Annotated in this window: 112 protein-coding genes, 1 tRNA gene, 1 other RNA gene, 1 pseudogene and 1 other annotated feature (1 of these 116 cut by a window edge); of the genes and pseudogenes, 55 read left to right on the forward strand and 60 right to left on the reverse strand. The window is 55.1% G+C overall.

Translation table 11 applies throughout. The annotated features are described in order from the left end of the window. Window positions 1–155 carry the start of an acyl carrier protein phosphodiesterase gene (locus WFK59_RS00580; RefSeq protein ID WP_336754788.1) on the reverse strand. 427 nt of this gene lie to the left of the window's left edge, so the window shows 155 of its 582 coding nt (coding positions 1–155); the start codon lies at window positions 153–155; the stop codon falls past the left edge of the window. A gap of 103 nt (window positions 156–258) precedes the next feature. Between WFK59_RS00580 and queA the strand changes: the two genes are divergently transcribed. Next, a complete protein-coding gene (gene queA, locus WFK59_RS00585; RefSeq protein WP_336754789.1) occupies window positions 259–1329 on the forward strand; it encodes a tRNA preQ1(34) S-adenosylmethionine ribosyltransferase-isomerase QueA in 1071 nt (356 codons plus the stop codon). Between the two features lie 579 nt (window positions 1330–1908). Here queA and WFK59_RS00590 read toward each other — a convergent pair. The 3 genes from WFK59_RS00590 to WFK59_RS00600 are packed head-to-tail and all read right to left on the reverse strand — an operon-like array spanning window position 1909 to window position 4704. After that, window positions 1909–3396 (reverse strand): hypothetical protein, encoded by a 1488-nt coding sequence (locus WFK59_RS00590; RefSeq protein WP_336754790.1) that lies wholly within the window; start codon window positions 3394–3396, stop codon window positions 1909–1911. Window positions 3397–3424: 28 nt separating this feature from the next. After that, on the reverse strand, window positions 3425–4348 hold the full coding sequence (locus WFK59_RS00595; protein ID WP_233985135.1) for a glycosyltransferase family 2 protein: 924 nt from the start codon (window positions 4346–4348) through the stop codon (window positions 3425–3427). Then, a complete protein-coding gene (locus WFK59_RS00600) occupies window positions 4345–4704 on the reverse strand; it encodes a GtrA family protein (RefSeq protein WP_233985134.1) in 360 nt (119 codons plus the stop codon). The genes WFK59_RS00595 and WFK59_RS00600 overlap by 4 nt, the downstream gene beginning before the upstream one ends. 283 nt (window positions 4705–4987) lie before the next feature. Between WFK59_RS00600 and tgt the strand changes: the two genes are divergently transcribed. From tgt to secF, 4 genes are read left to right on the forward strand one after another with little or no spacing between them, the layout of a single operon-like run. Continuing rightward, window positions 4988–6136, forward strand: a complete 1149-nt coding sequence (gene tgt, locus WFK59_RS00605; RefSeq protein ID WP_233985133.1) for a tRNA guanosine(34) transglycosylase Tgt — start codon at window positions 4988–4990, stop codon at window positions 6134–6136. Further along, on the forward strand, window positions 6136–6468 hold the full coding sequence (gene yajC, locus WFK59_RS00610) for a preprotein translocase subunit YajC (protein WP_031374695.1): 333 nt from the start codon (window positions 6136–6138) through the stop codon (window positions 6466–6468). The genes tgt and yajC overlap by 1 nt, the downstream gene beginning before the upstream one ends. Before the next feature lie 25 nt (window positions 6469–6493). Beyond that, entirely contained in the window at window positions 6494–8341 is a 1848-nt protein-coding gene (gene secD, locus WFK59_RS00615; RefSeq protein ID WP_233985132.1) for a protein translocase subunit SecD, read from the forward strand. A 10-nt stretch (window positions 8342–8351) separates the two neighbouring features. Continuing rightward, on the forward strand, window positions 8352–9320 hold the full coding sequence (secF, locus tag WFK59_RS00620) for a protein translocase subunit SecF (RefSeq protein WP_233985131.1): 969 nt from the start codon (window positions 8352–8354) through the stop codon (window positions 9318–9320). A gap of 61 nt (window positions 9321–9381) precedes the next feature. On the opposite strand, the gene WFK59_RS00625 is transcribed toward secF, so the two are convergent. Together WFK59_RS00625 and lysM are read right to left on the reverse strand one after the other, a co-directional pair. Next, complete coding sequence (locus WFK59_RS00625) at window positions 9382–9951, reverse strand: DUF3251 domain-containing protein (protein ID WP_336754792.1); 570 nt, start codon at window positions 9949–9951, stop codon at window positions 9382–9384. A 16-nt stretch (window positions 9952–9967) separates the two neighbouring features. Continuing rightward, the gene (gene lysM, locus WFK59_RS00630; protein WP_233985129.1) at window positions 9968–10405 is read right to left on the reverse strand and encodes a peptidoglycan-binding protein LysM; all 438 of its coding nucleotides are present in this window, start codon (window positions 10403–10405) and stop codon (window positions 9968–9970) included. A 186-nt stretch (window positions 10406–10591) separates the two neighbouring features. Between lysM and nrdR the strand changes: the two genes are divergently transcribed. The 6 genes from nrdR to pgpA all read left to right on the forward strand — a co-directional run bounded on the left by nrdR (window position 10592) and on the right by pgpA (window position 14666). Next, window positions 10592–11041: a transcriptional regulator NrdR gene (nrdR, locus tag WFK59_RS00635; RefSeq protein ID WP_009091750.1), complete on the forward strand. Its 450-nt coding sequence runs from the start codon at window positions 10592–10594 to the stop codon at window positions 11039–11041. 3 nt (window positions 11042–11044) lie between these two features. Next, window positions 11045–12148 carry a bifunctional diaminohydroxyphosphoribosylaminopyrimidine deaminase/5-amino-6-(5-phosphoribosylamino)uracil reductase RibD gene (gene ribD / locus WFK59_RS00640; RefSeq protein ID WP_336754793.1) on the forward strand — a complete coding sequence of 368 codons (1104 nt, stop codon included), beginning with the start codon at window positions 11045–11047 and terminating at the stop codon, window positions 12146–12148. 91 nt (window positions 12149–12239) lie between these two features. Then, a complete protein-coding gene (ribH, locus tag WFK59_RS00645) occupies window positions 12240–12710 on the forward strand; it encodes a 6,7-dimethyl-8-ribityllumazine synthase (RefSeq protein ID WP_094120173.1) in 471 nt (156 codons plus the stop codon). A gap of 19 nt (window positions 12711–12729) precedes the next feature. Beyond that, a complete protein-coding gene (gene nusB / locus WFK59_RS00650; RefSeq protein ID WP_094120174.1) occupies window positions 12730–13149 on the forward strand; it encodes a transcription antitermination factor NusB in 420 nt (139 codons plus the stop codon). Window positions 13150–13204: 55 nt separating this feature from the next. After that, window positions 13205–14182 carry a thiamine-phosphate kinase gene (thiL, locus tag WFK59_RS00655; RefSeq protein ID WP_293001099.1) on the forward strand — a complete coding sequence of 326 codons (978 nt, stop codon included), beginning with the start codon at window positions 13205–13207 and terminating at the stop codon, window positions 14180–14182. Then, entirely contained in the window at window positions 14172–14666 is a 495-nt protein-coding gene (gene pgpA, locus WFK59_RS00660) for a phosphatidylglycerophosphatase A (RefSeq protein WP_233985126.1), read from the forward strand. Before thiL ends, pgpA begins: the two co-directional genes overlap by 11 nt. 79 nt (window positions 14667–14745) lie before the next feature. On the opposite strand, the gene WFK59_RS00665 is transcribed toward pgpA, so the two are convergent. From WFK59_RS00665 to xseB, 4 genes are all read right to left on the reverse strand, one after another. Beyond that, entirely contained in the window at window positions 14746–15720 is a 975-nt protein-coding gene (locus WFK59_RS00665; protein WP_336754794.1) for an aldo/keto reductase, read from the reverse strand. 88 nt (window positions 15721–15808) lie between these two features. After that, entirely contained in the window at window positions 15809–17674 is a 1866-nt protein-coding gene (gene dxs, locus WFK59_RS00670; RefSeq protein WP_233985124.1) for a 1-deoxy-D-xylulose-5-phosphate synthase, read from the reverse strand. 19 nt (window positions 17675–17693) lie between these two features. Then, complete coding sequence (gene ispA / locus WFK59_RS00675; RefSeq protein WP_233985123.1) at window positions 17694–18593, reverse strand: (2E,6E)-farnesyl diphosphate synthase; 900 nt, start codon at window positions 18591–18593, stop codon at window positions 17694–17696. Continuing rightward, window positions 18593–18835, reverse strand: coding sequence for an exodeoxyribonuclease VII small subunit (gene xseB / locus WFK59_RS00680; RefSeq protein ID WP_094120180.1), 243 nt, complete (start codon window positions 18833–18835; stop codon window positions 18593–18595). Before xseB ends, ispA begins: the two co-directional genes overlap by 1 nt. A 232-nt stretch (window positions 18836–19067) precedes the next feature. Between xseB and thiI the strand changes: the two genes are divergently transcribed. Next, complete coding sequence (thiI, locus tag WFK59_RS00685) at window positions 19068–20516, forward strand: tRNA uracil 4-sulfurtransferase ThiI (RefSeq protein ID WP_233985122.1); 1449 nt, start codon at window positions 19068–19070, stop codon at window positions 20514–20516. Between the two features lie 67 nt (window positions 20517–20583). Here thiI and yajL read toward each other — a convergent pair whose 3' ends face one another. Together yajL and panE are read right to left on the reverse strand one after the other, a co-directional pair. Further along, window positions 20584–21180 carry a protein deglycase YajL gene (gene yajL / locus WFK59_RS00690; protein WP_336754795.1) on the reverse strand — a complete coding sequence of 199 codons (597 nt, stop codon included), beginning with the start codon at window positions 21178–21180 and terminating at the stop codon, window positions 20584–20586. Continuing rightward, window positions 21134–22054, reverse strand: a complete 921-nt coding sequence (panE, locus tag WFK59_RS00695; protein ID WP_233985120.1) for a 2-dehydropantoate 2-reductase — start codon at window positions 22052–22054, stop codon at window positions 21134–21136. Before panE ends, yajL begins: the two co-directional genes overlap by 47 nt. Window positions 22055–22189: 135 nt before the next feature. Between panE and WFK59_RS00700 the strand changes: the two genes are divergently transcribed. Beyond that, complete coding sequence (locus tag WFK59_RS00700; protein WP_003852530.1) at window positions 22190–22681, forward strand: YajQ family cyclic di-GMP-binding protein; 492 nt, start codon at window positions 22190–22192, stop codon at window positions 22679–22681. A 298-nt stretch (window positions 22682–22979) separates the two neighbouring features. On the opposite strand, the gene WFK59_RS00705 is transcribed toward WFK59_RS00700, so the two are convergent. From WFK59_RS00705 to WFK59_RS00740, 8 genes are all read right to left on the reverse strand, one after another. Beyond that, the gene (locus WFK59_RS00705; RefSeq protein WP_336754796.1) at window positions 22980–24344 is read right to left on the reverse strand and encodes an MFS transporter; all 1365 of its coding nucleotides are present in this window, start codon (window positions 24342–24344) and stop codon (window positions 22980–22982) included. A gap of 132 nt (window positions 24345–24476) precedes the next feature. After that, window positions 24477–25364 carry a heme o synthase gene (gene cyoE / locus WFK59_RS00710; RefSeq protein WP_094120184.1) on the reverse strand — a complete coding sequence of 296 codons (888 nt, stop codon included), beginning with the start codon at window positions 25362–25364 and terminating at the stop codon, window positions 24477–24479. A 13-nt stretch (window positions 25365–25377) separates the two neighbouring features. Then, entirely contained in the window at window positions 25378–25707 is a 330-nt protein-coding gene (locus tag WFK59_RS00715) for a cytochrome o ubiquinol oxidase subunit IV (RefSeq protein WP_008924889.1), read from the reverse strand. Next, on the reverse strand, window positions 25707–26324 hold the full coding sequence (locus WFK59_RS00720; protein WP_013356987.1) for a cytochrome o ubiquinol oxidase subunit III: 618 nt from the start codon (window positions 26322–26324) through the stop codon (window positions 25707–25709). Before WFK59_RS00720 ends, WFK59_RS00715 begins: the two co-directional genes overlap by 1 nt. Further along, on the reverse strand, window positions 26324–28306 hold the full coding sequence (gene cyoB, locus WFK59_RS00725) for a cytochrome o ubiquinol oxidase subunit I (RefSeq protein ID WP_233985118.1): 1983 nt from the start codon (window positions 28304–28306) through the stop codon (window positions 26324–26326). The genes WFK59_RS00720 and cyoB overlap by 1 nt, the downstream gene beginning before the upstream one ends. Before the next feature lie 4 nt (window positions 28307–28310). Then, a complete protein-coding gene (gene cyoA, locus WFK59_RS00730; RefSeq protein WP_233985117.1) occupies window positions 28311–29237 on the reverse strand; it encodes a cytochrome o ubiquinol oxidase subunit II in 927 nt (308 codons plus the stop codon). A 442-nt stretch (window positions 29238–29679) separates the two neighbouring features. Then, window positions 29680–31170 carry a muropeptide MFS transporter AmpG gene (ampG, locus tag WFK59_RS00735; RefSeq protein ID WP_336754798.1) on the reverse strand — a complete coding sequence of 497 codons (1491 nt, stop codon included), beginning with the start codon at window positions 31168–31170 and terminating at the stop codon, window positions 29680–29682. 57 nt (window positions 31171–31227) lie between these two features. Next, on the reverse strand, window positions 31228–31806 hold the full coding sequence (locus WFK59_RS00740) for a lipoprotein (RefSeq protein ID WP_233985115.1): 579 nt from the start codon (window positions 31804–31806) through the stop codon (window positions 31228–31230). 286 nt (window positions 31807–32092) lie between these two features. Between WFK59_RS00740 and bolA the strand changes: the two genes are divergently transcribed. The 9 genes from bolA (at window position 32093) to WFK59_RS00785 (ending at window position 42508) form a co-directional block, all read left to right on the forward strand. Beyond that, a complete protein-coding gene (gene bolA / locus WFK59_RS00745; protein ID WP_094120189.1) occupies window positions 32093–32407 on the forward strand; it encodes a transcriptional regulator BolA in 315 nt (104 codons plus the stop codon). A 293-nt stretch (window positions 32408–32700) separates the two neighbouring features. Further along, entirely contained in the window at window positions 32701–34005 is a 1305-nt protein-coding gene (tig, locus tag WFK59_RS00750) for a trigger factor (protein WP_336754799.1), read from the forward strand. Window positions 34006–34339: 334 nt separating this feature from the next. Further along, window positions 34340–34963: an ATP-dependent Clp endopeptidase proteolytic subunit ClpP gene (gene clpP / locus WFK59_RS00755; RefSeq protein WP_094120191.1), complete on the forward strand. Its 624-nt coding sequence runs from the start codon at window positions 34340–34342 to the stop codon at window positions 34961–34963. Window positions 34964–35096: 133 nt separating this feature from the next. Further along, window positions 35097–36368, forward strand: a complete 1272-nt coding sequence (clpX, locus tag WFK59_RS00760; RefSeq protein WP_233985113.1) for an ATP-dependent protease ATP-binding subunit ClpX — start codon at window positions 35097–35099, stop codon at window positions 36366–36368. A 186-nt stretch (window positions 36369–36554) separates the two neighbouring features. Next, on the forward strand, window positions 36555–38909 hold the full coding sequence (gene lon, locus WFK59_RS00765) for an endopeptidase La (protein WP_094120192.1): 2355 nt from the start codon (window positions 36555–36557) through the stop codon (window positions 38907–38909). Between the two features lie 215 nt (window positions 38910–39124). Then, complete coding sequence (gene hupB, locus WFK59_RS00770) at window positions 39125–39397, forward strand: nucleoid-associated protein HU-beta (protein WP_014606441.1); 273 nt, start codon at window positions 39125–39127, stop codon at window positions 39395–39397. 247 nt (window positions 39398–39644) lie between these two features. Beyond that, on the forward strand, window positions 39645–41513 hold the full coding sequence (gene ppiD / locus WFK59_RS00775; protein ID WP_336754801.1) for a peptidylprolyl isomerase: 1869 nt from the start codon (window positions 39645–39647) through the stop codon (window positions 41511–41513). 139 nt (window positions 41514–41652) lie between these two features. Next, window positions 41653–42006 carry a helix-hairpin-helix domain-containing protein gene (locus tag WFK59_RS00780; RefSeq protein WP_233985111.1) on the forward strand — a complete coding sequence of 118 codons (354 nt, stop codon included), beginning with the start codon at window positions 41653–41655 and terminating at the stop codon, window positions 42004–42006. 100 nt (window positions 42007–42106) lie between these two features. Beyond that, a complete protein-coding gene (locus tag WFK59_RS00785; RefSeq protein ID WP_233985110.1) occupies window positions 42107–42508 on the forward strand; it encodes an acyl-CoA thioesterase in 402 nt (133 codons plus the stop codon). 44 nt (window positions 42509–42552) lie between these two features. On the opposite strand, the gene queC is transcribed toward WFK59_RS00785, so the two are convergent. Further along, entirely contained in the window at window positions 42553–43248 is a 696-nt protein-coding gene (gene queC / locus WFK59_RS00790) for a 7-cyano-7-deazaguanine synthase QueC (protein WP_233985109.1), read from the reverse strand. Window positions 43249–43289: 41 nt separating this feature from the next. After that, complete coding sequence (locus WFK59_RS00795) at window positions 43290–45008, reverse strand: SgrR family transcriptional regulator (protein ID WP_336754803.1); 1719 nt, start codon at window positions 45006–45008, stop codon at window positions 43290–43292. A 93-nt stretch (window positions 45009–45101) separates the two neighbouring features. On the opposite strand from WFK59_RS00795, the gene cof reads away from it, so the two are divergent. Then, the gene (gene cof, locus WFK59_RS00800) at window positions 45102–45923 is read left to right on the forward strand and encodes an HMP-PP phosphatase (protein ID WP_233985108.1); all 822 of its coding nucleotides are present in this window, start codon (window positions 45102–45104) and stop codon (window positions 45921–45923) included. Window positions 45924–45957: 34 nt separating this feature from the next. On the opposite strand, the gene WFK59_RS00805 is transcribed toward cof, so the two are convergent. After that, window positions 45958–46992 carry a PLP-dependent cysteine synthase family protein gene (locus WFK59_RS00805; RefSeq protein ID WP_233985107.1) on the reverse strand — a complete coding sequence of 345 codons (1035 nt, stop codon included), beginning with the start codon at window positions 46990–46992 and terminating at the stop codon, window positions 45958–45960. Window positions 46993–47108: 116 nt separating this feature from the next. Here WFK59_RS00805 and WFK59_RS00810 point away from each other — a divergent pair, with 116 nt between their 5' ends. From WFK59_RS00810 to amtB, 5 genes are all read left to right on the forward strand, one after another. Further along, window positions 47109–47570, forward strand: coding sequence for an Lrp/AsnC family transcriptional regulator (locus WFK59_RS00810; RefSeq protein WP_233985106.1), 462 nt, complete (start codon window positions 47109–47111; stop codon window positions 47568–47570). 24 nt (window positions 47571–47594) lie between these two features. Continuing rightward, window positions 47595–49364 (forward strand): SmdA family multidrug ABC transporter permease/ATP-binding protein, encoded by a 1770-nt coding sequence (locus WFK59_RS00815; RefSeq protein ID WP_233985105.1) that lies wholly within the window; start codon window positions 47595–47597, stop codon window positions 49362–49364. After that, complete coding sequence (locus WFK59_RS00820; RefSeq protein WP_233985104.1) at window positions 49357–51132, forward strand: SmdB family multidrug efflux ABC transporter permease/ATP-binding protein; 1776 nt, start codon at window positions 49357–49359, stop codon at window positions 51130–51132. The genes WFK59_RS00815 and WFK59_RS00820 overlap by 8 nt, the downstream gene beginning before the upstream one ends. A 257-nt stretch (window positions 51133–51389) precedes the next feature. Continuing rightward, window positions 51390–51728, forward strand: a complete 339-nt coding sequence (glnK, locus tag WFK59_RS00825; RefSeq protein ID WP_003850469.1) for a P-II family nitrogen regulator — start codon at window positions 51390–51392, stop codon at window positions 51726–51728. A 33-nt stretch (window positions 51729–51761) separates the two neighbouring features. Continuing rightward, window positions 51762–53048 carry an ammonium transporter AmtB gene (gene amtB, locus WFK59_RS00830; RefSeq protein WP_069727946.1) on the forward strand — a complete coding sequence of 429 codons (1287 nt, stop codon included), beginning with the start codon at window positions 51762–51764 and terminating at the stop codon, window positions 53046–53048. Between the two features lie 47 nt (window positions 53049–53095). On the opposite strand, the gene tesB is transcribed toward amtB, so the two are convergent. After that, complete coding sequence (gene tesB / locus WFK59_RS00835) at window positions 53096–53959, reverse strand: acyl-CoA thioesterase II (RefSeq protein ID WP_233985103.1); 864 nt, start codon at window positions 53957–53959, stop codon at window positions 53096–53098. Between the two features lie 190 nt (window positions 53960–54149). Between tesB and WFK59_RS00840 the strand changes: the two genes are divergently transcribed. After that, window positions 54150–54707 carry a YbaY family lipoprotein gene (locus WFK59_RS00840; protein WP_233985102.1) on the forward strand — a complete coding sequence of 186 codons (558 nt, stop codon included), beginning with the start codon at window positions 54150–54152 and terminating at the stop codon, window positions 54705–54707. Window positions 54708–54743: 36 nt separating this feature from the next. On the opposite strand, the gene WFK59_RS00845 is transcribed toward WFK59_RS00840, so the two are convergent. Next, window positions 54744–55055 carry an MGMT family protein gene (locus WFK59_RS00845; protein WP_233985101.1) on the reverse strand — a complete coding sequence of 104 codons (312 nt, stop codon included), beginning with the start codon at window positions 55053–55055 and terminating at the stop codon, window positions 54744–54746. A gap of 175 nt (window positions 55056–55230) precedes the next feature. Between WFK59_RS00845 and ffs the strand changes: the two genes are divergently transcribed. Continuing rightward, an RNA gene (gene ffs, locus WFK59_RS00850) (signal recognition particle sRNA small type) lies at window positions 55231–55327 on the forward strand. Window positions 55328–55468: 141 nt separating this feature from the next. Here the strand turns inward: ffs and WFK59_RS00855 are convergent. The 3 genes from WFK59_RS00855 to WFK59_RS00865 form a co-directional block, all read right to left on the reverse strand. Continuing rightward, entirely contained in the window at window positions 55469–55684 is a 216-nt protein-coding gene (locus tag WFK59_RS00855) for an HHA domain-containing protein (RefSeq protein WP_031374659.1), read from the reverse strand. A gap of 25 nt (window positions 55685–55709) precedes the next feature. Beyond that, window positions 55710–56087 (reverse strand): Hha toxicity modulator TomB, encoded by a 378-nt coding sequence (gene tomB, locus WFK59_RS00860; protein ID WP_031374658.1) that lies wholly within the window; start codon window positions 56085–56087, stop codon window positions 55710–55712. Between the two features lie 147 nt (window positions 56088–56234). Continuing rightward, window positions 56235–56588, reverse strand: coding sequence for a hypothetical protein (locus WFK59_RS00865; protein ID WP_336754804.1), 354 nt, complete (start codon window positions 56586–56588; stop codon window positions 56235–56237). 349 nt (window positions 56589–56937) lie between these two features. Between WFK59_RS00865 and WFK59_RS00870 the strand changes: the two genes are divergently transcribed. From WFK59_RS00870 to WFK59_RS00880, 3 genes are read left to right on the forward strand one after another with little or no spacing between them, the layout of a single operon-like run. After that, entirely contained in the window at window positions 56938–57606 is a 669-nt protein-coding gene (locus tag WFK59_RS00870) for a metal ABC transporter ATP-binding protein (protein ID WP_233985100.1), read from the forward strand. Next, window positions 57603–58442: a metal ABC transporter permease gene (locus WFK59_RS00875; RefSeq protein WP_233985099.1), complete on the forward strand. Its 840-nt coding sequence runs from the start codon at window positions 57603–57605 to the stop codon at window positions 58440–58442. Before WFK59_RS00870 ends, WFK59_RS00875 begins: the two co-directional genes overlap by 4 nt. Window positions 58443–58457: 15 nt before the next feature. Further along, on the forward strand, window positions 58458–59336 hold the full coding sequence (locus WFK59_RS00880; RefSeq protein ID WP_336754805.1) for a metal ABC transporter substrate-binding protein: 879 nt from the start codon (window positions 58458–58460) through the stop codon (window positions 59334–59336). A 44-nt stretch (window positions 59337–59380) separates the two neighbouring features. On the opposite strand, the gene ykgO is transcribed toward WFK59_RS00880, so the two are convergent. The 4 genes from ykgO to WFK59_RS00900 form a co-directional block, all read right to left on the reverse strand. Continuing rightward, window positions 59381–59521 carry a type B 50S ribosomal protein L36 gene (ykgO, locus tag WFK59_RS00885; RefSeq protein WP_233985097.1) on the reverse strand — a complete coding sequence of 47 codons (141 nt, stop codon included), beginning with the start codon at window positions 59519–59521 and terminating at the stop codon, window positions 59381–59383. An 11-nt stretch (window positions 59522–59532) separates the two neighbouring features. Continuing rightward, window positions 59533–59787, reverse strand: coding sequence for a type B 50S ribosomal protein L31 (locus tag WFK59_RS00890; protein ID WP_233985096.1), 255 nt, complete (start codon window positions 59785–59787; stop codon window positions 59533–59535). A gap of 276 nt (window positions 59788–60063) precedes the next feature. Next, window positions 60064–63219 carry an efflux RND transporter permease subunit gene (locus WFK59_RS00895; protein ID WP_233985095.1) on the reverse strand — a complete coding sequence of 1052 codons (3156 nt, stop codon included), beginning with the start codon at window positions 63217–63219 and terminating at the stop codon, window positions 60064–60066. Between the two features lie 16 nt (window positions 63220–63235). After that, entirely contained in the window at window positions 63236–64432 is a 1197-nt protein-coding gene (locus tag WFK59_RS00900) for an efflux RND transporter periplasmic adaptor subunit (RefSeq protein ID WP_233985094.1), read from the reverse strand. A gap of 142 nt (window positions 64433–64574) precedes the next feature. Between WFK59_RS00900 and acrR the strand changes: the two genes are divergently transcribed. Next, complete coding sequence (gene acrR / locus WFK59_RS00905) at window positions 64575–65213, forward strand: multidrug efflux transporter transcriptional repressor AcrR (RefSeq protein ID WP_094122029.1); 639 nt, start codon at window positions 64575–64577, stop codon at window positions 65211–65213. On the opposite strand, the gene rsmS is transcribed toward acrR, so the two are convergent. Genes rsmS through priC form a run of 3 tightly spaced genes read right to left on the reverse strand, consistent with a single transcriptional unit; the run spans window position 65210 to window position 66207 of the window. Next, on the reverse strand, window positions 65210–65365 hold the full coding sequence (gene rsmS, locus WFK59_RS00910; RefSeq protein ID WP_336754806.1) for a pleiotropic regulatory protein RsmS: 156 nt from the start codon (window positions 65363–65365) through the stop codon (window positions 65210–65212). The two genes, acrR and rsmS, sit on opposite strands and share 4 nt — an antisense overlap. An 8-nt stretch (window positions 65366–65373) precedes the next feature. After that, window positions 65374–65619 carry a GlsB/YeaQ/YmgE family stress response membrane protein gene (locus tag WFK59_RS00915; RefSeq protein ID WP_094122031.1) on the reverse strand — a complete coding sequence of 82 codons (246 nt, stop codon included), beginning with the start codon at window positions 65617–65619 and terminating at the stop codon, window positions 65374–65376. A gap of 57 nt (window positions 65620–65676) precedes the next feature. After that, the gene (priC, locus tag WFK59_RS00920; protein WP_233985092.1) at window positions 65677–66207 is read right to left on the reverse strand and encodes a primosomal replication protein PriC; all 531 of its coding nucleotides are present in this window, start codon (window positions 66205–66207) and stop codon (window positions 65677–65679) included. A gap of 57 nt (window positions 66208–66264) precedes the next feature. On the opposite strand from priC, the gene WFK59_RS00925 reads away from it, so the two are divergent. From WFK59_RS00925 to htpG, 6 genes are all read left to right on the forward strand, one after another. After that, a complete protein-coding gene (locus WFK59_RS00925; protein WP_233985091.1) occupies window positions 66265–66654 on the forward strand; it encodes a DUF454 family protein in 390 nt (129 codons plus the stop codon). A gap of 144 nt (window positions 66655–66798) precedes the next feature. Further along, complete coding sequence (gene apt, locus WFK59_RS00930; RefSeq protein ID WP_233985090.1) at window positions 66799–67350, forward strand: adenine phosphoribosyltransferase; 552 nt, start codon at window positions 66799–66801, stop codon at window positions 67348–67350. A 157-nt stretch (window positions 67351–67507) separates the two neighbouring features. Continuing rightward, window positions 67508–69592 carry a DNA polymerase III subunit gamma/tau gene (gene dnaX, locus WFK59_RS00935; protein WP_336754807.1) on the forward strand — a complete coding sequence of 695 codons (2085 nt, stop codon included), beginning with the start codon at window positions 67508–67510 and terminating at the stop codon, window positions 69590–69592. Next, window positions 68934–68995, forward strand: a sequence feature (DnaX frameshifting element). (Overlaps the previous gene by 62 nt.) 55 nt (window positions 69593–69647) lie before the next feature. Further along, window positions 69648–69980: a YbaB/EbfC family nucleoid-associated protein gene (locus WFK59_RS00940; protein ID WP_094121390.1), complete on the forward strand. Its 333-nt coding sequence runs from the start codon at window positions 69648–69650 to the stop codon at window positions 69978–69980. Continuing rightward, window positions 69980–70585: a recombination mediator RecR gene (gene recR, locus WFK59_RS00945; RefSeq protein ID WP_031377861.1), complete on the forward strand. Its 606-nt coding sequence runs from the start codon at window positions 69980–69982 to the stop codon at window positions 70583–70585. The genes WFK59_RS00940 and recR overlap by 1 nt, the downstream gene beginning before the upstream one ends. A 97-nt stretch (window positions 70586–70682) precedes the next feature. Further along, the gene (htpG, locus tag WFK59_RS00950; RefSeq protein WP_233985088.1) at window positions 70683–72557 is read left to right on the forward strand and encodes a molecular chaperone HtpG; all 1875 of its coding nucleotides are present in this window, start codon (window positions 70683–70685) and stop codon (window positions 72555–72557) included. Window positions 72558–72715: 158 nt separating this feature from the next. Here the strand turns inward: htpG and WFK59_RS00955 are convergent, their stop codons facing one another. Further along, window positions 72716–73585 carry a LysR substrate-binding domain-containing protein gene (locus tag WFK59_RS00955; protein ID WP_336754808.1) on the reverse strand — a complete coding sequence of 290 codons (870 nt, stop codon included), beginning with the start codon at window positions 73583–73585 and terminating at the stop codon, window positions 72716–72718. Between the two features lie 186 nt (window positions 73586–73771). Here WFK59_RS00955 and WFK59_RS00960 point away from each other — a divergent pair, with 186 nt between their 5' ends. From WFK59_RS00960 to WFK59_RS00975, 4 genes are all read left to right on the forward strand, one after another. After that, on the forward strand, window positions 73772–74656 hold the full coding sequence (locus WFK59_RS00960) for a DUF6024 family protein (RefSeq protein ID WP_233985086.1): 885 nt from the start codon (window positions 73772–73774) through the stop codon (window positions 74654–74656). A gap of 105 nt (window positions 74657–74761) precedes the next feature. Beyond that, complete coding sequence (adk, locus tag WFK59_RS00965; protein WP_233985085.1) at window positions 74762–75406, forward strand: adenylate kinase; 645 nt, start codon at window positions 74762–74764, stop codon at window positions 75404–75406. Between the two features lie 113 nt (window positions 75407–75519). Then, the gene (gene hemH / locus WFK59_RS00970; protein ID WP_094121395.1) at window positions 75520–76479 is read left to right on the forward strand and encodes a ferrochelatase; all 960 of its coding nucleotides are present in this window, start codon (window positions 75520–75522) and stop codon (window positions 76477–76479) included. 55 nt (window positions 76480–76534) lie between these two features. Continuing rightward, window positions 76535–77836, forward strand: coding sequence for an inosine/guanosine kinase (locus WFK59_RS00975; protein ID WP_336754809.1), 1302 nt, complete (start codon window positions 76535–76537; stop codon window positions 77834–77836). 277 nt (window positions 77837–78113) lie between these two features. Here WFK59_RS00975 and ybaL read toward each other — a convergent pair whose 3' ends face one another. Beyond that, a complete protein-coding gene (gene ybaL, locus WFK59_RS00980) occupies window positions 78114–79808 on the reverse strand; it encodes a YbaL family putative K(+) efflux transporter (RefSeq protein ID WP_233985083.1) in 1695 nt (564 codons plus the stop codon). Window positions 79809–79828: 20 nt separating this feature from the next. Between ybaL and WFK59_RS00985 the strand changes: the two genes are divergently transcribed. Beyond that, the gene (locus tag WFK59_RS00985; protein WP_233985082.1) at window positions 79829–79999 is read left to right on the forward strand and encodes a hypothetical protein; all 171 of its coding nucleotides are present in this window, start codon (window positions 79829–79831) and stop codon (window positions 79997–79999) included. 284 nt (window positions 80000–80283) lie between these two features. Next, entirely contained in the window at window positions 80284–82050 is a 1767-nt protein-coding gene (gene ushA / locus WFK59_RS00990) for a bifunctional UDP-sugar hydrolase/5'-nucleotidase UshA (protein WP_336754810.1), read from the forward strand. A gap of 33 nt (window positions 82051–82083) precedes the next feature. Here the strand turns inward: ushA and WFK59_RS00995 are convergent, their stop codons facing one another. After that, entirely contained in the window at window positions 82084–82515 is a 432-nt protein-coding gene (locus WFK59_RS00995; RefSeq protein ID WP_336754812.1) for a multidrug/biocide efflux PACE transporter, read from the reverse strand. 90 nt (window positions 82516–82605) lie between these two features. Between WFK59_RS00995 and WFK59_RS01000 the strand changes: the two genes are divergently transcribed. After that, the gene (locus WFK59_RS01000) at window positions 82606–83475 is read left to right on the forward strand and encodes a LysR family transcriptional regulator (protein ID WP_233988213.1); all 870 of its coding nucleotides are present in this window, start codon (window positions 82606–82608) and stop codon (window positions 83473–83475) included. Here WFK59_RS01000 and ybaK read toward each other — a convergent pair. The 3 genes from ybaK to copA form a co-directional block, all read right to left on the reverse strand. Further along, window positions 83472–83951 carry a Cys-tRNA(Pro)/Cys-tRNA(Cys) deacylase YbaK gene (ybaK, locus tag WFK59_RS01005; protein ID WP_233985079.1) on the reverse strand — a complete coding sequence of 160 codons (480 nt, stop codon included), beginning with the start codon at window positions 83949–83951 and terminating at the stop codon, window positions 83472–83474. The two genes, WFK59_RS01000 and ybaK, sit on opposite strands and share 4 nt — an antisense overlap. Window positions 83952–84126: 175 nt before the next feature. Next, window positions 84127–84930 carry a TraB/GumN family protein gene (locus WFK59_RS01010; protein WP_336754814.1) on the reverse strand — a complete coding sequence of 268 codons (804 nt, stop codon included), beginning with the start codon at window positions 84928–84930 and terminating at the stop codon, window positions 84127–84129. Between the two features lie 69 nt (window positions 84931–84999). Continuing rightward, on the reverse strand, window positions 85000–87516 hold the full coding sequence (copA, locus tag WFK59_RS01015) for a copper-exporting P-type ATPase CopA (protein WP_336754815.1): 2517 nt from the start codon (window positions 87514–87516) through the stop codon (window positions 85000–85002). A 97-nt stretch (window positions 87517–87613) separates the two neighbouring features. Here copA and cueR point away from each other — a divergent pair, with 97 nt between their 5' ends. Next, window positions 87614–88030, forward strand: a complete 417-nt coding sequence (cueR, locus tag WFK59_RS01020; RefSeq protein ID WP_233985076.1) for a Cu(I)-responsive transcriptional regulator — start codon at window positions 87614–87616, stop codon at window positions 88028–88030. Here cueR and WFK59_RS01025 read toward each other — a convergent pair. From WFK59_RS01025 to tesA, 5 genes are all read right to left on the reverse strand, one after another. Next, window positions 88006–88464: an NfeD family protein gene (locus tag WFK59_RS01025; RefSeq protein WP_336754816.1), complete on the reverse strand. Its 459-nt coding sequence runs from the start codon at window positions 88462–88464 to the stop codon at window positions 88006–88008. The two genes, cueR and WFK59_RS01025, sit on opposite strands and share 25 nt — an antisense overlap. Next, entirely contained in the window at window positions 88464–89378 is a 915-nt protein-coding gene (locus WFK59_RS01030) for an SPFH domain-containing protein (protein ID WP_233985074.1), read from the reverse strand. The genes WFK59_RS01025 and WFK59_RS01030 overlap by 1 nt, the downstream gene beginning before the upstream one ends. A gap of 57 nt (window positions 89379–89435) precedes the next feature. Further along, window positions 89436–90293 (reverse strand): co-chaperone YbbN, encoded by an 858-nt coding sequence (locus WFK59_RS01035; RefSeq protein ID WP_336754817.1) that lies wholly within the window; start codon window positions 90291–90293, stop codon window positions 89436–89438. A 79-nt stretch (window positions 90294–90372) separates the two neighbouring features. Continuing rightward, a complete protein-coding gene (locus WFK59_RS01040) occupies window positions 90373–91146 on the reverse strand; it encodes an SDR family oxidoreductase (protein ID WP_336754818.1) in 774 nt (257 codons plus the stop codon). Between the two features lie 30 nt (window positions 91147–91176). Beyond that, entirely contained in the window at window positions 91177–91803 is a 627-nt protein-coding gene (gene tesA / locus WFK59_RS01045; RefSeq protein WP_233985071.1) for a multifunctional acyl-CoA thioesterase I/protease I/lysophospholipase L1, read from the reverse strand. Here tesA and ybbA point away from each other — a divergent pair. Further along, window positions 91771–92457, forward strand: a complete 687-nt coding sequence (gene ybbA / locus WFK59_RS01050; protein ID WP_009091595.1) for a putative ABC transporter ATP-binding protein YbbA — start codon at window positions 91771–91773, stop codon at window positions 92455–92457. The genes tesA and ybbA overlap by 33 nt on opposite strands. Next, window positions 92454–94871 (forward strand): putative ABC transporter permease subunit YbbP, encoded by a 2418-nt coding sequence (gene ybbP, locus WFK59_RS01055; RefSeq protein ID WP_336754819.1) that lies wholly within the window; start codon window positions 92454–92456, stop codon window positions 94869–94871. The genes ybbA and ybbP overlap by 4 nt, the downstream gene beginning before the upstream one ends. A 333-nt stretch (window positions 94872–95204) precedes the next feature. Here the strand turns inward: ybbP and purK are convergent, their stop codons facing one another. The 4 genes from purK to ppiB all read right to left on the reverse strand — a co-directional run bounded on the left by purK (window position 95205) and on the right by ppiB (window position 98116). Then, the gene (purK, locus tag WFK59_RS01060; protein ID WP_233985069.1) at window positions 95205–96269 is read right to left on the reverse strand and encodes a 5-(carboxyamino)imidazole ribonucleotide synthase; all 1065 of its coding nucleotides are present in this window, start codon (window positions 96267–96269) and stop codon (window positions 95205–95207) included. After that, on the reverse strand, window positions 96266–96775 hold the full coding sequence (gene purE, locus WFK59_RS01065; RefSeq protein WP_233985068.1) for a 5-(carboxyamino)imidazole ribonucleotide mutase: 510 nt from the start codon (window positions 96773–96775) through the stop codon (window positions 96266–96268). Before purE ends, purK begins: the two co-directional genes overlap by 4 nt. Window positions 96776–96905: 130 nt before the next feature. Continuing rightward, the gene (gene lpxH, locus WFK59_RS01070; protein ID WP_233985067.1) at window positions 96906–97622 is read right to left on the reverse strand and encodes a UDP-2,3-diacylglucosamine diphosphatase; all 717 of its coding nucleotides are present in this window, start codon (window positions 97620–97622) and stop codon (window positions 96906–96908) included. Next, window positions 97622–98116: a peptidylprolyl isomerase B gene (gene ppiB / locus WFK59_RS01075; RefSeq protein ID WP_031376072.1), complete on the reverse strand. Its 495-nt coding sequence runs from the start codon at window positions 98114–98116 to the stop codon at window positions 97622–97624. The genes lpxH and ppiB overlap by 1 nt, the downstream gene beginning before the upstream one ends. 212 nt (window positions 98117–98328) lie before the next feature. Between ppiB and cysS the strand changes: the two genes are divergently transcribed. Both cysS and WFK59_RS01085 read left to right on the forward strand, forming a co-directional pair. After that, window positions 98329–99714 carry a cysteine--tRNA ligase gene (cysS, locus tag WFK59_RS01080; protein WP_233985066.1) on the forward strand — a complete coding sequence of 462 codons (1386 nt, stop codon included), beginning with the start codon at window positions 98329–98331 and terminating at the stop codon, window positions 99712–99714. Between the two features lie 30 nt (window positions 99715–99744). Beyond that, window positions 99745–100851, forward strand: a complete 1107-nt coding sequence (locus tag WFK59_RS01085; protein ID WP_233985065.1) for an AAA family ATPase — start codon at window positions 99745–99747, stop codon at window positions 100849–100851. Between the two features lie 27 nt (window positions 100852–100878). On the opposite strand, the gene ybcJ is transcribed toward WFK59_RS01085, so the two are convergent. Beyond that, window positions 100879–101091, reverse strand: coding sequence for a ribosome-associated protein YbcJ (gene ybcJ, locus WFK59_RS01090; RefSeq protein WP_031376075.1), 213 nt, complete (start codon window positions 101089–101091; stop codon window positions 100879–100881). Then, window positions 101092–101958, reverse strand: coding sequence for a bifunctional methylenetetrahydrofolate dehydrogenase/methenyltetrahydrofolate cyclohydrolase FolD (gene folD, locus WFK59_RS01095; RefSeq protein ID WP_031376076.1), 867 nt, complete (start codon window positions 101956–101958; stop codon window positions 101092–101094). A gap of 174 nt (window positions 101959–102132) precedes the next feature. Between folD and WFK59_RS01100 the strand changes: the two genes are divergently transcribed. Further along, the gene (locus WFK59_RS01100; protein ID WP_233985063.1) at window positions 102133–102636 is read left to right on the forward strand and encodes a DUF1198 family protein; all 504 of its coding nucleotides are present in this window, start codon (window positions 102133–102135) and stop codon (window positions 102634–102636) included. Window positions 102637–102730: 94 nt separating this feature from the next. Beyond that, window positions 102731–102807: transfer RNA gene (locus WFK59_RS01105), tRNA-Arg, on the forward strand. A gap of 18 nt (window positions 102808–102825) precedes the next feature. Here WFK59_RS01105 and WFK59_RS01110 read toward each other — a convergent pair. From WFK59_RS01110 to WFK59_RS01145, 8 genes and pseudogenes are all read right to left on the reverse strand, one after another. Next, the gene (locus tag WFK59_RS01110; protein ID WP_336754821.1) at window positions 102826–103953 is read right to left on the reverse strand and encodes a tyrosine-type recombinase/integrase; all 1128 of its coding nucleotides are present in this window, start codon (window positions 103951–103953) and stop codon (window positions 102826–102828) included. Then, window positions 103934–104124, reverse strand: a pseudogene (locus WFK59_RS01115) (transposase); the annotation flags it as partial. The gene WFK59_RS01110 and the pseudogene WFK59_RS01115, both read right to left, overlap by 20 nt. 682 nt (window positions 104125–104806) lie before the next feature. Further along, window positions 104807–105124, reverse strand: a complete 318-nt coding sequence (locus WFK59_RS01120) for a YkgJ family cysteine cluster protein (RefSeq protein ID WP_336754822.1) — start codon at window positions 105122–105124, stop codon at window positions 104807–104809. Between the two features lie 44 nt (window positions 105125–105168). After that, window positions 105169–106197, reverse strand: coding sequence for a hypothetical protein (locus tag WFK59_RS01125; RefSeq protein ID WP_336754823.1), 1029 nt, complete (start codon window positions 106195–106197; stop codon window positions 105169–105171). Window positions 106198–106209: 12 nt separating this feature from the next. Next, window positions 106210–106782 (reverse strand): hypothetical protein, encoded by a 573-nt coding sequence (locus tag WFK59_RS01130; protein WP_336754824.1) that lies wholly within the window; start codon window positions 106780–106782, stop codon window positions 106210–106212. 17 nt (window positions 106783–106799) lie between these two features. Then, window positions 106800–108371 (reverse strand): hypothetical protein, encoded by a 1572-nt coding sequence (locus WFK59_RS01135; RefSeq protein ID WP_336754826.1) that lies wholly within the window; start codon window positions 108369–108371, stop codon window positions 106800–106802. A gap of 49 nt (window positions 108372–108420) precedes the next feature. Continuing rightward, window positions 108421–109389, reverse strand: coding sequence for a helix-turn-helix transcriptional regulator (locus WFK59_RS01140; RefSeq protein ID WP_336754827.1), 969 nt, complete (start codon window positions 109387–109389; stop codon window positions 108421–108423). A gap of 24 nt (window positions 109390–109413) precedes the next feature. Further along, window positions 109414–111549 carry an AAA family ATPase gene (locus WFK59_RS01145; RefSeq protein ID WP_336754828.1) on the reverse strand — a complete coding sequence of 712 codons (2136 nt, stop codon included), beginning with the start codon at window positions 111547–111549 and terminating at the stop codon, window positions 109414–109416. A 202-nt stretch (window positions 111550–111751) separates the two neighbouring features. Between WFK59_RS01145 and WFK59_RS01150 the strand changes: the two genes are divergently transcribed. Then, complete coding sequence (locus tag WFK59_RS01150) at window positions 111752–113434, forward strand: DUF262 domain-containing protein (protein ID WP_336754829.1); 1683 nt, start codon at window positions 111752–111754, stop codon at window positions 113432–113434. Window positions 113435–113570 lie beyond the last annotated feature (136 nt).

Here is a 113570-nt window from a genome sequence, read left to right on the forward strand (position 1 = left end):
GTCATCACGTCGAGCCGGCGATGCATCAGAATACCGTCCGCCACCGGCGTGGGCCAGTGCTGGTGCGGGTTACCCCGGACAAAATCAGCCATTAAATTGCCGAGCAACGAGCTGTCAGCCAGTTGGGCCAGATGGAGATGTGCAAGAAAGTTCATGCTGCATTATAGGCTGAACTGCCTTTGCGCAGCCAGTTGTTCAGAATTGGTCGATTTTCCGCTAAACTGTGCCGCCTGTTTTTGCCTGAGAAAGAACTCTTTCATGCGTGTCGCCGATTTTGCTTTTGAATTGCCCGAATCCCTGATTGCCCACTATCCGCAGGCGCAGCGCAGCGGCTGTCGTCTGCTGTCGCTCGATGGTCCCAGCGGCGCACTGACGCACGGTGTCTTCACCGACGTGCTGGATAAGCTCAATCCAGGCGATCTGCTGGTGTTCAACAACACCCGCGTGATCCCGGCGCGCGTCTTTGGTCGTAAAGCCAGCGGTGGCAAAATCGAAATGCTGGTGGAGCGGATGCTTGACGACAAGCGCGTGCTGGCCCATGTGCGCGCCTCAAAAGCGCCTAAGCCGGGCGCCGCCCTGTTGCTGGGTGAAGATGAGAGCGTTAAAGCGACCATGGTGGCGCGCCACGATGCGCTGTTCGAGATCGTGTTTGACGATGAGCGTGCGGTGCTCGATATCCTGAACAGCGTCGGTCATATGCCGCTGCCTCCTTACATCGATCGCCCGGATGAAGAGGCTGACCGCGAGCTTTATCAGACCGTTTACAGCGCCCGTCCGGGTGCCGTCGCGGCCCCGACCGCCGGTCTGCACTTCGATGAACCGCTGCTTCAGGCGCTGAAAGAGAAGGGCGTTGAGATGGCCTTTGTTACGCTGCATGTCGGGGCCGGAACCTTCCAGCCGGTGCGCGTCGACAACATTGAAGAGCATCATATGCACGCCGAATATGCGGAAGTGCCGCAGGAGGTGGTGGATGCGGTGCTGGCCTGTAAGGCGCGCGGCAATAAGGTGGTCGCGGTCGGCACCACTTCGGTACGTTCGCTGGAGAGCGCGGCCAAAGCGAGTCAGGATGCGCTGATTGCGCCGTTCTTCAACGATACCCAGATTTTTATCTATCCGGGCTACCACTATCAGGTGATCGATGCGCTGATCACCAATTTCCACCTGCCCGAATCTACCCTGATTATGCTGGTCTCGGCGTTCGCCGGTTACCAGCACACCATGGCAGCCTACCGCGCTGCCGTGGCTGAGCAATATCGTTTCTTCAGTTATGGTGACGCGATGTTTATCAGCAAAAATCCGCAGGCGCCGCTGGAAAAAGTTGGCGACTGATTTATTAACCCATGACCTGTTGCGCCGCGTGGTATTCAGGCAGTACATGTGTTACTTGCCGCGTCGCGCGCACCAGGCCAGTTGCTGCTCAATGGTGCGCAAGACGGAATGCTCGCCGGGTGCGAAGGTTATGACAGTAAAAAACTGCTATGTCGGTTCCGTTACAGGGTCAATGCAAATTATCTTCGCATAAACCCAATTCTCTTATTCCCTTATCAACCACAGGTATTATCCGGCCTGCTTCGCGGCCACACTGAATCTGAACAGCCGTTGCTGTGGTGAAGTGTACTTTATCCGCATCGAATTTAGGTTAGCATTCTGAAAAGGTGTTGATGGGGATGGCTAACTTTTTTGGAAGTTGGGAGGCGTTAAGGCTATCAGGGATTCTCTTCAGGACCTTTTCTATATCATATCCTCTAACTGGTTTTTCGTCAGTAAAAGAGTAGGTATGAGCAACTAACCTGATATATTTATGGTGCAGAGGTTTCCTGCCTATCTCGACAGAAATATTAAAAAAATCATATCATGATGCATAAAAAAGGGGCGTTAAGCCCCTTTAATAAATGACAGGATAAGATGTTAATTTAACCCTTTATCATAAACGTAGAAAAGAGAACTTTGGTACTTTATGATTGTATCGGGCTTTCCATATTGTTTATTGATGCCATCAATGCATAGATCTATATTTGAGCATGACTCGCCATCAGAAGATAGCATTATGAATGTTTTTTTATTTCCAGGTTTAATTTTGTTTCTGAAAGATTGAGCATGGGGAGTATTCCAATCAATAAAGCCATTGTCATTTCTAAATATAACAGGGCTGAAATCAATTTCCCCTTTCGAAAGCCAGTTTACGACGTTTGGATTACCCGACCAATATGGACCAAAGCCATAATTCAGGCCGTTTTGTTCCATGAATTTAACTTGAGATTCGGCAGAGGAGACAAGATTGTCACTATTTTGTTTCAAATGAACAACTAAGGAAGAGATGGAAATAAATGAAATTGCAATAATGTAAAGATGTTTTGAACCATGCTTTGATAATATCATAAAAAAAGATATTATATAAAATATATAAACTATGTTTACTAAGAACCTGGCGGAATAGTATTGTTTTTCTGGGGAGCCCAATATATAAGCTCCAGATATCCCTGCCACACTCATAACAAGTAAGAAAGATATTGCGTTTTTTTCAGCGAAATATAATTTATATAAACCATAAGCGCCAAGGGTCATGATAACGACAAATGATGCAATCCTTGAAATTTCATTGTCAGCGTAGAATAAGTTTAACATAGAACCTATCCCATACGCATACCAATATATATTGGATTTTATTACTTCAATGCTGGCCAGATGAAAATGGGATAAAGGCACTGCGAGCCAGTTCTGGAGTATATGGCTGAAATAAATCAATAAGGAAATGAGTGCTATTGTAGAAGGGATGAATTTATTTTTTTTATCCGTGCTGTCACTTAAAAGTTGGTACAATAAAAAAGGAATACCAAATGATGCAATATACCAGGGATCAGAGACGCCAGCAATCAATATTATTAGTGAGGAGATTATGGATGCTAAAATCTTACGATTTATTCGCAGGTTTACGTAAATTAACAAAAGACCATAAAGATTCGATGTGTTATGAGAAAATGGATGGGAGATAAATCCAACCTTGTAACAAAAATAAGGGAGGAAACATAAAAAAGGAACTATAAAGATAGAGTTTTTATTTGATGTTATTTTGCTTAATATCAGGAATGATATAATGGCGCAAGTGAAGACCTGTAGAGACGATATTGCAATAAGAGTGTTTATTGACTCATATCCGAATATTTTATAAATAATAAAATGAATAGGGTATACTGAGAGATACCAATTGTCATCAGTTGGGATCCATTCTTTTATTGCATGAAATCCGCTTCTTTCTATTTCTCCCCAGACTAATGCAGAGTTTATTGTATCTGCATCAAGCGTAAAGTACTTGCCAGAGGTATATATTGATAAAATAAGTGAAAATGTTGAAATTAAAAAAAATAGGTATGATTTATTCTGTTCTGTGTTTGTCATTATAAGGGAGTCCGATAATTTAAATGATTTATTTATCTGTGTTGTTTTTTAAAATAAACTTTGGTCTCCTTTTTGATTCGATATATATCCTTCCGATATATTCACCCAGAACGCCGATGCCGATCAACTGAACACCGCCGAGGAAAAGTATTGAAACCATAATGGACGTATATCCATGCACCGCATTTCCATATACTAACTTTTCAAAAATCATGAATAATCCATAAAAGAAAGAAAGACCGGCCACAGTCAATCCTATGTATGACCATATACGAAGTGGGAAAGTTGAAAAAGATGTAAACCCCTCTAGCGCCAGGTTCCACAACTTCCAGCCATTGAATTTACTCTTTCCAGCCACCCGGTCTTCCCGGCGATACTCAACGACAGCAGTCTTTCCTCCGACCCAGCTAAGTAAACCCTTCATGAAAATATTTCTTTCTTTAAGGCGCAAAATGCTTTTCACAATGTCTTTCGACATAAGGCGGAAGTCGCCGACATTCTCTTCTATTTTTGGATTGCTTATTTTATTGTGCATCCTGTAGAAAGCTGATGCAGTTCTACGCTTCAGGTAGCTGTCACAGCTTCTGTCTGCTCTCTTTGCAAGAACGACATCATAACCTTCTTGCCACTTAGCGATAAGCTCAGGAATGACTTCGATAGGGTCCTGTAGATCAACATCTATAGGTATGATGGCGTCACCGGTGGCAAATTCCAGTCCCGCATAAAGCGCTGGCTCTTTGCCGAAATTCCTTGTGAAAGATATGGCCTTAACAAGGTCATCTTCAGATGAAAGGCGATTAATAATGCTTTCGGTGCCATCTGAACTGCCGTCATTAATAAATACTATCTCAACATCTTTCCCTTTGAACTGGTCTAACTCCCTCACTGCTGAATAGAAAATAGGTATCGCTTCCTCTTCATTGAGAACAGGGACAATAAGAGATATTTTCATTTTTTCTTCCTGAATATTATGAACTTAGAATAAAAAAAACCACACACCAGGCTTACGCATGAGAATACAAACAACGTCATGACAGGAGGGACGTGTAATCTGTCAGAGTATGATCCAATCATGATGGCAACTATCCCCATGAAGAAAACATACATGATGTATCTGATCGTCGTCGCTTCAGTGCTGAACGTCCATCTTGCATTTGCAAAGAAGGAGAATGTTACAGCTGCACAGAATGCGATGAAATTAGCAAGTGCCTGAGGCTGACCAGACTTGTAGAAAATTGCAAAAGTCAGCCAGTGAATTAGCGTGTTGATTATGCCTACGGTTGTATACCGCGCGAACAGATTAAACATTCTTGTGTCCATAGTTAAAGTCGGAGGATTTTGTCACTGGATGAGGCCATGATCAAGAACTCCTGGAAAGATGGTGCATCTTCTGAAAACCCGCTCCCTTATGTTTTAAGTGTGACAAATTTGTGACAAAAAATTGACACAATTGCGCAGAAATCGATAAATCCTGTAATACAATGACGGCGTCCCCGATCGGGTGACTGGCTGGCTTGTATAGCAGCTTCTGTGGTTGTTATCATGCGCCACGTTTAATTAGACATCGGACTGTTTCTCCGGTGGAGGCTTTGTGAAATTTGAACTTGATACCACAGACGGGCGCGCGCGCCGTGGCCGTCTGGTTTTTGATCGCGGCGTGGTGGAAACCCCGGCGTTTATGCCGGTCGGTACCTACGGCACGGTAAAAGGCATGACGCCGGAAGAAGTGCAGGAGACCGGCGCACAGATCATTCTGGGCAATACCTTCCATCTCTGGCTGCGTCCCGGCCAGGAGATCATGAAACTGCATGGCGACCTGCATGACTTTATGCAGTGGAAAGGGCCGATCCTGACGGATTCGGGCGGTTTCCAGGTCTTCAGCCTGGGCGACATCCGCAAGATCACCGAAGCGGGCGTGCACTTCCGTAACCCCATCAACGGCGACGCCATTTTCCTCGATCCTGAAAAGTCGATGGAGATTCAGTATGACCTCGGCTCCGACATCGTCATGATCTTCGACGAATGTACGCCGTACCCGGCGGACTGGGACTATGCCAAACGTTCAATGGAGATGTCGCTGCGCTGGGCAAAACGCAGCCGTGACCGTTTTGACAGCCTGGGTAACAAAAATGCGCTGTTCGGTATCATCCAGGGCTCGGTTTACGAAGATTTACGAGATGTGTCGGTGAAAGGTCTGGTAGAGATTGGCTTTGATGGGTACGCTGTGGGCGGCCTGGCGGTGGGTGAGCCTAAACAGGACATGCACCGTATTCTAGAGCACGTCTGCCCGCAGCTGCCGCAGGATAAACCGCGCTATCTGATGGGTGTCGGTAAGCCTGAAGATCTGGTGGAAGGGGTCCGTCGCGGCGTCGATATGTTCGACTGTGTGATGCCAACCCGCAACGCGCGTAACGGCCATCTTTTTGTCACTGACGGTGTGGTGAAAATCCGCAACGCGAAATACAAAGATGACACCGCACCACTGGATGCGGAATGTGATTGTTACACCTGTCGCAATTACAGCCGCGCCTACTTGTATCATCTGGACCGTTGTAACGAAATACTGGGCGCGCGTCTCAATACGATTCACAATCTGCGCTATTACCAGCGCCTGATGGCAGGTTTACGCCAGGCCATCGAAGAGGGTAAATTAGAGCGCTTTGTAAACGAGTTCTACCAACGGACGGGCAAAGAAGTTCCGCCTTTAACGTCTGATAATTCATCTATGAGGGAAATTTAATGAGCTTTTTCATTTCTGACGCCGTGGCCGCAGCAGGCGCACCGTCGCAGGGAAGTCCGTATTCTCTGGTGATCATGCTGGTGGTGTTTGGTCTGATTTTTTACTTCATGATCCTGCGTCCGCAGCAGAAACGTGCGAAAGAGCACAAGAAGCTGATGGATTCCATCTCTAAGGGCGATGAAGTGCTGACCAGCGGTGGCCTGGTAGGTCGCGTAACAAAAGTGTCTGACACTGGCTACGTCTCTATCGCGCTGAATGAGACCAATGAAGTGGTCATTAAACGTGATTTCGTCGCTGCCGTTCTGCCGAAAGGTACTATGAAGGCGCTGTAATTCTATCTTCCCTAAGGGAACTGCCGTGTTAAATCGTTATCCTTTGTGGAAGTATGTGATGCTGGTCGTCGTGATTCTCGTCGGCCTGCTGTATGCGCTTCCCAACCTCTATGGTGAGGATCCGGCCGTTCAAATCACTGGCGCGCGCGGAAGCGCCGCCAGTGAGCAGACGTTGGATCACATTCAGTCCGCATTAAAACAAGACAATATCCAGAGCAAATCCGTTGCGCTGGAAAACGGGGCGATTACTGCGCGCTTTGCTAACACCGACGTGCAGTTGCGCGCCCGTGAAGCGATCATGAAAGCGCTGGGTGAAGACTACGTCGTGGCGCTGAACCTGGCACCGGCCACGCCGCGCTGGCTGACGATGCTGTCAGCGGAACCGATGAAACTCGGTCTCGATCTGCGTGGTGGTGTGCACTTCCTGATGGAAGTGGACATGGATACCGCCTTAGGCAAGCTGCAGGAGCAGAATGCCGATACGCTGCGTAGCGATCTGCGCACCAAAAATATTCCTTATACCAACGTCAACAAAATCGCGAACTACGGCGTGGAAATTCGTTTCCGTGACGCCGCCAGCCGTGATGCTGCTGTCTCCTGGCTGACCTCCCGTCATCAGGACCTGGTGATCAACAGCAGCGGCAACGATGCGCTGCGCGCTACCATGAGCGATGCGCGCCTGAGCGAAGCGCGTGAATATGCGGTTCAGCAGAACATTACTATCCTGCGTAACCGTGTGAACCAGCTGGGCGTAGCCGAACCGCTGGTGCAGCGTCAGGGTTCCGATCGCATTGTGGTTGAGCTGCCAGGGATTCAGGACACGGCCCGCGCGAAAGAGATTCTGGGTGCGACCGCGACGCTGGAATTCCGTCTGGTTAACACCAGCGTTGATCCTACCGCGGCGGCCAGTGGCCGGGTGCCGGGTGACTCTGAAGTCAAAGATATGCGTGACGGCCAGCCGGTGGTGCTCTACAAGCGGGTGATCCTGACCGGTGACCACATCACCGACTCGACCTCCAGCATGGATGAGTACAACCAGCCACAGGTGAACATTTCACTGGATGGCGCAGGCGGTAACATCATGTCTAACTTCACCAAGGACAACATCGGCAAGCCGATGGCGACCCTGTTTGTGGAGTACAAAGACAGCGGTAAAAAAGATGCCAATGGCCGTTCGATTCTGGTGAAACAGGAAGAGGTGATTAACGTCGCTAACATCCAGTCTCGCCTCGGGAACAGCTTCCGCATCACCGGCATCAACAATCCGAACGAAGCGCGTCAACTGTCGCTGCTGCTGCGTGCCGGTGCGTTGATTGCGCCAATCCAGATTGTGGAAGAGCGCACCATCGGCCCGACCATGGGTCAGCAAAACATTACTCAGGGTCTGGAAGCCTGCCTGTGGGGCCTGCTCGCCTCGATCCTGTTTATGGTGGTGTTCTACAAGAAGTTTGGTCTGATTGCGACCAGTGCGCTGTTGGTGAACCTGGTGCTGATTGTCGGCGTTATGTCACTGCTGCCTGGCGCGACCCTGACTATGCCGGGTATTGCCGGTATTGTGTTAACTCTGGCGGTGGCAGTCGATGCTAACGTACTGATTAACGAACGTATTAAAGAAGAGCTGCGTAACGGGCGCTCGGTTCAGCAGGCAATTCATGAGGGCTATAAAGGCGCCTTCTCCAGTATTGTCGATGCGAACGTGACCACCCTGATCAAAGTCATCATTCTTTATGCGGTCGGCACCGGTTCGATCAAAGGCTTTGCGATTACCACCGCAATTGGTATCGCGACTTCAATGTTCACCGCGATCGTCGGTACCCGTGCCATTGTTAACCTGGTTTACGGTGGCAAACGCATCAACAAGCTGTCTATCTGAGGAGTGCGTTGTGGCACAGGAATATAACATTGAGCAGTTGAACCACGGGCGTAAAGTCGTCGACTTTATGCGCTGGGATAAGCTGGCCTTCATCATCTCAGGTCTGCTGATTATCGCCGCGATTGCCATTGTCGGCATCCGTGGCTTCAACTGGGGACTCGATTTCACCGGCGGTACGGTGATTGAGATCGCGCTGGAAAAACCGGCCGATCTCGATACGCTGCGTGGTGATTTGGTGAAAGCGGGATTTGACGAGCCGCTGGTGCAGAACTTTGGCAGCAGCCGTGACGTGATGGTGCGCATGGCACCGGTCAGCGGACCGGCAGGCACCGAGTTAGGCAACAAAGTGGTTTCGGTGATTAACCAGACCACCCAGCAGAACGCCACCGTGAAGCGTATCGAGTTCGTTGGCCCGAGCGTGGGTAGCGATCTGGCGCAGGCGGGTGCGATGGCGCTGCTGTCGGCACTGGTTGCGATTCTGATCTATATCGGTTTTCGCTTTGAGTGGCGTCTGGCGCTGGGTACCGTACTGGCGCTGGCGCATGACGTGATCATCACCTGCGGCCTGCTGGCGCTGTTCCGGATTGAGATCGACCTGACGATTGTCGCCTCGCTGATGTCGGTGATTGGCTACTCGCTTAACGATAAAATCGTGGTTTCCGACCGTATTCGTGAGAACTTCCGCAAGATTCGCCGCGGCAGCTCTTACGACATTACCAACGTGTCGCTGACCCAGACGTTAAGCCGTACCCTGATTACTTCACTGACCACGCTGGCGATGATCCTCATCCTGTTCATCTTTGGTGGCGCGTTGCTGAAAGGCTTCTCACTGACCATGTTGATCGGTGTGACCATCGGTACGATTTCATCGATTTATGTCTCGTCGGCGCTGGCGCTGAAGCTGGGCATGAAGCGTGAACATATGCTGGTGCAGAAAGTCGAAAAAGAGGGCGCGGATCAGCCTTCTATTCTGCCGTAAGCGTGGCAGAGTGATGAAAAACGGGCGGCCTGTGAGGGTCGCCCGTTTTTATTTGCGCCGGTTAAGGCGCAGCAGGAGTCGTTTGAGTCGGTGAGTCAGCGGTCACATCGTGCACTCGGAGATATCCCAGCTGATCCGGCGTCAGGCCACTCAGCCGCAGCGGGACATCCGCTGAGTGTTGCGGTAACAGCGAGGCGGGAACGGCAATGGTCTGGCTCAGGCTGTCGCTGTTAAGCGGCTTGCCGGTTGCCGGGTCCAGTACGCCCCAGATTACCGTCGCGTGCAGCGCAGGCAACGGTTGATCGTCCATCGAGCGGATCGACAGCGTAGCCCGCGATCCACTGGCTTCTGCCACCACCGGCGACAGCGTCAGCCGCAGCGTGCCGAGCTGAGTTTGCAACGCCACCGGGGTATTCGCCTGCGGCACCAGCCATGCGCCGTTGGTTGAGTGGCTGTTAAGCTGCCCCTGAATCTCCAGCGCACTCGCCTGGGTGGTTAAGTGCTGCATCTGCTGATTAAGCTGGCTCACTTCCTGATGCAACTGTTTAACCTGCGGGTTCGTCACCGGGGTACTACAACCGCTCAGTAACGCCAGTGAAAGTGCTGCTGGCGCCCAAACCGTCCTGATCATAAGTTATCCTTGTCGGTTATTTTGGAATGCGTAAAACCTGGCCGGGATAGATCTTATCAGGATGCGACAGCATTGGCTTGTTGGCTTCGAAAATCTTGTTGTATTCGTTAGGATTTCCATAAACCTGTTTTGAAATAGCGCTCAGCGTGTCGCCTTTTTTCACCGTGTAGAGTTCCGACTCGGCTGCGCTGTCGTTCACGGTCACCTTGTCTTCCACTTTGGTGATGCCCGCTACGTTGCCGGCGGCAACCAGAATCTTCTCTTTCAGCTCCTGTGACAGGCCATCACCGCTGACTGTAACGGTGTCGCCATCCACTTTCACATTCACTTTGTCACTGTCCGGCAGGCCGAGCTTATTAATGTGATCCTGCAATTTTTTACTCTGGTCATCGCCGCCATTCACGGCATCCCACAGCTTTTCACCCGCTTCTTTCACGAAATTGAACAAACCCATAAAACCTCCAATGTGTCAGGTAAATTATTTTACTTGCAGCTCATTAAGCGTAGTCCCTTTTGCCGCAGGTGAAATTTACCACTGTTTATGCTGCGAGGTGAATCCTGCAAACGCACGGAAGAGATTTTGTTGATCGGCAGTTCGCGCTACACTGTCAGGCCCATTTCTCTCGCGTCAGGAAACGTCATGCATTGCCCATTCTGCTCCGCTGTGGACACCAAAGTGATTGATTCTCGTCTGGTTAGTGAAGGATCGTCGGTGCGACGCCGCCGCCAGTGTCTGATGTGTCATGAGCGTTTTACCACTTTTGAGGTGGCAGAACTGGTGATGCCGCGCGTGGTGAAGAGTAATGACGTACGCGAACCTTTCAATGAAGACAAAATGGCCAGCGGGATGATGAAGGCGCTTGAGAAGCGTCCGGTTAGTGCCGACGCGGTTGAGAGCGCGGTAAACCACATTAAAACCCAGCTGCGCGCCACCGGCGAACGCGAAATTCCCAGCAAACTGATTGGCAATCTGGTGATGGATGAGCTGAAAAAGCTCGATAAAGTCGCCTATATTCGTTTTGCCTCGGTTTACCGCAGTTTCGAAGATATACGTGATTTTGGCGAAGAGATCGCCCGGTTACAGGATTAAGCGATGACCGATGAAATCTATATGGCGCGCGCGCTGGAACTGGCGCGGCGCGGCCGTTTTACCACCATGCCGAATCCGAACGTCGGCTGTGTGATCGTACGCGACGGTCAGGTGGTGGGCGAGGGCTGGCATCAGCGTGCCGGTGAACCCCATGCTGAAGTCCATGCTCTGCGGATGGCCGGTGAAAAAGCGCGTGGCGCGACCGCTTATGTCACGCTGGAGCCGTGCAGCCATCATGGCCGCACGCCGCCCTGCAGCGATGCGCTGATCGCCGCCGGTGTCAGCCGGGTAGTCGCGGCGATGCAGGACCCCAATCCGCAGGTTGCCGGTCGCGGTCTGCACCGTCTGCATCAGGCCGGGATTGCGGTCAGTCATGGGCTGATGATGGACGAAGCGGAAGCCCTGAACCGCGGTTTCCTGAAGCGGATGCGTACCGGTTTCCCGTGGATCCAGCTCAAACTGGGTGCCTCGCTGGATGGTCGCACTGCGATGGCGAATGGCGAAAGCCAGTGGATCACCTCAGCGGCCGCGCGTCGTGATGTTCAGCGGTTACGGGCGCAAAGCGCCGCGATCCTCAGCAGCAGCGCCACGGTGCTGGCTGACGATCCCTCACTGACGGTGCGCTGGTCCGAACTCAACGCCGACACCCAAGCATTACTGAATGAGCAGCAACTGCGGCAGCCGCTGCGGGTGATCATCGATAGCCAGAACCGGGTGACACCGCAGCATCGCCTGATTGACCAGCCGGGCGAAACCTGGCTGATGCGCCATCAACCCGATCAGCAGTCGTGGCCTGCCAGCGTCACGCAAATCGCGGTACCGCTGCGCGAACAGCAGCTGGACCTGGTGGCGATGATGATGCTGCTGGGTCAGCGTCAGGTGAACAGCGTCTGGGTCGAAGCGGGTGCCAGCCTGGCGGGCGCGCTGCTGCAGGCCGGACTGGCGGATGAACTGATTGTTTATCTGGCACCGAAGTTACTTGGCGACCAGGGTCGCGGCCTGTGCCAGCTGCCGGGCCTTGATCGGCTGGCCGATGCGCCGAACTTTGTTTTCCGCGACGTTCGTCAGGTCGGCGAGGATTTACGCCTGACCCTGACGCCGCAATAACACGGACGGAAAAGCGAGAGCACGCCGCCGAAGAGTATGATAGAATCCGCCCCCCTGCGCGGGGCCAAACAAACCCCCTGAAAGGATAAGTATGAACGTTATCGAAGCTGCTGTTGCAACGCCTGAGGCCAATGTTGCCATCGTTATTGCGCGTTTTAACAACTTCATTAATGACAGCCTGCTGGATGGTGCAGTTGATGCCCTGAAACGTATTGGCCAGGTCAAAGATGACAATATCACCGTAGTCTGGGTTCCTGGCGCGTATGAACTGCCTCTGGCAGCGCGCGCGCTGGCAAAAACCAGCAAGTATGACGCCGTTATTGCACTGGGTACCGTGATTCGTGGTGGCACCGCTCACTTCGAATATGTGGCCGGTGAAGCCAGCTCCGGTATCGCCAGCGTTGCCATGAACAGCGAGATTCCAGTCGCGTTCGGCGTGCTGACCACCGAAAATATCGAGCAGGCCATTGAGCGTGCTGGCACCAAAGCCGGTAATAAAGGTGCCGAAGCGGCCCTGACTGCGCTCGAAATGATCAACGTATTGAAAGCCATTAAAGCCTGATTTTTGTAAGGGGAATTTTGTGAAACCTGCTGCTCGTCGTCGCGCCCGTGAGTGCGCTGTTCAGGCGCTTTACTCCTGGCAGTTGTCTAACAACGACATTGCCGATGTGGAATACCAGTTTCTGGCGGAACAAGACGTCAAAGACGTCGACATTAGCTATTTCCGCGAACTGCTGTCCGGTGTGGCGACCAACAGTGCGTATCTGGATGGACTGATGAAGCCTTACCTGTCGCGTCAGCTCGAAGAGCTGGGCCAGGTCGAAAAAGCTATCCTGCGTATCTCGCTGTATGAGCTGAGCAAACGCGATGATGTGCCCTATAAAGTGGCCATCAACGAAGGGATTGAGCTGGCGAAAGTGTTCGGCGCTGAAGACAGCCATAAATTTGTTAACGGCGTACTGGATAAAGCCGGTCCACAGATTCGACCCCATCGCAAATAAACAAAAAGGCCGGCTTGCCGGCCTTTTTTCATAAAGGGTTAAGCGGAACGCAATTATGTCTTGTGGTGAATTTGAACTCATCGCACGCTACTTCAACCGCAGAACGCGCAGCCGTCGTGACGTCGAACTCGGCATCGGCGACGATTGTGCGTTACTTAGCGTGCCGGAAAAACAGACGCTGGCGATCAGCACCGATACCCTGGTCGCGGGCGTGCATTTCTTACGGGATATCCATCCTGCCGATTTAGGCTACAAAGCGCTGGCGGTTAACCTCAGCGATCTCGCCGCGATGGGCGCCGATCCGGCGTGGCTGACGCTGGCCTTAACCCTGCCGCAGGTCGATGAGAGCTGGCTCTCTGCGTTCAGCGAAAGCCTGTTCGAGCTGCTGGAATATTATGATATGCAGCTGGTGGGCGGCGATACCACGCGCGGCCCGCTGAGCCTGACGCTGGCGATTCATGGCCTGGTGCCGCAGGGCCGCGCCCTGAAACGTTCGGGCGCAAAACCGGGTGACTGGATCTACGTCACCGGCACGCTGGGTGACAGTGCGGCCGGTCTGGCGCTGCTGCAACATCACTGCCGTATCAGCGATCCGGCGGTGCATGAAGCGCTGATTAAACGCCATCTGCGGCCGATGCCGCGCATTCTGCAGGGGCAGGCGCTGCGCTCTCTGGCTTCCTCGGCGGTGGATCTCTCTGACGGGTTGATCTCTGACCTCGGTCATGTGCTGAAAGCCAGCGGTTGTGGCGCGCGGCTAAACCTCGACGCGTTACCGCTCTCCGCCGCGCTACGCGATCACTTCGAGCCCGATCAGGTGTTACGCTGGGCGCTGAGCGGCGGCGAAGATTATGAGCTCTGCTTTACCGTGCCTGAGGTGAACCGCGGCGCGCTGGACGTGGCGCTGGGTCATCTTGGCGTGCCTTATACCTGCATTGGTCAGATGGCACCGGAGTCGGAAGGGCTACTGCTGCTGGAAAACGGCAAGCCAGCGACGTTCCGCCATAAAGGGTTTGATCACTTTGATGCTAAATAACGACGTGGCAAAAGGCCGGCTGCGGATGAGCAATCCCTGGCATCTGCTGGCGACCGGTTTTGGCAGCGGACTCAGCCCGGTGGTGCCTGGCACCATGGGATCGCTGGCGGCGATCCCCTTCTGGTGGCTGATGACATCTCTGCCGCAGGATCTTTACTCGCTGGTGGTGCTGGTGGGGATCTGCGTCGGCGTTTACCTCTGTCATCGTACCGCCAAAGATATGGGCGTACACGATCACGGCAGCATTGTCTGGGACGAGTTTATCGGCATGTGGATCACGCTGATGGCGATCCCGGTTAACAGCTGGCAGTGGGTGCTGGGCGGCTTTGTGCTGTTCCGCATTCTGGATATGTGGAAACCCTGGCCGATACGCTGGTTCGATCGCAACGTGCATGGCGGTATGGGCATCATGGTTGACGATATTATTGCCGGCGTGATTGCCGCGGCGATGCTGTATGGCTTTGGGGTCTGGCTGGCCGGTTAAGACGGTTGTTGGCATCCCGCATGGAATGCCGTTATTGCCGCGCACCTTAACTCCGCGGTTAAGGTGCGCGCGTCAGCGTTTACTCGTATCCGACCGCCTGATGCGGTTGATAGACCTCTTCCAGCGCGGCAATCTCAGCTTCACTCAGCGTCACCTCTACCGCCTTCACCAAATCATCAAACTGCTCAGCTCGCGAAGCACCAATAATGGGTGCGGTGACGGCTGGCTTACTCAACAGCCATGCCAGCGCTACCTGCGCCCGGCTAACCCCTTTATCCTCAGCGACCTGCGCCAGCCGCTGCGCGATCGCCGCATCGTTCTCTTCAGTATTGGCATACAGTGATTCCATCACCTTATCTGAGCTGGAGCGCGCGGTGGTTTCGCCCCACGGACGGGTCAGCTTGCCGCGCGCCAGCGGACTCCACGGCAGCACGGCGATCTGTTCCTGCAGGCAGAGCGGGTGCATTTCACGCTCCTCCTCACGCTGAATCAGGTTGTACTGATCCTGCATGCTGACGAAGCGATGCCAGCCTCGATCCTTCTGCATCGTGAGTGCCTGAGCAAACTGGCTGGCATGCATCGATGAGGCACCGATATAGCGCGCTTTGCCGGATTGCACCACATCGTGCAGCGCTTCCAGCGTCTCCTCCAGCGGCGTATCGTAATCCCAGCGGTGGATTTGCAGCAGATCGACATGCTCCATTCCCAGGCGCTGCAGACTGTCATCAATCGATTGCAGGATATTCTGGCGCGACAGGCCCTGCGACAGGTTACTCAGCGGAAAGTAGACTTTGGTAGCGACCACTACCTCGTCGCGGCGGGCAAAGTCTTTCAGCGCCCGGCCAAGGATCTCTTCACTGCTGCCATCGGAGTAGCTATTGGCGGTGTCAAAAAAGTTGATGCCGGCATTCAGCGCCTGCTGGATCAGCGGACGACTGCTGGCTTCCGGCAGCGTCCAGGCGTGATTGCCGCGGGTCGGCTCTCCAAAGGTCATACAGCCGAGACAGAGACGCGAAACCTGCAGATCGGTATTACCCAGGTGAATGGTTTTCATAATGGCTCCAGCGGCATAGCGCATGATTTTTAGCAGAGAATAAGCATAGCAAGGGTTGCGCTCCCCGAGGGGAGCGCAGAGGAGGGGATTACTGCGCCAGCCAGCTGGCGATCTGTTGCTGAATACCTTCTGCATCCAGCAGATAGTCATGACGGATTTCGTCCTGCGTACCCTGCGGGATGAACTCATCAGGCAGGCCGATATTCAGAACCGGAATGCGCAGACGCTTCGCCATCACCAGTTCGTTGACACCACTGCCCGCGCCGCCTTTGATGGCGCCTTCTTCCAGCGTAATCAACGCTTCGTGACTGGCCGACAGCTCAGCGATCAGCGCCTCATCCAGCGGCTTAACGAAGCGCATATCCACCAGCGTGGCATTAAGCGCTTCTGCCGCGGCAGCCGCTTCCGGTAACAGCGTACCGAAGTTGAGGATCGCCAGTTTTTCGCCCTGACGCTTCACCACGCCTTTACCCAGCGGCAGGCTTTGCAACGGTGCCAGCGGCGTGCCGATGCCGGTGCCGCGCGGATAACGTACCGCGCTTGGACCATCCTGATAGTGATAACCGGTGTAGAGCATCTGCCGGCATTCGTTCTCATCGCTCGGCGTCATGATCACCATATCCGGCACGCAGCGCAGATAGGCCAGATCAAACGCGCCCTGATGGGTCTGACCATCGGCACCAACAATGCCGCCGCGATCGATAGCAAACAGGACCGGCAGTTTCTGGATAGCCACGTCGTGGATCAGCTGATCGTAGGCGCGCTGCAGGAAAGTGGAGTAGATGGCAACGATCGGTTTGTAGCCGCCAATCGCCATCCCGGCCGCGAAGGTCACTGCATGCTGCTCAGCAATCGCCACGTCAAAATACTGGTTGGGATATTCGCGTGAGAAGCCGACCATACCGGAGCCTTCACGCATCGCAGGGGTGATCGCCATCAGTTTCGGATCGTCGGCTGCCATTTCGCACAGCCAGTTACCGAAAATCTTCGAGTAGCTCGGCAAGCCTTCTGCGCTTTTGGGCAGTTCGCCGCTGGCGGGATCAAATTTCGGTACCGCATGCCAGGCGATCGGATCTTCTTCTGCCGGCGCGTAGCCTTTGCCTTTTCGGGTCATGATATGCAGGAACTGCGGCCCTTTCAGGCTGCGCATGTTGCTCAGGGTATTGACCAGCGTCAGCACATCGTGACCGTCGACCGGGCCGATATAGTTAAAGCCCAGCTCTTCGAATAGCGTACCCGGCACCACCATGCCTTTCAGATGCTCTTCGGTGCGGCGCACCAGCTCTTTAATCGGCGGCAGGCCGGTCAGCACGCGCTTTCCGCCTTCGCGCAGTCGCGCATAGGTTTTGCCCGACAGGATCTGCGCCAGGCGATTGTTCAGCGCGCCGACGTTCTCCGAGATCGACATCTCGTTATCGTTCAGGATCACCAGCATGTCTGGTTTGATATCGCCCGCGTGGTTCATCGCTTCAAATGCCATGCCCGCGGTGATGGCACCGTCGCCGATAATACAGGCGGTGCGACGACCCAGGCCTTCGCGCTCTGCCGCCGCCGCCATGCCGAGACCCGCGCTGATTGAGGTTGACGAGTGGCCGACGCTCAGCACGTCATATTCACTTTCGCCGCGCCAGGGAAACGGATGCACGCCATTTTTCTGGCGAATAGTGCCAATGCGATCGCGACGACCGGTCAGGATTTTATGCGGATAAGCCTGATGACCCACATCCCAGACCAGATGGTCGAACGGGGTGTTGTAGACATAATGAAGCGCAACCGTCAGTTCGACCACGCCTAAACCCGACGCAAAGTGGCCGCTTGAGCGGCTCACGCTGTCTAGCAGATACTGACGCAGTTCATCACAGAGCGCGGGCAACTTCTCTTTCGGCAGGGCGCGCAGCTCCTGAACCGTATTTGCCAGCGCCAGTGTCGGGTATTTTGCAATATCAAAACTCATCAGAGACTCATTATGGAAGTTATTTGTCGCGTTCAATTATGAAGCTCGCCAGCGCCTGCAATGCTGTGGTGTTATAGGATTGCGCTGCGAGAATTTCTAATGCATCAAGGGCTTCCTGATACAAATCCCGCGCTTTAGCACGGGCCTGTTCTAACCCTAACAGTGAAGGATAGGTGCTTTTGCCGAGATGTTGATCGGCTCCCTGACGTTTTCCGATAACCGCGGTATCGCCCACCACATCCAGAATGTCGTCCTGTACCTGAAAGGCGAGGCCGATAGCCTCAGCATAGCGGTCGAGTGCCGGTAAAGCTGCCCGACCCGTTTCGCCTGCCGCCAGCGCACCCAGCCGCACTGCGGCGCGAATCAGCGCGCCGGTCTTATGGCGATGAATCTGCTCCAGCTGAACCAGATCTACCGACTGACCCTCTGCCGCCAGATCCAGCGCCTGACCGCCACACATCCCCGCCACGCCGCTGGCCTGCGCCAGTTCCGACAGCATCATAAGCCGATACTCTGCGCTGACGCCCGGCATTGGCGTATCGGTCAGAATCGAGAAGGCCAGCGTCTGTAAAGCATCGCCGGCCAGTATCGCGGTATCTTCGCCATACTTAATGTGGCAGGTCGGCTGCCCGCGACGCAGTGCGTCGTCGTCCATCGCAGGGAGATCGTCATGAATCAGAGAGTACGCGTGAATGCATTCAACCGCCGCAGCGGGCGCATCCAGACTCGCCGGGTCGGCATGAAGCATTTCGCCGGTGGCATAAACCAGAAAAGGGCGCAGGCGTTTACCGCCTAATAATGCCCCATAATGCATGGCATTAACCAGAGGAGAACTCTGAAAAGGGAGTGGCTCTATAAAGCGCGTCAATGCGGCATTCACCTGCTGGTGATACCCATTCAGCATCTGGGCAAAATCCATTAGTCGTTTTCCGGGGTAAAAGAGGTGAGTTCGGCATCTTTATCGTCGCTCAGCAAAATGCGCACACGCTGTTCAGCCTGTTGCAACGTTTGCTGACCGGTACGCGCCAGTTGCACGCCCCGCTCAAACTCATTCAGTGCCTCTTCCAACGGCAGTTCACCACTTTCCAGACGGCTGACAATCTGTTCCAGCTGCTGCAATGACGTTTCAAAGCTGGCTGGCTGTTCGGCTTTTTTCGGCATATTTTGGGTCGACTCACGGTTGGGACATTATCCTGCAATCGGTCATGGTAGCTGAGACCAAATGATTAGCAAAATAATCAATGCGGCGGCTGTTGAAGAAGCAGTCACCTGACAAAGGTGATATACTCCTGCGCCTCGGATGCGGTTGCGCCATGCAGCCCGCAATTTTGTGATTTTACCAGCTAAGTGCTGCCTGTTTTAGCACTTATTTGCCCAACGAAGCTGTGTCGCCATGAAGTTTATCATCAAGTTATTTCCTGAAATCACCATCAAGAGTCCGTCGGTGCGTTTGCGCTTTATTAAGATTCTTGCCAGCAATATCCGCAATGTCCTTAAGACTGTCAGTGAGGATATCGCGGTCGTGCGCTATTGGGATCATATTGAAGTGCGTTCTAAAAATCCGGCGCTCGGGGAGATTATTCCTGATGAGCTGACGCGCATTCCAGGGATCCACCACGTTTTAGCGGTAGAAGATCGCGAATACACCGATATTCATCATATCTTTGAGCAGACCTTAGCCCAGTACCGCGACAGCCTGGAAGGAAAAAGCTTCTGCGTCCGCGTTAAGCGTCGCGGTAAGCACAGCTTCAGTTCACAGGATGTGGAACGTTATGTCGGTGGCGGACTGAATCAGCACATCGAAAGCGCGCGCGTTCAGCTTAAAAATCCGGACGTGACGGTCAATCTTGAAGTGGAAGAGAACCGGCTGACGCTGGTGACGGCGCGCTACGAAGGGCTGGGCGGATTCCCGATCGGCACTCAGGAAGATGTGCTGTCGCTGATTTCTGGCGGCTTCGACTCCGGCGTCTCCAGCTATATGCTGCTGCGTCGCGGCAGCCGCGTGCACTACTGCTTCTTTAATCTGGGCGGCGCAGCGCATGAAATCGGCGTTCGTCAGGTCGCGCACTACCTATGGAATCGCTTTGGCCGTTCGCATCGGGTTCGCTTTGTGGCGATCAATTTCGAGCCGGTGGTGGGTGAAATCCTGGAAAAAGTGGATGATGGCCAGATGGGCGTGGTGCTGAAACGCATGATGGTGCGTGCCGCCTCCATCATTGCTGAGCGCTACGGCGTGCAGGCGCTGGTGACCGGTGAAGCAGTCGGCCAGGTCTCCAGCCAGACGCTGACTAACCTGCGCCTGATCGATAACGCCTCGGACACCCTGATTCTGCGTCCGCTGATCTCGCATGATAAAGAGCACATCATCAAGGTGGCGCGTGAGATCGGTACTGAAGATTTTGCCAGCACCATGCCGGAGTATTGCGGCGTGATCTCAAAAAGCCCGACGGTGAAAGCGGTTAAGGCGAAGATTGAGGCAGAGGAGCAGAATTTCGACTTCGCTATTCTCAATCGGGTAGTGGAAGAGGCGACCAACGTCGATATCCGTACCATCGCTGAGCAGACCGAAGAAGAGGTGGTGGAAGTCGAAACTGTGGCCTCGCTGGGCGATAACGATATCGTGCTGGATATCCGGGCGATTGATGAGCAGGAAGAGAATCCGCTCAAGCTCAGTGCGACTGAGGTTAAATCGCTGCCGTTTTATAAGCTCAGCAGCCAGTTTGGCGATCTCGATCAGAACCGTACCTGGTTGCTCTATTGCGATCGCGGCGTGATGAGTCGTCTGCAGGCGCTTTATCTGCATGAGCAGGGCTTTAAAAACGTTAAAGTTTACCGCCCGTAAGGGTTTCTCCGTCGGTAACATCGCCAGTCGGGACGATCACCGTCCCGACTGGCCGCCGCTGTTGTCATCAGGCCTGATAGTCGTAAATGCCCGGAGCCAGCACCAGTTGTGCCGCTACTTCGCGCGCCATCTCTTTGCCTATCAGCAGATCAATCAGCTTCAGGGCAAAATCCATCGCAGTACCGGGTCCCTGACTGGTCAGCAGCTTCACCCGCGGGTCCCAGACCACCCGACGCTCCATCCATTTCTCTTCAGGAATCGTCTGTTTCAGGCCGGGAAAGCCCGTCATGTTGCCTACCGGGAACAGATCGTGCGGCACCAGTACCGTACCGGCCGCGGCACAGATGGCCGCAACAATTTTATCGTTAAGATGATACTGCCGCACCGTTTCGACCAGCAGCGGGCTGTCGCGGAATGTCTCTGCGCCTTTCAGCCCGCCGGGCAGCACTATCGCCGCATAATCGTTATCTGCCACCTCGACCAGGGGCGCATCGGCCAGCAGGCGAACGCCACGTGAGCAGCGGATTTCAAGGCTGCCATCACTCTCAACGCTGGCGGTCACCACTTTCAGTCCGGCCCGCACCAGCAGGTCGATAGTGGTAACGGCTTCGGTCTCTTCACTGCCATGTGCCAGGCAAACCAGTACCGATGCGTTCGCGGACATAATAAGACTCCTTACGTTTAACAATGTCATACAGACGGCTGTTTTCAGTCAGCACCAGACCGTGGGCGCGGGCGCGGCGCAGCAGAAAGCCGCTGATATAGTCGATTTCAGTCAGCCGCTGAGCGCGGATATCCTGCAGCATCGACGAGGTATTGGCGGCGGTGCTTTCAATCACGTCGAAAATCATATCCTGCAGGCTTTCGCTGGCGACGGCCTGACCTTCGCGCTCCATGACCCAGCTGATCTCCTCGCACAAGCGTGCGATCGGGTCGGCATAGGCGCGTAACGCACCGTTCTGACACTCATACTCTACCGTCATCGGATTAATCACGCAGTTGACCGCCAGCTTGCGCCAGCAGGCGGCGCGGATATTGTCGTGCCAGGCGACGTCGGGTAGCGCATGATGCAGGATCTCAGCCAGGTCGCTGTAAGCGGCGCTTTTGCGGTTGCCGGGACCGATATGAGTGATGCCGCTGGCGATGTGTTTAATCACCGTGCCGTCGCGCATCGCGGCATGAGTGGTGACGCCGCGCAGCAGCGGCTGAGTCAGCCCTTTCAGCTCCTCCAGCGTCCCCATGCCATTGTGCAACAGCAGCACCGGGCAGTTTTCTGCCAGCACGCTTTCAAGATTTTTAACCGCCGGGGAGACCTGCGGGGCTTTCAGGGTCACCAGCAGCAGCTGGCTTTCAGCCAGAAACAGCGGATCGTTAGCGATAAACGTACGGTTTGAAATGTTGCCTTGCGGATCGACGACATTGGCTGAGCAATAAGGCTGAGGGACCCGTAACCATCCCTGAACCTCGTGTCCCTGGCGAGCCAGCGCCGTGAGCCAGACCTGCCCCAGAGCACCGCAACCTAACACGGTAATTTTCATACTGCCTCCCGCTGGCGGGCTATCCATTTATTATTTACTGTCACTGTACAAGTATAGCGTTGTACGCAGCCTGATTTTATTTAGCGCCTTAAGACGCGTATTATGCATGTCACTTTAGCGTCAGGAGAAGAAGAGATGCCATCTTTCGATATCGTTTCAGAAGTCGATCTGCAGGAAATTCGCAATGCGGTGGAAAATGCCAACCGTGAAGTGTCTACCCGCTTTGATTTCCGCAACGTGAGCGCCGAATTTGAGCTCAACGAAAAGAATGAAACCATCAAAATCACCAGCGAGTCCGATTTTCAGGTCAAACAGCTGGTCGATATTTTGCGTGAGAAACTGCTGAAGCGCGGAATTGAAGGCGGTGCTTTAGAGGTGCCGGAAGAGATTGAGCACAGCGGTAAAAGCTGGGCGGTGGATGCCAAACTGAAAAAAGGCATTGAAAGCGATGTCGCGAAGAAGCTGGTGAAGCTGATTAAAGACAGCAAGCTGAAAGTGCAGACGCAGATTCAGGGTGAAGCCCTGCGCGTGACCGGCAAAGCGCGTGATGATTTGCAGGGTGCGATGGCAATCGTGCGCGGCAGCAATCTGGGACAGCCATTCCAGTTTAAAAACTTCCGCGATTAAGCGGCAGCAGGCTGAGTTTCAGCATGAATGCAGTGATAAAAACCCGGCTAAGGCCGGGTTTTTTGTTGTTGAGTTTGGGTGGGCTTCTGTTGCTTTAAAAAAGTCGAAATTCTGGAGAGAGTTGGGAGCTATAGGGCGTCTGTGCGATCGCGCGCTTGCTCAGGGAGCATGTGCCTTTCGCAAAGACGCGAAAGCGCCATGGATGGCGGCTTTTGCAACTTTCCGATCTGACCGTGTTCCCTGAGCCAGCTCGATCCTGAAGCGAAACGAGCTGACGTTATCACTAAATTTTTTTAAGCTAGCAACTACCCAGCAGAGCTTCCAGCTCAGGGCGGCTGGTAACCTTGCTATCAATTTTGATGTAAGCGCTTTTCTCTTCCGGCACGATGAACACCGAGTTAACGCCAGGCTGGGCTTTCAGGCGCTGCTCCAGATTGGGAGCCGCCAGTGCCGCATCGCTCAGCACCAGACGCAGGCTGCTGACGTATGGCGGCTCCTGCATTGTCATGCTGACAAACAGCCAGGCGGCGGCAACGATGGCACCGACCAGGAATACGGTCTGCGCATCGAAGTGACCGAATACCCAGCCGCCCATGCTGCCGCCTACCGCCACGCCGAGGAACTGGCTGGTGGAGTAAAGACCCATCGCCGTGCCTTTATAGCCAGCGGGCGACTCTTTACTCACCAGCGACGGCAGAATCGCTTCCATCAGGTTAAAGGCAAAGAAGAACAGCTGAACGCCGATCACCAGCGTCCAGAAGTGACCCGCCGCGCCCCACAGCACGATCTCAGCCACCACGATCGTCCCGACGCAGCCCACAAACACTCGCTTCATGCGGCGTTTCACTTCGGCGTAGATGATGAACGGCACCACGCCGGCAAAGGCGATCAGCATCGTCGCAAGATAGACTTTCCAGTGCTCCGGAGCCGGTAAGCCCGCCTGTTCAAACTGGCCGGGCAGGGCGACAAAGCTCGACATCAACAGCACATGCAGACAGAAAATACCGATATTGAGTTTAACCAGTCGGGAATTGGCCAGCACTTTGCGGAAGCTGCCTTTAACCATGCCGGATTCACGGTTCAGCACATGGTGAGAGGCAGATGGCACCACCAGCAGGGTAATCACAATGCCGACCGAGGCCAGGATCGCGATCATCCAGAACAGCGCATGCAGACCCAGCGCATGAGTGACGATCGGGCCGACCACCATCGCAATCGCGAAAGTGATACCGAAACTGATGCCGATAAAGGCCATCGCCTTGGTGCGGTTCTGTTCACGGGTCAGATCGGACAGTAACGCCATCACCGCGGCGGCAATCGCCCCGGAGCCCTGCAGAGCGCGCCCCAGGATAATCCCCCAGATCGATTCGGTGCAGGCCGCGATGACGCTGCCGAGCACAAACAGCAGCAGCCCGCCAACGATCAGCGGCTTACGACCGATACGGTCTGAGAGCAGACCAAAAGGAATCTGAAATATCGCCTGAGCCAGGCCATAAATGCCAATCGCCAGGCCGATTAAGGTTTCGCTCGCACCCTGTAACGCCATGCCATAAGTGGTCAAGACCGGCAGGACCATGAACATTCCCAACATGCGCAGGGAAAAGACCGTACCGAGGCCCCATGTGGCGCGCAGCTCCACCGGAGTCATTTTATTATCGTTCATTCCAACCTCTGTTAATGTGCTGCGTTCATTCTAGGGGGCGGGGCAGGGCGGGTAAAATAATAGTTTTTAAGCAGTGGTAACAAAAAGAAAGGGCGCGAAAATCGCGCCCTTTTCATGCTGTTGCGGTATCGGTTACCCGATGTAAGTCAGCAGGTCTTTTGAGGCGGGTGCCATCGAATCTACCGACATCATCACGCTCAGCGCGGTGATAGCGACGATAGAGAAAACGAACAGCTTCCGCGCCCAGACACGATCGTTAGAGGTCTTGTAACCCGATAACGCCATGCCCAGCCACCAGACGCTGACGGCCGCAGCGACCACCAGATATTTGTAGCCAGCGTAACCCCCCAGCGTCAGCATCAGCGTGGCAATCATAAATGCCAGAATGTAGAGCGTAATATGATTCTTCGCCACCGAGATACCTTTCACCACCGGCAGAACCGGGATGTTGGCGGCCTGGTAATCTTTAAAGCGGAAGATAGCAATCGCATACGAATGCGGCATCTGCCACAGGCTAAAGATCGCCAGCAGGATTAACGCGCCCGCATCAAACTCATTGGAGACCGCGCAGTAACCGATCACCGGCGGCGCGGCGCCAGACAGGCTGCCGATCAGCGTACCGTAGACGGAGTTACGCTTCATATAGAGGCTGTAAACGCCCACGTACACCACGAAGCCCATCACCGCCAGCCACATGGCCAGCGGGTTAGCGCCGAAATAGAGCAACGCAAAGCCAGCAATACCCAATACAGTGGCATAAACCAGGCTTACTTTCGCGGAGATGAGGCCTTTTACCAGCACCCGATTCCTGGTTCTCTCCATTTTGATGTCGATGTCGCGGTCAATCACGTTGTTGAAAACACAACCTGATGCGACCACCAGTGACACGCCAACCAGTGCGGTGAGAAACAGGGCGTAATCAATGCTGCCTTTAGAAGCCAGCAAAAATCCGCCGATCACAGAAATTAAATTCCCGAAAATAATTCCTGGTTTTGTAACTTGCAGGTATTGCTTAAACATTACGCGCGACTCTTTAGTGAGGCATCATGTTGTAGTTGAGGTTCCACATGATCCACAGTGAGCCTACAACGACAATCAGGATGATGATTGCCGAGAAGACAATGGCCACCATGTTCCAGCCACCCTCAGATTTGCTGTCTAAGTGCAGGAAGTAAACCAGGTGCACCAGCACCTGAATCACTGCACAGACCAGCACAACACCGAGAATGGTACCGTGAGAGGCACTGCCATCCATTACCATCCAGAACGGGATCGCCGTCAGGATGATAGAGAGGATGAAGCCGATCATGTAAGACTTCACGCTACCGTGAGAAGCGCCATGTTCGTTAACAGAATGACTCATTACATGGCTCCCATCAGGTATACAACGGTGAAGACGCAAATCCAGACCACGTCCAGGAAGTGCCAGAACAGGCTCAGACACATGATACGGGTACGGTTAGTGGCATTCAGGCCGCGTTTAGAGACCTGGAACATCAGCACCAGCATCCAAATCAGACCTGAGGTCACGTGCAGACCGTGGGTACCGACCAGCGTAAAGAAGCCAGACAGGAAGCCACTGCGATCCGGACCAAAGCCTTCGGCAATCAGGTGATGGAATTCATAGATTTCCATACCGATGAAGCCCAGACCGAACAGGAAGGTCAGCGCCAGCCAGCCGATAACGGCACCTTTTTGCTCCTTGTTCATGGAGATAACAGCCATGCCGTAAGTGATCGAACTCAACAGCAGCAGGGCGGTTTCTACCAGAACAAACGGCAGTTCAAAGATATCTTTACCTGCCGGGCCACCGGCAGTGTTGTTGACCATAACTGCATAGGTCGCAAACAGGGTTGCGAAGATAATGCAGTCACTCATCAGGTAGATCCAGAAGCCAAAGACTTTATTGGCTCCTGCATCGTGATGCCCATGCTCCGCATGGGCGTCGTGGTGATGCTTAATCAGAGTTTCAGTTGACATTATTTCAGACCTGCTTTGCTGATATCGTCAAAGTGCTGCTTCTCAATCTTCTGAACTTCGGCAACCGGTACGTAGTAATCCACGTCCTCGTCGAAGCTCTTCACGATCCAGGTAACGATCATGCCGAGGAAAGAGAGACCTGCCAGCCACCAGATGTGCCAGATCAGCGCGAAGCCCATAACCGTGGCGAATGCACAGATGATCAACGCGGCACCACTGTTTTTCGGCATATGAATTTCTTCATATTTTTCCGGCTGTTTGTACGCTTCGCCTTTCTCTTTCATTTCCCAGAAAGCGTCACGCTCATGCACATGCGGGATCACGGCAAAGTTGTAGAACGGTGGTGGTGAAGAGGTTGCCCACTCCAGCGTACGGCCGCCCCACGGGTCACCGGTCAGATCGCGGTTCTGGTCACGGTCACGGACCGAAACGTAGAACATGGTCAGCTGACACAGGATACCCATTGCAATCAGACCGGCACCGACCGCAGCAACCACCAGCAAGGAGTGGAACTGTGGATCGATATCCTGGCTCAGACGACGGGTCATACCCATGAAGCCCAGTGCGTACAGCGGCATAAAGGCAACGAAGAAACCAATAATCCAGAACCAGAATGCGCGCTTGCCCCAGGTTTCGTTCAGGGTGAAGCCGAAGGCTTTCGGGAACCAGTAGGTCACGCCCGCCATACAACCGAACACCACACCACCGATAATCACGTTATGGAAGTGTGCAATCAGGAACAGGCTGTTGTGCAGAATGAAGTCAGCACCCGGAACGGCCAGCAGTACGCCGGTCATACCCCCTACGGAGAAGGTTACCAGGAAGCCAACGGTCCACAGCATGGCAGAGTGCATCTGAATGCGGCCCTGATACATGGTGAACAGCCAGTTAAAGATTTTAACCCCGGTCGGAATCGCGATGATCATCGTCATGATACCGAAGAAGGCGTTAACGTTGGCACCCGCACCCATGGTGAAGAAGTGGTGCAGCCAGACGATGAACGACAGAACGGTAATGGCGATGGTCGCCCACACCAGCGAGGTGTAACCAAACAGACGTTTTTTGGAGAAGGTCGCGGTAATTTCTGCGAACACACCAAACACCGGCAGGACCAGAATGTACACTTCCGGATGACCCCAGACCCAGATCAGGTTGACGTACATCATCATGTTCCCGCCCATTTCATTGGTGAAGAAATGGAAGCCGAGATAACGATCAAGCGTCAGCAGCGCCAGCGTAACGGTCAGAACCGGGAACGCAGCGATGATCAGGACGTTGGTGCACAGCGCAGTCCAGGTAAAGACCGGCATTTTGAACAGGCTCATGCCCGGTGCGCGCATCTTCAGAATGGTCACGAAGAAGTTAATACCGGTTAAGGTCGTACCAATACCGGAGAGCTGGAGACTCCAGATCCAGTAATCGACCCCGACGCCGGGACTGTACTCCGCGCCGGAGAGCGGCGGATAGGCCAGCCAGCCGGTCTGTGCGAACTCGCCCACACCCAGCGACAGGTTAACCAGGATCACACCGACCGCAGTAAACCAGAAGCTCAGGTTGTTCAGGAACGGGAACGCAACGTCGCGTGCGCCAATCTGCAGCGGAACGGCGATGTTCATCAGGCCAACCACGAACGGCATCGCCACGAAGAAGATCATAATCACGCCGTGCGCGGTAAAGATCTGGTCGTAGTGATGCGGTGGCAATATGCCTGCTTCCCCGGCCGAAGCCAGAACCTGTTGGGTACGCATCATGATCGCATCGGCAAAGCCACGCAGCAGCATGACGAAGGCCATGATGATATACATGATACCCAGTTTTTTGTGGTCAACAGACGTTAGCCATTCTGACCACAGATATTGCCATTTACCAAAATAGGTGATGGCAGCAATGACCGCCAGACCACCTAAGATGATACCGGCGACCGTAACCATGATAATCGGCTCATGGTACGGCACTGCATCCAGTGTTAATTTTCCGAACATCGTATTATTCCTCGGCTCCCGCGGAAGCGGCGTGACTCATGTCCATACCTTCGTGCTCTGGCATGTCCATTTTCCCGTGGCTCATCTTGAACTTGTTAATGACTTGCAAGAACAGTTTCGGATCAGCTGAAGAGAAATATTCCACCGGATGATTTTCGCTTGGCACAGCCACTTTCTCGAAATCTTCCATAGTGTTCAGCGTGTTAGGGGCTGCTTTAACTTTAGCCACCCACTGCTGGAATTCCGCATCGTCTTTGGTTGCAATGGCTTTAAACTTCATGCCAGAGAAACCGCGACCACTGAAGTTCGCAGAGATACCGTCGAAAATCCCTGGCTCATTCGCAATCAGATGCAGCTTGGTCTGCATACCAGCCATCGCATAAATCTGGCTGCCGAGCGTCGGGATGAAGAAAGAGTTCATGACGGAGTTGGACGTGATTTTGAAGTTCACGGGCGTATTTGCCGGGAAGGCAATCTGGTTCACGGTCGCAATACCCTGTTCCGGGTAAATGAACAACCATTTCCAGTCCAGCGCAACCACATCGATCTCAACCGGTTTCACATCAGATTGCAGCGGTTTGCTGGGCTCCAGTGCGTGGGTTGATTTCCAGGTCAGCACGCTGAGGAAGAGAATGATCAGGATCGGAATGGTCCAGACCACGGCTTCCACTTTGTTAGAGTGTGACCAGTTCGGGCTGTACTTCGCATTCGTGTTGGACGCCCGATATTTCCAGGCAAACACCACGGCCATCAAGACTGCGGGGATGACGACGATCAACATCAGGCCAAAGGCAGTCAGTATCAGCGAACGTTGCTCCAGTGCAATCTGTCCTTTGGGATTTAACAATGCACTATCGCAGCCACTCATTAATAAAGTGCCTGCAATTAATGACAAAATCCCCAAACTTTTATTGTATTTACTGAGTCTCATTTAACGACCTCAATGACAAAGGGCTCTATTGTCGTTTAAGTGTGCGCGCATTTTACGGGAAGGTTTATGCAGTGTAAACCAGCTTAAGGATGTGTCAGAGGCGTGTTGACACCTTTTGCTAAGGGTGTCACAGATGTTGCTTCAGGTGACAAATTATTAACGCAGACAAGCAGTTGGGGCCAATATAACAAAAACCAATGGAAGTAACCGCTAAAAAATCAGGGAAAGGAATAACCCTTACTTTTATCTCCAGATTATTTAACAAATTCGCATCATTTGATCGATGAAATTTAACCAAACTAATTGCTCACCGGTTTTTAGTATTTCAGAGGTTCCTATTTTAGCAAGAATGTTTTTTTTAAAAATAACACGCGATGATAAAACTCAGCGACCTCTGGCTGAAGGCAAACAATAAGCGGTCACCGATGAAACATTGATTCCGCTAATGACTGGTGGCGGCAGAGGATGGCGTGTTTTTCAGCGCCCGATAGTCGAGCAGCACGCCCGCCAGCACCGCCAGCAAGGTCAGCGCCATTCCGATTTCAAACAGTGTTGAAAGCCACGGTGCCAGGGCTGTTACGCCGAGCGCGTTAAACGCCAGCGTCAGCAACCACAGCGCCAGTACGCCGCACCCTGTGGCGAACAAACGGTTGGTCCAGCGATAGCCTTGCGGGTAGCAGCAGCGCACCAGGAAGGTGCCGCTTTGCTGTACCTGATCCAGCGTCTGGCGGCAGAATGCCAGCAGCACTAATCCCGGTAAGCCAGCGACCACGGTAAAGGCATAAAACGTCGGCCAGCCCCAGAGTTCCACCAGCCAGCCGGCAGCCGGACCGACATAAACCCGGCCAACGGCGGAGAGCGCCGACAGCAGAGCAAACTGCGTCGCGGAAAAGGACTTGTTGCACAGCGTCATTAACAGCGCCACAAACGCGGCAGTTCCCATACCGCCGCACAGGTTTTCAACAAAGACTGCGCTCGCCATGCTCCACAGATGCTTGTCGGTCACCGCCAGCAGCCAGTAGCCAAAATTCGACACCGCCTGCAGTACGCCAAAAATCATCAGTGCCCGGAACAGGCTCAGACGCTGCATCAGCACGCCGCCATACAGCGCGCCGATAATGGTGGCCAGCAGCCCCAGCGTTTTATTCACCAGCCCGACATCCCCGGCGTTGAAGCCCACACCCCGGATCAGGAAGGTGGTCGTCAGCGAGGCGGCAAAGGCATCGCCCAGCTTATAAAGGATGATCAGCGTGATCAGCAGCCAGGCGTTGTTGCGCTGGAAAAAGTCTTTAAGCGGGTCGACCACCGCCTGCCGCAGTGAATGCGGCGTGGAGATGCGTGTATCCGGCTCACTGGCCATCAGCGTGGCAATGATGCCCGGCACCATCATCAGCGCCATCAGCCAGTAGGTCGCCTGCCAGCCCAGATAGCGGTCAGCCAGCCACAGCGCCAGTCCACCCGAAATCAGCATCGCCAGCCGGTAGCCCAGTACGGTAATTGCCGCGCCGCTGCCGCGTTCTTCAGGCGGCAGGATGTCCGTTTTCCAGGCGTCGAATACGATGTCCTGCGACGCAGAACAGAAAGCGATCAGCACGGCCAGCGCGGCCATCAGAGTCAGATCCCGGCTGGGTTGCAGAAAACCCATCGCCACAATGCCGCCGACCAGCGCCAGCTGACTCAGCAGTAACCAGCCGCGACGTCGCCCAAGAAACGGCGGCGTGTAGCGGTCCATCATCGGCGACCAGAGAAACTTAAACACGTACGCCTGTCCCACCAGCGAAAAGAAGCCGATGGTTTTCAGGTCAACATTTTCCACCGTCATCCACGCCTGCAACGTACCGGCGGTCAGGGCCAGCGGTAGCCCGGAAGCAAAGCCAAGCAGCAATAAGACGGCGGCGTTTTTCTGACTGAAGAGGCGAAGATAGTGGTTCATGCTGACCCTGATGGTAACGATGTGCCCGGCGCAGCGCCGGGCAGGCGTGAAGCGGAATTAACGGGCGTTTTGCTTGATGAAGTCGTTGACGCTGGTGTCCTGCGCCATATCAGCGATGACATCGCTCATGGTGGAGTTGACGGCGTCGGTGATCTTCTGGTTACTGGCGCTGAACGCACCTTCTACGCTGTAGGTCTGGCGGTAGTTTTTAACCTGCTTGTTGCCATTTTTCGCGGTAGCGATGATGGAGATATCCGCTTTGGTGGTAATGCTGTAGCGCACATTGCCCTGGGTCACGTCGGCATAGAGGTTGTTCACCACAATCTGCAGATCGACCGCGCCATTCGGGCCCACCATATAACCGCGTGCGGTCATCTGCTTCTCCAGCACTTCCTGCAGCAGGAAACGCAGATCGCGCGAAGGCGTCAGCGTCACTAGCTGACCATCACGGTTCACTTTTGCCAGCGCCTGATCGCTGCGTTGATCGGCGCCGTTGATGCTGACAGTTACGCCCATCAGGCCAGGGTCCTGCTGAGGCAGCTGAATTTTGGGCTGAATAGTAAGGGTATTATTGCTGGTTGCACAGCCGGCCAAAATGAAGGCAGCCAGCAGCGGGAATAACAGTTTTTTCAACATACTTTTTCTCGTGGGTGTCGGGGGTTGGTTTGCAAAAACTGCCGCCATCATAGCATTGCCCGGCAGTGAAAAAAGCCCCGTTAAAGGGGAAAATACTTCTCAGGCAGATTTTAAACCGGATCGTTCAGGTCAGGGTTTGCTGCCGCTTTCCTCTGCGTTATCATGCGCGCCGTTGTGGCCCGGCCCGCAAATGTAATCTTTACCGTCGGGCTGCGGGAAAGCGCGGGAAAAGCGACTAAGATTGAAAGAGATGGGGCACAGCGCTCGCCATTGAGGAGTAATACCCATGATTCGCGAACAAATAGAAGAAAAGCTGCGCCTGGCTTTTGAGCCGGCTCATCTGGAAGTGCATGACGAAAGTTATCGCCACAACGTTCCTGCCGGGTCTGAGAGCCATTTCAAAGTGGTTATTGTCAGTGATTGCTTTGCTGGTCAACGTTTCCTGGCGCGACATCGTGCCATCTACGGTGAACTCGCGGCCGAATTAGCCGGCAGCGTGCATGCTTTAGCCCTTCATACCTATACCCTGAAAGAGTGGGAAGGACTGCAGGATACAGTGCTGGCTTCGCCAAACTGTCGCGGTGCCGGAACGCTCGCCTGACGCTCTCCTCTGAAACGGCCTGCGGGCCGTTTTTTTCTGTTATTTCGCCAGAAACGCGATCTCCGGCTCAAAAAAGCAGCAAAGCTGCTGAAAAGTGGTGAGTTAGCATCCTCGACTCATTCCAGCGATGCCGCTATAATGCTGCGTCTATTTTTCCGGAATGTCTTCGGGACGCTTCTGGTAACAGGGATCAGGTTCTCTTCACGGAAGCCGTCCCGGTTGTTGGATACGGCGCATTTCACTATGTGTGGTGTCTGAAGTTGACCGAGCACGTGATTTTTTGAGGTAACAAGATGCAAGTTTCTGTAGAGACCACTCAGGGCCTGGGCCGTCGCATTACGATTACTGTCGCTGCTGACAGCATCGAAAGCGCAGTAAAAAAAGAACTGGTTGACGTTGCCAGGAAAGTCCGCATCGATGGTTTCCGTAAAGGCAAAGTGCCGATGAACATCGTGGCGCAGCGTTACGGCGCTTCTGTCCGTCAGGACGTGCTGGGCGATCTGATGACGCGTAACTTCGTTGACGCCATCATCAAAGAGAAGATCAATCCGGCTGGCGCACCAAACTATGTGCCGGGCGAATACAAAGAAGGTCAGGATTTCACCTACGCGGTTGAGTTCGAAGTCTATCCGGAAGTTGAGCTGAAAGGCCTGGAAAACATCGAAGTTGAAAAACCACTGGTTGAAGTGACCGATGCTGATGTGGACACCATGCTGGACACTCTGCGCAAGCAGCAGGCTAACTGGATCGAAAGCGATGCAGCAGCGGGTCCGGAAGATCGTGCCACTATCGATTTCAACGGTTCAGTAGACGGTGAAGAATTCGAAGGCGGCAAAGCCTCTGATTTCGTCCTGGCGATGGGCCAGGGCCGCATGATCCCAGGCTTCGAAGAAGGCGTTGTGGGCCACAAAGCGGGCGAGACTTTCACTATCGACGTGAAATTCCCGGACGACTACCACGCAGAAAACCTGAAAGGGAAAGATGCGAAGTTCGAGATCGTGCTGAAGAAAGTTGAGACGCGCGAACTGCCAGAACTGACTGAAGAGTTCATCAAACGTTTCGGCGTTGAAGATGGTTCAGTTGCCGGTCTGCGTGCAGAAGTGCGTAAGAACATGGATCGTGAGCTGAAAGGCGCAATCCGTAACCGCGTGAAAACTCAGGCGATTGATGGCCTGGTTGCCGCTAACGAAATCGACGTGCCAGCTGCCCTGATCGACAGCGAAATCGACGTTCTGCGTCGCCAGGCTGCACAGCGTTTCGGTGGCAACGAGCAGCAAGCGCTGGAACTGCCACGCGAACTGTTTGAAGAGCAGGCGAAACGCCGTGTAGTCGTGGGCCTGCTGCTGGGCGAAGTGATTCGTACTCACGAGCTGAAAGCTGATGAAGATCGCGTTAAGGCGCTGATCGAAGAGATGGCGTCTGCATATGAAGATCCGCAGGAAGTCATCGAGTTCTACAGCAAGAATAACGAGCTGATGAACAACATGCGCAACGTCGCGCTGGAAGAGCAAGCGGTTGAAGCGGTACTGGCGAAAGCTAAAGTGACCGACAAAGAGACCAACTTCCAGGATCTGATGAATCAGACCGCTCAGGCCTGATCACGCAGTTAACCGTCTGTGCTAAGCCCGTGACTGAAAAGTCGCGGGCTTTTTTGTGTTTCGCGTTTGAGCGCACACTCCTGACCGCTATTTGCCTAATTAATCGGCAAATTCTTCACGCATCGCTTTTTCCGGGTTAGCGATTGAGGAAAAGGTTGTTATGCTTGAAACAACTGGGCAGCATCCCCAGATACAGGGAGTATGCAAGAAAACAGTTATGCTGACTGATTAACCGTCCTGAGGTGTCGGAAAGAGGCGCAGCGTGGTTTTTCCCGCTCGTCTTACGTAGAATCGGTACAGAATGTTGCCAATGAAATTTATCCAGGAGACGGTAATGTCATACAGTGGCGATCGTGAATATACAGCACCGCACAATGCGCTGGTGCCAATGGTGGTCGAACAAACTTCGCGCGGTGAGCGTTCTTACGACATCTACTCCCGTCTGCTCAAAGAGCGCGTCATCTTTCTGACCGGCCAGGTTGAAGATCACATGGCGAATCTGATCGTGGCGCAGATGCTGTTTCTGGAAGCAGAGAACCCGGAAAAAGATATCTATCTCTACATCAACTCACCAGGCGGGGTGATTACCGCCGGGATGTCGATCTACGACACCATGAAATTTATCAAACCGGATGTCAGCACCATCTGTATGGGACAGGCCTGCTCAATGGGCGCCTTCCTGCTGACGGCGGGCACTAAAGGCAAGCGTTTCTGCCTGCCAAACTCACGCGTGATGATCCACCAGCCGCTGGGCGGCTATCAGGGTCAGGCATCAGATATTGAAATCCATGCGCGTGAAATCCTGAAAGTTAAGCAGCGTATGAATGAGCTGATGGCTGAACATACCGGTAAAACGCTGGAAGAAATTGAGCGTGATACCGAGCGTGACCGTTTCCTCTCGGCGAATGAAGCGGTAGAGTATGGATTAGTCGATTCAATTCTGACGCATCGAGAATAAGACCCGCTTTACCCTTGTCCTTACGCTATAGTTAACGGGATAAGGGTATAGTTTGGGTTGAATGAATTTCGGCCGTCTCCGCACGGCCAGCGCCGTACGCCGGTATGGCCTGAGAACAAGAAGAGGTTAACTGATGACAGATAAGCGCAAAGACGGTTCAGGAAAGTTGCTGTACTGCTCTTTTTGCGGCAAAAGCCAGCATGAAGTGCGAAAGCTGATTGCCGGGCCGTCAGTGTATATCTGCGATGAGTGTGTTGATCTGTGTAACGACATCATTCGCGAAGAGATTAAAGAAGTTGCCCCGCATCGCGAACGTAGCGCGCTGCCTACACCGCATGAAATTCGCCATCACCTCGATGATTATGTAATCGGCCAGGAAAAGGCGAAGAAAGTGCTGGCTGTAGCGGTGTATAACCACTACAAACGCCTGCGCAATGGTGATACCAGCAATGGCATCGAACTGGGCAAAAGTAACATTCTGCTGATTGGCCCAACCGGTAGCGGTAAAACGCTGCTGGCAGAAACCCTGGCTCGCCTGCTGGACGTCCCGTTCACCATGGCGGACGCCACCACGCTGACCGAAGCGGGTTACGTGGGTGAAGATGTCGAGAACATCATTCAGAAGCTGCTGCAGAAGTGTGATTACGACGTTCAGAAAGCACAGCGCGGCATCGTCTACATCGATGAGATCGACAAGATTTCACGTAAGTCTGACAACCCGTCCATCACCCGTGACGTGTCGGGCGAAGGCGTGCAGCAGGCGTTGCTGAAACTGATTGAAGGCACCGTGGCTGCCGTTCCGCCGCAGGGTGGACGTAAGCATCCGCAGCAGGAATTTTTGCAGGTTGATACCTCGAAAATTCTGTTTATCTGCGGCGGCGCCTTTGCCGGACTGGATAAAGTGATTGCCCAGCGTGTGGAAACCGGATCGGGTATCGGTTTTGGTGCCACCGTAAAAGGCAAATCGCAGAAAGCCAGCGAAGGCGAACTGCTTTCACAGTGCGAACCGGAAGATTTGATCAAGTTTGGTCTGATCCCGGAATTTATTGGTCGTCTGCCGGTGGTTGCCACCCTCAGCGAACTGAGTGAAGAAGCGCTGATTCAGATTCTGCGTGAACCGAAAAACGCCCTGACAAAACAGTACCAGGCGCTGTTTAACCTGGAAGGCGTTGAGCTGGAGTTCCGTGACGAGGCGTTAACCGCTATCGCGAAAAAAGCGATGTCACGTAAAACCGGTGCGCGTGGTTTGCGTTCAATCGTCGAAGGGGCGTTGCTGGAAACCATGTACGACCTGCCGTCGATGGAAGATGTCGAAAAAGTGGTGATTGATGAATCAGTTATTGATGGTCAGTCTGAGCCGATGCTGATTTACGGTAAGCACGAAGCGCAGGCTTCTGGCGAATAAATAAACAGATCATCCAGGTTGTCATCTTAAAAAAGGGGAAAATGTTTCCCCTTTTGCTTTTCTCACCTCTGTGACGTTGAATGTCGGACGATCATCCCCATATACTCAGATACCTGTGGGTTTAACTGCATACCTGCCTGATGCGGTTCCCATCACCTGGCGGACATTAAACTAAGAGAGAGCTCTATGAATCCTGAGCGTTCTGAACGCATTGAAATCCCCGTGTTGCCGCTGCGCGACGTGGTGGTTTATCCGCACATGGTAATTCCGTTGTTTGTTGGCCGGGAAAAATCAATTCGGTGCCTCGAAGCCGCAATGGATCATGATAAGAAGATCATGCTGGTCGCACAGAAAGAGGCTTCAACGGATGAACCTGGCATTAACGATCTCTTCTCAGTAGGGACCGTTGCGTCTGTATTGCAAATGCTGAAACTGCCGGATGGCACGGTTAAAGTGCTGGTCGAAGGTTTGCAGCGCGCCCACATTACGACGCTGGCCGATAACGGCGATCATTTTGTGGCACAAGCTGAATATCTGGTTTCACCAGAGATTGAAGAGCGCGAGCAGGAAGTGCTGGTGCGCACCGCAATCAATCAGTTTGAAGGCTACATCAAACTCAATAAAAAGATCCCGCCTGAGGTATTAACCTCGCTGAACAACATTGACGATGCGGCGCGCCTTGCCGACACCGTCGCTGCCCATATGCCGCTGAAACTGGCTGATAAACAGTCTGTGCTGGAGATGTCCGACGTTAACGAACGTCTGGAATATCTGATGGCGATGATGGAATCGGAAATCGATCTGCTGCAGGTTGAGAAGCGTATTCGCAACCGCGTTAAAAAGCAGATGGAAAAGAGCCAGCGTGAGTACTATCTGAATGAGCAGATGAAGGCGATTCAGAAAGAGCTGGGCGAGATGGACGATGCGCCTGACGAGTACGAAGCGTTAAAACGCAAAATCGACGCGGCAAAAATGCCGGAAGAGGCGCGTGAAAAAGCGGAAGCTGAATTGCAGAAGCTGAAAATGATGTCACCGATGTCGGCTGAAGCGACAGTGGTACGCGGCTACATTGACTGGATGGTGCAGGTTCCGTGGAATGCGCGCAGTAAAGTCAAAAAAGACCTGCGTAAAGCCCAGGAGACGCTGGATACCGATCATTACGGCCTTGAGCGCGTGAAGGATCGTATCCTTGAGTATCTTGCGGTCCAGAGTCGCGTCAGCAAAATCAAAGGCCCGATCCTCTGCCTGGTCGGACCGCCAGGGGTAGGTAAAACCTCGCTGGGTCAGTCAATCGCTAAAGCGACCGGACGTAAGTATGTGCGTATGGCGCTGGGCGGCGTGCGTGACGAAGCTGAAATCCGCGGTCACCGCCGCACCTATATCGGTTCGATGCCGGGCAAACTGATCCAGAAAATGGCGAAAGTTGGGGTCAAAAACCCGCTGTTCCTGCTGGATGAGATCGACAAGATGTCGTCTGATATGCGTGGCGATCCGGCTTCGGCCCTGCTGGAAGTGCTTGATCCTGAACAGAACATTGCGTTCAACGACCACTATCTGGAAGTTGATTATGACCTGTCGGATGTGATGTTCGTGGCGACCTCGAACTCAATGAACATTCCGGCACCGCTGCTTGACCGTATGGAAGTGATTCGTCTGTCGGGTTACACCGAAGATGAAAAACTCAACATCGCCAAACAGCATCTGCTGCCGAAGCAGATTGAGCGTAACGCGCTGAAAGCCCATGAGATCACGGTTGAAGACAGTGCAATCGTCGGCATCATCCGCTACTACACCCGTGAAGCCGGTGTGCGTAGTCTTGAGCGTGAGCTGTCGAAACTGTGCCGTAAAGCCGTGAAGTCGCTGCTGATGGACAAAACGCAAAAGCACATCACCATCAACGGTGAAAACCTGAAGGATTTCCTTGGGGTGCAGCGCTTTGACTACGGTCGTGCTGACAGTGAAAACCGCGTGGGTCAGGTTACCGGTCTGGCGTGGACTGAAGTGGGCGGCGATCTGCTGACCATCGAAACCGCCTGCGTGCCGGGTAAAGGCAAGCTGACCTATACCGGTTCCCTGGGTGAGGTGATGCAGGAGTCAATTCAGGCCGCCTTAACCGTGGTCCGCGCCCGCGCAGAGAAACTGGGCATCAATGGCGACTTCTACGAAAAACGTGATATCCACGTTCACGTTCCGGAAGGCGCGACGCCAAAAGATGGTCCAAGTGCCGGTATTGCCATGTGTACCGCACTGGTGTCCTGTCTGACCGGGAATCCGGTTCGCGCCGACGTGGCGATGACCGGTGAAATCACCCTGCGTGGTCAGGTACTGCCGATTGGCGGATTGAAAGAGAAGCTGCTGGCAGCCCACCGTGGTGGGATTAAAACGGTCCTGATCCCGGATGACAACAAACGCGATCTGGAAGAAATTCCACAGAACGTGATTGCCGATCTCGACATCCATCCGGTGAAACGCATTGAAGAAGTGCTGAATCTGGCACTGGAAAATGCGCCTTACGGTATGCAGGTTGCGACAGCAAAATAGTGATTAACGGCATAAACCGTTAAAAAGCGAAGCTGGCAGGGCAAATGGTGCTTGCCAGCTTTTTTTTGTGCCGCTAATTTAGGTGGCTGCCGAAGCGGTGTTCTCGGAGAAATTACGTTGTTTCGGCTCCACAGGCTTGATATAACTTGCTGCGCGTTCGGATCCGGCGGGAAGCGCGGGGACGATGTGAAATAATAAAAGAGGGGATGAATAGAGTGAATAAGTCACAGTTGATCGACAAAATTGCTGCGGATGCTGATATTTCTAAAGCAGCAGCGGGACGTGTTTTAGATGCATTTATGGGTTCTGTTTCTGACGCGCTGAAAGGCGGCGATGAAGTGGCGCTGGTTGGTTTCGGTACTTTCTCCGTGCGCGAGCGTGCTGCACGTACTGGTCGTAACCCACAAACCGGTAAAGAGATCACTATTCCGGCCGGTAAAGTACCGGGTTTTCGTGCTGGTAAGGCATTGAAAGACGCAGTCAATTAATAACAACGAAAACGTTCATTGACGTATTTTCTTCAGTGGATCAGAGGACGGTTAACGCGTTCTCATGTAACATACGGGCACATCAATCAGATGTGCCTTTTTTGTTTTAACCGGCGATAATCAGGCCGTAACAGGGACCTGAGCCGGACTGAGGCTGACAGCGAAGTCTGCAGCTGCGTAATGCGTCAGGAAACGGCGTATTGCGCCCGAGCTTTACATTCACACTACAGCGGAGTGTTGTCATACCATGATGGACAATTTACGCGCGGCGTCGAACCATGTCGTGCTCAAGATTATTTTGGGGTTGATTATCCTCTCCTTTGTGCTGACGGGCGTTGGCAACTATCTGATTGGCGGCAACAATGACTATGCAGCCAAAGTTAACGGTCAGGAAATCAGCCGGGCGCAGCTGGAGCAGGCGTTCAACAGTGAGCGCAGCCGTCAGCAGCAGATGCTGGGCGATCAGTTCTCTCAGCTGGCCAGTAATGACGGTTACATGCAGCAGATCCGCCAGCAGGCGCTGTCGCAGTTAGTCGATCAGGCCCTGCTCGCCAGCTATATCAAAGATCTGCATCTCAGCATCAGTGACGATCAGGTCAAGCAGGCGATTTTTAATCAGCAGGCTTTCCAGACCAACGGCAAATTTGATAACGCTAAGTATCTGGGCATGATCGGCAGCATGGGCTTCAGTGCTGACCAGTATGCTGAAGCGCTGCGTAAGCAACTTTCTAATCAGCAGCTGATTAACGCGGTCGCGAACACAGACTTTATGCTCAAGGGCGAAACCAGCAAACTGGTGGAGCTGGTTTCACAGCAGCGCGCTATTCGTCAGGCGACGCTGGATGTTAACGCGCTGGCGGCAAAGCAGACCGTGACTGATGATGAAATCAATCAGTATTATCAGCAGCATAAAGCGAATTTCATGGCGCCGGAACAGTTCCGTGTCAGCTACATTCTGATGGATGCGGCCAGCATGCAGCAGGCTGCCAGCGAGGCCGATATTCAGGCCTGGTACGACCAGCATAAAGCAGACTATACCCAGCCGCAGCGTAATCGCTACAGCGTGATTCAGACCAAAACCGAAGCGGATGCCACGGCGTTGCTGGCCCAGCTGAAAGACGGTGCCAGCTTTGCTGATCTGGCAAAAACCAAATCCATCGACCCGATTTCCGCGCGTAAAGGCGGTGATATGGGCTGGCTGGAACCTGCGACCACGCCAGATGAGCTGAAAAATGCGGGTCTGACTGAAAAAGGCCAGATGTCCGGGGTGATTAAATCCTCTGTAGGTTTCCTGATTGTGCGCCTCGACGATATTCAGCCAGAGCAGGTTAAGCCGCTGAATGAAGTGCGTGATGCCATCGCCGCGAAAGTGAAGCAGGAGAAGGGCGTGGATGCCTTCTATAAACTGCAGCAGAAAGTCAGCGAAGCGGCCAGCAACGATAATGAATCGCTGGCGGGTGCCGAGCAGGCTTCCGGTCTGAAAGCCAAAGAAACCGGCTGGTTCAGTCAGGATGCGCTGCCGAAAGAGCTCGACTTCGACGCGGTGAAACAGGCGATCTTTAACGGAGGTCTGGTTGGTCAGAACGGTGCGCCTGGCAATAACTCTGACATCATCAGCGTTGACGGCGACCGGGCCTTTGTACTGCGCATCAGCGAGCACAAGCCGGAAGCGGTCAAGCCGCTGGATCAGGTTAAAACCCAGATTGCGGACACCCTGAAACACGATAAAGCCACACAGCAGGCAAAATCGCAGGCGGACAAGCTGCTGGCCGACCTGAAAGCCGGTAAACAGGATGCGTTAACCGCTGCGGGCCTGACTCTGAGCGCCAGCAAAACGGTTGATCGCAACGCGCAGGACCCGGTAGCACAGGCGGCCTTTAATCTGCCACAGCCGGCAGAGAATAAGCCATCCTGGGGCGTGAGCGAAGATATGCAGGGCAATGTGGTACTGGTGGCGGTAGATAAAGTGACGACCGGCAGCATGCCGCAGGCGCAGATTGATGAAATGGTCAAAGGCGTGACGCAGAATAATGCCCAGCTGACCTTCGAAGCGCTGCTGCAGAATCTGCGCAAAGAGGCCAAAATTAAGTACGGCGCTGCCGCACAAATGCAGTAAGCCTCGCAAAAACTGCGTAACAACTGAAATAATCAAAGGCCGCATTCGCGGCCTTTTCCATATCTGAGATCGCTGTTTTGAAGCCTCTCTTCTTTGGTGACACTCTGTGATGGCTGTTAACCACAAGGAGAAATACAGCATGGCTAAATCTACTTTATTCGCCCTTTACCTTTCACTTGCGCTGGGCGGCGCGCTTTATCAGACCTCACTTTCTGCCGCACCCGCGCCCGCTTCGGACAGCCGCGCAGCCGCGAAAACTGACCTGTCCTCAACGCCATCTGCAGCCGTACCGCAGCAGGAGCAGGTCAGCATCAATGAGGCGACCGCAGAACAGCTCTCGGCGGCGATGAACGGGGTCGGGCTGAAGAAAGCGCAGGCGATTGTCAGCTATCGCGAACAGTACGGTCCGTTCAGCGCGATTCAGCAATTAAATGAGGTGCCGGGTATCGGTAACGCCCTGGTGGAGCGAAATGCGGCCCGACTGAAATTGTGAAGCGCCGCGCATCTCTGATGCTTTCTCTGCTGTAGGGAAACCACTCTGCTAAAGTGAACAGGTCCAACCAGTTAACTCGCAGCAGCAGGAGAGCATAAACATGCAGACCACAATTAAAGTGCGCGGCTACCATCTCGATGTCTATCAGCACGTTAACAACGCGCGCTATCTGGAATTTCTTGAGGAGGCGCGCTGGCAATGGCTGGAAGAGGTTGAGGCGTTTCACTGGTTGCTTGAGCAAAAACTGGCGTTTGTGGTGGTAAACATCAACATCAACTATCGTCGCCCGGCAGTGCTGGGCGACGTGCTGGCTATCGACAGCGAGATAACTCAACTGAACGGTAAAAGCGGCATTATTGCGCAGCGGGTGTTGCTGGCGGGAGGAGAAACGGTTGTCGCCGATGCCGCGCTGACCTTTGTCTGCATCGATCTGCGCAGTCAGAAAGCGGTGCCGCTGGAGGGCGAGTTACGTGAGCGGCTGACACGCCTGATTGCATCCTGACAGAGCAGAAGCGGCAACCGGGATTGATTGCCGCCCGAAGCCGGTTATTTCAGGCCGCTTTTGGCCTTGAGCGCCGCCATCACGCCGCTACGATCGTTAAGGTAGCCCTGCAGACCGTTGGCGCGTAAGTGGCAGGCGGCACACTCACCGCAGCCGTCTCCCTTGATGCCGTTATAGCAGGTCAGGGTCTGCTCGCGTACCAGCGGCAACTGCTGCCAGTAATCAGCCAGCGCCCAGGTTTCCGCTTTGTTCAGCCACATCAGCGGTGTTTCAAAACGGACTTCGCGCGCCATGCCCAGGCTGACCGCATGATTCAGCGCTTTAACAAACTCGTCGCGGCAGTCGGGATAGCCGGAAAAATCCGTTTCGCACACGCCGGTGATCACCGCTTCCGCTTCGACCTGATAAGCATAAACCGATGCCAGCGTCAGAAACAGGATATTGCGGCCCGGCACGAAGGTGCTCGGCAAACCGCTGGCGTTGGGGTCCCAGGTCGGCACCGGAATATTATCCCGCGTCAGGCTGCTGACGGCGAGATCGTTCAGCATCGTGACATCCAGCACTTTATGGGCGCGAGCGCCTAACCGGATGGCCAGATCGCGTGCGACATCGATCTCTTCGCGATGGCGCTGACCGTAATCGAAAGTGACACAATGAACTTCATCATATTGCTGCAAAGCCTGAATAAGGCAGGTAGTGGAATCTTGTCCACCACTAAAAACTACAACGGCGCGTTTCATGCTTTTTTCCTGATCGTTAATTATCTGCTTATGGTAATGCCTCATTCCGCCGCTGAACAGCTGCTTGGCGGCTCAATCGGTGGCGGGATCCAGGCGCGACTAAAATCGAACCAGCCCAGGGTGTTCAGTTCGATTCCTTCAACGCCGGGCGGGGCGTAAATCTGATAGCGATAGTTAAACAGCGGCAGCAGGATGCCCGTTGCCATCAGCTGTTGATAGAGCTGGTGCAGCGCCTGGCGGCGGGCCTCACTCTCTGCAACCTGCTGAATCGCCAGCAGACGGGTTTGAACTGCGATGCCCTGCGGCGTCGGCCAGAAGGGATGCCACAGCCGATCGATCTGTAACCAGTTCGCCAGGGTGAAAACCGGGGCATCGCCAATCAGTCGGTCACCCATGACAATATCGGCCTCATCCAGCTGCCGGATACCGTGCCAGCTCTTTACCGGATGAAACACCACGCTGAGCCGGCAACCGTGCTGTTGCAACAGCTGGCGCAGCGCCTCTGCCGTCTGGTGCAGTTCCACCGGCAGCTGATAATGCAGCGTCAGGCTGGCGGGCAGCGGCAGCGGATCGGCATCAATAGCTGGCACCGGCCAGCCTGGCAGCAACTCCTGGCTGGGGGTAATCAATCCCTCATCAAGCGGTAAGCGACCAATAATGCCGCTTTGCTGGATCAGCTGAAACAGCCGTCGCGCCTGATCCGGGGAGAAGCCCGCGCGGGGCCGACAGGCCAGATAGCAAAAACCCAGGCTGATACTGCTGCTCACCGGTTGCAGGGATTTCAGATCACCGGCATCGCCTATCGCAATCTGTACCGGATGACGACAGCTACTGCCCAGCATCGGATCAAACAGCTGTGGGGTGATCCAGTACTCCACCGCCTGCAGCAACGGCAGACGCAGATGCCAGCGGGCATGGCTTTCGATTCTCACCAGTTCAGGGGTGAAGTGCATGAGCTTCCACGGACCGCTGCCGATGCGGTTATCGTCGGGATGCGGTAGCAGGCACAGCAGATGAGCGAGTCGATGGGGCAGCCAGAAGTCGCTGCGTCTCAGGGTAAACCGCACGGCCAGCGGATGAGGCGCATCAACGCTGACCACATCAGCCAGCAGCGTGCTGACGCGCGGCTCCTGCAACAGCTGTCGGAACTGCGCGACCAGCTGAGCGGCCCGTATCGGCTCCTCGTTATGCCACACCAGCTGCGGTCGTAACCAGAATAACCAGCTACAGGCTGACGCATCCTGTTGCCAGTGATGGGCCAGATCCCCGACCGGCTCATCCTGTTCAAAGCGGGTCAGCCCCGAATAGAGCTGCCGCACCAGATGCTGCTCGGCGCGGCCCGTGATCTGCCGCGGCTCGGTACTCTCCAGCGGACGATAGTAGGGAATGCGCAGCACCGGTGAATCGTTCTGCCACTGTCCGCCCATCAGTGGCCGCAGCATGTTAATCAGCCGTTCCGGCGGCACATCCAGCAACTGCAACGCATCGGCGGTATCTCCGGCATCGAGCTGGCGTTGCAGTAACTGCTGACGCAGCTCTTCAGGCGAGCGCAGAAACCGGAGCTGGCCCTGTTTGCCACGCCCCGGCTCACCGTGCCACTGCAACCAGCCCGCATGTTGCCACTGAGAAAGCAGAGTACGCAGATGACGTTCACTACAGATGCAGTGCCGCGCCATGTCGGCGACGCAGGTTTGCTGAGCCGCGCCCTGGCTTTGCTGCCACAGGCGCTGAAACTGATTAAGACGGTTGAGCTGGCGCATCATAAACCCGGAACAGTTTTTTCAAAGTATTCACTATTAGTTCCGTAATTAACAGGCAATAGTAGTGCTCATTGTGACAGCAGAGGAATGATTATGGTGCGCTTAGCCGCCTTTGATATGGATGGCACGTTATTACTGCCTGACCATCAGTTGGGCCAGCAAACGCTGGCGAGCCTGCACGCGCTGCATCAGCGCGATATCCATCTGACGCTGGCTACCGGCCGTCATCTGCTGGAGATGCAGATCCTGCGGCAAAAGATGACCCTGCCAGCCTGGCTAATCACCGGTAATGGCACCCGGATACACGATCAACAGGGTAACCTGCTGTATGCGCACGATCTGCCGCCTCAGGTGGCGGAAGAGGTGATCCACAGCCACTGGGAAACCCACGCCAGCCTGCATGTCTTTAACGATAGCGGCTGGTTCACCGATCGTCCGCAGCCAGCGCTGCTGGCTGCCCATCAGATGAGCGGATTCCACTATCAGCTGCGTGATCTGAAAACAATGCCGGCTCATCAGGTCACCAAAATCTGTTTTGTTGATCATCACTCGTCGCTCTGCCAGCTGAAAACCCAGCTGGATGCCGCGCTGGGCGAGCAGGCCAATATCTGCTTCTCTGCGCTGGATTGCCTGGAGGTGTTGCCCAAAAACTGCAACAAAGGCAGCGCACTGGCGCGGTTATGCGATCATCTTTCACTGACGCTGGCGGAGTGCATGGCGTTCGGCGATGCGATGAACGATCGGGAGATGCTGGCACAGGCGGGCCACGGTTTCATCATGGGAAATGCGATGGCGCAGTTAAAGGCGGCGTTACCGCATTTACCGGTATTGGGGCATTGCGAGACACAGGCGGTGTCTCACTATTTAAATCACTGGCTGGCCACACCCTGCCTCGCGTATTCCCCCGAATGCTGAGGATTGCCGTGTACCGGACAGGATGTCCGGTTTTTTATTCCAGCTCGCGCTGCCACGGCGTGATATCGCCAATGTGCTTCGCCACCCATTCCGGCTGGTAATAGCTATCCGGATAGCGCTCGCCGCTGTCACACAGCAGCGTCACCAGTGCGCCTTGCTGATTGGCGGCCCGTAAGCGTTTCGCGACCTGCATCATGCCCCAGAAGTTGGTGCCGGTAGAGGCACCGGGTTTACGTCCCAGAATCTTTTCCAGTTTCAGCATGGCGGCCAGCGTCGCCCCATCGGGCACTTTCATCATTTCATCAATCACGTCTGGCATAAATGAAGGTTCTACCCGTGGACGACCAATGCCTTCAATCAGGCTGCCACGCGTGCTGGTCAGGCTGGCATCGCGCTGATGCCAGTAATCAAAAAACACCGAGTGCTGCGGATCGACCACCAGCAGTTGGGTAGCGAAGCCCTGATAGCGAATATAACGTCCCAGCGTGGCGGAGGTGCCGCCGGTGCCGGCGCTCATGATCAGCGTATGCGGAACGGGGTAAGGCTCGTGCTGCATCTGGCGAAAAATGCTTTCGGCAATGTTGTTATTACCGCGCCAGTCGGTTGCCCGCTCAGCATAGGTAAACTGATCCATAAAGTGGCCGTTCAGCTCGCGCGCCAGCCGTTCCGACTCCACGTAGAGCTGGCAGGGATCTTCAACGAAATGGCACTGCCCACCATAAAAGGTGATCTGCTCAATTTTACGTTTCGCCGTGCTGGCGGGCATCACCGCGATAAACGGCAGGCCCAGCAGCCGTGCGAAGTACGCCTCAGAAACCGCAGTGCTGCCTGACGAGGCTTCAATTATTGGCGTATCCTGTTTAATCCAGCCATTCGCCAGGCCATACAGAAACAGTGAGCGCGCCAGCCGGTGCTTGAGGCTGCCACTCGGATGGGTACTCTCATCTTTCAGGTAAAACCAGATGCCGGGAAAGTCCGCCAGATCGAAACGGATCAAATGGGTCTCAGCCGATCGTTGAAAATCGGCGTTAATTTCGTTGATAGCGTGGCGAATCCAGCAGGTGTGCATTCTGAGCGTCCGGCAGTGAGAGTTGCGGCTATTTTAAGGCACGGGCAGGAAAAAGAGATTGCAATATTGACGCTAAAATAGCGCTAATGGAGAAAATCATTCTCTCGGAGTGGCGAATGTTAGATAAAACTGACCTGAAACTGCTGGCGTTACTGCAGCACGATTGCACCCTGTCGCTGCAGGCTTTAGCCGAGGCGGTCAACCTCACCACCACACCCTGTTGGAAGCGCCTGAAAAAGCTCGAAGATGATGGCATTATTCGCGCGCGGGTGGCGTTACTGGATGGTGAAAAAATCGGATTGTCACTGACGGCGTTTATGTTTGTGAAAACCCAGCAGCACAGCAGCGACTGGTATCAGGCGTTTGTCTCGGTGGTCAACAGCATGCCGGAAGTGATGGCCTTTTACCGGATGGCCGGTGAGTATGACTATCTGCTGCGTATTCAGGTCTCTGATATGAAAAGTTATGATGCTTTTTACAAGCGGTTAGTCAATGGCGTCCCTGGCCTGATTGATGTGACCTCCAGCTTTGCCATGGAAGAGATTAAATACACCACGGCTTTACCCGTCGCCTCATAAAGGCATGAGATTGAGAACAGCGTTGTGCGATTATTCAGTCAACTAAGTTGGTATTTTCTGCGTGAGTGGCGGCGCTATCTGGGCGCGGTCACCTTACTGATCATTATTGCCATTCTGCAACTCCTGCCGCCGCATGTGGTCGGGGTCATTGTGGATGGCGTGACGCAAAACAGCATGAGCCTGCGTCAAATCATGCTGTGGATCGGCGTGATGCTGGCGACCGCGGTGGTGGTGTATCTGCTGCGCTACGTCTGGCGCGTGCTGCTGTTTGGTGCCTCTTACCAGCTGGCGGTTGAGCTGCGCGAAGATTTCTATCGCCAGCTCAGCCGCCAGCAACCGGCCTTCTATCTGCGCCACCGTACCGGCGACCTGATTGCGCGTGCCACCAATGATGTTGATCGGGTGGTGTTTGCCGCCGGGGAAGGGGTACTGACGCTGGTCGATTCGCTGGTGATGGGCTGCGTCGTGCTGCTGGTGATGAGCACCCAGATCAGCTGGCAGCTGACGCTGCTTTCGCTGGTGCCGATGCCGATCATGGCGATCGTGATTCATCGCTACGGCAATCAGTTGCATCACCGCTTTAAGGTGGCGCAGGCCGCGTTTTCCAGCCTCAACGACCAGACACAGGAGAGCCTGACCAGTATTCGGATGATCAAATCCTTTGGTCTGGAACAGCATCAGTCGCAGCAGTTCTCTGAGATCGCCCGCGATACCGGCGAAAAAAACCTGCGGGTGGCGCGGGTCGATGCCCGTTTCGATCCCACCATCTATATCGCCATCGGCTTCTCAAATCTGCTGGCGATCGGCGGTGGTAGCTGGATGGTCTGGCACGATCAGATGACGCTGGGTCAGCTTACCAGTTTTGTGATGTACCTCGGTTTGATGATCTGGCCGATGCTGGCGCTGGCGTGGATGTTCAACATCGTCGAGCGCGGCAGCGCCGCCTGGAGCCGCATCCGCGCGCTGCTGGCGGAAGCACCGGCAGTGGAAGATGGGGATAAAATCCTGCCGCCGGAAGCCGGTCCCCTTCAGGTGGCGATCCGGGCGTTTCACTATCCGGCCAGTGCCGAGCCGGTGCTGAGTAATGTCAGCTTTGAACTGAAGCCCGGCGAGATGCTGGGGCTGTGCGGCCCGACCGGCAGCGGCAAGAGCACGCTGCTCAGCCTGATCCAGCGCCATTTTGACATTCAGCAGGGCGATATCCGCTATCACCAGATTCCGCTGCCGCAGTTGCGGCTGGATAGCTGGCGCAGCCGGCTGGCGGTGGTGAGTCAGACGCCGTTTCTCTTTTCCGACAGCGTCGCCAGCAACATCGCGCTGGGGAAACCGGGCGCAACTCAGCAGGAGATTGAGCAGGCTGCCACGCTGGCCTGCGTCCACGACGATATTCTGCGGCTGCCGCAGGGCTATGAAACCGAAGTCGGGGAACGTGGCGTCATGCTGTCGGGCGGGCAGAAGCAGCGCATTTCTATAGCGCGCGCGCTGCTGCTGAACGCCGAGATCCTGGTGCTGGATGATGCGCTGTCGGCGGTGGATGGCCGTACCGAGCATGAAATTCTGCATAACCTGCGTCAGTGGGGACGGGGCCGGACGTTGATCATCAGTGCGCACCGCTTATCGGCGCTGACGGAAGCCAGTGAAATTCTGGTGCTCCAGCACGGCACTATCGCCCAGCGTGGCGATCATGATGCGCTGGCAGATCGTCCCGGCTGGTATCGCGACATGTACCGTTATCAGCAGCTGGAAGCCGCGCTGGATGACGATGAGAATGAGAAAGGAGTGCCGCATGGCTAAGTCTGCACGCTTGTGGCCGACCCTGAAACGTTTACTCAGTTACGGCAAGCCGTGGCGGAAATCCCTGTCGCTGGCGGTGGGGATGTTATGGATTGCCGCCGCTGCCGAGGTGACCGGACCGGTGCTGGTCAGCTACTTTATCGACAATCTGGTGGCGAAACATCAGATGCCCTGGGGGCTGGTCGCCGGGCTGACGGTAAGCTTTATCCTGCTGCAACTGCTGGCAGCAGCGCTGCATTACTGGCAGGCACTGCTGTTTAATCGCGCCGCCATCGGCGTGGTGCAGCAGTTGCGCTGCGACGTGATGAATGCTGCGCTGTGTCAGCCGCTCAGCGCCTTTGATACCCAGCCGGTCGGACAGATTATTTCACGCGTGACCAATGACACCGAGGTGATCCGCGATCTCTATGTCACGGTGGTGGCGACGGTACTGCGCAGCGCGGCGCTGGTGGGTGCCATGATGGTGGCGATGTTCAGCCTTGACTGGCGCATGGCGCTGGTGGCGATGATGATCTTTCCGCTGGTGCTGGTGGTCATGCTGATATATCAGCGTTACAGCACGCCGATTGCCCGTCGGGTCCGCAGCTATCTGGCTGACATCAATAATGGCTTTAACGAAGTGATCAGCGGCATGAGCGTCATCCAGCAGTTTCGTCAGCAGGCGCGCTTTGGCGAGCGGATGGGGGAGGCGAGTCGTTCTCACTATCTGGCGCGGATGGAAACGCTGCGGCTGGATGGTTTTCTGCTGCGCCCGCTGTTAAGCCTGTTTTCGGCGATGGTGCTGTGCGGATTGCTGATGCTGTTCAGTTTCTCCGTTCCTGGCGTGTTTGAAGTCGGGGTGCTGTACGCCTTTATTACCTATCTGGGCCGGCTGAATGAGCCTCTGATTGAGCTCACCACGCAGCAGTCGATGCTGCAGCAGGCGGTGGTCTCCGGTGAGCGTATCTTCGAACTGATGGATGCAGCGCAGCAGCACTATGGACCCGATTCTCAGCCGCTGGCGTCAGGTCGTCTGACTCTGAAGAATCTGAGTTTTGCCTACCGTGAAGATCGTGACGTGCTCAGCGATATCAATCTTGAGGTGCCGTCACGCAGCTTTGTGGCGTTGGTCGGACATACCGGCAGCGGCAAAAGCACGCTGGCGAACCTGCTGATGGGCTACTACCCGATTACCCGCGGCGAGATTCGCATTGATGACCGTCCGATTGGTGAACTCAGTCATGCGGTGCTGCGGCGGGGTATCGCGATGGTTCAGCAGGACCCGGTGGTGCTGGCGGATACGTTGCTGGCCAACGTCCGGCTCGGCCGTGATATCAGCGAAGAGGTGGTCTGGACGGTACTGGAGCAGGTACAGCTGGCTCCTCTGGCGCGCGCATTGCCTGACGGCATCCATACCCGGCTGGGTGAGCAGGGCAATAATCTGTCGGTCGGGCAGAAGCAGTTGCTGGCGCTGGCGCGGGTGCTGGTCGACCTGCCGCAGGTGATGATCCTTGATGAAGCGACCGCCAATATCGACTCGGGTACCGAGCAGGCGATTCAGCAGACGCTGCGAACTCTGCGCCAGCACAGCACGCTGGTGGTGATTGCGCACCGGCTTTCAACCATTACCGAAGCCGATAACATTCTGGTGCTGCATCGTGGACGGGTGGTCGAACAGGGTAATCACGCGCAATTACTGGCGCTGCAGGGGCGTTACTGGCAGATGTACCAATTGCAGCAGGTAGGCGATGATCTGGCGACGGGCATCCCCTTAACAACTGAAGCGTAAGTTGCACCTTTTTTGCGCGGTTTTATCAGAATAATCTGGTTAAATGCACTCCTTTGACGCCTGGCGCACCAAAGGAGTGCATTGGCTGTGCTGACGCGCGGCTATTCCTTCCTCTCCTCACCGATCCCGGCTAAAACACGCCTTGCCCCGTCTCGCCTCAGAGATTGATTCCGCTGTTTTTTTATTTGTGGCACAGGCTTTGCTTAACTCTCTGCGTGTCTGTGAGACTCACTCATTTAATCGCTGGAGGGGATCCAATGAAGCTGGTTACCGTCGTAATTAAGCCATTCAAGCTGGAGGATGTGCGTGAAGCCTTATCCTCTATCGGCATTCAGGGGCTGACCGTCTCCGAAGTAAAAGGATTTGGTCGCCAGAAAGGCCATGCGGAGCTTTACCGTGGCGCAGAGTACAGCGTGAACTTCCTGCCTAAGGTCAAAATCGATATCGCGATTGCCGACGACCAGTTAGACGAAGTGGTGGATGTCATCAGTAAAGCGGCTTACACCGGCAAAATTGGCGACGGTAAAATTTTCGTGGCTGAACTGCAGCGCGTCATCCGTATTCGTACCGGCGAGACCGACGAAGCCGCTCTGTAATTAAGACTCAGTACTGTGATGGGATGGATAAAAATGAATAAAGTTTTCGCTAAGTTGGGCCTCACCAGCCTGGCACTGTTACCATCGCTCGCGATGGCTGCACCTGCCGTTGCGGACAAGGCTGATAACGCATTTATGATGATTTGCACCGCGCTGGTGCTGTTTATGTCGATTCCAGGGATTGCGCTGTTTTACGGCGGTTTGATTCGCGGCAAGAACGTCCTGTCGATGCTGACTCAGGTGGCGGTGACCTTCTCGCTGGTGTGCGTATTATGGATGGTTTATGGCTATTCACTGGCCTTCAGCGAAGGTAACGCCTTCTTTGGTGGCTTTGGCTGGGCGATGCTGAAAAATATTCAGCTGACCGCGGTGATGGGAAGCTTCTACCAGTATATCCACGTTGCCTTCCAGGCATCATTTGCCTGTATTACCGTCGGCCTGATTGTCGGTGCTATCGCTGAACGTATCCGTTTCTCTGCGGTGCTGATTTTTGTCGGCGTCTGGCTGACCCTGGCCTACCTGCCTATCGCACACATGGTGTGGGCGGGCGGCTTCCTGGCGCAGGATGGCGCGCTGGACTTTGCTGGCGGTACCGTGGTGCATATCAATGCCGCCGTGGCGGGACTGGTCGGCGCTTACCTGGTGGGTAAACGTGCTGGCTTCGGCAAAGAAGCGTTTAAACCGCATAACCTGCCAATGGTCTTCACCGGTACGGCCATCCTCTATGTCGGCTGGTTTGGTTTTAACGCCGGTTCTGCCTCGGCGGCTAACGAAATTGCAGCACTGGCCTTCCTGAACACCGTGGTCGCCACGGCGGGCGCGGTACTGTCATGGACCTTTGGTGAGTGGGCCGTACGCGGTAAACCTTCACTGCTGGGTGCCTGTTCCGGCTTCATCGCGGGCCTGGTCGCCATCACCCCAGCCTGTGGTTACGTGGGTGTCGGCGGGGCGTTAATCATTGGCCTGGTCGGTGGACTGGCCGGTCTGTGGGGCGTCACCACCCTGAAAAAATGGCTGCGGGTCGACGATCCTTGCGATGTGTTTGGCGTGCATGGCGTCTGCGGCATCGTGGGTTGTATCCTGACTGGCGTCTTTGCTTCTTCTTCGCTGGGCGGTGTCGGCTATGCAGAAGGCGTGACCATGGGCCATCAGGTATGGGTGCAGCTGTTCAGCGTCGGCCTGACCATCGTCTGGTCTGGCGTCGTCGCCTTCATTGGCTTCAAGCTGGCGGATATGATTGTGGGACTGCGCGTGCCGGAAGAGCATGAGCGTGAAGGTCTGGACGTCAACAGCCACGGCGAAAATGCCTATAACCAGTAACCTTCACTATTAAATAGCCAATCAGGGGCGAGCAATCGCCCCTTTTTTTATTCGCTGCGCTGGCGCATCACCCCTTCCTGCACCGTCGAGGCTACCAGCACGCCTTGCTGATTATAAAACTCGCCTCGCACAAAACCGCGCGCCCCCGAGGCCGAGGTGCTGACTACGCTATAGAGCAGCCATTCGCTGAAGTCGAACGGACGGTGAAACCACATCGAGTGATCGATGGTCGCCACCTGCATATCGGCTTCCAGAAAGCCCTTGCCGTGCGGCTGCAGCGCGACCGGCAGAAAATTGAGGTCAGAGGCATAGCCCAGCAGATATTGATGGATACGCAGATCGTCCGGTAACACGCCGTTGGCACGGATCCAGACCTGACGTTCAGGTTTATCAACGTGGCCCTTGAGCGGATTGTGCAACTGCACCGGGCGAATCTCCAGTGGCCGTTCGGCGATAAATTTCTCTCGCAGTTTTTCCGGCAGCATATGCGCCATTTTCTGCGCCATCACCTGCTCGGAGAGCAGATTCTCAGGACCGGCCACCTCGGGCATCGCATTCTGATGTTCAAAACCGCTTTCCGGTGCCTGGAATGAGGCGGTCATATAAAAAATCGGCTGGCCATTCTGTATCGCACTAACGCGCCGGGCGCTGAAGCTTTTGCCGTCACGCAGGGTTTCAACATCATAAATAATCGCTTTCTGGCTATCGCCGGGCCGCAGGAAGTAGCTGTGAAAGGAGTGGATGATGCGATCTTCCGCGACCGTCTGCTTGGCTGCATACAGCGCCTGTCCGACTACCTGACCGCCAAACACCTGACGCAGCCCCAGATCTTCACTCTGACCGCGATACAAACCCTCTTCCAGCTTTTCCAGATTTAATAAATTCAGCAGATTTTGCAGTGCCTGGCTCATGGCGCATTCCTCAATATAGTGACCCGCTCAGTGTGAAAGATCCGACCAGTTCACGTCAATCAGACTTTCCTCTTTGCCGTCGCCAGGCAAACTCCCGATTTTGTGCCAGAATTAAGCACATACGGCGAGTGAAGCGCTGTACGCAGGATTCGCTGCCGAAAATCATTTTGATCAAAAGGAGACGACATCAATGAAACTCTGGCATGTGTTCAGTGGGGTAGTTATGGCGGTGGCTGTTGCAGGATGCGCCGACAAAGGTAAACCGGTACCAACTCCAACGTTGGGCTCGGCCGTGGCGGGACAGCAGGCGGCGATTGCGCAGCCTAACGTCAGCGGTTCGGTCTATATCCGACAGCGTATTGCGCTGCCGCCGGATGCGGTGCTCACCGTGACGCTCTCTGACGCCTCTGTGGCCGATGCGCCATCGAAAGTGTTGTCACAGCGCGTGGTACGCACCGAAGGTAAACAGGCACCGTTCCAGTTCGTGCTGCCGTTTAACCCAGCCGACATTCAGCCGAACGCGCGTATTCTGCTGAGCGCCGCTATCTCGATTGATGGCAAGCTGGCCTTTATTACCGAAGGCGTGAAGCCAGTGATTAACCAGGGTGGCACCAAAGCTGAGCTGCTGCTGGTGCCGGTACCGTCAATGGCGATGCCAACCCAGCCGGGTGCCGCGACCACCGTGCCGTCGACATCACCGACTCAGGTGACGCCGTCCGCTTCTGTGCCAGCCCCGACCAGCATGTAACTTACTGTGGGGCGACTCTGTCGCCCCTTTTCGGGCTTAAAAGCGCCAGCGGTAGGCCTCAAGGTCGATGCGGCCATCATCACTCACCACTACACCTTCCGCCTCCAGCGCATCGCGCTGACGAAACAGTCCGTCCCCCTGAAGCGAGATCGCCCCATGCCGGTTAACCACCCGATGCCAGGGCAGGGTGCTGCCCTGCGGCAGGCGACTCAGTACACCGCCGACCTGACGGGCGGCGCGTGGAGAGCCCGCTAGCAGCGCGACATCGCCGTAGGTCGCGACCTGGCCCGCAGGAATCGCGGCAACAATTTGCCAGATGCGTTGCTGAAAACTGTCAGGCTGATCCATCTGCTTATCCCGTCTGGAAAAAGGGCGTCAACTTTACCACGTCAAACCCCAGTGATACGCGGCAAACTGTGGGTTGTTCAAGAAACCAACGGTCGTCCCGACTGCGCTTGCAATTGCCAGGGCCTTCCCCGATAATGCCTGCGCTCTCGAAATGAGGGCTTGTCAATGGGGGCCCTGTTGGTTCTCCCGCAATGCTAGCTTGTGAACTCGGTCAGGTCCGGAAGGAAGCAGCCGCAGCAGGTGACGCGTGTGCCGGGATGTAGCTGGCAGGGCCCCCACCATTTTTATCTCCCGCATAACCTATCCCTTATCAGATTCCAGACAGGCGAAACTCGCCTGAGGCCGATCCATTGCCGGCAGGCGAGAGTATTAAATGCTTAGGATGAGGCAATCGAACGAAAGGGTTGTGCAAATTAACGCACAAATTTCCACACCGAACCTGGTACTTTATCGTAAAGCTTGTTCATCGTCAGTTCAGCCAGGCGATGATCGGCCGCTGAGTAAAATACCGCTAACTCATCTTCAGGTAATTCATACTTGTTTTTTTCAATGACCCTTTCAAGGGTATCGATTGAGCGACAACGACGCAGTCGCATCAAATAATCCGTTTTAGTCAGGTTTTTGTTCATAAATAAACCGTTCTCACGTCAGTACTTATAATGAATGGCTCGGTTGCTGGAGAAAAGCGCACTCTTCAGTGAACAGGTTAAATAAGCGTTTAGCTGAACGTTGCCACCGTTGCAGATCCTGAGTATTGACACCATAGTTGCTGAACAACATAAAGGTATCATCAAGATATTCATCGATTTGCGAAATCAGCGCTTCATCTTCAACGTGCTTAATTTTGTAATTCATGGTGAAAGAGGCGATATGCTCGATCAAATCGTTGAGCTGTAAATTGCTTTCAGAAGTGGGATCATTAACCCAGCCGTGATGGCTATCCGTTAATGTTGCCATGCTCTCGTCAAACAGACTCTCACACAGGTATTTAAGCTGGGCAATATCATGCCGTTTCGGTGAGTATTCGTCCATCTTTTTCCCCTCCATAGCTAGCACAGTTGCCGCGCGGCGGCGATATAGGGTAAAGCGGCCAGGAAGCGATTTATCAGGCAGTTATTAAACGGGATTCGTCAAATATAGTGTAAAACCATTAGTTCTGCTCACCTCCATTACTAAATATTACAATTCGTCGGCGGGCGAAGGCCGCTGGTTGCCGATCACATCAAACACAAGCGCACCGGGCTCAATATGAAAGGAAACCCGTTCTGACTGGCTAACGGTTTCATTTAGATCCAGGCAGGGACTAAATAAATTCCAGGCATAATCGTAAAGTAACTTAAAACTATTGGGCCCCTGCTTTTCCACAGAAATAATTTTCAGGCTGCCTGGAACTAATCGGGCATCTTGTGAATACCAGTGTAAATCGCCTACCAGCCCATCCGATATTTTGAGAATATTCCGCTGAACAATCGCTGCTATTTTTGCGCAGTCCGATTCGTCCTGTGCAATATCGCATTCAATTCGTGACAGCATAACCGATCCGTTAATAACAGTTGATAAACCTATCATTGGTTTTCTGCAACCGCTTTGCAAGCCAGCCGCGAATGAAATTGTCGATTTCGGGCATTTTCCCTACGATAAACCTGACGTCATCGCCATGCTGCCTGCATCGGGACCGACTCGCCGCCGGATTAAATATATTTTTTGATACACATTGGGCAGGTTGCCGGGCGGCAACATCAGATAGTATAGTTGTTATGTTATAACATAATGGTGAAAAGATGCGGCAGAGTGGACTGTTAATGTCACTGGGTGGACGACTGGCCGTGGCGATGCTCTTCATCGCCCTACTGACGGCAGCCATGTGGTGGGGAATCAGCGGATGATTGTGTTTCACGGGCTACAGGCGGGTTACCAGGGACAGCAGGTGACACCGGAAATAAACGGTCAGATCGTGCCGGGTAGCATGACCGCGCTGGTCGGCGCTAACGGCAGCGGCAAGTCAACGCTGCTAAAGACCATCGCCGGGCTGCTACCGCCCGTAAAAGGGCGGTGCCAGCTGCAGGTCACCCGCCGTGATACCGGCTGGCTGCCTCAGCGTAGTGAACTGGAAACCCGTTTTCCGCTGACGGTATATGAACTGGTTTCGATCGGTTGCTGGCCGCGCTGCGGCTGGTTTGGCGGCATTCATCGGGCATTACGTCGGGAGATCTGGCAGGCGCTGGAAGCGGTGCAGATGGCAGAGTACGCCGATGCGCAGCCGGTTACTTTATCCGGTGGACAACTGCAACGCGTGCTGTTTGCCCGACTGATGCTGCAGCGTAGCCGGCTGTGGTTGCTGGATGAACCCTTTAACGGCATTGACAGCCAGACCGTGACATTACTGATGTCGATCCTGGAGCAACAGCAGCAGGCGGGCACCACCTTGCTGGTGGTGCTGCACGACCGTCCTCTGGTCGCGCGCTACTTCAGCGAGGTGCTGTCGATGGATGACGGCACCTTCAGCCAGACGCCAGTCGCCGGTTCAGCAATGCAGAAGGTGGCACCGTGACGCTGATTCAGCCCTTTATCGAATTTGGTTTTATGCGACGTGCGCTGGTGGCCTGTATCGCACTGGCGGTCAGCGCGACTCCGCTGGGTGTGTTCCTTTCGTTACGTCGCATGAGCCTGATTGGCGATGCGCTGTCCCATGCGGTGTTACCGGGTGCCGCTATCGGTTACCTGATCTCCGGCCTTTCGCTGGTGGCGATGGGCATTGGCGGCCTGATTGCCGGGCTGGCGGTGGCGCTGCTCTCCGGGGCGGTCAGTCGTTATACGCCGCTGAAAGAAGATGCCAGCTTCGCCGGTTTTTATCTGGGTTCGCTGGCACTTGGCGTCACGCTGGTCTCACTGCGCGGTTCAAGCGTGGATCTGCTGCATGTGCTGTTCGGGTCGCTGCTGGCGGTGGATAACGGTGCGCTGCTGCTGGTCGGCGGTATCGCCGCCTTTACCCTGATCCTGCTGGCGATACTCTATCGCCCGCTGGTGATTGACGCTTTTGACAGTGACTTCCTGCGCGCGCAGGGCAGATGGAGCGCGCCGCTGGTGCATGGTCTGTTTCTGATGCTGGTGGTGCTGAATCTGGTGGCGGGTTTTCAGGTGCTCGGCACGCTGATGTCGGTGGGATTAATGATGCTGCCCGCCGCCAGCGCCCGGTTCTGGAGCCGCCATCTCGCCGCGATGCTGGCGATTGCCATTCTGATGGCGGTGATCTCGGCGCTGGCGGGGCTGATGCTCTCCTGGCACTTTTCGCTGCCGGCCGGACCCGCCGTGGTGCTGAGCGCCGCCATGCTGTTTTTTCTTTCGATTCTGACAGGGCCGTGCGGTGGCATTTTGCGCCGCCATTAAACGTAAGGGGTAGCTATGAAGAAATTACCGGTTAGTCTGGCGCTCGCCGCGCTGTTTGCCGCGCCATTAGCCATGGCAAAAACGGTGAATGTGGTAGCCAGTTTTACCGTGCTGGCAGATATCGTAAAACAGGTTGGTGGTGATCATGTCAGGGTTAAAAGCCTGGTCGGGCCGGATGGCGACCCGCACACCTTCGAACCGACGCCACAGGACAGTCAGGCATTGGCGAAAGCCGATCTGGTGTTTGTCAGCGGTTTAGGGCTGGAAGGGTGGATGGACCGGCTGGTCAGCGCGTCGGGCTATCGCGGGCAGCCGGTGGTGGCCTCAACCGGCATCACCACGCGCAGCATGGAGGAAGAGGGGAAAACCATCACCGATCCCCACGCCTGGAACAGTATGCAGAACGGCGTAATTTACGCCACCAACGTGATGAATGCGCTGGTCATGGCTGACCCGGAGGATGCCGCGCAGATTCGTCAGCGTGGTGAAAACTACATTCAGCAGCTGCAGGCGCTGGACCTCTGGGCGAAAACGGCGTTTGACCGGGTGCCCGCCGGACGACGTAAAGTGCTGACCAGCCACGATGCGTTTGGCTATTTTGGTCAGCGATATGGCGTCACCTTCCTGGCGCCGGTCGGTTTCTCCACCGAGTCAGAGGCCAGTGCCAGTGAAGTTGGCAGCCTGATCTCACAGCTGAAACAGCAGCATATCCAGCGTTACTTTATTGAGAACCAGACCGATCCGCGACTGGTGAAGCAGATTGCCAGCGCGACCGGTGCCCAGCCAGGCGGCGAGCTCTATCCCGAGGCGTTGTCACCGGCGACCGGTCCGGCACCAACCTATGAAGCGGCATTCAGACACAACGTAAATGCGATGCTGAAGAGTATGCAATAGTGATAAAAAGGCCGGGAATCCCCGGCCACTCATCACGACATAAACTAGCGTTTTTTCTTTCTTCCCTGCACCGCCTTGAAGCGCGGATTTGATTTGCAAATGACGTAAATACGGCCTTTACGGCGCACCACTTTGCAATCCCGGTGGCGACTTTTTGCTGAGCGCAGCGAGCTTAATACCTGCATGATCCTCTCCCTTACTTACGGCCCAGAAAGCGACCAAAACGCTGGTTAAAGCGAGCGGTACTGCCCTCTTTGGCAAAATCTTTCTGCTTACCGGTATAGAACACATGCGAGGCTGACGACACATCAAGCGTGACGTAAGGCAGGGTTTCGCCTTCAAATTCCACGGTGCGGTCAGTGCGGATGGTCGAACCGATTTTGAACCAGACGTCCGCCGAGGTGTCATGGAAAACCACATGGCGATAGTCGGGATGGATATTCGCTTTCATAATACTCACCTATGTAATGTTATAATATAACAATATTATGCGCCGGGTTTACCGGGATTGCAACCGTCGGCAGGATCGGAAGCCGCAAGGGCAGGCAACGGCGTAGTAACGTCAGCGCAGAAAAAGGGTAACGGAGCAGGAAAGGCCAGGTACAGGCAAAGGTCGGGGCAAAAGCGTCAGCGCAGCAAAAGGGAAAACCAGACAGCCGCCGTCCGGCAAACAGAAATAAAAAAGGCCGCTTGCGCGGCCTTTTACCTTTTCACTACTCAGTAAGCATTAGTGAGTCGGGTTGTGTTCAACCGGGTGACCTTTTTCGATTTCCGATTTGTTCTTATTAAAGCGGCGACGGACCACCACGAAGAACACCGGAACGAAGAAGATAACCAGTAAGGTCGCGGTAACCATACCACCGACCACGCCGGTACCAACGGCGTTCTGCGAACCTGAACCGGCACCGGTACTGATCGCCAGTGGCAGTACGCCGAGAATAAACGCCAGCGAGGTCATCAGGATAGGACGCAGACGCATACGACAGGCTTCCAGCGTCGACTCAACCAATCCTTTGCCCTCTTTATCCATCAGATCTTTAGCAAATTCGACGATCAGGATGGCGTTCTTCGTCGAGAGGCCAATGGTTGTCAGTAACCCCACCACAAAGTAGACGTCATTACTTAATCCACGCAGCGTAGTGAAGATCAGTGCACCGATGACCCCGAGTGGCACCACCAGCATAACGGAGAACGGAATCGACCAGCTCTCGTACAACGCCGCAAGACAGAGGAAGACCACAATCAGCGAGATGGCATACAACGCAGGTGCCTGGTTGCCTGACAGCCGTTCCTGATAGGACATTCCGGTCCAGTCATAACCGATACCGGCAGGCAGCTTCGAGGCCAGCTCTTCCATCAGATCCATTGCCGTACCGGAGCTCTTACCTGGCGCAGCCTGTCCGAGGATCTCCATCGCTGGCAGACCGTTGTAACGCTCAAGACGCGGTGAACCATATTGCCATTTTGCTGACGAGAAGGCAGAGAAGGGCACCATGGTTCCGCTGCTGTTGCGCACATACCACTTACCAATGTCGTCCGGCAGCATACGGGAATCCGCACGTCCCATTACGTACACTTTCTTCACGCGACCGCGGTCGATGAAGTCATTGACGTAAGAGCCGCCCCACGAGGCCGCCAGCGTAGTGTTGATATCACTCAGGGAAACGCCCAGTGCCTGCGCTTTCTCCTGATCGATAATCAGCTTGTACTGCGGTGTATCTTCCATGCCGTTAGGACGTACGCCGACCAGCGTATCCGGATGCTGAGCGATCATACCGAACAGCTGATTACGTGCTTCGGTGAGCTTTTCGTGACCCAGGTTATTCTGGTCAATCAGCTCAAAGTCGAAGCCGGTGGCATTACCCAGTTCGATAATCGCGGGCAGGTTGAATGGAATGACCATCGCATCTTTGATCGCGCCCAGCGCCTGCATGGCACGGCCCGCAATCGCCGGCACTTTCAGATCGCTGCTGCCACGCTCATCCCACGGCTTCAGACTGACGAAGGCGATACCGGTATTCTGTCCACGACCGGCAAAACCAAAGCCGTTAACGGTAAACACCGACTTCACCGAATCCTTCTCTTTCGTCAGGAAGTAATCGGTCACCTGGTCCAGTACTTTCTGGGTACGTTCCTGGGTTGCGCCAGCAGGCAACTGCGCCTGTGCCAGCAGCAAGCCCTGGTCCTCTTCCGGCAGGAATGAGGTCGGTAAGCGCAGGAACAGAAACGCCATGCCCACCACAATCACCAGATAGATCAGCATATAGCGGCCAGTGCTGCGAACGATATGGCCTACGCTATCCACATAGTGGTTAGTGCTCTTATCGAACATACGGTTAAACCAGCCGAAGAAACCGGTGGTCTGGCCGTGTTCGCCTTTTTTAACCGGCTTCAGCATGGTGGCACACAGCGCTGGCGTCAGAATGAACGCAACCAGCACCGACAGGGCCATCGCCGAAACGATAGTAATAGAGAACTGGCGGTAGATAACCCCGGTTGAACCCCCAAAGAAGGCCATCGGGATAAATACGGCTGCCAGCACCAGGGCGATACCGACCAGTGCGCCCTGAATCTGCTCCATTGACCGTTTGGTCGCTTCTTTAGGCGGCAGTCCCTCTTCCGCCATGACGCGCTCAACGTTCTCGACCACCACGATGGCGTCATCCACCAGCAGGCCGATAGCCAGCACCATCGCGAACATCGTCAGGGTGTTTATTGAATAGCCAAAGGCGCTGATAACGGCGAAGGTACCTAACAGCACCACCGGCACGGCGATCGTCGGGATCAGCGTGGCGCGGAAGTTCTGCAGGAACAGGTACATTACCAGGAACACCAGCACAATCGCTTCTAACAGCGTTTTCACCACTTCGAAGATGGAGATCTTCACAAATGGGGTGGTGTCATAAGGATAAACAACCTTCATACCGGCCGGGAACGTAGACTGCATCCGGGCCAGTTCAGCTTTCACCGCGTTAGCGGTATCGAGCGCATTGGCGCCGGTCGCCAGTTTGATACCGATACCGGAAGCCGGTTTGCCGTTATACCGGGCTACGATATCGTAGTTTTCAGCGCCGAGTTCAATCTTCGCCACGTCACGCAGACGCACCTGCGAGCCATCCTCATTCACCTTGAGCAGAATTTTGCCGAACTCATCGGTAGAGGTCAGACGGGTTTGCGCAATGATAGAGGCGTTCAGCTGCTGGCCTGGCACCGGTGGTGTACCACCGAGCTGACCGGCTGCTACCTGGGTATTCTGAGTATTCAGCGCACTGATCACATCAACCGGCGTCAGGTTGTAGTTGTTCAGCTTGTGCGGGTCCATCCAGATACGCATTGCGTACTGGGCACCAAACACCTGAGTGTCACCCACGCCCTTGGTACGGCTAAGCGGATCTTTGATGGTAGAGGCAATATAGTCAGAAATATCATTCTGCGTCATATTGTCATCATCACTGATGAAACCGGCCACCATCAGGAAGCTGCTGGAAGATTTTTTAACCTGAATCCCCTGCTGTTGCACTTCCTGCGGCAGTAACGGCGTCGCCAGTTGCAGTTTGTTCTGCACCTGAACCTGCGCAATATCCGGATCGGTGCCGGACTCAAACGAGATAGTCAGGGTCAGAGTACCGGATGAGTCGCTGCTCGAGGACATATACATCAGTCCGTCGATGCCGTTCATATTCTGTTCGATGACCTGGGTCACCGAATCCTGCAGTGTTTTCGCATCCGCACCTGGGTAGGTGGCCTGAATCTCAATCGCCGGCGGCGCAACATTGGGATATTGCTCGATCGGCAGTTTGAGAATCGATAGCGCACCGACCATCATGATGATGATGGCGAGCACCCACGCAAAGATGGGGCGATCGATAAAGAACTTAGCCATGAATCAACGGCTCCTGTTATGACGATGACTTATCAGACTGCGACTTTGCATCGGGCGCAGCTTTAGCATCGTCTGAGACTTCTTGTGGAGTAACCTGTGCACCCGGCTTGGCGCGTTGCAGACCGGTACTGATCACACGTTCACCTGCTTTCACACCGTCGGTCACTAACCACTTATCGCCAATTGCTTGCGTGGCGGTCACGGTACGTGATTCCACTTTATTATCCGCACCCACGACCATCACGGTCGCCTGACCGGTTGGCGTACGGGTGACCGCCTGTTGCGGTACCAGCAGCGCGCTTGGGTTGGTGCCTTCATCCAGACGGGCGCGAACAAACATGCCAGGTAACAGCACATGGTTCGGGTTCGGGAAGATGGCGCGCAGGGTAATAGAACCGGTGGTTTCATCAACGGTCACGTCAGAGAACTCCAGCGTACCCGGCTGGGCGTAGCTGCTGCCGTTCTGCATCAGTAACGTTACGTTGGCTTTGCCATCGTTCTGCTTCAGCTGACCTGACTCCAGTTCGGAACGTAAGCGCATGAAATCTTCGCTCGACTGGGTGACGTCAACGTACATCGGGTCGAGTTGTTGCACGGTGGCCAGCGCGGTGGTTTGTGCGCTCTGCACCAGCGCACCTTCGGTGACCGATGATTTGCCGATGCGGCCGCTGATAGGGGAGGTAACTTTGGTATAGGCCAGGTTAATGCGGGCCGTCTCAACGTTGGCTTTGGCGACCTGAACCGCGGCATCGTTTTGCGCGGCGGTAGCCACGGCAGTGTCATAATCCTGCTGACTGATATATTTGGTGCCCAGCAGCGGCTTATAACGTTTAACGGTCAGTTGAGCGATACGGGCATTGGCTTCTGCCTGCACCAGATCGCCTTTTGCGCTGTCATAAGCGGCCTGGTAGGTTGCAGGATCGATCTGATAAAGCGACTGACCCGCTTTGACATCGCTGCCTTCAATAAAATTACGCTTCAGAATGATACCGGAAACCTGAGGACGGACTTCAGCCACGCGATATGCAGAGGTACGGCCAGGCAGTTCGGTGGAAATTTTCAGCGGTTCGGCTTTTAAGGTGACAACGCCCACTTCTGGCGCCTGTTGTTGGGCGGCTTGTTCGGATTTATTGTTATCACATCCTGTTAACAAAAAGCTGCCTGATAGCATCAGGACGGCCGCCAGAGGCGATAATCCTCTGATTTTATTCATAAATAAACCTCTAGTGTCCGATATCAATTGATCAATGGATCACAATCCGAAGAACCCATTGCTGCGTCAAATCGCGGGTCATGCTATGGTACATACATTCACAAATGTATGTAAACTTACACGTCTGTAAAAAAAGCCCCCTATGGCACGAAAAACCAAAGCGCAAGCACTTGAAACACGGCATCAAATTCTCGATGCCGCCGTCATCCTGTTTTCACAACAGGGCGTTTCTGCCACTTCACTGGCGGATATTGCTTCAGCGGCCAGCGTCACGCGGGGAGCCATCTACTGGCATTTCAAAAACAAAGCTGATGTTTTGCATGAAATCTGGCTTCGCTGTGATGCCGGGCTGGATAATGTGGAACTTGAGTATCAAACAAAATATCCCGGCGATCCACTCTCTGTTTTACGCGCCATGTTGGTCTATATCTTTGACGCAACAGCAAACGATCCGCAACGCCGCGCACTGATGGAGATTATTTTCCATAAATGCGAGTTTGTTGGCGAGATGGCGGCGCTGAAGAATATCCAGCAGAGCTTACTGCTCGAATGCTACGACAAAATTGAAGATGTGCTGCGTCAGTGCATCGAAGCGGAACAGCTTCCGGGTAGCCTCAATACCCGCCAGGCGGCGCTGATTATGCGCGGTTACGTTAATGGCATGATGGAAAGCTGGCTGTTTACGCCAGAAAGTTTCGATTTAGCCGGCGATGCGCCTGCGCTGGTGGATGCCTTTATCGATATGCTTCGCCTCAGCCCGACCCTGACCGCCCGCGGCTAAGGCGGTGGCTGGCAGTCACGTTTGTTCTCAAAATCGCGCTGCACTATTGCCAGCGCCGACAGCACGGTTTCAACCGGCAACTGATGCTCTTCCAGTAACTGAATCAGATCCACCGCCAGTTTAACGTCATCCGGGGCATTCTCCAGTGACATCTCTCCTCCTATATACGCAGTTTCGCTGCCACCAGCAGCATTAACAGGGAACCGGCAATCGCCATGCCTAATGCGCCGATGTGCAGCGTCGCCAGGCTACCCAGTTCAAAATAGCTGGCAATGTATCCGCCAATCAGCGCGCCAATCATCGACAGCGTCAGAGTCGCAAACAGGCCACCCGGCCGGCCCGGCATCACGATGCGTTTAAGCAACCCTAACAGCAATCCGCAGAGTAGCCAGATCAGTAAACCCATTATTTTTCTCCGTGCCGAACCCTATCGAGTATAGAAGCGCTTTTTTGCCGCTGCGCTTTATTCCTCCTGCTGACCGCCGCGCAGCGATAATGCCCATTCTACCGAGCGAATCGCCTGCCGACAGCGTGCCAGACGGCCCTCTAATGTCTCCAGATCCTGCTTCAGCTGATGCTGAACCGCCAGCGTTTCCGCCAGCGCCAGTCGCTGTTCGCGCTGATCAATCATCGCCAGCAGCCGCCGCTCATATTCACGATATTCCTGATATTTGACGGCGCGAGGATTGCTCAGTGGCTTTTCACGCCGGGTACGCAGCTGCTGGGTGCTCGCTTCACGTTGCAATGCCGCCACCTGATCGACCAGTCGTTCGGCCAGCCAGGCGCTACGGACCAGATCGCTGGCGCTGTCGCATAGCCGGGTAAAATTCTGCTCCACCTCAGCCAGATAGTCGGCGAGGCGGGTTCCTTTGGTGCGGAACAGCTGACTGTCGAAGCGCGGCAGGCGACAGTGTCCGTCGGGATGTGCCGCGATATCCTGACGTAGCGCAATAAGTGCCTGCTGCAGACGCTGTTGTGCGGAGATCGCGCTCATGCCGTCAGGCTCCGTTGTGCTAACGTAGGCGGATGAGGAAAGAGTTGGGCGGCATTCATGCAACGCATTCTGTTATTAACCCTCGGCTGGCTGGCGATTATGCTGGGGACCCTGGGCATTGTATTACCATTATTACCTACCACGCCATTTATGCTGTTGGCCGCCTGGTGCTTTGCCCGCTCATCGCCGCGCTTTCATCACTGGCTGCTGTGGCGCTCGCCGTTCGGGCGTTATCTGCGCCACTGGCAGCAGCATCGCGCCATGCCGCCCGGTGCGAAAGGGCGCGCTATCTGCCTGATTGTGGTGACTTTTGCCATTTCAATTGCGCTGGTCCATCTGTGGTGGATACGGATTCTGCTGCTGGTGATGCTGACGATACTGCTGCTGTTTATGTGGCGGATTCCGGTGGTGTCAGAAACAGCGGATGCGCCGCCACCGCCGCGATAAAGTTGCATTTATCCGGTCATTTGCTTAGATTTGGGCGTCTTCGTGCGTGGCTTCCCTTTGTGAATTGACTTCCGCTGAGCCTTTTACCAGGTATTGGCGCTATTGAAGCTGCGCGAAACAGAATTTTTTACCAGGCGTATCATTATGACCGACACTGCGCAGCAGCTTGAATTCATTAAAAACAGCATTAAAAGCATTCCTGATTATCCGAAGCCGGGCATCCTGTTTCGTGACGTGACCAGTCTGCTGGAAGATCCTAAAGCCTATGCCGCGTCAATTGCGCTGCTGGTTGAGCGCTATCGTGATAAAGGCATCACTAAAGTGGTCGGCACCGAAGCGCGCGGTTTTCTGTTCGGCGCGCCAGTGGCGTTAGGGTTGGGCGTAGGGTTTGTCCCGGTGCGTAAGCCGGGTAAGCTACCGCGTGAAACCTACAGCGAGGCTTACGAGCTGGAGTACGGCACCGATCGGCTGGAACTGCACAAAGATGCGATTCAGCCGGGCGACGTGGTGCTGGTGGTGGACGATCTGCTGGCGACCGGCGGCACCATTGAAGCCACCGTCAAACTGATTCGTCGCGCAGGCGGCGAAGTCCGGGATGCCGCTTTCATTATTAACCTGTTCGATCTGACCGGTGAAACGCGTCTGAAAGCCCTCGGTGTTGAGAGCTACAGCCTGGTCAATTTCCCCGGCCATTAAGCCTTTTTTCGACCCTGTCATGCGGCAGGGTCGTCACGCCTTCTCGTTCAAGATAACGAGTGCCAGGCAAAAGCGTAGCTGTTAGACTACTGCAATCCTGTACAGGGGTTGCAGAGCGTCTGCGCTCATCTTTTCCATCCAACTTCGTCGAATCCACATGAGCTATCAGGTACTTGCGCGAAAATGGCGTCCCCAGGCTTTTGCTGATGTTGTCGGTCAGGAACATGTTCTGACGGCGCTGGCGAATGGATTGTCTCTGGGACGTATCCACCATGCATATCTCTTCTCCGGCACACGCGGCGTAGGGAAAACCACCATTGCGCGTCTGCTGGCTAAGGGCCTTAACTGCGAAACCGGAATCACCGCCACGCCCTGTGGACAGTGTGATAATTGCCGGGAGATCGAGCAGGGCCGTTTTGTCGATCTGATCGAGATCGATGCCGCGTCGCGTACCAAAGTCGAAGACACCCGCGATCTGCTCGACAATGTGCAGTACGCACCGGCGCGCGGCCGCTTCAAAGTCTATCTGATTGATGAAGTACACATGCTGTCGCGCCACAGCTTCAATGCGTTGCTGAAAACGCTGGAAGAGCCACCGTCACACGTTAAATTTTTGCTGGCGACCACCGATCCGCAGAAACTGCCGGTGACGATCCTCTCCCGCTGCCTGCAGTTTCATCTCAAAGCGCTGGATGTCGATCAGATCCGTCAGCAGCTTGAGCATGTTCTGCAGCAGGAGCAGATCGACAGCGAAACGCGGGCGCTGCAGTTGCTGGCCCGCGCCGCTGACGGCAGTATGCGTGATGCCCTGAGTCTCACCGATCAGGCGATCGCGATGGGGCAGGGTGCCGTGACCAGCACCACGGTCAGCGCCATGCTCGGCACGCTGGACGACGAGCAGCCGCTCGGCCTGCTGGAAGCGCTGGTCGATGGTGATGGTCAACAGGTGATGTCGCTGCTGAGTCAGGCCGCATCGCGCGGCGTGGAGTGGGAAGCGCTGCTGGTTGAAATGCTGCGCTTACTGCACCAGATTGCGATGGTGCAACTGCTGCCAACCTCGCTGAACGACGATGACGAAAGCAACGCGCTCAGGCTGCGTGAGCTGGCGCGCGTGGTGCCGCCTGCCGATCTGCAGCTCTATTATCAGACCTTACTGATGGGCCGCAAAGATCTGCCGATTGCGCCCGATCGCCGGATGGGCGTAGAGATGACGCTGCTGCGCGCACTGGCGTTTCATCCCAAAGCTGCGGTGGCTGAACCGATTGCCCGCCCGGCGTTAACCCAGCAATCAGCGCCGGTACCACCGACGGAACAGCCGCCGTCACCGCAGGCCGCGGCGCAGCCCCGCCCCTCGGTAGCGCCGTCGCAATCCTCTGCGACGTCACCGCCATCGCCAGTGCGTACGGCAGCACCATCTTCTTCAGCACCGTCACCGGCGGCACAGCAGCCGGTCGCGGCACAGCCGCAGATGGCCGCGCCGGAGCCGGTGCCACAGTCACCGACCGTTGCGCCAGCGCCGACCGCCGATAGCGCGCTTTCCAGTTCCACCAGTCAGCTCCTGCAGGCGCGCACCCAGTTGTTGCGTCAGGGAGCGAACAAACCAAAAAAGAGTGAGCCGGCGGCGCCAGGTGCGCGGCCGGCCAACTCCGCGCTGGAGCGGCTGGCCTCGGTTACCGAGCGCAGCCAGCAGCGTATCCGCGAGCGGGAGCCTGCGGCACCGGTAAAAGAAGAGGCCTATCGCTGGAAAGCGCAGACTCAGCCGGTGGTGGTGGCCGAACCGGTCGCCACGCCAAAGGCCTTGCGTTCTGCGCTGGAGCATGAGAAAACCCCTGAGCTGGCGGCGCGCCTGGCGGAAGAAGCCCAGCAGCGCGATCCCTGGGCGGCGGAAATTGCCGCTCTGCCGTTGCCTAAGCTGGTGCAGCAGCTGGCGCTGAACGCATGGAAAGAGACCACCGAAACCGGGGTTATCCTGCATCTGCGTTCCAGCCAGCGCCACCTCAATTCGGCGTCCGCTCAGCAGGTGTTGAGTGCCGCCCTGAGTGAAGCCGCCGGGCAGGGAGTTGAACTCTCGGTGGTTGAAGACGATAATTCAACGGTGTTGACGCCACTGGAGTGGCGTCAGGCCATTTACGAAGAGAAGCTGGCGCAGGCGCGTCAGTCGATCACCTGTGATACCCACATTCAGACGTTACAGCGGTTTTTTGACGCCGATCTGGATGAGGAGAGTATCCGACCTGTTTGAACACGCTGCCGCTATCTCAACGATAGCGTTGTGGCCTCAGCTGAGAGAGAAAACTATGTTTGGTGGTAAAGGCGGATTGGGCAACCTGATGAAACAGGCCCAGCAGATGCAGGACAAAATGGCTAAGGTTCAGGAAGAGATCGCCGCGCTGGAAGTGACCGGTGAATCAGGCGCAGGCCTGGTGAAGGTTACCATCAACGGTGCGCACAACTGCCGCCGCGTGGAAGTCGATCCCAGCCTGCTGGAAGATGACAAAGATATGCTGGAAGATCTGATCGCTGCGGCGTTCAACGATGCCGCACGCCGCATTGATGAAACCCAGAAAGAGAAGATGGCTTCTGTCTCCTCCGGTATGCAGCTGCCACCAGGCTTCAAGATGCCGTTCTGATGCAAACCAGCCCACTGCTTGAATCACTGATGGAGTCGCTGCGCTGTCTGCCCGGCGTTGGGCCGAAATCGGCGCAGCGCATGGCGTTTCAGCTGCTGCAACGCGATCGCAGCGGCGGGATGCGCCTGGCACAGGCGCTGACCCGGGCGATGTCAGAGATCGGTCACTGTGCCGATTGCCGTACCTTCACCGAGCAGGAGATCTGCACCATCTGCGCCAATCCTCGGCGTCAGCAGAATGGACTGATCTGTGTGGTGGAGAGTCCGGCGGATATTCACGCCATTGAGCAAACGGGCCAGTTTGCCGGTCGTTACTTTGTGCTGATGGGACACCTGTCGCCGCTGGATGGCATTGGTCCGGCCGATATCGGTCTGGATCGCCTGGAGCAGCGGCTGGAGAGTGAAACCATTCAGGAAGTGATCCTCGCCACCAATCCCACGGTGGAAGGGGAAGCGACCGCCAACTACATTGCAGAGCTGTGCGGTCAGTATGGCGTTGACGCCAGCCGCATCGCCCACGGTGTCCCGGTTGGCGGTGAGCTGGAGATGGTCGATGGCACCACGCTGTCCCATTCACTGGCCGGACGTCACAAGATTAAATTTTAATCACTTGCCGGTGTTGTGACAGACACCGGCTTGAAAACCTCGCCGTCATCCCCACATCAACCTCAACGTTTGTTCAACCTGTTTTGTTGAGGTAGCAATGACCATGAAAGGACAAGAGACCCGTGGCTTTCAGTCAGAAGTAAAACAACTTCTGCACCTGATGATCCATTCTCTCTATTCAAACAAAGAGATTTTCCTGCGTGAGCTGATTTCCAACGCCTCGGATGCGGCAGACAAACTGCGTTTCCGTGCGCTGTCCGATGCCAGCCTGTATGAAGGTGACGGCGAACTGCGCGTCCGTCTCTCTGTTGACAAGGACAACCGCACCCTGACGCTGAGCGACAACGGTATCGGTATGCGTCGCGACGAGGTGATTGAGAACCTCGGGACCATCGCCAAATCGGGCACCAAAGCGTTTCTGGAATCACTGGGTTCCGATCAGGCCAAAGACAGCCAGCTGATTGGTCAGTTCGGGGTCGGCTTCTACTCCGCATTTATCGTGGCGGATAAGGTCACGGTTCGCACCCGTGCAGCCGGTGCGTCAGCTGACGAAGGCGTTTACTGGGAATCGGCGGGTGAGGGCGAATATACCCTGGCTGATATCGAGAAAGCCGATCGCGGCACCGAAATTACCCTGCACCTGCGCGAAGGTGAAGATGAGTTCCTCGACGCGTGGCGCGTTCGCAGCATCATCAGCAAATATTCCGATCACATTGCGCTGCCGGTTGAAATCGAAAGCAAAGATGAAGAGAGCGGCAGCACCAGCTGGGAAAAAATCAACAAAGCCCAGGCGCTGTGGACCCGCAACAAGTCTGAGATCAGCGACGAAGAGTACCACGAGTTCTACAAGCACATTGCCCATGACTTCAGCGATCCGGTCGCCTGGAGCCACAACCGTGTGGAAGGCAAGCAGGAGTACACCAGCCTGCTCTACATCCCGGCGCGTGCCCCGTTCGATATGTGGAACCGCGATCACAAGCACGGCCTGAAACTCTACGTACAGCGCGTCTTTATCATGGACGACGCCGAGCAGTTCATGCCGAACTACCTGCGCTTTGTGCGCGGTCTGATCGACTCTAACGATCTGCCACTGAACGTCTCCCGTGAGATCCTGCAGGATAGCCGTGTGACCCAGAGCCTGCGCGGCGCGCTGACCAAACGCACCCTGCAGATGCTGGAAAAACTGGCGAAAGACGACAGCGAAAAATATCAGACCTTCTGGAAAGAGTTCGGTCTGGTGCTGAAAGAGGGGCCGGCAGAAGATCACGCTAACCAGGAAGCGATTGCTAAACTGCTGCGCTTTGCCACCACCCAGAGCGAAGGCGCGGCGCAAACCGTTTCGCTGGAGGATTACGTCAGCCGGATGGTGGAAGGTCAGGAGAAGATTTACTACATCACCGCAGACAGCTATGCGGCCGCGAAGAGCAGCCCGCATCTTGAGCTGTTCCGCAAGAAAGGTATTGAAGTGCTGCTGCTCTCCGATCGTATCGATGAGTGGATGATGAGCTACCTGACGGAGTTCGACGGTAAAACCTTCCAGTCGGTGAGCAAAGCCGATGAGTCGCTGAGCAAGCTGGCGGATGAAGAGACCGAAGAGCAGAAAGAGGCGGAAAAAGCGCTGGAGCCGTTTGTTGAGCGGGTGAAAACGCTGCTGGGCGAGCGGGTGAAAGAGGTGCGTCTGACCCATCGTCTGACCGACACACCAGCCATCGTTACCACCGATGCCAACGAAATGACCACCCAGATGGCGAAGCTGTTTGCCGCCGCCGGTCAGGACGTGCCGGAAGTGAAGTATATCTTCGAGATCAACCCGGATCATTCGCTGGTGAAACGCGTGGCGGAGACCGAAGATGAAACCCGCTTCGGCGAGTGGATCGAACTGCTGCTGGATCAGGCGCTGCTGGCTGAGCGCGGCACCCTCGACGATCCGAACCAGTTTATCCGTCGCATGAACCAGCTGCTGACAGCATAATGACAACAGGCCGGTGGTTTTCATCGGCCTGAATGCAGATATCCTGCTCCCATCGCATTGCCGCTGACGCCGTTCAGCGCTGAGTGTGAGCGGGCTTTCAGGGTTAAAAAGCAGTGAATTTATCAGTTCTCTGAAGCCGGTGATCATCACCGGCTTTTTTATGGCTGCGCAGCCTCACGCAGCCAGTCGCGGAACAGGCTGATGGCCGGATCGTGACGCCGGCTCTGTTTGGTCATCATCCAGGTGGCCCGTTCAACCCGGACAAACCCGAGCGGTGCCATCAGAGTGCCATCTTCCAGCTCCTGCCGGACCAGCAGGCGCGGCGCCATTAATATCCCCAGCCCACTGCGTGCCGCCTGAATACCCAGCGTCAGGCTGTCGAAATGCTTACCGCCGCTAAAATCGCCACTGACGCCCGCTTTTTCCGCCCACTCTCTCCAGGCGTGCAGGCGCGTATCAGCATGCAGCAGCGGCAGGGCGGAGAGATCGCTGCCGTTTTGCAACTGGCTGGCAAACTGCGGCGCGCACAGCGGACCGATCTCATCTTCACTGACCAGCGTGGCGTCAATGTCATCCTCAGGCGGTTCGCCGTGGCTCAGGATCAGCACATCGATATGTTCACTGCGCAACTGCGATACCGCGGTCAGCGGCTGAAAGCGGATCTCAATTTCCGGGTAACGCTGGTAGAAGCTGGCGATGCGCGGAATCAGCCACTGTGATAAAAAACTGGGGGCGCAGGAGAGGCTGATATGCTGGCGCAGGTCGGTACGAATGGTTTCGCAACTGCTGAGTAATTCACTGAACGCCTGATGGCAGCTCAGCAGCAAACGTTCACCGTGTGAGGTTAACTTTACCCGGCCGTTGCCGCGGACAAACAGCGGCTTACCCATCCAGCTCTCCAGCTGCCGAACCTGGTGGCTGATCGCACTGTGCGTAACGTGCAGCCGATCCGCCGCCACGCTAAAGCTGCTGTGTAATGCCGCCTGGTGGAAATAGTGCAGCGCTCTCAGCGGTGGCAGTCCGGTCATCCTCATCCCCTGTTTAAAAATCTAACAGCGATTGTTCATTTATATCATTTTAAAGTCCAGCCGCATTCCCCTACTCTACAGGGCAGATTCTGGCGGGTTGACTCAGCCCACTATCTGTGTTTTTTCCGGCGATTCCGCCTCACTTCGCGCTCCGCTACCTCGCAACATAACTAAAACGAGACAACCATGGCACACGCCCCTTCTTCCTCTGCCACGCCGTCAGAGACGCGCGACCGTCTGCGCCTGGCGCTGTCACGTTTTTACAAGCTGGAGCAGTTTGATCTTTTCTTCGCCCCTTCGCTGCATGTGGCACGGGTGCTGCTGTCGCAGCTGTTTCTGCGCCAGGAGCAGGCGCGCAATCAGACCCGCTATGCCTCCCACTATCCGGTGACCGAACTTAACGTGCTGCCGGCAATTCCACTGATGGCCGGCAACATCATGCTGGTACCGCACGTCGATCTGCCGAACGGCCGGGTTCGCCCGCTGCGCGATTGCCAGAATCAGGGCGTCACTGAGGCGAGCGAAAGTTTTGCCAGCGTGCTGCACCATAACCTGATCGATGATGCGCATCTGTTTGTCACCCGGCTGGATCGTCATGCCGAGATCTGTGGCGATCTGGTGCTGGTGGCGCTGCGCACCTGTGACTTCAGTACCCTGGTGCGCAGTGAACTGCGTCTGTTTGAGCAGGGACTGACTCTGACGGCGGTTAACCACGCGCTGCGGCGCTTTGACGATCCGCAGTGGCGGCCATACAACGCCGCTACCGTGGATGCGCTGTCGCTTGCTGGTCCGCCGGTGCTGCACTCCAGCCACCAGCCAGGTTTACCCTTTGCCAGCTTTAGCGTGCCGCCGGCAATCATCACCAGCCTGTGTGACGCAGAGGATGTGGTGAAATGGCCGCAGCAGGCGCGGCTGCAGCTCAATGCCAACGTGCGCGGCAGCGGTAAAAAGAGCATCAATATGACTCATCAGTTGGGTAAGCGATTGCAGGTGTTGTTTGGCGCTGGCGGTAAATCTGAAAAAGGCGCGGGCAGGTCGACAGGCGCTGTTATCGGGCCGGAAAGGCAGTAAAGTAGCCGGGTGCGATCCGCGCCCTTCCTTGTGATGAGCGGGTCATAATGGTATGTTCTTCGCCTTCTAAGATAGATCAATGCGATTCGCAAGGGGATTTACGCAATGCGTATTATTCTGCTCGGAGCTCCGGGCGCAGGTAAGGGGACTCAGGCCCAATTCATCATGGAGAAGTACGGCATTCCGCAAATCTCCACCGGCGACATGTTGCGTGCAGCGGTAAAAGCGGGCAGCGAGCTGGGCAACCAGGCGAAAGCCATTATGGATGCTGGCAAACTGGTAACCGATGAGCTGGTGATTGCGCTGGTTAAAGAGCGTATCACTCAGGAAGACTGCAAAAACGGTTTCCTGCTGGACGGTTTCCCGCGCACCATTCCTCAGGCGGATGCAATGAAAGAAGCCGGGATCACCGTGGATCACGTGCTGGAGTTCGCGGTACCGGACGAACTGATTGTTGAGCGTATCGTTGGCCGTCGTGTTCACGCGCCATCAGGCCGCGTTTACCACGTCACTTTCAATCCACCCAAAGTGGAAGGCAAAGATGACGTGACCGGCGAAGAGCTGACCACCCGTAAAGACGATCAGGAAGAGACCGTGCGTAAGCGCCTGGTGGAATACCATCAGATGACCGCGCCGTTAATTGCTTACTACAGCAAAGAAGCGGAAGCAGGCCACACGGCTTATCACAAAATCGACGGCACCCGTAAGGTGACCGAAGTAAGCGCTGAGCTGGCGAAGATCCTCGGCTAAGCGTATCGGGGCCGGTATTACTGGCCCCTTTTGCAGTAATTGCTTTTACCTCCCACTAATTCCGCTACAATTTCCTCGTTTTCACGCATCCCCGTCGTCATCAAGGAATCACAATGAGGCAAGATAAGCCCGGCGTGTTACTGGTTAATTTAGGTACGCCAGACGCCCCAACCACACCTGCTGTTAAACGCTATCTGAAACAGTTTTTAAGCGATCCTCGCGTGGTCGATACCCCGCGCTGGCTCTGGTGGCCGATTCTGAATGGTGTCGTGCTGCCGTTTCGCTCGCCGCGCGTGTCGAAGCTCTACGCCTCAGTCTGGATGGAAGGCGGTTCGCCACTGCTGGTATACAGCCAGCGTCAGCGTGATGCGCTGGCGGCGCGCGTGGATATGCCGGTCGAACTTGGCATGAGTTACGGTAATCCCAGCATGAAAAGCGCGGTGGATAAGCTGATGGCGCAGGGCGTGACGCGCCTGATCGTGCTGCCGCTTTATCCGCAGTTCTCCTGCTCAACGGTGGCAGCGGTGTGGGATGGATTAACCGCGGTATTCAAAGATTACCGTTCGTTGCCCGAAGTGCAGTTTATTCGCGACTACGCCGAGCATCCTGCCTATATTGCGGCGCTGAAGGCCTCTGTCGAACGCTCTTTTGAGCGTCACGGTCAGCCCGATCTGCTGGTGATGTCGTTCCACGGTATCCCGCAGCGCTTCGCTAATGAAGGCGATGACTATCCTCAGCGCTGTGCCGACACTACCGCGGCACTGACCAAAGCGCTTGGTCTGCGAGAAGATCAGTTCATGCTGACCTTCCAGTCGCGCTTTGGCCGTGAACCCTGGCTGATGCCCTACACCGACGAAACCATGAAAAGCCTGCCGGCCAAAGGGATCAAACACGTACAGGTGATGAGCCCCGGCTTCTCTTCAGACTGCCTGGAGACGCTGGAGGAGATCAGCGGTGAAAACTGCGAAATCTTCATGCACGCCGGTGGTGAGAAGTTTGAGTACATTCCGGCCCTGAACGCCGACGAAGCCCACATTGAAATGATGGTCCAGCTGGTCAGCGCACGCCGTTAAGCGAAGGCAGAGAGTGTGATATCATTCTCTGCCTGTTTTTCCAGACGGCATTCCCATGAAATTTCCCGGCAAACGCAAATCCAAACACTACTTCCCGGTCAGCGCACGCGATCCCCTGTTACAGCCTGCTCAACACGACGTTGACGCCGGAAGCTGGGTGGTTGGTATCGATCAGACGCTGGTCGATATCGAAGCGAAAGTTGATGAGGCTTTCCTGACCCGTTATGGCCTCAGTGCCGGCCATTCACTGGTGATTGACGATGCGGTGGCGGAAGCGCTCTACAACGAACTGATGCGCGATGCGCTGATTACCCATCAGTTTGCCGGCGGTACCATTGGCAATACCCTGCACAACTTCTCGGTGCTGGCCGATGATCGATCGGTGCTGCTGGGCGTGATGTGCAACAACATCCAGATCGGTGGCTACGCCTATCGCTATCTGTGTAATACCTCCAGCCGGATGGATCTCAACTACCTGCAGGGCGTAGACGGCGCGATTGGCCGCTGCTTTACGCTGATTAGTGAGAACGGTGAGCGAACCTTCGCCATCAGCCCGGGCCAGATGAACCAGCTGCATCCCGATAATGTGCCGGAAGAGGTGATTGCCGGAGCCTCGGCGCTGGTGCTGACCTCTTATCTGGTGCGCTGTGCGGAAGGCGAGCCGATGCCGCAGGCCACCTTACGGGCGATTGAGTACGCCAAACGTCATAATGTGCCGGTGGTGCTGACGCTGGGAACCAAACATGTGATTGGCGATAACCCGCAGTTCTGGCGCGACTTCCTGCGCGAGCACGTTACGATCGTGGCAATGAATGAAGAGGAAGCGCTGGCGCTGACCGGCGAAGCCGATCCGCTGCTGGCCTCCGATATGGCGCTGGAGTGGGTCGACCTGGTGCTCTGTACCGCCGGACCAACCGGGCTGTATATGGCGGGCTATACCGAAGACGAATTCAAACGGAAAACCAACCATCCGCTGTTGCCGGGCGCTATCGCTGAGTTTAACCAGTATGAGTTCAGCCGGGTGATGCGCCAGCAGGATTGCCAGCAACCGCTGCGGATTTTCTCGCACATTGCGCCTTACATGGGCGGACCGGAGAAGATCATGAATACCAACGGTGCCGGGGATGGCGCGCTGGCGGCGTTACTGCATGACATTACCGCCAACAACTACCATCGCCTCAACGTCCCTAACTCCAGCAAACATGCGCGTCCGTATCTGACCTATTCGTCGCTGGCGCAGGTGTGTAAGTATGCCAACCGCGTTAGCTATCAGGTGCTGAATCAGCATTCACCACGCTTAACCCGTGGCTTACCGGAGCGGGAAGACAGCCTGGAAGAGTCCTACTGGGATCGGTAAAGCGGGCAGCTGCCGCGCGGCAGACAGTTGGCAAACTCAAATCAGGTTTAATCTGGCAGCGATGGATTAGCTCAACGCGCAGGGAACGGGGTCAGAGGAGGAAAGCGTCCCGCCGCCTGGATAAAAACGCTACGCGTTGGCCCGGCAACGGGCGCACCTCAGGGATGAGGTGCGTAATCGGGCGGGCCGGGCAGGTCATGGATTGGCTTTAGCGTCTTTCCGATCTGACCCTGTTCCCTGTGCCGTCACGGTCTCACAGCTAGCCGGGCCAGATGAATCAGCGCACGACATCGCAGGGCTGTAAATCTTCGCCCTGCGTCATCTCATCCTGCAGGATTTGCAGCATACTGCTGGCGATCTCACGTTCGCCCATCACCACGCGGGTTGCGCCGCGTTCCATGATGTATTCCACTTCATCGTCATAGTGGGCGCGGGCGATAATCTCGATATTCTGATGCTTCTCGCGCGCGGCGGTGACCACTTCGCCCGCTTCATAGCCATTCGGGATGGTCAGCAACAGCCAGCGGGCGCAATCGAGCCGCGCCAGCTCCATGGTTTCAGCGCGTGCCGCATTGCCCAGCACCGCTTTAATCCCTTGCTCGCGCAGCGCTTCGACGCGTGGACGGGAATTTTCAACCACCACCAGCGGCACGTTGGCCTCAATCAGCTTCTGGCCGATCAGGCTACCGACCCGGCCATAGCCGACAATCACCGCATGATTGCAGAAATTCACCGGAATCTGCTTCTCTTCCTCGATTGCTTCTTCCAGCGTCTGCTCCTCGATGGTTTCGGTTTTCGCCAGAAAACGCTCCAGCAGGGTAAACAGAATCGGGTTGAGCATGATCGACAGGATCGCGGCCGCCAGCACCAGATTGCGTCCTTCATCACTGAGCAGGCCGAGCGAGATGCCGAGTCCGGCGAGAATAAAGGCGAACTCGCCAATCTGCGCCAGACTGACCGAGATAGTTAAGGCGGTGCGGCGGGAGTGGCCCAGCAGCGTCACCAGCAGCCAGGCGGCCATCGATTTCCCCACCACAATAATCACCAGCGCGCCCAGCACCGCCAGCGGCTGCGTCACCAGGATGGCGGGATCAAACAGCATACCGACCGAGACGAAGAACAGCACGGCAAAGGCGTCGCGCAGCGGCAGGGTATCCCGGGCGGCACGATGGCTCAGTTCAGATTCGTTCAGCACCATACCGGCAAAGAAGGCGCCGAGCGCGAATGAGACATCGAAAAATTCAACGGCGCCAAAGGCAATCCCCAGCGCCAGCGCTAACACCGCCAGCGTAAACAGCTCGCGTGAGCCGGTGGCGGCGCTGCGGGCAAGAATCCAGGGCACGGCGCGGCGGCCGACCACCATCATCAGTATCATAAAGGCGGCGACTTTACCGATGGTCCACAGCAGGTCCCACGCCAGCAAACCGGCGCTGGCGTTCCCCTGTTCCATCATGCCGGCAATCGCGGGCAGCAGTACCAGCGTCAGCACCATCACCAGGTCTTCAACAATCAGCCAGCCAATGGCGATCTGGCCGCGCTGGCTATCAATCAGCTGGCGCTCTTCTAATGCCCGCAGTAACACCACGGTACTGGCGGTAGAGAGACAGAGGCCAAACACCAGACCGGTCATCCACGACCATCCCAGCGTCCATGACAGCCCCATTCCCAGTAACGTCGCTACCGCGATCTGCGCGACGGCACCGGGAATGGCGATCGACTTTACCGACATCAGATCTTTCATAGAAAAATGCAGGCCAACGCCGAACATCAGCAGGATCACGCCCAGCTCCGCCAGTTCCGGCGCGAGATTGGTATCCGCGACAAAACCCGGCGTAAAGGGGCCGGCCATCACGCCCGCCAGCAGGTAGCCGACCAGCGGTGAAATACGCAGGCGGTTTGCCAGCATCCCAAGGAGAAAGGCCAGAACCAGCGCCCCGACAATAGTGGTGATCAACGGTGTGGTGTGATGCATGCCTGTCTCCTTGTATATAAATGTATCCGCTTGTAACAAATGAGTTTAATGCAAAACAGGCGCTTTCGCTGAGCAATTTGCGGGAAGAGCAGAAAAAAACGATTAAAAGAGATGAAAACGCAACAGAAAGCCTGTTTTGGCTGATTATCGAGAATATGGGCCGGATTGACGCTTTATCAAGGGCCGGCTAAATAAAAAATCATGCCGTTAAATGCCCTAAGCGTGACGCGAATAACCGGAAAATGCGCCTGGCCGCCTGATAAACCTTATCCTGGCGCGGTTTTGCGCTGGAGTTCACGATTCAGCCTGCCGGGCCCGCTTACGGCGCGCTGAAAACGCGCCCCCGGTTAGGGTTAATCGCGCACCCAGTGTGCGTTGGCCTTGAGTTCATCAGAATAATGTGCGAAACAGTGGGGCAGTCCGGTCAGCGAACCCGTAGAGAGAAACCGGCCAGAGAGAAATAAGGAGATTAACGGTGTTGTTATCACGATGGGCAGGATTGGGCGGTGCGCTGGTACTGGCGTTAATGCCGCTGTTTTCTCAGGCTGCAGAGCCAGACCGCACGTACCGTTTTAGCCTGCTGCACACCAATGATGAACATGGTCACTTCTGGTTTAATCCGCAGGGTGAATATGGTCTGGCAGCACAGAAAACGCTGATGGATAGCCTGCGCTACGAGGTGCAGGCCAAAGGCGGTGGCGCGTTAATTCTCTCGGCGGGTGACGTAAATACCGGCGTGCCGGAGTCGGATGAACTGGATGCCGAACCCGATTTCCGTGGCATGAACCTGATTGGCTACGATGCGATGGCGCTCGGCAATCATGAATTTGATAAGCCGATTGCGGTGCTGCGCAAGCAGGAGAAGTGGGCGCGATTCCCGTTGCTGGCCGCCAACGTCTACCAGAAAAGCAGCGGCGAGCGGATGTTCAAACCCTGGGCGGTGTTCAATCGTCTCGGCCTGAAAATTGCGGTGCTGGGGCTGATCACGCCTGATACGGCACGGCTGGCCAATCCGGCCGGCTTAACCGATATCGAATTTCGTGATCCCGTCGCCGAGACGGTCAAAGCGGTGGCTGAGTTACGCGCCACCGAGAAGCCGGACGTGATTATCGCACTGACGCATCTGGGCCACTACGACGACGGCAAACACGGCAGCAACGGTATCGGTGATGTTACCCTGGCGCGCAGCCTGCCGGCCGGGACCCTTGACCTGATTGTCGGCGGTCACTCGCATGATGCGGTCTGCATGGAAAAAGAGAACGTCAGCGTAAAAAATTATCAGCCGGGTCAGCCCTGCCAGCCCGATAAACAGAACGGCATCTGGATTATGCAGGCAGAGAAATGGGGCAAATATGTCGGGCGCGGCGATTTCACCTTCCGTAATGGTCAGGTGACGCTGGAGTCCTACCAGCTGGTGCCGGTTAATCTCAAACATCTGGTGAAAAACGCAGACGGCAGCGAAACCTGGCTCACCTGGCAGCAGGAGATCCCGAAAAACAGCGCCATGATGAAGCTGCTGATGCCGTTTCAGAAACGGGCTGAGGCGAAGCTGACCGTCAACGTTGGCAGCATAGTGGGAGATTTTAATGGCGAAAAAGAGCAGGTGCGCTTTGAGCAGACCAATCTCGGCCAGCTGATTTTACGCGCGCAGATGGCGCACACTAAAGCGGACTTTGCGGTGATGAGCGGCGGCGGTATCCGAACTTCTCTGAAATCGGGCAAACTGAGCTGGCGCGATCTGCTGCAGGTCCAGCCGTTTGGCAATCAGGTAGTGTCGGTGAGCCTGACCGGTGCGGAGATCAAAAAATATCTGGCGGTGGTCGCCAATATCCAGTCTGACTCAGGCGGCTACGCCCAGTTTGCGGGCATCAGCCTGACGGCTGACGGCAAAGAGGCCAGCAATATCCGTATCAACGGCAAGCCGCTGCAGGATACACAGCACTATCGCATGGCCACCAACAGCTTTAATGCGGCGGGCGGCGACGGCTATCCACGACTGGATAACCATGCCGGTTACGTTAACAGCGGCGCGCTGGATGCGCAGGTGCTGCGCGACTTTATCAAGGCACACTCACCGGTCAAAGCCAGCGACTATCAGCCACAAGGCCAGGTTGTGCATCTTACCGATGAGCAGATCAGGCAACGTGATGAGGCGGCGGAGAAAGCGCGTAAACGCAACTACCCCAAAATGATTCTGGCGTGGATCTGGCCGTGGGGGAATGAAACAGCCCGCGCCCACTGAACGTTTCGGGAGGCATAGCGCCTCCCGATTTCTTTATGCCTGACAGGATTTACGGCTGATCCAGCGCTCGCGCAGTTTATCCCAGATCCAGTTATAGCCCATGGTGTAAGGCAGGAAGAACAGGAAGAAGCCCACTTCCACCAGGAAAGCCTGCCACAGTGAAATATCCAGCATCCAGGCGGCAATCGGCAGGCCGATCAGAATAAATCCTCCTTCGAATCCCAGCGCGTGCAGCACGCGCACGCCAGCGCTGCGCTTCTGTCCCGGCGGATGCAGTCGATCAAATCCGCTGTTGTAGATCATGTTCCACAGCATGGCGACGGTGGACAACATAATGGCCAGCGATCCCATCTGAAACAGCGGCTTATTCATTACCCAGGCGGCCAGCGGCGACACGGTCAGGATCGCCAGCGTTTCAAAACAGACGGCATGTAAAATACGTTCTTTGATTGAGCGGGTACGCATTGCTTCATTCTCCTTCGTTTATGCCACGCATTCTCTCACCACCGGATGCTAGAATAAAATGAATACCTATCGGAAAAAGCGATGGATAAGATGCGTTACTCCCCGGAATCCCTTGAGGCGTTTGTTCAGACCGTCACCAGCGGCTCGTTTTCAGCCGCCGCCCGCGCGCTGGGAAAAAGCCAGTCCACCATCAGTGCGGCGGTAGCGAATTTAGAAGACGATCTCGGCTTTGTGCTGTTTGATCGTGGCGGACGCCAGCCAATATTAACCGAGCAGGGACGACGCGCCCTGCCGCAGGTGCAGCAGATCCTGGCAGCCAGTGAACGGCTCGATGCGCTGGCGATACGTTTATCGCAGGGCGTCGAGCCCCGATTAAGTTTTGCCGTTTCCGACTTCTGGCAAACGGATCATCACGAACATCTGCTCAAGCAGTTTGACGCGCGCTACCCGGAGATTGAGCTGGAGTGCATGATTGCAGAGGATGGCGATGTGCTGGATCTGCTGCAGGCCGGACGCGTTCACCTTGGCGTGGTCCGGGCGCAGCCCGCGCTGCCGGCGGATATCGCCGTGGCACGGTTGCAGGTGGAAGCGGAAATGGCCGTCTATCTGCATCGCGATCATCCACTGGCGACGCTCAACGCCGTCAGTGAAAGTCAGCTTGAAGAGGTACGACATCTGCGGCTGAACACCTGGGTCGAGCAGCGGGAACCGATCTCACTGGGGCGGGTCTGGTCAGCGCCCACCTATTTGCTCCTGCTGGAGATGGCGGAGCAGGGCTTTGGCTGGAGCATCCTGCCGCGCTGGCTGGTAAAGCAGTTTGGCCACGGCGTGTTGCAGGAGTTGCCACTGCCGGGCTGGCCGCAGCATATCGCGGTTGAGGTGATCTGGTCGCGCCGAAACCCGCCGGGCCCGGCGGGACGCTGGATGATCGATCAGCTGTGCGCTCAGCCGCGGGTTTAATCGTGGCGGGCAATGTCCGCCAGCGGCGCAGCCAGCAGGCGGGCCAGGTCCTGGGGTGCCAGTTCTATATCGAGCCCGCGCTTGCCGCCGGAAACAAAAATGGTGGCAAAGTCAGCAGCAGAAATATCGATCACCGTGGGTAGCCGTTTCTTCTGGCCCAGCGGGCTGATGCCGCCCACCAGGTAGCCGGTCACCCGCTGCGCCTGCAGCGGATCGGCCATATCCACCTTTTTCGCGCCCAGTGCTTTCGCGACTTTTTTCAGATCGAGCTGGGTCGACACCGGCGTAACCGCCACCGCCAGCTGTTTCGCTTCACCATTCAGCGCCACCAGCAGCGTTTTGTACACCTGACGTGCGTCCAGATTCAGTTTCCGCACCGCCTCATCGCCAAAGTGGGTTTCGTGACTGTCATGTTCGTAGGGGTGCAGAGTGAAGCTGACTTTTTGTTTTTCCAGCAATTTTACCGCAGGTGTCATACCGGTCCCTTCCTGAGAAAAATCTTATTACCACTGATGAATGAATAAAGGTGGCGAAAATTTGTGCTTTGGGCGAGAATTGGCCGCGCGCCAGCAATCTGATTGCTGAGCGATAACCAAAATCATAAACAAATTCCTCTTTGACGGGCCGGTAACATTACCGGCTCTCTTTTTTTCAGGGCTTCTTCAGCATCCCGGGCAGGTTATCCTCACCGTAAAGATGCAGCGCACCAACTGCCACCACATATTCCCCCGCCGCTAAGGCCTGCAGTTTATCCCGCCACTGCGCATTACGCTGACCGATCAACGTATCATTCAGCGCCTGACTGAAGGTCGCGGGCAGCGCAATCTGCGGCTGACGCGGCGGCGTATCCAGCCACCAGCTCACCATCATCTGCAGCAGCCGGGCGTTGGTATGCCAGTGGGTCAGCGTATCCTGCAGCAGCGCCATACCATCATCCGGCAGGGTATTCAGCAGGGCGATCTGCGCCTCAGCGCCCTCCAGCTCTATCACCGGCTTGTTCCACTGCTTTGCTGCCTGCAACAGCTGATAGTCAATGCCGTAGTCGGGGCGTAATCCCAGCCGCTGCGCCTGCTGCGCCTGTAGCATCAGTGCAATTTGCCAGGCGGGCAGGGTGTCAAACGAACCGATCGACAGGTTCATCTCATCACACAGGCCGGTGAGCGTCTGCAGAGCCGCGTCATCCAGCCGGGTAGCCAGCGGTGGACGTTCTGCGCTGCGATCGAACGGTGAGCCACCCTGAGTAATATCCGCTTCGACGATCAGTGCATCCGCTTTCTGCAACTGACGCAGCAGCCGCGCAGGCAGCGGCTGCATATCCCGCGTGCCCATATGAATGCTGCCCACCAGGTGCAGATGACAATCGCCGAGCCGGACATCCATGGACGGCCAGCGATAACTGGCGGGAAAGAGTTGGCTGATAAAGCCGCGCAGTGAGCGCCAAACGTTGCCTGTCATTCCCGATCCTTCGCTATGTTAAACCCCCATGCTAGCGGCTTCAGGCTTTGAAAAACAGCACCGAAACGGCTAATCCTGGCGCGGGGGCTGATAGCGCAGCAGGCGATTAGCATTCGCCACCACGGTAATTGAGGAGAGCGCCATCGCAGCACCTGCCACAATCGGGCTGAGTAACGTACCGGTCAGCGGATAGAGCACGCCAGCCGCCACCGGAATACCGATGCTGTTATAAATAAATGCGCCGAACAGGTTCTGCCGGATATTCCGCAGCGTCGCTGAGGAGATCGCTAACGCATCGGCCACGCTGTTGAGATCGGCGCGCATCAGGGTAATGCCCGCGGTTTCAACCGCCACATCGCTGCCGCCGCCCATCGCAATACCCACTTCAGCCTGGGCCAGTGCCGGCGCATCGTTAATGCCGTCACCGACCATCGCAACGCGTCGTCCCTGCTGCTGCAACTGCGCAATCGCCGCGGCTTTGCCTTCCGGCAGTACGCCCGCGATCACCTCATCAATCCCCACCTCAGCCGCAATGGCCTGCGCGGTTTTCTGATGGTCGCCGGTGAGCATAATCAGGCGATAACCCGACTGATGCAGCCGCTTCAGCGCCGTTGCGCTCTCCGGCCGCAGGGCATCGCGCAGGGCGATCAGGCCGATCAACTGGCCCTGCTCAGCCAGCAACACCGGCGTCGCGCCCTGTTGCGTCAGGCGTTCGATATCGGCTGCGGCGGGCTGGCAATCCACTCCGTTTTCCTGCAGCAGGGCGGCATTGCCCAGCAGCAGTGCTCTGCCATCGAGTATGCCGCTGACGCCCTTGCCGCGTATTGTACGAAATTGTGCCAGTGCAGGCGGACTCTGCAGGTCAGCTTCGGCAACAATGGCTTTTGCCAGCGGATGACCGGAGGAGAACTCCAGCGCGGCGGCACTCTGTAATACCGACTTACGGCTGGCTGTACCCCAGACCCGCACCTCGCTGACCTGCGGCGTACCCGCAGTCAGGGTACCGGTTTTATCAAACACCAGCGTGTCGATCTGGCTGGCGCGCTGTAACGCATCGGCATCGCGCACCAGCACGCCCAGCTCGGCGGCACGACCTACGCCCGCGATAATCGACATCGGCGTTGCCAGCCCTAACGCACAGGGACAGGCAATGATCAGCACGGTAGTGGCAATCACCAGCATATAGGCGATCTGCGGCTGCGGTCCGAACAGGTACCAGATGCCGCCGCTGATCAGCGCAATCGCCACCACCACCGGGACGAAAACCGCGGAGATGCGATCGGCTAACCGGCCGACATCGGGCTTGCTGCTTTGCGCCTGACGCACCAGCCGGATAATGCGCGACAGCGTGGTGTGGCTGCCGGTTGCGCGGGCTTCAAACTGCACTGAGCCATCCTGAACCAGGGTACCGGCAAACACCGCGTCGCCCTGGCTTTTGCTTTGTGGCACCGCTTCGCCGGTCAGCATCGCCTCATCGAACCAGGCAACGCCTGCGGTGATCTCACCATCGACCGGCACCCGATCGCCGGTTACCAGACGCAACGTCATGCCGGCCTGCACCGCATCGATCGGGATCAGCGTATCGCCCTGAGGATCGACCCGTCGCGCCTGCGCCGGGGTCAGATCGAGCAGACGTTCCAGCGCTTTTGACGATCGCTGACGCGCCCGCTGCTCCAGCGCATGACCGAGATTGATCAACCCAAGGATCATGACGCTGGCTTCGAAATAGAGGTGCCGCGCCTGCGCCGGGAAAAAGTCGGGCCACAGCACCACGCTGAACGAGTAGATCCAGGCCGCGGCAGTACCCAGTGCCACCAGCGTGTCCATGGTAGCGCTGCCGTTGCGCGCGCTGCGCCAGGCGCTGCGATAGAAATGAGTGCCGGTGATCACCATCACCAGCAGCGTGATAACGCCCAGCGTCAGCCAGCGGCCGTGGTTGCTGGCGGTGAGCATCATGTTGTCGCCCATCATTCCCCAGATCATCAGCGGCACACCAAAAACCAGTGCCACTGCCGCCTGCCAGCTGAAACGGCGCATCGCGCGACGTGAACTCTGCTGCTGTTTCTCACGCCGCTCCTGCTCATCGTCGACCACCTGCGCGCCGTAACCCGCGGCATCCACCGCGGCGACCAGCTGTTGCGGTTCGACCTCGCCCAGCACCAGCGCGCTGCGTTCGCCCAGGTTAACCCGGGCCTGACTGACGCCGGGCACCTGCTGCAGTGCCTTTTCAACCCGGCTGACGCAGCTGGCGCAGGTCATGCCGTCAATCAGCAGCATGTGAGCGGGAACGTTTTTTTCTGCCGGACGGGAGAGCGTATCCGTTGTCAGCGCCTCCGGCGGCGGCTCCGATGCTGTCAACGGCTCAGGCTTTGGGGAAGCGTCAGCCGCTTTCAGCGTGGCGTGATAGCCCGCCTGTTCGACGGTGGCGATCAGGGCTGCCGCATCGGCCGCGCCGGAAACCCGCGCTTCCTGCTGGGTAACCTCTGCCTGCTCAACATCGTCCCGCTGTTCCAGCGCCTCTTTCACCCGTTTAACGCAATGGCCGCAGGACAGACCGTCCAGGGCCAGAGAAATGGTCTGTGACATGATGAACTCCTTGTGTGATCAGATTTGACCGGTTGGTCAGTTTCGATTCATGATTAAGCATAAACCTTCCATCAAGGGGAAGGTCAAGGGGGACAAAATGAACATCAGCGATGTGGCGAAAAAGACCGGGCTGACCAGCAAGGCGATTCGTTTTTATGAAGAGAAGGGGGTCGTCACGCCCCCGTTGCGCAGTGAAAATGGCTATCGCAGCTACAGCATGCGCCATCTGGATGAACTCAATCTGTTGCGCCAGGCGCGTCAGGTTGGCTTTACGCTGGATGAGTGCCGTGAACTGGTGGCGCTGTTCAATAATCCGTCGCGCCACAGCGCCGACGTCAAGGCGCGTACCTTACAGAAAGCCGATGAGATTGCGGCACATATTGAAGAGCTGCACGCGATGCGCGCACGCTTACTGGCGCTGGCCGAGGCCTGTCCGGGCGACGACAGCGCCGAATGCCCAATCATCAATAATCTGGCCGGATGCTGTTCTCAGCCGGGCGGTAAGCGCGGCTGAATGCGCAGAGTAATGCCTTCAACCGCCACCACTTCGACCGGCGTGCCCGCTGGCAGATTCTGCTCTGCCTCTACCCGCCAGCTGCTGTCACCGATTCGCACATGGCCGGTGCGGTTCTGCAGCGCGCTCTCCAGCGTTAACTGCAGGCCAATCATCTGGCTGCCGCGCTGATTAAGGGCATTCGGCGTCTGATGCGCTTCCCGATGGCGCATCCAGCGATACCATAAAAAGACGCAGACCAGCGTCAGAACGGCAAACATTGAGCCCTGAGCGGTCCAGCTAAACGGCATTACCCATTCGATAATGCCGACCATTACCGCGGCCAGGCCGCTCCACAGCAGATAACCGCTGGTGCCCAGCATCTCTGCTGCCAGTAGCAGTCCGCCCAGCGTCAGCCAGAACCAGTGCGGATGGGCAATGATATCGACCAGCATCAGCGTTTCGACTCGGTACGGGATGCTTTCAGCAGTTCACCGATGCCGGCAATCGAACCGAGCAGGCTGCTTGCCTCCAGCGGCATCATCACCACTTTACTGTTATCGGCTTCGCCAATTTTTTGCAGCGCGTCGGTATATTTCTGTGCCACGAAGTAGTTGATCGCCTGGATATCGCCCGCGGCAATCGCCTCAGAGACCATTTTGGTGGCGTTGGCTTCCGCTTCCGCCTGCCGTTCCCGCGCCTCTGCCTGCAGGAACGCCGAGGTCCGTTCCCCTTCGGCTTTCAGGATCTGCGACTGTTTATCCCCTTCGGCGCGCAGGATAGCCGCCTGGCGAACCCCTTCCGCCGTGAGAATATCGGCGCGTTTGGTCCGCTCCGCTTTCATCTGCGCATTCATCGCACCGATCAGCTCCTGCGGCGGACGAACATCGCGGATCTCGATGCGGGTAATCTTGACGCCCCACGGATTGGTCGCTTCATCGACGATATGCAGCAGGCGGGTGTTGATGCTGTCGCGTTGCGACAACATTTCGTCCAGCTCCATGCTGCCAAGCACGGTGCGCATATTGGTCATGGTAAGGTTCAGAATAGCCTGCTCAAGATTGCTGACTTCATATGCGGCACGCGCCGGGTCAACGACCTGAATAAAGCAGACCGCATCAATGGTGACGTTGGCGTTATCTTTAGAGATGATCTCTTGCGAGGGGATATCCAGTACCTGTTCCATCATGTTGATTTTACGACCGACACGATCCATGAACGGCACCACCAGGCTTAACCCGGGTTGCAGCGTGCGGGTATAACGGCCAAAACGCTCAACCGTCCATTGAAAACCCTGTGGCACAATCTTGACGGTCGCCCAGACAGCCACCAGCGCCAGCACGATCAGAGCAGGAATTACAGTTATCATACAACCTCCGCGTTGTCAGATTAACGGGCCGAGTCGCTTCGGCCCGTGGTCCCGCCGTTAGTAGAGCAGGGAATAGAGCTGGCGACGGTAACGGGCAGCGAGTGCGTCGCCGGTTCCCAGCGCCGCCAGAATCTCCTGCAGCATTTTACGCGCCTGGCCGTCAGCAGCGTTAAGATCAGATTTCAGGAAGCTGAAAAGCAGTTCCAGCGCTTCTTCATTACGACCCACCTGATGCAGCTGTAACGAGAGTTTAGCAGCCAGTCCGGCGTTAGATGGGTCGGCTTCCAGCTGAGATTGCAGCTGCTGAATCTCCGGCGTATCTGCGGCCTGTTTCAGCAGATCGATCTGCGCCATCAGGCTTTGATAACGGGTATCCTGATCCTGTAACGGTACGGCTTTCAGCACCGTTTCCGCTTCATCGCTGCGGCTCAGGGTGATCAGCACCTCTGCCAGCAGAAAGCCAATTTCGCTCGACTGGTTGCTTAGCTGCCAGGCCTCTTTTAACAGCGGCAGCGCCTCCAGCGGTTTGCCTTCTTCCATCAGCGCCATCGCCTGCTGAGCTTTCAGCTCCTCTTCACGCGGCAACACTTTTTCCAGCAGGGCGCGAATCGCTTCTTCGGGTTGTGGTCCCTGGAAGCCATCGACCGGCTGACCGTTCTGGAACAGATAGACGGTTGGAATCGAGCGCAGACCAAACTGCGACGCCACCATTTGCTCTTTATCGCAATCCAGTCGGGCGAGAATAAACTGGCCGGCATACTCCTGCGCCAGCCGCTCCAGCACCGGCGTCAGCTCCTGGCAATGCTGGCTGCGCTCAGACCAGAAGTAAAACAGCACCGGCAGCTGCATCGACTGCTCAAGCGTCTGATGCAGGTTAGATTCGTTGATGTCGATTATCGAAGCATGTGGTGACATGGAGAAGTCTCTTTGCAAAAAGTGTTTAAAGAATATGGGGCCGACTGGCCGCGCTTCAAGTTCTAATCAGGCCGGGCGCTTAATGACTGCGCAAAATGCGATCCAGCATCCAGCCTGGCAACAGGCGTTTCAACAGGCTCATGGCATGTGCGACCAGCGTCACCGGATAGCGTAAACGTGGATGTTTACTCTCGAGTGCATGACGAAGTTTAGGCAGAATGGCCTCCGGTGGCAGCGTAAAGCGCGCGGCAATGCCCGGATTGCGCACCGGCTTATCCTGCTCGCCCTGGGTCACATTATCGGTGAAACGGGTGTGAATCGGGCCCGGTTCAATCAGGCTGACGCGGATCTGACTGCTCCGCAGCTCCAGCCGCAGCGCATCGCTCCAGGCTTCCAGCGCATACTTACTGGCGGCGTACGCGCCCCGGCCCGGCGTCGAGATCAGCCCGAGCACCGAACTGGTATTAATAATCCGGCCATCGCCGCTGGCCGCCAGCGCGGGGATCAGCCGCAGCGTCAGCTGATGAACGCCGAAAAAGTTACTGGAAAACTGCTGCTCCAGCTGCTGACGAGAAAGGGTGCGTAACGGTCCATAAAGACCAAAACCGGCATTATTAAACAGGCCGGCGAGACAGTTATTGCTGAGCGCGATGACCTTATCGGCAGCGTGATCGACGCTGTCTGGAGCGTCGAGATCCAGCTGCAGTCCGATAAAACCCAGCGTCTCCATGCGCGCCACATCATCCGCCTTGCGGCAGGCGGCGATCACCCGGTAGCCGCGCGCCTGTAAATCGTGCGCCGCCACCAGACCAATACCGCTGGAACAACCTGTTATCAGGATGGTTTTTTGCATTTCTTTACCCTTTTTGCACGCCTGTTCGCGCTACGGCTGCTTAACTAAGGGAGCCAGCTCTTTTGCCATCAGCTGCGCAATAAAAGATTGCGCATCCGGATTGGGATGAATACCGTCCTGCTGCATCCACTCCGGCTTCAGATAGACCTGCTCCATGAAAAAGGGCACCAGCGGAATATTGTACTGCTGCGCTAAATCAGGATAGATACCGCTGAACGCCTCGGTATAGCGGCGTCCGTAATTGGCCGGCAGCCGAATCTGCATCAGCAGCGGCTTCGCGTTGGCGGCTTTAACATCGTCGATCACTTTACGCAGATTTTGCGCGATATCAGCGGGCGGGAAACCACGCAGACCGTCGTTACCGCCCAATTCGATTAACACCCATTGCGGCTGATGCTGCTTTAATAGCGCCGGCAAACGCGCCAGTCCTTGTGCGGCGGTATCGCCGCTGATGCTGGCGTTGATCACTCTGGGCTGCTGTTGCCACTGCTTATCCAGCAGGCTCGGCCAGGCCGCAGTCGCAGACATCCGATATCCGGCGCTCAGGCTGTCGCCCAGTACCATCAGGGTGTCAGCGGCGGCAAAACGCGACACCAGCAAAAGAATCAATAACAGGAAGGGATAATGCCAGCGGAAAACATTGTTGAAGTTCATCATCTTACTAAATCCGTCGGTCAGGGAGAGCATCAGTTAACCATCCTTACCGGAGTTGAGTTAGTTGTCAAACCAGCCGAGACCATCGCGCTGATCGGCGAGTCGGGCTCCGGTAAGTCAACCCTGCTGGGGATTCTGGCCGGGCTGGACGATGGTAGCAGCGGTGAGGTTCATCTGCTGGGCCAGCCGCTGCACCAGATGAATGAAGAGCAGCGTGCGGCGTTACGCGCTCGCCAGGTCGGGTTTGTCTTTCAGTCTTTTATGCTGGTGCCGACCCTGAATGCGCTGGAAAATGTGCAACTGCCGTCGCTGCTGCGGGGTGACAGCGATCGTCAGAGCCGCGAGCAGGCGCGGGAACTGTTGACGCTGCTCGGGCTGGGTGAGCGTCTGCACCATCTGCCGGCGCAGCTTTCCGGCGGCGAGCAGCAGCGTGTGGCGCTGGCGCGTGCCTTCAGTGGCCGTCCAGGCCTGCTGTTTGCCGATGAGCCGACCGGCAATCTTGACCGCAAAACCGGCGATCGCATCGCCGACCTGCTGTTTTCGCTGAACCGCGATTTTGCCACCACCCTGATTCTGGTCACCCACGATGAGCAACTGGCGGCGCGCTGCGATCGTCGCCTGCGGCTGCGTGACGGTAAATTGTGGGAGGAGCAATGATCTGGCGCTGGTTCTGGCGCGAGTGGCGCTCGCCCTCGCTGTTAATTGTCTGGCTGGCGTTGACGCTGGCGGTGGCCTGCGTGCTGGCGCTGGGGTCGATCAGCGATCGGATGGAGAAAGGCCTCAGCCAGCAGAGCCGTGATTTTATGGCGGGCGACCGGACGCTGCGCAGCAGTGATGCGGCGCCGGAGGCGTGGCTGGAGAAAGCGCGGGAAACCGGGCTGACGGTCAGTCGGCAGCTAACCTTTATGACCATGACCTTTGCCGATCAGACGCCGCAGCTGGCAGCCGTGAAGGCGGTGGATGATCGCTATCCGATGTTTGGCACGTTGCAGACCCAACCCGCGGATCTGAAGCCGCAGGCGGGCACCGCGCTGGCGGCACCGCGGCTGATGGCGTTGCTCAATCTCAAGGTCGGCGATCTGCTTGAGGTGGGCGATACTCAGCTACGGATTGCCGGTGAAGTGATTCAGGAGCCGGACGGCGGTTTTAACCCGTTTGAGATGGCACCGCGGCTGCTGATCAACCTGGCGGACGCGGCAAAAACCGGAGCGATTCAGCCCGGCAGCCGTATCAGCTGGCGCTACAAATTTTCCGGCAAACCGGAGCAACTGGCGCGCTATGACCGCTGGATAGAGCCGCAGATCAAAGCTGACCAGCGCTGGATCAGCGTGGAAAACTCAGAGGATGCGCTGGGACGTTCGATGCAGCGGGCACAACAGTTCCTGCTGTTATCTGCGCTGCTGACCCTGATGCTGGCGATTGCCGCGGTGGCAGTGGCCATGAGCCACTATTGCCGCAGTCGCTACGATCTGGTGGCGGTGCTGAAGACGCTGGGGGCCACTCAGGGGGCGTTGCAGAAGTTGATTATCGGTCAGTGGCTGGCGGTGCTGCTGCTGGCGGCAATAGCAGGCAGCGTGCTGGGCCAGGCGGTTGAAGCGGTACTGATGGCGATGCTGAAACCGGTGCTGCCGGCCAGCTTACCGGCGGCCAGCGTCTGGCCGTGGGTCTGGGCGGTTGGCTCGCTGTTCGTTATCTCGCTGCTGGTGGGGCTGCGGCCTTATCGCCTGCTGCTGGCGACGCAGCCGTTGCGGGTGCTGCGGCGTGATGCGGTCGCTAACCTGTGGCCGCTGAAAATCTATATTCCGCTGATGGCTGCGGTGGTGGTGGGGCTGCTGGCGCTGCTGGTAGGCGGCAGTAAAATGCTGTGGGCGCTGCTGGCAGGCGTGGTGGTGCTGGCCGGACTGCTGTCGCTGCTGGGCTGGGGCACGCTGCTGCTGCTGCGTCGGCTGGTGGTGCGCAACCTGGCATTACGGCTGGCGATCAACCGCCTGCTGCGTCAGCCGGGCATCACGCTGAGTCAGCTCTCCGCCTTTTCGCTGTCGTTTATGCTGCTGGCGCTGCTGCTGGTGATGCGTGGCGATCTGCTGGATCGCTGGCAGCAGCAGCTACCGGCCGACAGTCCGAACTTCTTCCTGCTGAATATGACGGCGGATCAGGTGCCGCAGGTGCGCGATTTCCTGCAGTCTCATCAGATCAAACCCGAAACCTTCTACCCGATAGCGCGGGTGCGGCTCAGCGAACTCAATGGCAAACCGGCCGATCCGACGCGGGATAACGCTCTCAACCGTGAACTTAACCTCACCGCGCTGGCGGAGCGGCCGGATCATAATCCGCTGGTTGCCGGTCGCTGGCCGCCGAAAGCGGGCGAGGTCTCGATGGAGGCGGAGCTGGCGAATCGCTTAGGGTTGAAGCTGGGTGATACCCTGACCTTTGATGGCGATACGCAAAAATTCAGCGCCAGAATCACCAGCCTGCGTAAAGTGGACTGGGAGAGCCTGAAGCCGAATTTCTTCTTTATCTTCCCGCCGGGCGCGCTGGATAGCCAGCCGCAGACCTGGCTCACCAGCTTCCGTATGGAGGCCAATCCGGCATTACTGGCGGAGCTGAACCGTAGCTTCCCGGCGCTGAGTCTGCTGGATATCGGCAGTATCATGCGGCAGATCGGCCAGGTGCTGGCGCAGGTCAGTCAGGCGCTGGAGATTATGGTGATCCTGGTGACCGCCTGCGGCGTGCTGCTGTTGCTGGCGCAGATTCAGGTCGGGATGCGTCAGCGGCGTCAGGAACTGGTGGTGTACCGGACGCTGGGCGCCAGTAAACGGCTGCTGCGCACCACCTTATGGTGCGAGTTTGCCCTGCTTGGCGTGGTTTCCGGGGTCGCCGCGGCGATTGGCGCGGAAGCGGCGCTGTGGGGATTGCAGCGCAAGATTTTTGATTTTCCGTGGCAGCCTGACTGGACGCTGTGGCTGGCGTTACCGCTGTGCGGCGCGTTGTTGTTGTCGCTGTGCGGGGGCTGGCTTGGCGTGCGGTTACTGAAAGGCAAAGCGCTGTTCAGGAAGTTTGATGCGGCATGATGCGGCATAAGGAAGGGCTGAGTTTAACCCTCCTCCAGATCGCATGTCGTCAGCATCCGGTCGTCTTCCCGATCGCAGCCAGAACCAGCAAGCGGGTCACGGGAAACGCAGAGCAATGCGTCACGCCGCCTGGATAAAAACGCCGCAACGTATTGGCCCGGCAACGGGCGCACCTCAGGGATGAGGTGCGCAGTGGTGCGTGCCGGGCTGGCAGGGATGCCGTTTTTGCGTCTTTGCGATCGTTTCCCGTGACCGGCGTCTGCCTCTGACTTAACGCGAACTGCGCCATCGCGCTCAGCCGCCTGATAAAGCCATCAGCAGGCGGTGCGGAGATTACAGTTTCTCAACCGCCCAGGCGATACCGCTGGCGTACTCTTCCGGTAGCTGTGGCACCAGCGCGTTAAGGGCCGCCCTGAGCCGCGCGGTATCACCGTCGGTCAGGTTAAGATGCCCGACCTTACGGCCCGGACGCACCTCTTTGTCATACCAGTGCAGATGCACCAGCGGCTGCTGCAACCAGTCAATGTTCACGGCGGTGCCAATCAGATTGACCATCACCGACGGCGCAAACACCACCGGCTGTGGCAACGGCAGCCCCAGAATTGCCCGCAGATGCAGTTCAAACTGGCTGATCGAGGCGCCATTCTGCGTCCAGTGACCGCTGTTGTGAACGCGCGGCGCCAGTTCATTAATCAGCAGACCGTCCGGCGTGACAAAACACTCCATCGCCATTACGCCGACGTAGTTCAGTTCCTGCATGATGGCGCTCAGCATCGCTTCCGCCTGCTGCTGCCGGGCCTGATCCGCCACCGGCCACGCCACGCTGGTGCGCAGAATGCCATCCTGATGCAGGTTGTGGGTCAGCGGATAGAACACCGTGCCACCATCGTGACCGCGCGCACCGACCAGCGACACTTCGCCGGAGAAATTAATTCCCTGTTCGACGATGCATTCGCCATAGCACTCTTCCGGCAACGCATCGGTTTCACCGGCGCGCAGACGCCACTGGCCGCGACCGTCATAGCCGCCGGTGCGACGTTTCACAATCGCCAGTTCGCCGAGCGAGTCAAACACTGACGGCCATTCGCTTTGGTCGGCCAGCAACTGCCAAGGCGCAGTCGCAAGATGGAGCTGATCCAGCAGCTGTTTCTGAGTAAAGCGATCGGCCAGACGCGGAAAAATCTCGCGGTTCACAAACGCCGGGTGGCTCGCCAGTTCACGCGTCAGCGCGGTTTCCGGCCAGCGCTCGATTTCGGCGGTGATGACGCTGTCGGCCATCGGCAGGGCAGCCGGATCGGCATCCAGACCCACCGGATAGACCGCAATCCCCAGCGGTTCACCCGCCTGACGCAGCATACGGCCTAACTGACCGTTACCGAGTACGCAAACCGGCTTCATGCGTCCTCCCGCGGATCGGGATGATTCAGCACCTCATCGGTCTGGCTCTGACGCCAGTTCGCCAGCCGTGATGCCAGCGCGCCGTCGTGAATCGCCAGAATCTGCGCCGCCAGCAGTGCGGCATTGGCGGCACCGGCTTTGCCGATCGCCAGCGTACCGACCGGAATCCCGCGCGGCATCTGCACAATCGAATAGAGGCTATCGACGCCGCTCAGCGCGGCGCTCTGTACCGGCACGCCCAGTACCGGCAGCAGGGTTTTAGCCGCCAGCATACCCGGCAGATGTGCCGCGCCACCCGCGCCAGCAATAATGACCTGAAAACCCTGGTCAGCAGCGGTTTCGGCAAAGCTGAACAGTTTATCGGGCGTACGGTGTGCGGAGACCACTTCAACATGGAAGGGCACGTCCAGGCTGGTAAGGATTTCCGCAGTGAACTGCATGGTGGACCAGTCACTTTTAGAACCCATAACAATCGCGATGCGGGCCGGGGCGGCGTTGGATGACATGCGGTCAACTCCTGTGAATGAACAAACAGACCTGGCCGGGCGGACAGGTTTTGAAGGGCACAGAGAATAGCATGAGAAGCGAGCAAGGAAAACGGTTGCGTCGGGCGAAAGGGGCGGATTTTCCCGACGATTAAAAGTCGAAATCGATCAGCTGAATGCCGCTGGCGTCGAGCTGAATCATCGATCCCCGGCTGTGCCAGGCACCCAGTACCGCGCGCTGCGCGGTTTCATCCTGTAGCGTCAGCTGATGAATGGCCGGACGGTGGGTATGGCCGTGGATCAGCAGACGTACCTGCTGGCGCAGCATAGTGGCGGTGACCGCCTCGTGGTTCACATCCATGATGGAGATGGATTTATGCTGATTGGCCTGTTTGCTGTCGGCACGCATCCGGGCGGCGATGCGTTTACGCAGCGACAGTGGCAGCGCAAGAAACAGCCGCTGAATCCACCGGTTATGGACTTTAGCGCGAAAACGCAGATAGCCGGCGTCGTCGGTGCAGAGCGTATCGCCGTGCATGATCAGCAGGCGGTGGCCGTAGAGCGTCAGAACCTGTTCTTCAGGCAGCAGCGTCATCCCGCTGGCGCGGGCGAAGCGCTGACCGATCAGGAAATCGCGATTGCCATGAATAAAGTAGATCGGAACGGAGAGGGCGCGCAGGGCGCTGGCGACCTGCTGATGCAGCGGATTCGGATCGTCGTCACCAATCCAGGCTTCAAACAGATCGCCAAGAATATAGAGCGCGTCGCAGTGTGGCGCTTCGCGCTGTAAAAAATGCAGAAAACCGGCGGTGATCGCCGGTTCTTCCTGACACAGATGGAGGTCTGCGATAAACAGGGTACGCGACATTACTCGCTGACGGTCACTTTCTGGATGATTACGTCATCTTTCGGCACATCCTGGTGCATGCCGCTGCGGCCAGTAGAAACGCCCTTGATTTTCTCGACCACATCCATGCCTTCAACCACTTCGGCGAATACACAATAACCCCAGCCCTGGACGCTTTCGTCACGGAAGTTCAGGAAGTCATTGTCAGCCACGTTGATGAAAAACTGTGCGGTCGCAGAGTGCGGCGCTGAGGTACGTGCCATGGCCAGCGTACCTTTGGTGTTTTTCAGGCCATTGTTGGCTTCGTTCTGGATTTCATCTTTGGTGGCTTTCTGCTTCATGCCCGGCTCGAAGCCGCCGCCCTGAATCATAAAACCATTGATCACCCGGTGGAAAATGGTGTTGTCGTAGAAACCTTCACGGCAGTAATCCAGGAAGTTCTTTACGGTTGCCGGCGCTTTATCATCGAAGGTTTTGATTACGATATCGCCATGGTTCGTCTGGAAAGTTACCATTATTGTCGTCCTGTAAAGGTTGTCGTCAGTTGCTGAGGCCGCTTTATCGGTTGGCGTGCCTCTTTTTGTCGACCGTTCTTATATCATAATTTCTGCTGACGCGTCAGCAGCGCGGCGCAGTTGGCTTGCTTTGCGTCGCGCGAGCGATAAAAATACGGCACAATGTCTGGATACTTAAAAGTGTCAACCACACGCCAATACGGAACCGTTCAATGCTTAAGATTTATAACACCCTGAGTCGACAGAAAGAGGAATTCAGACCCATTCATGCCGGTAAGATCGGGATGTATGTTTGCGGCATCACGGTGTATGACCTCTGTCACATTGGTCATGGGCGGACGTTCGTGGCGTTTGACGTGGTGGCACGCTATCTGCGTTACCTCGGCTACCAGCTGGACTACGTGCGTAACATCACCGACATCGACGATAAAATTATCAAGCGTGCCAATGAAAACGGCGAGAGCATCGAAACCCTGACCAACCGGATGATTGGTGAGATGCACAACGATTTCGCTGCGCTGGGCATTCTGCCGCCCGATCAGGAGCCGCGCGCCACGCGCCACATCGCGGAGATCATTGAGCTGGTGGAAACACTGATCGCTCGCGGTCACGCTTATGTGGCGGACAATGGCGACGTGATGTTTGATGTGCTTAGCGATACCGATTACGGCGCGCTGTCCCGTCAGGATCTGGAGCAGCTGCAGGCGGGCGCGCGGGTTGAAGTCGCCGACGTGAAGCGCAACCCGATGGACTTCGTGCTGTGGAAAATGTCCAAAGCGGATGAGCCAGCCTGGTCATCGCCGTGGGGCAATGGTCGTCCCGGCTGGCACATCGAGTGCTCGGCAATGAACTGCAAACAGCTCGGCACCCATTTCGATATCCACGGCGGCGGCTCCGATCTGATGTTCCCGCACCATGAAAACGAGATCGCTCAGTCGAGCTGCGCCCATGACGGCCCTTACGTCAACTACTGGATGCACTCCGGCATGGTGATGGTTGACCGCGAGAAGATGTCGAAATCGCTTGGCAACTTCTTCACGGTGCGTGACGTGCTGCAACATTATGATGCTGAAACCGTGCGTTACTTCCTGATGTCCGGTCACTATCGCAGCCAGCTGAACTACGGCGAAGATAACCTGAATCAGGCGCGTGCGGCGCTGGAGCGTCTCTACACCGCGCTGCGCCACACCGACAGCAGCGTACCTGCCCAGGGCGGCGAAGCGTTTGAAACACGTTTCCGCACCGCCATGGATGATGACTTCAACACGCCGGAAGCCTATTCGGTGCTGTTTGATATGGCGCGTGAAGTCAATCGCCTGAAAAGTGAAGATCGTGACGCAGCGAATGGCCTGGCGGCGAAGCTGCGTGAAATCGCCAACGTGCTGGGCATCCTGCAACAGGACCCGGAGCAGTTCCTGCAAAGTGGCGCGCAGGTGAATGATGAAGAAGTCGCAGAGATTGAACATTGGGTGAAAGCGCGTGCCGATGCGCGTGCCGCCAAAGACTGGGCGCAGGCGGATATCGCCCGCGACAAGCTCAACGCGCTCGGCGTGATCGTTGAAGATGGACCGCAGGGGTCCAGCTGGCGCCGCAAATAAACCGGAGAGGGCGAGCAATCGCCTTTTTTTATGGCGATTGAACAGATTCAGATACGCGGCTTTCGATCGATTCGTGATCTGACGCTGCCGCTGCAGCAGCTCAATGTGGTCAGCGGCCCTAACGGCTGCGGTAAATCCAACCTCTATAAAGCGGTGCGGCTGCTGCATGAGGCGGCCAGCGGGCGTCTGGCGCTGGCGCTGGCTGACGAAGGCGGCATTCAGAAAGCGATGTGGGCCGGTGGCTTACGCCGGGGCGATCGCCGACACGATCCAAAGCGGCTGGAGCTGGCGGTGGTGATGGAGGATATGGATTACCAGCTGGAGATTGGCTTTCCCGAACCGCTGGTCACCAGCCTGTTCAATCTCGATCCGTTGGTGAAGCAGGAGCGACTCTGGCTGAGCGGTCAGCAGCGCCGTCCTTCCGCCTGCATTATGCAGCGCGAAAATCAGACCGCCTTTCTGCACAACGTTGAGGGCGAACGCGTCGCCTATCCGGCGGTGCTGCATCCCGAAGAGTCGCTGTTCGGTCAGCTTGGCGAACCCCATCGCTATCCGGAGCTTTCGCAGCTGCGTGAACGTCTGCAGCAGTGGCGTTTCTATCATGAGTTCGCGGTCTGGCCTGGCTCACCGATACGTGCGCCGCAGATTGGCGTCCGGGCCCCGGTGCTGGCGCATGACGGCAGTAATCTGGCGGCGGCGTGGGCGACCATTGTGGAGCGCGGCCATTCAGAGCTGTTGTTTGAGGTGATGGCGCAGGCCTTTCCCGACAGCCAGTTTGAGGTGGAGGTCCAGAACGGTCGTTTTCAGATGCTGATGTCGCGACGTGGCATTCTGCGCCCGCTGGAAAGCGCTGAGTTTTCTGACGGTACGCTACGGTTTCTCTGTCTGGTGGTGGCGCTGCTCAGCCCGCGTCCACCCGCCTTTATGGCGCTGAATGAGCCGGAGAACAGCCTGCATGAAGATCTGCTGCCGGCGCTGGCACGCTTAATCGCTGAAGCCAGTGAGTTCAGTCAGCTCTGGATCACCAGCCATTCGCCCCTGCTCGCGACGTTGATTGCGCAGCACACGGCGGTGAATCATATTGCGCTGGAACAGCGGGAAGGGGAGACGCGGGTGAAGGGGGAGACGTTGTTGTAACAGCGTCCCCGCAGGGACGCCGGAGGTTTACGCGACCACAGTAATGCGGAAACCTGAAAATTCTACGGTCTGACCGGCTACGATTTTGCAGCGTTTACGCGTTTCCACCGCGCCATCGACCTTCACTTCACCCTCGGCAATCACGACTTTAGCCTGTGCGCCGCTCTGAACCCAGCCTTCCAGTTTCAGCAGATCACACAGATCGACGTGCGGGAATTTTCCCAGCGAAAAAGTTGCCATTTATTCTACCTCTCCATCATGAAACTCTTCACACGCCTGCAGCGTGTTTTGAATCAGGGTTGCAACGGTCATCGGTCCGACACCGCCTGGTACCGGCGTGATATAGGCCGCGCGCTGTGACGCGGAATCAAAATCGACGTCGCCAACCACTTTGCCGCTTTCCAGCCGGTTAATGCCGACATCAATCACAATAGCGCCCGGCTTAATCCAGTCGCCCGGAATAAAGCCCGGTTTACCGACCGCAACCACCAGCAGATCGGCATGTTCAACGTGATGACGCAGATCTTTGGTAAAACGGTGGGTAACGGTGGTGGTACAGCCCGCCAGCAGCAGTTCCATACTCATTGGCCGGCCAACGATGTTGGACGCGCCAACCACCACGGCGTTCAGGCCGTAGGTGTCGATGTTGTAGCGTTCCAGCAACGTCACGATACCGCGCGGGGTGCAGGGACGCAGTTTTGGCGCACGCTGGCACAGGCGACCGACGTTATACGGGTGGAAGCCATCGACATCTTTATCGGGCGTGATGCGCTCCAGCACTTTGACGTTGTCGATGCCGGCGGGCAGCGGCAGCTGCACCAGAATGCCATCAATGTCGTTGTCCTGATTGAGCTGGTCGATCAGCTCCAGCAGCTCCGCTTCGCGGGTGGTGGCGGGCAGATCGTAGGAGCGGGAGAGGAAACCGACCTCTTCACAGGCGCGGCGTTTGCTGGCCACATAAATCTGCGATGCCGGGTTTTCACCCACCAGAACCACTGCCAGACCCGGCGCACGTTTGCCGGCCGCCAGACGCTGCTTCACTTTTTCCGCAACCTCAAGGCGCACCTGCTGCGCAATCGTTTTACCGTCAATAATTTTTGCTGCCATCAGAGAGGAAATCCACTGTGTTGTGTTGAATCGGGGGAAGGGGGCTATTTTGTCAGAAGCGTGGCGCGCTGTCAGTTACAGTTTCAGACGCGTACGCGCTTTCCGGCTTTTTCGTCGCGACGAGTGCCGGCCTGCATGCGTATGATATCTGCAGGACAATCAGGGGACGATGTAATGATTTGGATAATGCTTGCTACTCTGGCGGTGGTGTTTGTCGCTGGATTTCAGCTGCTCACCGCTGGCTCACGTCACGCCGCTCAGCGGCTCAGCAAACGGCTGCAGCTGCCACCGGTACAGGTGGAATCAATGATCTCTATGATGGGGAAAGAGGCGGCGAAAGAGTTTACCGACTATCTCAGCAACGATAATGAAACGCATCTGCATAATGGCGCAGCGGTTCTGCTGATCTGGCAGGTGTTGATTGTTGACGGCAGCGAGGAGAACAGCCAGCGCTGGCATGCGATTCTCAGTCGTGCCGGTTTTCCACCGCTTATTAGCCGCCAGCAGCTGCTGCTCGCGCTGGGCTTTCTGCGCCAGCTGGAGCCGGACATCCCGGCGCTACATGCACTTCGTGAGCAATACAATGCGCGTTTCACATCACAAGGGATTGAGCTGGAAGGAGAATTTACCGACAACAGTAAACTCGTGTCGCTCAGCGAATGGCGCAGGCGTCACTGACGGCAATTGGTCATTACCGCAGCAGTTCGCTGCGGAGAAACGGCAAAAACGTTGACGTACCCGCTTCCCGACGTATAATCCGTGCCATCTCCATGCGCCCTTAGCTCAGTTGGATAGAGCACCGGCCTTCTAAGCCGTAGGTCACAGGTTCGAATCCTGTAGGGCGTACCAAATAAAATCAACGAGTAATCACCTCCCTCCGACGACCAGATTTTCCACATGGGACAGATGTGGGACGCGACTGCCAAAAATCGCATCAATTTGCCGTGCATGCTCCGTTAAGTGATTAGGTGCAAGGTGTGCATATCGCTGGACCATTTCAATACTTTCCCAGCCGCCCATTTCCTGCAGCGCAGATAACGGAACACCAGCCTGAATTAACCAGCTCGCCCATGTATGCCGCAAGTCGTGAAACCGGAAATCCTCAATACCGGCTCGTTTCAGTGCTGCGCGCCACGCAGTGTTTGAATTGACCCGCATCTTCCTGACGCTGGCTGTTGTGGTCCCGTCGTTCCTCTTCACTGATTCGGTATGAACAAATACCCAATTGTTGTGCCGGCCAATCTGTCGCCTCAGGACTGATTCGGCCATTTCATTCTGCGCCACGCCAATAGCTCTGCCTGACTTGCTTTCTTCCGGATAAATCCACGCCACCTTTCGCTGCAGGTCAATCTGCTGCCACTTGAGGTCAACGATGCTTGAACGGCGCAATCCTGTCTCCAGCGCAAACTCTACGGTAGACTTCAGAGGTTCGGGACATTCATCAATCAGTCGCTTTGCCTCAGCGGGTTCGAGCCACCGTACCCGCTTATTTCTTTCCTGCGGCACTTTGATGACCGGCGACTTCTCGATCCATTTCCATTCCCGTTCCGCTGCACGCATTATCGCTTTCATTAATGCCAGGTGCTTAGCTTTGGTTGAGGTGGAAACGGCAGCCGGTTTGTACTCCCCGATATCCAGCCCCTTCTTCGCCATTGATACGGCGCGCTGCTCCCTTCTCTCTTTTGCTTTGCGGTTAGTCAGCCTGCTGACTGCGGCATAAATCTTCGCCTCGCTGATATCCTTCAGCAATACGCCTTCAAAGTGCATGAGCCAGAATCCGATCCTGCCCTTATCTGCATCGAGCGATCTCTTGTGCGCCTTTTCTTCCAGCCAGCGCAGGCAAGCCTCTTCAAAGGTTACGTCGGGAAAATCACCCAGGCGATCTATTCGCCATAACTCAGCCTTTCTCCGATCGTGCAGCTCCTGTGCTTGCTTTCGGTCCTCTGTGCCAAGAGATTCTTTAATGCGCTTCCCGCCTGGCGTTCTCTTCCTCAAGCGACTTCAGGCGTTTAACCTCGGGCACCTCCATACCGCCATACTTCTTACGCCAGGTGTAAAAGGTGGCGTCGGAAATGGCGTGCTTACGGCAGAGCTCACGGGCAGAAACCCCGGCTTCAGCTCGCGGAGGATACTTATGATCTGTTCGTCGGAAAAACGCTTCTTCATGGGGATGTCCTCATGTGGCTTATGAAGACATTACTAACATCGCGGTGTATTAATCAACGGGGGGCAGGTCAATCTGGGGATTGGTAGCGTCAAGGTCACGGTCCGCTAGAATACAACCGCGATGGGTGACGAGTTAGTAGGTCAGGTTTAATCAGTAAAACCGCGCAAGACAACGTGTTGGTATAATCGTTAGTGTAATTTTTTTCGAAAATTATTTTATGCTTTTTGTCAATTGGTTAGGGTATTAATTTGAATCCTGTAGACACCAGGTTCAAGTCAAGAGATGTTAATCAACGCCTTTTTATGCATGAAATTTAATGAAATTGCTGCACTTCAGTTCTCGACACTAAACATAAATCTAACTATAAATATCCTGCCAAAACGACCCATATACTGTTAGAGATCTTCCGACATACTGATTATGTCCCTTCAGAAGATCGCCATGCGTAAGATCCGATTCACCGAACACCAGATCATTGCCGTTCTGAAGTCTTTCGAAGCCGGACGGATCGTCCATTAGCCTAACAATGCCGCCCAATTCGAGCCATGCCTAAGCTTACTGTTATGTAAATATCTCCCCTAAACAAACCATTCGCTTAATCGGCATTCAGTATCGCACTGATTTTACCTAAAAAAACCGCGTGCCAAAATCAGTTAACCACAACAATTCCTCACCCTGACATCAGCAATAATCGATATCACGATATTGTTTCCATTCCTCCTCCTCGATAAGCTGGTGACACACTGCCAGATTAAGCTCAACAAAACCTTCCCAGGTGTAGAGTTGGGAGTAATGACGTTCAAATTGCAGATCGACCCGACAAATATCCGGACGATCGTTGTATATGCTGCAACCTTTACTGGCTGCGTCATAATGTAAGCATGTGCCGTCACCACGATCCAGAGAACGCGTTTCTTCTGCCAGACTCACGCGCTGGCAACAAAGACCGCACTGAACGCATGGGAATGGTGAAAGGTTGCTATAGCAGGACATTTTCATCACTCGTTATTAGGCCCGCGAATATACGCGAGCCTGGTTTTAACTTACGCGGCAACATCATCCAGATTGTCTTTTTTACCTTCGGCAACGGCTGCAATATCAATAATCCGTCGTTCAGTGGAAAGCACTAGATTTCCCTCTTGATCAAGGATCGGGGTATCAATCATGGCTTTCAATAATTGCGCGTACTTAACTGACATAAATACGGCTTCTTTGCTCTCCTGCGGGAAGTCACGGAAGTTTTCACCGTGGCTTTTTAGGGCGTTCTTCATGACGTGAACGCTACCGCGAAGGCGACCACTCGTCAGAGAGAAGGCATTATTTGCCAGCGTCGTGACCTTTTCGATAGTCTGGAGTTTACCCACCATTAATGCGCCCTGGTCGCGGATCGTTTTTGCCTGTTCCAGGTTACTGTGTGCGTTGTTTAGCGCTTCTTCACCCTTATTGCCCAGAATATGGCCGAAAATAGCCAGAGCCGGGCCTGCAACAATTCCGCCCAACACCATCATTCCACCAGCCATGCCAAAACCACCTGTTGCCAGTGAACCGCCGCCAAGCCATGCCAGCGTGGCATTGGTTGCTGCTACGCCAGACAGAGAGGAGATCGCCGTTCCTGTGCTTGCCGTTGCCAGCAGCATCGTGCCGTTATAGGCACCAAATGCCAGCGCTGCACCGCTTCCCATTCCCGCGCCAATACCCAGACCGGCATCTTTCAGCATCTGATAATCCTGCTTCAGGCCCGACAAGGTTGAGCTGGTAAAATCACCCGCGTTGAGTTTTTCCAGCTCAGCGCTGTTAGCCAGTTCGACGTTTTTAAGGCGGCCGAAGTTAACGATAAAATCATTAATGATGCCGTTGAACGCACGAAGCTTGCGCTGACCATAGTCTTCAATGATTTTATTGGTGGCTTCACGGCTGGACTCAATTTGAGCGCTTGCGTTATCAACCATGCTCTGTGCGTTTTCATTGATGTTTTTTGCATTGTTGTGGTCTTTTGCACCACCAGCACCTTTAGCAATACCGTAAATCCCTGCGGCAGCTGCTACCGCACCGATAATAATTGGAATAGGCATGTCATAACTCCTTTATTCAAGAATCAGGGCGAGTAATTTACTTATTTCATTGTTTAACGACTCAGCATGATCCAGCAGATCTTTAAAAATAAAGTCCGGAATTTTTAATGTAAGCTGAATTTCTTTCAGCAACATCCATTCAATGCTGGAAATGTGGCCATCTCGTAGCGCGACCAAAAAAAGCTGGAAAATAATGACTTTTGGCGTCGTGATATTCTCCATTGTTTGATGCTCGAGCAGAGTTTTTAATACTGAGGTTGCAGCCTGAATACGAGTTTCAGGCGTATCAATGATGGAAAGTGGATAGGTCTTCAGTTTCTCAATGAGTTTTTTTTCAGCAGAAATGCTGAAGAATCCATCAAAGACTCCCGAAGCAGAAAAGCCTGGCGAGTGCTGTTCCATCTCTTTCAGTAACTCAGTTTCCAGAGCATCCTTCTGGATTGTCAAATTATTCAGGTCAGAGTCCGACCTCAGTTCATCCTTCGTTTTTCCATCCCAAAGCAATGGGTTGTCGGACAATGCAAGAAGTCTGGCAAGCTCAATGAGCAGTGCCTTTTTATCAGCAGGCAGCATTTTAATTAGCATGGTGATCCTGTTCCCTTTCACAACATTAAAGGTTTATCTGAGTTCATAAAATCTTCGAACTCAGACATGGTCTGGAACTGAAGTTGGATGCCGAGCAAAGTGGCAAAATCATTAACCGCAAATGCGAGGTCATTAATATTATCGGTGTCTTCAGAAATGGCTTTAAAGAGACGGTGTGTATCTTTATGAAGCTGTGGAATTTCCCTAGCCATAAATTCATCAAGCAACGCCTGCTGCTGTGCGATACAAGCACGGGCTTCAGTCTCAACAGCGCTGATTTGTGCCAAACGTTTACGCGAGAGTGCCGCCCCACGAGCTGCTTCAAGAGCGCTTTGATAAAACATGGATGAAAGCGTGTAACCAATCATGCCGCCAATCGCCGCCCCGACCACCGGAATGGGTATAGCTATTTGCCCGAGTGCCGCCATCATCCCACTGGAAAACATTCCGGCACCTTTTTCACCGATCTCATGCAGCAATTGAGCTTCATCAATTTCATTATTGACGTAACGCTTGATGGAGACTCCCAGCGACAAGCAGATATTGACCACCAGCGCGGGGGCTGATGTTCCAGCTATGGCTTGCAGTGCCTGCCTTTCTGACTGTTGTAAACCCGCCTTTATTGCTGAACCCGCGAATGCTGTGCCATAACCCAGCGCTGCTGCTTTAGCGGTATCAACAACTGTATCTTCAGCGGCTTCACCTAGCGTTTTCTTTTGTTGCGCTACATTAAAGATGTTGACGACCAGTGAAATCGCACTGCCAACAGCCGCCCCTGTTTTTGCCCCTTCAATACCCGCGCGGTGGCTGGTGCGTGCAATATCCATTGCAGTTGCGATCTTGGGATGCTCACGGTAGAAAATGGCTTGTTTGGTCGTTAAACCACTGTCACGAACATTACCAGCCAGCTGATCGTAGTTCTCTGCTTCACGGAGAAGTTTATCTGCAACATCCTGCTTTCCGGCAGCCTCAACCTTACTCGCTTGTTCACGCAGGTCTGCGGCTTGTTTACGACAGTGTTCCGCCGCTCCTTCATACTGTTCCGACGGCAACTCCAGCTTAACGCCCCGGTAGCGTGAGAATTTACCGTCATCTTTGGCGATATCTTTTAAAAGTTGGTCACGGTCGCCGACAAATTTCATCTGGCTTTGCGAACCTTCAACAATCACGCCATTCTGAATTTTCACGCGATCGACGACATTATGGTTGCGACCATATTCTTTCAAATCGTCGCTACGGATCGTTCGCACGGTCTCGCCATTAATAATCGCTTCTGCGTTATCACGACTGGTGGTTGCAATTTCCGCAGAGTAACCCGCCTGCTGCTTAATATTCTGTGTCGCGTAATCAGGATTCACTTTATGCTTCGCGATATCCGCCAAACCTTTAGCAAACCGTTGCCCGGTCTCGTTATCAACGCCACGATAGCCTTTAATATATTCGGCGCTTGCACTGCCAAAACGCTTAACGATTTCACCTTCAGCCACAGCGATAACTGTACGGTTCTGATCGCTGTCGATTTGGTCCTTGTCGCGTTGTTGCTTATTATTGTCAGTAGGCGATAACGCGAAATTCTCATTTGATTCCATAATTATTCCCGTGCAGGTCTATGGATTGCCTTTATATTTCCGTGCCGATTTACGCTTCCACAACCGGCTGCCGTTGAACGTTACTGACTGCTTCCCCAAAGGCAGCTAAAAACCACTTCAGCATGGCGCTGTCTACCACCGTGGCGGAGAATTCCAGGCGTTCATTGCCTATTTTCCGATGGGTTTGATCCAGTGAAAGCGGTGATTCAATCAAGTGGAATCCAGCGGTACGGTCAATTTCAAACGTGAGAAATATCTGGTGGCCTTCACCAAATCCGAAGCGCCCATCGTCATCATATTGTTTCAGATTGAATTCGGCTGGACGCTCGAAGGTAAAGGTGCTGACGCTAGCGGATAGAATACGATTGAGCGCCAGACTGCGTTCGTTGTTGTAGCCTTCGAAACGACAGACCAGGTAGAGGCGAGGGCCTTGCTGCGCTAGGCCCAATGGCATCACTGTGTTTTCACTCTCTTTTCCGCTCGCATTGCGATAGGTGATGCGCAATAAACGATTGAGATATAACGCTTCACTAACAGATTCAAACACGCCATCAGCAATCGGTGGCGGCAGTAACGGTTGGCTGGTTGCCACAATGCGTACTTTATCCGGCCACTCTGCTTCGAGACGGGTAGGGCCGTTGTCATGCAAATTACGTTGCGCCTGGGTGAACAACCCGTTCATTGATTTGATTAATCGGGTTGGTAAAATAGGCTTCAGATGTGCTTCTGCCATTGCCAATAGCAGCGATTCTTGCGGCGTCAGCATCGGTAGCGAAACGCCATTAGAATTCTCCAGCCAGCGATAGCCATAGGGACGGCTACGGTTGTCGCACTCGATATCAAAATGGTCGCAAAGCATTTCCAGATTACGCTGAATAGTCCGTAAATCGCGCGAGATTCCCGCATGCAACAATTGCTCGTGCAGTTCTCTTGCTGTGATTTTTCTGCCGCGCGGAATACGACGCAACAGCTCAAGAGCCAGCACGGTAGTTTCAATAGTTTCGGGTCTTTTAGCCATTTTGATCCCCTATCAAATTAATTACTACAGAAAGCCAATCGCTGATTTATTGCGTTTTTTCATCCAGCACTCGTTTTTCAGTGCCGCAACAAAGGCTTCTACTGAACTCACTGGCCTGAATTGATGTTGACGTGCTACCAGCGCAAAATCACCAGGTGTCAGATAGTCCAGTTTTGATACTTCCTCGATGTCACTGAAATGCGGCTCATTAAGCTGTAGCTCACGGCAGTAGAGATTCAGCAATGCCACAGCCTGTTCATCACAGAGATAGTTGAAGCGCACCTTAAAATCGAAACGACGCAGCGCGGCGGCATCCAGCACATCAAATCTGTTCGTAGTGGCGATCAAAATACCTTCAAACTGTGCCATCTGACTCAGCATCTCGTTGGCGCTGCTTACCTGCCAGGGGTACTGAAATTCGTCGCGTACGCTGAGAAAACTGTCAATCTCATCAATCAGCAGTAGCGCATTGTCGCGGTACGCCTGATCAAATAGTGCCGCTATGTTCTGTTCACTTTCACCCACGTAACGACCAAAAAGCTGTGAGGCTTTGCGTTCTATTACCATCATATCTAGCTGCTTCGCCAGCCAATATACCCATGCAGTTTTACCTGTGCCCGGTGGGCCATAAAGACAAAAACGAGCTGATTGGCCACGCATCAGAGCTTTTCCAATCTCGCCAAGGGGAACATCACTACTGATAAATGCAGAGTCATAGAGCGCTGATGTTTGGGCAGCAACATGACGTTTTATCGGCATATGTCCTTGTGCCTTTAGGGTGTTATTGATTAAATACATTAAAGTCTCAGGGCGATTTTCTTTGGGTAGATTTTCGCCAATGGCCGCAAGCACGCTTGCCGCCCGGTTAACAACCGCCGGTGCAAGATAAGGCGCTTCAGCTAACTGAGAGATGGCGTCAGGTGCCAGTATCTCGCCGCAGGCTTGTTGTATGATATCTGCCCGCAGCTCACGTGGTGGGGCATTGAGTTCAATTACCATGTCAAAGCGGCGCACCAGAGCCGGATCCATACAGCTGATGTCATTGGCTACCCAGAGAGAGGGGACGACATTCTCTTCCAATAAGCGATTGATCCATGCTTTCGCTAATGGAAGCGGGTTGCTGTTATGTATTCCGGGACTTTCGACAAAAACATCTTCAGCCTCATCGAGTAGAATGAGCGATTTTTCTTCAATGAATAAACGCTGAGCTGCACGCCAGGCACGTAAGCGACGACTTCCGCTGAGTGGGCGCAGGGCTTCATTCTCACTACTAACTTCATAGAGAGAAGTCTGCAACTCTTCGGCGATCAAGCGGCATAGCTGACTTTTACCACTGCCCGGGTGACCATGAATTAGGATGTTTACCCCAACACGATGCGTGTTTAGTGCATGATGCAACCATTGGCGCAGAATACTTACTGCCGGGATGTGAGCATAATTTTCTAACTTCAGTTCGGCTGGTCCACAGCCATTAATCAGGCCTTGCAGGAGTCGCGCTGGGCTAGTCTCACCAGCGTAAAGGCGTTCTGACAATGTTGGCGAGAAAGGCTCAAGTTTGCTGCGTAGCAAATGTGCGCCATTCATTTCAAGACTAATCAGCCCGGTTTTAGTTAAGGTGCTCGTAGGGCCAAGCGCATCGCGTACATCGATCTCGGGTATATCTAAAATTGCCGCCAACACGCGATAAACGTTTGCGGAGGTGAGCGACCCAAGCCATTCCGTGACGTCATCGAGCAGCCGTTCCTGATGTAACTGTAATGTGAATTCCAGTATGGATTTTTCGGCACTGTTTAGGCCAATACGCGTGGAAAATCTGCTCACTGCAGAATGAAAAATAGAATACTGGGTTAGCGAATTATGCTGTTCAGCATCCTGATAATATTTTCGTAACTTATTCAGTAACGAATCTTGATCTTGTTGGGTAAAGTTAAAAGGATGTTCATGGGTGAGATGAAGATAATCAGCCAGCTGCTGATTACTAAATCCATGCTGAGTAATAAACTGTTTATGTGCGCCCAGGCGAAAAAGTATCCGCAAAATCCACTGTTGCATTTTAGTATCCCGATAATTCATTTCAGCGACTTCAGTTAGTTCAGCAGACTTTTCAGTGTTCATATTTATCCCTCGTGAAAATGCTATTTTCATATTACGCTGTGACATTTTGTGTCGCAGGGAGTGAGGGTGATTTTTTAGGGTTTTTTGTTCGCCTGCGGCACAAGTTGTCGCAGGGGTATGAATGGGGTTTTGTGTTGGGAAATAATTATATTAAATTTTCTCTTCTAATTGCCGATAACTCTTTTTCAGCCCTGAGTTAATTGTATTTGTTCGCAAAGTATACGTTTTAATCTGTGAGGAAATGGAAATGCCAAGTAAATCTATACGTTCGATGATTAAAGAGATTAACAATCCGGATGCCGATGGTCACGGGCTTTGGTTGCCAAATATTCAGCGACAATTTGTATGGAACAAGGAGCAGATTGCCAGATTGTGTGACTCAGTGATGCGCCGCTACCCATTATCATCCATGCTATTATGGCGTACGAATGAACCGATCAAGTATCGAAGCTTTATCCAGAACCTTAATGGCGGCAAAGTAGATCTCAAAAGTCATTACCAGCACAATCCAAAGAAATTAAAACGTCTGGTTTTGGATGGGCAGCAACGATTACAAAGTTTTTATCTTGCTCTACAAGGTTGCATCGATAACGAAGTGCTTCATTTGCATGTTTTAAGCGGAGAGCAGGTGAGTTCAGAGGAGATCCGTTATCGGTTTGAGTTTAAAATACCTGCAGAAAAAAACTGGCCGTGGGTACCTCTGGCTAAAATTATTTACTCAGGTAGTCTTCCGGAGGATTTACTTTTTGAACTAGCGGAAGATGAAGTTGCGGCACTCACTGATAATCAACGGCGCCAGGCAATACGTAATTTGAGTCTTGCTCAGCGTGAGTTCGGCAATGATAGCGTTTTGCTTTATCATGAAATTGATAGCACCCAGGATGATAACGCGCTAAAATTTGAAGATGTGGTTGAAGTATTCATTCGCGCTAACTCTGGTGGCACTAAATTAAATAAATCAGATTTGATGTTTACGCTGCTTTCTACGGAGTGGGAAGATGCTGATATCGTATTTGAAGATTTTTTAGATAAAATTAACGATAATGAAAGATTCCAGTTTTCACGCGACTTTCTTATTAAGCTTAGTACAACAGTGCTTGGCTATAATGCGAAGTATGATGTCGATAAACTTCGGGACGACCAGGTTAGGAAGGAAATTAGCGAAAACTGGCCAGATATTGCTAGCGCATTACTTTTTGTTAAAGATGAGATCGTCACCAGTACTTATATCCGTTCTCACAAGGCGTTAACGTCTTATAATGCGCTTATTCCTTTAGTCTATTTGCAATATCACTTTCCCGGACAGTTATCTAAATCAAAAATTCTTCACGAATATTTTGTTCCTGCGCTGTTTTCTGGAGTGTTTTCTGGTCAGCCAGATAGTATTATAGATAAAATGGTTAAATCTATAAAAGAAAATGAAGGGTTTGATATAAAGAAAATCAAATTATTGATTGAAACTTCTAACAAATATTTACATGTTAATGAAAGTCACGTATTAAACTATTGTGGCTATGGATCTGGAAATATTCATTTGCTCTTCAATATTTGGTATGGCAGGGAGTATAGGGCGGGTGGATTCCAGCATGAGCCTCAAATAGATCATATTTTTGCGCGCAGTATACTTAAAGACCAGAAGGAATTGAACGACGCTACAGGACGCGAAGTTCAGCGTTATGGTGCCTGGGAAATAAACCAATTGGCAAATTGTATGTTGCTGCCCGCACATCAAAATGGTGCAGGCGATAAAGGTGATAAATCAGTCGATAAATGGCTGGCTGAGCAATCAGAAGACTTTCTCGATTTGCACTGTATCCCAAAAACAAAAACATTATGGAAAGTCGAAAATTATGAACGCTTTATTGATAAGCGCCAGCAGCTAATCATTAAGCGATGTGAGGAGTTGGGATTACTCAGCTCAGAGGAGTAATGCAACCGGAGCAATTCTGCACAGGATGACAGAGTTGCTTTTAATCTTACATTGCTCACTCTTTTGTATAAGCCTTCTGGCAAGGAGGCCGGTTTCAACTGGCTATGCCTGAAGATAACTGGAACGCGCCACCATC

It is taken from the genome of Pantoea sp. USHLN298 (assembly GCF_037149395.1).
GTDB lineage: Bacteria > Pseudomonadota > Gammaproteobacteria > Enterobacterales > Enterobacteriaceae > Pantoea > Pantoea astica.

What these genes read in the sequence shown, in the direction of transcription:
- queA (WP_336754789.1), top strand. Translation starts at nt 259, where the DNA reads ATGCGTGTCGCCGATTTTGCTTTTGAATTGCCCGAATCCCTGATTGCC.
- WFK59_RS00590 (WP_336754790.1), bottom strand. Translation starts at nt 3,396, where the DNA reads ATGACAAACACAGAACAGAATAAATCATACCTATTTTTTTTAATTTCA.
- WFK59_RS00595 (WP_233985135.1), bottom strand. Translation starts at nt 4,348, where the DNA reads ATGAAAATATCTCTTATTGTCCCTGTTCTCAATGAAGAGGAAGCGATA.
- WFK59_RS00600 (WP_233985134.1), bottom strand. Translation starts at nt 4,704, where the DNA reads ATGTTTAATCTGTTCGCGCGGTATACAACCGTAGGCATAATCAACACG.
- yajC (WP_031374695.1), top strand. Translation starts at nt 6,136, where the DNA reads ATGAGCTTTTTCATTTCTGACGCCGTGGCCGCAGCAGGCGCACCGTCG.
- WFK59_RS00625 (WP_336754792.1), bottom strand. Translation starts at nt 9,951, where the DNA reads ATGATCAGGACGGTTTGGGCGCCAGCAGCACTTTCACTGGCGTTACTG.
- lysM (WP_233985129.1), bottom strand. Translation starts at nt 10,405, where the DNA reads ATGGGTTTGTTCAATTTCGTGAAAGAAGCGGGTGAAAAGCTGTGGGAT.
- nrdR (WP_009091750.1), top strand. Translation starts at nt 10,592, where the DNA reads ATGCATTGCCCATTCTGCTCCGCTGTGGACACCAAAGTGATTGATTCT.
- ribD (WP_336754793.1), top strand. Translation starts at nt 11,045, where the DNA reads ATGACCGATGAAATCTATATGGCGCGCGCGCTGGAACTGGCGCGGCGC.
- ribH (WP_094120173.1), top strand. Translation starts at nt 12,240, where the DNA reads ATGAACGTTATCGAAGCTGCTGTTGCAACGCCTGAGGCCAATGTTGCC.
- thiL (WP_293001099.1), top strand. Translation starts at nt 13,205, where the DNA reads ATGTCTTGTGGTGAATTTGAACTCATCGCACGCTACTTCAACCGCAGA.
- pgpA (WP_233985126.1), top strand. Translation starts at nt 14,172, where the DNA reads ATGCTAAATAACGACGTGGCAAAAGGCCGGCTGCGGATGAGCAATCCC.
- WFK59_RS00665 (WP_336754794.1), bottom strand. Translation starts at nt 15,720, where the DNA reads ATGAAAACCATTCACCTGGGTAATACCGATCTGCAGGTTTCGCGTCTC.
- dxs (WP_233985124.1), bottom strand. Translation starts at nt 17,674, where the DNA reads ATGAGTTTTGATATTGCAAAATACCCGACACTGGCGCTGGCAAATACG.
- ispA (WP_233985123.1), bottom strand. Translation starts at nt 18,593, where the DNA reads ATGGATTTTGCCCAGATGCTGAATGGGTATCACCAGCAGGTGAATGCC.
- xseB (WP_094120180.1), bottom strand. Translation starts at nt 18,835, where the DNA reads ATGCCGAAAAAAGCCGAACAGCCAGCCAGCTTTGAAACGTCATTGCAG.
- thiI (WP_233985122.1), top strand. Translation starts at nt 19,068, where the DNA reads ATGAAGTTTATCATCAAGTTATTTCCTGAAATCACCATCAAGAGTCCG.
- yajL (WP_336754795.1), bottom strand. Translation starts at nt 21,180, where the DNA reads ATGTCCGCGAACGCATCGGTACTGGTTTGCCTGGCACATGGCAGTGAA.
- panE (WP_233985120.1), bottom strand. Translation starts at nt 22,054, where the DNA reads ATGAAAATTACCGTGTTAGGTTGCGGTGCTCTGGGGCAGGTCTGGCTC.
- WFK59_RS00700 (WP_003852530.1), top strand. Translation starts at nt 22,190, where the DNA reads ATGCCATCTTTCGATATCGTTTCAGAAGTCGATCTGCAGGAAATTCGC.
- WFK59_RS00705 (WP_336754796.1), bottom strand. Translation starts at nt 24,344, where the DNA reads ATGAACGATAATAAAATGACTCCGGTGGAGCTGCGCGCCACATGGGGC.
- cyoE (WP_094120184.1), bottom strand. Translation starts at nt 25,364, where the DNA reads ATGTTTAAGCAATACCTGCAAGTTACAAAACCAGGAATTATTTTCGGG.
- WFK59_RS00715 (WP_008924889.1), bottom strand. Translation starts at nt 25,707, where the DNA reads ATGAGTCATTCTGTTAACGAACATGGCGCTTCTCACGGTAGCGTGAAG.
- WFK59_RS00720 (WP_013356987.1), bottom strand. Translation starts at nt 26,324, where the DNA reads ATGTCAACTGAAACTCTGATTAAGCATCACCACGACGCCCATGCGGAG.
- cyoB (WP_233985118.1), bottom strand. Translation starts at nt 28,306, where the DNA reads ATGTTCGGAAAATTAACACTGGATGCAGTGCCGTACCATGAGCCGATT.
- cyoA (WP_233985117.1), bottom strand. Translation starts at nt 29,237, where the DNA reads ATGAGACTCAGTAAATACAATAAAAGTTTGGGGATTTTGTCATTAATT.
- ampG (WP_336754798.1), bottom strand. Translation starts at nt 31,170, where the DNA reads ATGAACCACTATCTTCGCCTCTTCAGTCAGAAAAACGCCGCCGTCTTA.
- WFK59_RS00740 (WP_233985115.1), bottom strand. Translation starts at nt 31,806, where the DNA reads ATGTTGAAAAAACTGTTATTCCCGCTGCTGGCTGCCTTCATTTTGGCC.
- bolA (WP_094120189.1), top strand. Translation starts at nt 32,093, where the DNA reads ATGATTCGCGAACAAATAGAAGAAAAGCTGCGCCTGGCTTTTGAGCCG.
- tig (WP_336754799.1), top strand. Translation starts at nt 32,701, where the DNA reads ATGCAAGTTTCTGTAGAGACCACTCAGGGCCTGGGCCGTCGCATTACG.
- clpP (WP_094120191.1), top strand. Translation starts at nt 34,340, where the DNA reads ATGTCATACAGTGGCGATCGTGAATATACAGCACCGCACAATGCGCTG.
- clpX (WP_233985113.1), top strand. Translation starts at nt 35,097, where the DNA reads ATGACAGATAAGCGCAAAGACGGTTCAGGAAAGTTGCTGTACTGCTCT.
- lon (WP_094120192.1), top strand. Translation starts at nt 36,555, where the DNA reads ATGAATCCTGAGCGTTCTGAACGCATTGAAATCCCCGTGTTGCCGCTG.
- ppiD (WP_336754801.1), top strand. Translation starts at nt 39,645, where the DNA reads ATGATGGACAATTTACGCGCGGCGTCGAACCATGTCGTGCTCAAGATT.
- WFK59_RS00780 (WP_233985111.1), top strand. Translation starts at nt 41,653, where the DNA reads ATGGCTAAATCTACTTTATTCGCCCTTTACCTTTCACTTGCGCTGGGC.
- WFK59_RS00785 (WP_233985110.1), top strand. Translation starts at nt 42,107, where the DNA reads ATGCAGACCACAATTAAAGTGCGCGGCTACCATCTCGATGTCTATCAG.
- queC (WP_233985109.1), bottom strand. Translation starts at nt 43,248, where the DNA reads ATGAAACGCGCCGTTGTAGTTTTTAGTGGTGGACAAGATTCCACTACC.
- WFK59_RS00795 (WP_336754803.1), bottom strand. Translation starts at nt 45,008, where the DNA reads ATGCGCCAGCTCAACCGTCTTAATCAGTTTCAGCGCCTGTGGCAGCAA.
- cof (WP_233985108.1), top strand. Translation starts at nt 45,102, where the DNA reads ATGGTGCGCTTAGCCGCCTTTGATATGGATGGCACGTTATTACTGCCT.
- WFK59_RS00805 (WP_233985107.1), bottom strand. Translation starts at nt 46,992, where the DNA reads ATGCACACCTGCTGGATTCGCCACGCTATCAACGAAATTAACGCCGAT.
- WFK59_RS00810 (WP_233985106.1), top strand. Translation starts at nt 47,109, where the DNA reads ATGTTAGATAAAACTGACCTGAAACTGCTGGCGTTACTGCAGCACGAT.
- WFK59_RS00820 (WP_233985104.1), top strand. Translation starts at nt 49,357, where the DNA reads ATGGCTAAGTCTGCACGCTTGTGGCCGACCCTGAAACGTTTACTCAGT.
- glnK (WP_003850469.1), top strand. Translation starts at nt 51,390, where the DNA reads ATGAAGCTGGTTACCGTCGTAATTAAGCCATTCAAGCTGGAGGATGTG.
- amtB (WP_069727946.1), top strand. Translation starts at nt 51,762, where the DNA reads ATGAATAAAGTTTTCGCTAAGTTGGGCCTCACCAGCCTGGCACTGTTA.
- tesB (WP_233985103.1), bottom strand. Translation starts at nt 53,959, where the DNA reads ATGAGCCAGGCACTGCAAAATCTGCTGAATTTATTAAATCTGGAAAAG.
- WFK59_RS00840 (WP_233985102.1), top strand. Translation starts at nt 54,150, where the DNA reads ATGAAACTCTGGCATGTGTTCAGTGGGGTAGTTATGGCGGTGGCTGTT.
- WFK59_RS00845 (WP_233985101.1), bottom strand. Translation starts at nt 55,055, where the DNA reads ATGGATCAGCCTGACAGTTTTCAGCAACGCATCTGGCAAATTGTTGCC.
- WFK59_RS00855 (WP_031374659.1), bottom strand. Translation starts at nt 55,684, where the DNA reads ATGAACAAAAACCTGACTAAAACGGATTATTTGATGCGACTGCGTCGT.
- tomB (WP_031374658.1), bottom strand. Translation starts at nt 56,087, where the DNA reads ATGGACGAATACTCACCGAAACGGCATGATATTGCCCAGCTTAAATAC.
- WFK59_RS00865 (WP_336754804.1), bottom strand. Translation starts at nt 56,588, where the DNA reads ATGCTGTCACGAATTGAATGCGATATTGCACAGGACGAATCGGACTGC.
- WFK59_RS00870 (WP_233985100.1), top strand. Translation starts at nt 56,938, where the DNA reads ATGATTGTGTTTCACGGGCTACAGGCGGGTTACCAGGGACAGCAGGTG.
- WFK59_RS00880 (WP_336754805.1), top strand. Translation starts at nt 58,458, where the DNA reads ATGAAGAAATTACCGGTTAGTCTGGCGCTCGCCGCGCTGTTTGCCGCG.
- ykgO (WP_233985097.1), bottom strand. Translation starts at nt 59,521, where the DNA reads ATGCAGGTATTAAGCTCGCTGCGCTCAGCAAAAAGTCGCCACCGGGAT.
- WFK59_RS00890 (WP_233985096.1), bottom strand. Translation starts at nt 59,787, where the DNA reads ATGAAAGCGAATATCCATCCCGACTATCGCCATGTGGTTTTCCATGAC.
- WFK59_RS00895 (WP_233985095.1), bottom strand. Translation starts at nt 63,219, where the DNA reads ATGGCTAAGTTCTTTATCGATCGCCCCATCTTTGCGTGGGTGCTCGCC.
- WFK59_RS00900 (WP_233985094.1), bottom strand. Translation starts at nt 64,432, where the DNA reads ATGAATAAAATCAGAGGATTATCGCCTCTGGCGGCCGTCCTGATGCTA.
- acrR (WP_094122029.1), top strand. Translation starts at nt 64,575, where the DNA reads ATGGCACGAAAAACCAAAGCGCAAGCACTTGAAACACGGCATCAAATT.
- rsmS (WP_336754806.1), bottom strand. Translation starts at nt 65,365, where the DNA reads ATGTCACTGGAGAATGCCCCGGATGACGTTAAACTGGCGGTGGATCTG.
- WFK59_RS00915 (WP_094122031.1), bottom strand. Translation starts at nt 65,619, where the DNA reads ATGGGTTTACTGATCTGGCTACTCTGCGGATTGCTGTTAGGGTTGCTT.
- priC (WP_233985092.1), bottom strand. Translation starts at nt 66,207, where the DNA reads ATGAGCGCGATCTCCGCACAACAGCGTCTGCAGCAGGCACTTATTGCG.
- WFK59_RS00925 (WP_233985091.1), top strand. Translation starts at nt 66,265, where the DNA reads ATGCAACGCATTCTGTTATTAACCCTCGGCTGGCTGGCGATTATGCTG.
- apt (WP_233985090.1), top strand. Translation starts at nt 66,799, where the DNA reads ATGACCGACACTGCGCAGCAGCTTGAATTCATTAAAAACAGCATTAAA.
- dnaX (WP_336754807.1), top strand. Translation starts at nt 67,508, where the DNA reads ATGAGCTATCAGGTACTTGCGCGAAAATGGCGTCCCCAGGCTTTTGCT.
- WFK59_RS00940 (WP_094121390.1), top strand. Translation starts at nt 69,648, where the DNA reads ATGTTTGGTGGTAAAGGCGGATTGGGCAACCTGATGAAACAGGCCCAG.
- recR (WP_031377861.1), top strand. Translation starts at nt 69,980, where the DNA reads ATGCAAACCAGCCCACTGCTTGAATCACTGATGGAGTCGCTGCGCTGT.
- htpG (WP_233985088.1), top strand. Translation starts at nt 70,683, where the DNA reads ATGACCATGAAAGGACAAGAGACCCGTGGCTTTCAGTCAGAAGTAAAA.
- WFK59_RS00955 (WP_336754808.1), bottom strand. Translation starts at nt 73,585, where the DNA reads ATGACCGGACTGCCACCGCTGAGAGCGCTGCACTATTTCCACCAGGCG.
- WFK59_RS00960 (WP_233985086.1), top strand. Translation starts at nt 73,772, where the DNA reads ATGGCACACGCCCCTTCTTCCTCTGCCACGCCGTCAGAGACGCGCGAC.
- adk (WP_233985085.1), top strand. Translation starts at nt 74,762, where the DNA reads ATGCGTATTATTCTGCTCGGAGCTCCGGGCGCAGGTAAGGGGACTCAG.
- hemH (WP_094121395.1), top strand. Translation starts at nt 75,520, where the DNA reads ATGAGGCAAGATAAGCCCGGCGTGTTACTGGTTAATTTAGGTACGCCA.
- WFK59_RS00975 (WP_336754809.1), top strand. Translation starts at nt 76,535, where the DNA reads ATGAAATTTCCCGGCAAACGCAAATCCAAACACTACTTCCCGGTCAGC.
- ybaL (WP_233985083.1), bottom strand. Translation starts at nt 79,808, where the DNA reads ATGCATCACACCACACCGTTGATCACCACTATTGTCGGGGCGCTGGTT.
- WFK59_RS00985 (WP_233985082.1), top strand. Translation starts at nt 79,829, where the DNA reads ATGTATCCGCTTGTAACAAATGAGTTTAATGCAAAACAGGCGCTTTCG.
- WFK59_RS00995 (WP_336754812.1), bottom strand. Translation starts at nt 82,515, where the DNA reads ATGCGTACCCGCTCAATCAAAGAACGTATTTTACATGCCGTCTGTTTT.
- WFK59_RS01000 (WP_233988213.1), top strand. Translation starts at nt 82,606, where the DNA reads ATGCGTTACTCCCCGGAATCCCTTGAGGCGTTTGTTCAGACCGTCACC.
- ybaK (WP_233985079.1), bottom strand. Translation starts at nt 83,951, where the DNA reads ATGACACCTGCGGTAAAATTGCTGGAAAAACAAAAAGTCAGCTTCACT.
- WFK59_RS01010 (WP_336754814.1), bottom strand. Translation starts at nt 84,930, where the DNA reads ATGACAGGCAACGTTTGGCGCTCACTGCGCGGCTTTATCAGCCAACTC.
- copA (WP_336754815.1), bottom strand. Translation starts at nt 87,516, where the DNA reads ATGTCACAGACCATTTCTCTGGCCCTGGACGGTCTGTCCTGCGGCCAT.
- cueR (WP_233985076.1), top strand. Translation starts at nt 87,614, where the DNA reads ATGAACATCAGCGATGTGGCGAAAAAGACCGGGCTGACCAGCAAGGCG.
- WFK59_RS01025 (WP_336754816.1), bottom strand. Translation starts at nt 88,464, where the DNA reads ATGCTGGTCGATATCATTGCCCATCCGCACTGGTTCTGGCTGACGCTG.
- WFK59_RS01030 (WP_233985074.1), bottom strand. Translation starts at nt 89,378, where the DNA reads ATGATAACTGTAATTCCTGCTCTGATCGTGCTGGCGCTGGTGGCTGTC.
- WFK59_RS01035 (WP_336754817.1), bottom strand. Translation starts at nt 90,293, where the DNA reads ATGTCACCACATGCTTCGATAATCGACATCAACGAATCTAACCTGCAT.
- WFK59_RS01040 (WP_336754818.1), bottom strand. Translation starts at nt 91,146, where the DNA reads ATGCAAAAAACCATCCTGATAACAGGTTGTTCCAGCGGTATTGGTCTG.
- ybbA (WP_009091595.1), top strand. Translation starts at nt 91,771, where the DNA reads ATGCCAGCGGAAAACATTGTTGAAGTTCATCATCTTACTAAATCCGTC.
- tesA (WP_233985071.1), bottom strand. Translation starts at nt 91,803, where the DNA reads ATGATGAACTTCAACAATGTTTTCCGCTGGCATTATCCCTTCCTGTTA.
- ybbP (WP_336754819.1), top strand. Translation starts at nt 92,454, where the DNA reads ATGATCTGGCGCTGGTTCTGGCGCGAGTGGCGCTCGCCCTCGCTGTTA.
- purK (WP_233985069.1), bottom strand. Translation starts at nt 96,269, where the DNA reads ATGAAGCCGGTTTGCGTACTCGGTAACGGTCAGTTAGGCCGTATGCTG.
- purE (WP_233985068.1), bottom strand. Translation starts at nt 96,775, where the DNA reads ATGTCATCCAACGCCGCCCCGGCCCGCATCGCGATTGTTATGGGTTCT.
- lpxH (WP_233985067.1), bottom strand. Translation starts at nt 97,622, where the DNA reads ATGTCGCGTACCCTGTTTATCGCAGACCTCCATCTGTGTCAGGAAGAA.
- ppiB (WP_031376072.1), bottom strand. Translation starts at nt 98,116, where the DNA reads ATGGTAACTTTCCAGACGAACCATGGCGATATCGTAATCAAAACCTTC.
- cysS (WP_233985066.1), top strand. Translation starts at nt 98,329, where the DNA reads ATGCTTAAGATTTATAACACCCTGAGTCGACAGAAAGAGGAATTCAGA.
- WFK59_RS01085 (WP_233985065.1), top strand. Translation starts at nt 99,745, where the DNA reads ATGGCGATTGAACAGATTCAGATACGCGGCTTTCGATCGATTCGTGAT.
- ybcJ (WP_031376075.1), bottom strand. Translation starts at nt 101,091, where the DNA reads ATGGCAACTTTTTCGCTGGGAAAATTCCCGCACGTCGATCTGTGTGAT.
- folD (WP_031376076.1), bottom strand. Translation starts at nt 101,958, where the DNA reads ATGGCAGCAAAAATTATTGACGGTAAAACGATTGCGCAGCAGGTGCGC.
- WFK59_RS01100 (WP_233985063.1), top strand. Translation starts at nt 102,133, where the DNA reads ATGATTTGGATAATGCTTGCTACTCTGGCGGTGGTGTTTGTCGCTGGA.
- WFK59_RS01120 (WP_336754822.1), bottom strand. Translation starts at nt 105,124, where the DNA reads ATGAAAATGTCCTGCTATAGCAACCTTTCACCATTCCCATGCGTTCAG.
- WFK59_RS01125 (WP_336754823.1), bottom strand. Translation starts at nt 106,197, where the DNA reads ATGCCTATTCCAATTATTATCGGTGCGGTAGCAGCTGCCGCAGGGATT.
- WFK59_RS01130 (WP_336754824.1), bottom strand. Translation starts at nt 106,782, where the DNA reads ATGCTAATTAAAATGCTGCCTGCTGATAAAAAGGCACTGCTCATTGAG.
- WFK59_RS01135 (WP_336754826.1), bottom strand. Translation starts at nt 108,371, where the DNA reads ATGGAATCAAATGAGAATTTCGCGTTATCGCCTACTGACAATAATAAG.
- WFK59_RS01140 (WP_336754827.1), bottom strand. Translation starts at nt 109,389, where the DNA reads ATGGCTAAAAGACCCGAAACTATTGAAACTACCGTGCTGGCTCTTGAG.
- WFK59_RS01145 (WP_336754828.1), bottom strand. Translation starts at nt 111,549, where the DNA reads ATGTCACAGCGTAATATGAAAATAGCATTTTCACGAGGGATAAATATG.
- WFK59_RS01150 (WP_336754829.1), top strand. Translation starts at nt 111,752, where the DNA reads ATGCCAAGTAAATCTATACGTTCGATGATTAAAGAGATTAACAATCCG.